The following is a 115,343-nucleotide window of genomic DNA, read 5'->3' as shown; positions in this document are numbered from 1 at the left end:
TATACATCCGGCCTGCGGGTATCCCCCCGGACCGTCGTTGCCAGGACGCGCCGCCTGCCCCTGAGCGGCCAGGTGCTGGTGGATGTCGGCGACCGGGTACGGCCCGACACGGTGGTCGCCGAAACCTATCTGCCCGGCCCGGTGCACAACGTCAATGTCGCCAATGCCCTGGCCATCGCACCGGAGGAAGTGCCGGGCTGCATGCTCAAGCAACCGGACGAACCGGTGGCGAAGGGCGAGTTGATCGCCGAATCCAGGGGGATCTTCGGTCTGTTCAAGTCCAGCGTTCGGTGTCCCGAAAGCGGCACCATCGAAATGGTCTCGGAAGTGACCGGCCAGGTGCTCATCCGGGAACCGTCGACCCCGGTGCGGATCAACGCCTACCTCGACGGCACGGTCACCGAAACACTGCCCGGGGAGGGCGTCGTGGTGGAAACGGCCGGCGCCTGCATTCAGGGGATTTTCGGCGTGGGGGGCGAAACGTACGCGCCCATACGCCAGATCGTCCAATCGCCCGAAGACGAGGTTACCGGTGAAATGATCGATGACCGCCTGCGGGGCCGGATCGTCTGCTGCGGATCCATGATCACCCTTGACGCGTTGCGTAAGTTGATAGAGGTCGGCGCGTCCGGCGTGGTCGTGGGCGGCATGCGGTACCACGATATCGGCGACCTCCTGGGATACCAGATCGGTGTCGCGGTGACCGGCGGGGAAGACATAGGACTGACCATGATCGTCACCGAAGGTTTCGGACGGCTGCCCATGGCCGAACGCACCTTCGAACTGCTCCGTTCCATGCAGGACCGCGAAGCTTCCCTGAGCGGGGCCACGCAGATCCGGGCCGGTGTGATTCGTCCCGAGATCATCATAAAATCCGATGGCAGCGAGGCGTCCGCGGATCGGGCGGGTCCGGCCGGCCGCGGCCTGGAAGCCGGTTCGCTGGTACGGCTGATCCGAGAACCCTGGTTCGGGGAACTCGCCACGGTGGCGTCGCTGCCCGAACAGCCCGTGCGGCTTCCCACGGGCGCCTTCGCCCGGGTGCTGGAAGCGCACAGGACCAACGGAGCGCTCGTGACGGTGCCCCGTGCGAACGTGGAGATCGTGGAGACCTGATGCACCGTTTCCCAACCACCCGCATACTGTGTGGCGTTCACCATTCGAATGCGCGGCCGCGTGCGGTCTGCGTGTACGCGGCGATCTCCACCTTGCTGCGTGCGGTCTTCGCGTCCGCAGCGGTCTTCTCCCTGCTGCAGGCGGATCCTGTGCTGGCCCAGGCCGGTACAGAATCCGGCTGGTTCAACACGGACCGGACCCAGGCCCTGGTCCTGGGGATCATCCTGACGGGCGCTATTCTGCTTTACGTGGTGCTAGCCTCCGCGGGCCGGCCGCTTTTCATACGCAAGATCGCCGGCCTGGACACGGTGGAGGAAGCCGTGGGACGGGCGACGGAGATGGGCAAGCCCATCCTCTACGTCCCCGGCCTGAACGACATGGACGAGGTACAGACCATCGCGTCCATGAACCTGCTGGGACATCTCGCCACCATCATCGCGGGCTACGACTCCAGGCTGCACGTGCCCGTACGCAAGTCCCTCGTCATGAGCGTGGCCCGGGAAACCGTGCAGCAGTCCTACCTGACCGCGGGCCGCCCCGACGCCTACCAGGAAGACGACATACACTACGTCTCGGATGCGCAGTTCGCATACGCGGCGGCCGTCGACGGCATCATCGTGCGGGAAAAGCCGGCCGCCTGCTTCTACCTGGGCGGGTTCTACGCCGAATCCCTTATCCTGGCGGAAACGGGCAACTCCATCGGGGCCATCCAGATCGCGGGAACGGCAAGACCTCCCCAATTGCCCTTCTTCGTAGCGGCCTGCGACTATACACTGATCGGAGAGGAATTGTTCGCCGCCAGCGCGTACCTGTCCAAGGAACCGCGCATGCTGGGCAGCCTGAAGGGACAGGACGCCGGCAAGGGCATCGCCATCATATTCATCCTGGCCGGCAGTGCGCTGGCCACCCTGGAATCCATTACCGGAAGTGAAACCGTCCGCGAAGTCTCCGAAATCGTACTCTGGCTATTCAGGTAGATCCCATGCGCCGTAGAATACCCCTTATCATCACCTTCATCATCGGCGTGGTCCTGATCACGGGATACTTCGTGACACGGGGCCCCTTCAATACGCTCTACGAGAGTTTCTCGGACTACTTCGCCATCATTACCGTCTTTGCGTTTATCCTCGGCGGAGGGAGCCTGCTCAAGATACACCTGAAACGCGTTTCCAGCCGCGCCGCGGACTGGCCCTACAGCGTGGTCACCCTGGTGGCCTTCCTCGTCACCCTGGTGATCGGTCTGTTCAAGGTGGGCAACCCCGGCGGGATGGGCGGGGAGATCCTGGCCTCGGGTTCCTGGCTTCGGTTCATGTTCGACGGGGTCTACAACCCGCTGTCGGCCACCATGTTTTCCCTGCTGGCCTTCTTCGTCGCCTCGGCTTCCTACCGTGCCTTCAGGGCGCGCACGAAGGAGGCAACCATCCTCCTGTCGGCCGCCATGGTCATCCTGCTGGGCAGGACCCCCGTAGGGGCGTGGCTGACGGCCTGGATGCCGGAAAGCCTGGCCTTCCTCGAGCTGCCGAACCTGGCCAACTGGATCATGGCATGGCCCAATACGGCCGGCCAGCGGGCCATCATGATCGGAATCGCCCTGGGGGTCATCGCGACTTCCCTGCGCATCATCCTGGGGATCGAACGCAACTACCTGGGCCGGGGAGAATAAGCATGCGGATTCCCGATTCCATCCTGCAGATCGACCGCCGGATCATCTTCCTGCTCATCGGGGCGGCGGTCTGCATCCCCCTGCTGCTGAAACCCCGCTTCCAGGACAGCCCCACGCCTATCGTACAGTCGATCTTCGACACCGTGGAACGGCTTCCGTCCGGGTCGCGGGTGTTCCTTTCCTTCGATTACGGCCCGGATACCGCGCCCGAGCTGGATCCCATGGCGAAGGCCCTCGTGCGGCATACGATGACCCGCGGCCACGAAGTGTCCTTCTTCACCCTGTTCCCCGAAGGGGTGGGACAGATCAAGAAGATCACGGACAACCTGCTGCCCGTGGAGTTCCCGGACAAGGCGTACGGGCGGGACTACGTGAACCTGGGGTACAAGGCCGGTCTGGGCGGCGCGATCAACACCATGGTGGTCAACTTCAGGACGCTGGTCAACGCCGACGCGGAGGGCACGCCGCTCGACGATCTTCCCATAACCGCGGACGTGGACGAGATGGTGGACTACGTCATCATCCTGAGCCTGACCGCGGGGGACCCCGGACTGAAGGAGTGGATCCAGTTTGCGGGCGACATCGCGGGAATTCCCGTCATGGGCGGCGGCACGGCCGTGGTGGCGCCGGAACTCTATCCCTACTATCCCCAGCAGCTGGTCGGGTTGATGGGCGGCCTCAAAGGGGCTTCCGAGTACGAGTCCGCCCTGGTGGACCGGTATCCGGCCTACCGGAACGCCACGATGGAGGCCACCATGCGCATGGGTCCCCAGGTCGTGACCCACGTGCTGATCGTCCTGCTGGTCCTGCTGGGCAACCTGGCCTACTTCCTCGGCCGGGCGGGCCGCGCGGACCGGACAGGCCGAACGGGACAGGCAGGCCGAACGAGCCATGGGGGCCGGGTCTGACGCCGGCCATAGAGGACCATTTATGGACGTAACGCTGATGCTATGGATCGACGCGGCCCTCACGCTGATGATCCTCAGTTTCCTGTACCGGGACAATCCATTCTACAAGTTCGCCGAACACCTGTTCGTCGGCGTTTCGGCCGCTTACCTGATGGCCGTAGGGTTCTGGGACCACCTGGTGCCGAATCTGCTCGGCAAGCTGTTCCCTTCGCTCATGTCGGGCGTCGTGCCCGGCGCCGTGGACAGGTCGCCGGACTACTACTACCTCATCCCCGCCGTCTTCGGCCTGCTGCTGCTCACCCGCCTGATCGACCGCTGGGCCTGGCTCAGCCGCTGGGCCCTGGCCTTCATCGTCGGCGGCGCGGCGGGATTCAACCTGCCCCGCTTCCTCGATTCGGACTTCATCATCCAGGTCCAGAGCACCATGATCCCCCTCGTGGTGCTCGACGCATCAGGCAACCTGCTCTGGGGCGCCAGCTTTTCCCACATCGTGCTCGTCCTGGGCGTGATCTGCGGCCTGGTGTACTTCTTCTTCTCCGTGGAGCACAAAGGCGTGCTGGGACAAGTGTCCCGCGCGGGCATCTGGGTGCTGATGGTGACCTTCGGCGCGGCATTCGGGTACACGGTCATGGCGCGCATCTCCCTGCTGACCGGCCGGATGGAAGCCCTGGGCGCCTGGCTCGGTTCGATCTTCTGAATAAGCGTAGCGTTCGGCACCTGCGACCATGATTTCTGTTGCGCACGGCCCTGGTCCGCTGTTACTTACTGAACCGTTCTTTTCGGTCCCGGCGCGTTCCGCCGGGAGAGGGTGCACACGCGCAAGGAAGTTTCATGAAAGCCATCATTCCCGTCGCTGGCAGCGGCAGCCGATTGCGCCCCGTCACGCTTGAAACCCCCAAGGCCTTGGTCCCCGTCGCCGGCAAGCCGGTGTTGGAATACCTGCTCGACCAGGTAACCGGCATGGGCATCCGCGACGTCGTGCTGGTGATCTCGCCATCGGGTGACGCCATCCGCCGGTACGTCGACCGGCGGGATGACCTCGAAGCCCGGTACGTCGTGCAACGCGAGCCGCTCGGGATCGGACACGCCGTGCACCTGTGTGCGGACCTCGTGGATGACGAGCCGCTCCTGGTCCTGCTGGGAGACGTCATCTATCTTTCTGATTTCGCTTTCCTGGCCGGGGAGCCGTCCGGCAACGCCATTGGCGTCAAGCGGGTCTCCGGTGACCTGAGCCGGTACGGACTGGTTGAAGTCGAGGACGGTCGGATCACCCGGCTGGTGGAGAAACCCGATCATCCCGAATCGGATCTCGCGATCGCCGGGATCTACTGTTTCTCCAGTCCGCGGTCGCTCATGGAAGGTCTGGAAACCCTGGTAAGGTCCGGCCGAAGGACCCGGAACGAGTATCAGCTGACGGACGCCCTGCAGTGGATGGTGGAACAGGGCGAACACCTGGTCCCCTTTGAAGTCGACGACTTGTACGACTGCGGCACGCCGGACCGCCTGCTGGAGGCCAACAGGCGGTTGCTCGACCTGAATGGGGGACGTTGCGACATTCCCGGCAGCGTGATCATTCCGCCGGTAGCCATCGCGTCCGACGCCCGTGTCCACCGGTCCGTCATCGGACCCTACGTCGCCATCTCGTCCCGGGCTTCCGTCGCCCGCACCGTCGTCCGTGACGCCACCATCGGAAGCCACGCCCGTATCGAGAACTGCGATCTCAGGGGTTCCATCGTTACCCCCCATGCCGTCCTGGCCGATACAGTAAGGCGAGTTTCGGTCGGCCGGGGTGGTCTGGGCAGCCCGCACAGCCCCGAAGGCCCGCACAGTCCGGACGGCGTGGAAAGCGCACACTGCGAAGTTTTCGTCTGACAGATTACCGAAACCACGAACCCGATCGTTCCCGACCCACGGGTCGATCATCAGGAGCATGACGCATGACACCCGGTTACCTCTTCACTTCCGAATCCGTTACCGAAGGCCATCCCGACAAGGTCGCCGACCAGATCTCCGACGCGGTGCTGGACGCCGTCATCGAACAGGACCCCTACGCCCGCGTGGCCTGTGAAACCTTCGTCACGACGGGCCTGGTGGTCGTTGGTGGGGAAATCACGACGGACGGCCACGTGGACGCGCAAAGCGTGGCCCGCGAGACCGTCAAATCCATCGGGTATACGGATTCCGGGTTCGGGCTGGACTGGGAGTCATGCGGCGTGGTCGTCTCCCTCGACCAGCAGTCGGCCGACATCGCCATGGGGGTGGACCGGCAGGGCGCGGGCGACCAGGGAATGATGTTCGGCTACGCGACCAACGAGACCCCCGAGATGATGCCTCTGCCCATCACGCTGGCCCACCGGCTGACCCGGAACCTCGCGGCGATCCGGAAGAACGGCGCGGCCCCGTATCTGCGTCCCGACGGTAAATCGCAGGTCACGGTGGAATACGTCGATGGCCAGCCCCGCCGGATCGACACGGTGGTCATCGCCGCCCAGCACGACCCGGACGTTTCGAATGAGCAGATCCGGGAGGACATCGTCAACGAGGTAATCGGTCCCGCGTTGCCGGAGGAGTTGATCGACCCGGGCCGGATCAAGTACCACGTCAACGCGACCGGTCGTTTCGTCACCGGCGGACCCCAGGGAGACGCCGGCCTGACGGGCCGGAAGATCATCGTGGACACCTACGGCGGTTACTGCCGCCACGGGGGCGGGGCCTATTCGGGCAAGGACCCGACCAAGGTGGACCGCTCGGCTTCCTACGCGGCCCGCTACGTGGCCAAGAACGTCGTCGCGGCCGGACTGGCCGAGAAATGCGAGATCCAGCTCGCTTACGTCATCGGCGTGGCGGAGCCGGTTTCCGTCAACGTCAATTCCTTTGGTACCGGCGCGGCCGATGACCTGGAGATCACCCGTCTGATCCGCAAGCACTTCGACCTGACGCCCCAGGGCATCATCGAAAGCCTCGACCTGCGCCGGCCGATCTACCGCCCCACGGCGTCATACGGGCACTTCGGCCGCAACGAAGCGGGCTTCACCTGGGAGAATTGCGACAAGGCGGAGGAGCTCAGGAACCACGCCTGAGCTGTAAAGTGCTCACTTAGGCGCTCGGACAAGCAGTATAAGGGCCAGCAGGCAGAAGAGGGCGTTTGCGCCCCAGGCCGCCGCCATGGGCTCGAGCAATCCCGCGTGTCCGAAGGCCTGGGCAAAGCGGAGCAGCCCCCAGTATACGAAACATATGCCGATACTCAGGGCGAATCCCACCGCTACGCCGCCCCGTCTCAGGTGAGAGGCCAGCGCTCCGCCCAGCAGCACGATGATCAGCCCCGCGCTGGGAAAGGCGATCTTCAGGTTGAGGTCCACCAGGTAGCCCTGCACGTCTCCGCCTCCGCGCCGGACGTTCTGTATCAACTGGTCGAGTTCGTCGTAGCTCATCTCCTCGGGACGTTTCTGCCCACGCATGAAATCTTCCGGCGTTTCGGACCATCTGTCCTGTTCCAGTTCGGCGAATGTTATGTATTCGGACAATCCGCCTCCCGTCCGGAACCGCCGTTCCACCCCGTTGGAAAGCAGCCAGCGCCCGTCCTTCCAGGCGGCGCTTTCCGCCGAGAGCACGCTGGAGACGAGGCCGTCGCGGAATTCGGTGACGAAAACCCCCGTGCCCTCCGCGTCGCGTCCGTCGAATACGCGGATATAGAACTGGCGCCCTCCCTCTCCCCTGAAATACACGTCGTTCCGGACGTGCTGCCCTGCTCCGCCCTGCAGGTCGACGTGTTCCGACTGGATTTCGGCCCGTTTCATGCTCGTATGGGGCACGAGCCATTCCCCGGCCCAGAACAGGCACGCGCTTACCACCGCGCTGACGAGGAGCAGGGGCCGCAGCAGCCGGTACACACTGAGCCCCGATGCCTTCATGGCGGTCAACTCGCCCAGTCTGGTCAGTTGGCCGAATGTATACAGGCTGGCGAGCAGCAGGCTGACGGGAATCGTGAGTACGAAGATATAGGGCGTGTAATAGACGTAGTAGAGCGCGATGTATACCGGGGCCACCTCGCGGTCGAGGAAACGATCCAGTTGCTCGATGAGATCGACCACGAAGAAGATGCTGACGAAGGCGACCAGACTGACGGCGATGGCGGAGACGAACAGGCGGAGCACGTACCGGGTGATCAGGGACATGTAACGGCGTTCCTCCGGTGGTATCGAAGCGAATTGAAGCGTGTCCAGGCGCGACCAGGCTGTTCAGGCTGACCGTCAGATGCGGTCCCGGCCAGTAACCCAGACCAGGAAGGCACCGGGAACGCCGATGACGATATTCGCCGCCCACATCGCCCAGACGGGATCGATCATGTCGCGGTCCGCCAGTTCTTCACCGCCGAGCAGACAGGCCCAGTACAGCAGGAAGAAGCACAGGCTGACGCCCACGCTGACGCCGATGCTGCCGCGGCGGATGCGAACCCCCAGCGGCGCGCCGATCAGCACGAAGACGAAACAGGCCGCTGAAATGGCGTACTTCTTGTGGATCTCCACGATGTAGCTGTTCTTCTGCCGCTGTCTCAGCGAGACCGTCCGCTCCGCCCGTGCTCTCGCCGCCTCGAGGGAATCCGCCTTCGCATCCGGGTAAATCGGCCCGGGTACCAATTTTGCGGATGCTGCGTCGATCTCTTGTTGCCATTCATCGATTCTGGCGCGCATCATCTCGATGTTCAGCTCGCGGTCGCCCCGGATTCCCGCCTCCGACCGCTGGACGCCGGCCGGCTCGGTGCGGATCGTGAATCGCTGCCGCTCGAAGATCTCTTTGAAATAGCGCCCCGATGATTCGTCCTGCTGAAGCAGTTCTCCGTCGTACAGCATGAGATCGAGCCGGCTCCCCGTCTCGTTGACGTGGAATTCACCGGACTCCGCCGTCATGAGGCGCGGGTAGCGCAGGTTCCCCGTCTCGTAGATGGTGATACCGGAGATTTCGTTGTTTCTCGGGTTGACCCGGTCGATCAGGATGCTGTATCCCGGAATGTCCTTCATGAATATGTTTGCGTTGAAGAGCAACGTGGGACGCGCACGGTGGATGTCGTTCATGAGCGAACGCGCCCGGTAGTTGGCTTCGGGCAGTATGACGTCCATGAAGAACAGGTGGCCGCTCCCAAGGAGGATTCCCGCTGCCAGGACCGGCGAGACCATCTGGAAGAAACTGACGCCGCCTGCCTTGAGCGCGGTGACCTCGTTATCGGCCGAAAGCCGGCCGAAGGCCATGAGGCTGGCGACCAGCACGGACATGGGGATCGATACGGCGACGATCCATGCCAGGTTGAGGAAAAACACCTCGAGCACGATGAACAGGTCGAGGTTCTTTCCGATGATGAGGTCGGCGATCTGAAATATGATGTCCATCACGAGGATGAACGTGATGACCACGAAGGAGAAAAGAAAGGGACCGACGTGCGCCTTGAACACGTATCGGTAGAGGTGAACCGGGAGGGTCATGGGCCAATCGGGAGGATAACGGGCCGGGGGAGGGCATTCCGGCGCGTCCGATGTCGGGTTCCGTCAACAATAGTTACGATGTTTTTAAAAGGTCCCTCGACTATTCGAATATAGCGTGCGATACCGGGGATTAGCAAGCGGTTTTATCCCGCGCGGCGGTCCCGGGACAGGGGGAAATTCGCTTGACTCGCTCTGTGTATCGCGCTATACTCATTTCACTATTTTCCATATAAGGAGCATCCCCAATGGCCAGTTTGAATAAAGTCATTCTGATCGGTAATCTCGGCGCGGATCCCGAGATGAGGTACACGCCTGCCGGCCGGGCCGTAGTAAACTTCCGCATGGCCACGACGCGCCAGTGGAACACGCAGGACGGAGAACGGCGGGAAGAAACGGAATGGCACCGTATCGTGGCCTTTTCGAAACTGGCGGAGATCTGCGGCCAGTATCTCAAGAAAGGCGCGCCGGTGTATGTCGAAGGACGGCTGCAGACCCGTTCCTGGGAGGATCAGAACGGGATGAAACGGTACATGACCGAGATCGTGGCGAACGAGATGCAAATGCTGAGTGCCCGCCAGCAGAATGAGCTTGCATCGGACGCGCCCGGAGGAACCAAAAGCACGGCGACGGAAGTGCCGCCTTCTTCGCCCGAGTCCGATTCCGACGACGATCTTCCGTTTTGACGCCATTCGCGGGATAGCCCGTTCGTCGCAACCGGTTGCTCCTTCCAACGTGGGCCTGTAGTGAGAACCCATGACCGTTAGACTTAGCGGCAACGGGCTTCCCCGAATATCGATCCTTATTGCCCGCCAGGAACCCGTCGAACCGCTGATCAGGTGGTTGAGCGGCGCAGGTTACCCCTTAACGGAACTGCATTACACCGTTGTTGAAGACCTCCACGCTCGTATACCCGATTCAGACGTCCTGCTCATCCAGACGGACCGGCCCCGGTCGGTCCTTCCTTTCGTGATGGACGAACTGCGGTCGCGCGGGTTCCGGCACGCCCCCGCGGTCATCGTCCTGACCGGCTGTGACGCCATCGGCGACCTCGACGTCACCCGGGGAATCGACGATTTCATCTGCGCGCCATACAACGTCCGCGAGTTCGATCTTCGCATCAAGAACGTCCTCTGGCGGCGCCACAGCGTGCAGATCCAGGATATGATCGTCTGGGGCGACCTGCTGATCAACCTGGGCAACTACGAAGTCACGATCCGGGGCAAGGCGATCGACCTGACCCTCAAGGAGTACGAGTTGCTCAAGCACCTGGCCCGGCACAGGGGACGGGTGTTTACGCGGGACGAGCTGCTGACCGCCGTCTGGGGATACGATTATTTCAGCGGTACGAGGACGGTGGACGTGCACGTGAGACGGCTGCGCATGAAGATCGAACGCCACGGCGTGCATATCATCACGACCGTCCGGGGCGTCGGCTACAAATTCGGAGATTGAGATGCGCAGGACTTCCCTGATCCTGTTCACCCTGGTGTGCGTGATCTTCGGATGCGCGTACTACAATACGTTTTACAACGCCAGGAAAGCGTTCAAGGAAGGGGAGCGGATACGGCTCTACCAGCAAACTCCCGATGGCGGCATACCGCCCCTGGCCCTTGCGTCCTACGAGCTTGCCGTCGAAAACGCGGGTCTCGTCCTGCGGGATCACCCCGGAAGTTCCTATGTAGACGACGCGCTGGTACTGATCGGTGACGTCCGGTCGATCCAGGGACAGCATCTGCAGGCTATCAAGCGATATGAGCAGGTGCTGAGGCTGTTCCCGGACGGCGAATTTACCGGCCACTGCGTTTTTTCCCTGGGCAACAGCCTCCTCAACGCGGGAGATTCCACCCGGGCCGATGAGCAGCTGGAACGCTTCGTCAGGGAGTTTCCCGGCAGCGACCGGTTTCCGGACGCCCTGATGCTTCGGGGAAAGATCGCCCTGGGCGGCGCCCGCTACGGGGAATCCGTCGCGCGGTTCCAGGAAGTGCTGGAAACGCGGCCCGGCGATGAACGGGAGGCGGAAGCCAGGTACAACATCGCACTTGCCAGGCTGGAGGAGCATCGGTTCTCCGAAGCCAGGGAACAACTCGCACATGCCATCGAGCAGGCACGGACCCGGAAGCTCAAGTTTCAGGCGGCTTACATGCTGGGTGAAAGCCTGCGGCGCGAGGGGGATCTGCCGGCTGCGCTGCGGACATTCGAGTCGTTGCTGGATCAGCGCGCCTTCAGCGACTACCACCCAGAGGTCATGCTGGCGATCGCCGCGTGCCAGGCTGAAATGGACTTGCATGATTCGGCCGTCTCCACGTACGAGTCGCTCATCACCTATTTCGAGTCCGACCGGAGTCACGCGGAGGAAGTCTCCCGGGCCATGTTCGAACTGGGGGAACTATACCGGACCGCGGGGGATCTCGATCTGACGGAGCATTGGTATGACGAGGCGCGGCGCACGAGTCCGCGTTCGTTCTGGGTCGGGGATGAGGCCGACAGGAAGCATGGCGCCATACGCGAACTGCGGCGCTTGGACGGAAACCTCGGAAACCTGCTGGCCGCGATGGAAGCGATGAAATCCTCCGGCGATCCCGATTCGAATACCTCGTCGAACTACGCGAAACTGACGGAAGACGCGGTCGGCCTGCGATACCAGCTGGCGGAACTGTACCTGTTTCAGCTGGAGATGGCCGACTCGGCCCTGAGCCAGTACCGCGCCATTGAAGAAGGGTCGAATGATCCCTCCATGGCCGCCAAGGCCGCCTTCGCAAGGGGCTGGATACTCGACGAGATGCTGAATGACCCGGATAACGCCAGTTCGGTCTTCGATTCCATCGCCGTTCGGTATCCCGGGACCGCGCACGCCGTGGAAGCAGCCATCCTGCGGTCGAAACCCATCGTAGGTGAACTGCCCCCGGACCGGCTGTTTTCCGAGGCGGAACGGCTGCTTTTCGAAGCCGACCGGCCGGACTCCGCGCGCGGGCTCTACGAACTGGTCCTCCAACGGGATCCGGATGGTGAATACGCGCCGCAGGCGCTTTATGCATTGGGCTGGCTTGCCGAGACGCATTTCGACGATCCGGACACCGCCCTCGACCGCTATCGCGAAATCGTGGAACGCCATCCCCGGTCGGAACAGGCAAATTCCGTCCGTGACAAGATCCGCCTCATGGAGGAACTGCTTCCCGCCCCGGCCCCGGCTCCGGACAAATGATGCGTTGACATTCGGCCCGGCCGGCTGTATTGTAGTGGAGCATGTCCACCATCCCCATCTGCCAGTACGGCGCCGAAATCCTCACCAACCGTGAAATCGGTCCCGGCCTGTACTGGATCGACCTGCTGGCACCCGAAATCACACGACACGCCCTGCCCGGTCACTTCGTACACCTGATCGCTTCCGATGTCTCGGAGGACAGCAGCAGGCAGACCTGGCTCCGTCACACCCCCCTGCTCAGGCGTCCCTTCAGCATTGCCGAACGGGATCCGGAACGAGGCGTTTTCGGGCTCATATACCGGATTGTCGGCGGCGGCACCGAGATCCTGGCGACGCGGCGCCGCGGAGAACGGGTCGACGTGCTCGGACCCCTGGGAAAGACGTTCGAGCCGGTGCACGCGGGCCGGCCGGTGGTCATGGTCGCCGGGGGCGTCGGCGTGGCGCCCTTTCTCTCCCTGGCCCAGGAGACGGCAAGAGATGGACGGGCGCGGCCGGCCGAAATGACGGTGCTCTTCGGCGCGGCCACGGCGGGCCTCTTGAGTGGGGAAGAGAAATTCCGCGAATACGGGGTCGACGTCAGGCTGGCGACCGACGATGGTACGACGGGCTACCACGGCCTGGTGACGGACCTGCTGGAACGGGAACTGGCCTCCTCGCCCCGGCGATGCGCCTATCTCTATGCCTGCGGTCCGACGCCCATGATGCGGCGTTGCCAGGAAATCGCACGAGAAGCCGGTATTGACGGACAGGTCTCCCTCGAGGGGATCATGCCCTGCGGCGTGGGCGTGTGCATGGCCTGCGTCGTGGCCTGTACCGACCCCGGTGCACGGTCTTCGTCCCAACGCTACGAGCGGGTCTGCGACGCCGGTCCGGTGTTCGACATGCAGGAGGTCGTGCTGTGACGGCAACACCCGATTTGACGGTAAATATCGGTGCGCTGAAGCTTAGGAATCCCGTGCTCGCTGCATCGGGCACCTTCGGATACGGATCGGAGTACGGCCGGTTCGTGGATCTCTCCGATTTCGGCGGCATCGTCACGAAAACGCTCACGCCCGAGCCCTGGCCGGGCAATCCTCCGCCCCGGGCCGCGGAGACGGCCGCCGGCATGCTCAATTCCATCGGACTGCAGAACGTGGGCGTGAAGGCCTTCATCCGGGACAAGATGCCGTATTTGAGAAAGGTGGACACCGCGTTGATCGTCAACGTGGGCGGAGGTCCGGTTGAGGAGTTCGTCTACGTGACCGAACGCCTGTCGGACTGCGAGGGCATTGATGCCCTGGAGATCAACATGTCCTGCCCGAACGTGTCCGGGGGCATGGACTTCAGCACCGATCCACGGCGTGCGGCGGAACTGGTTTCCACGCTGCGGGGCATCACGGAACTGCCGATCATCGCCAAACTCACGCCGAACGTTACGGACATCGCGGAGATCGCCCGCAGTGTCGAAGAGGCCGGCGCCGACGCCATATCGGCCATCAACACCCTGCGAGGCATGGCGGTGGACATTCGCACGCGCCGCCCCATGCTCGGCGCCGTCACGGGGGGGCTGTCGGGTCCGGCCATCAAGCCCGTGGCCGTTGCGGCCGTCTACCGGATCGCAAGCCAGGTGACCGTCCCGGTCATCGGCATCGGCGGTATCATGAGCGGAGAAGACGCCGTGGAGTTCCTCGTGGCGGGCGCCACGGCCGTCCAGGTGGGCACGGCGACCTTCGTGGAACCCCGCGCCGGACCGTCTGTCGCGCGTACGCTGGCCGAATGGTGCGCCGCCTCGGAAGTGCACTCGGTCCGCTCGCTGATCGGAAGCATACAAACACCTTCACAAGAGGACGCCCCATGTCACCGTTCGTAGATAGTCTGAATCGCGCCCGGGCCGTGGCGAACAGCCTGGTCTGCGTGGGGCTCGATCCGGACCTGGATCGATTCCCGAAGCACCTCAGGTCGGGACCGGACGCGTTGTTCGAGTTCAACCGGGCGATCATCGAGCACACCTCGGATCTCGTTTCGGCCTACAAGCTGAACATCGCGTTTTTCGAGGTCATGGGCTCGAGGGGCTACGAAGCGCTGGAGCGCACGCTCACGGTGATACCGGATGGGGTCGTGGTCATCTGCGACTGCAAGCGGGGAGACATGGGGAACAGTGCCCGCATGTACGCGAAGGCGCTGTTTGAGCATTTCGGTTTCGACGCGGTGACCGTCAATCCCTACCAGGGACGGGATTCCGTGCAGCCCTTCCTGGACTACACCGACCGGGGGGTTTTCATCCTCTGCCTGACATCCAATGAAAGCTCCCGTGAATTCCAGTACCTGTCCGTCAACGGACACCCGCTGTACCTGGAGGTGGCCAGCGCGGCCAGGTCGTGGAACACCACCCGGAACGCGGGCCTGGTCGTGGGGGCCACGCAGGCGGAATCCCTGGCGGGTATCCGCGCCGTCGCGCCCGACATGCCTCTGCTGATCCCCGGGATCGGCACCCAGGGCGGCGACCTGGAAACGGTCATCCGCGAAGGCGTCGACGAGCATGGCGGCGGACTACTCATTAATTCCTCCCGGAGCATCCTCTATTCCTCCGGCGGCTATGACTTCGCCGAGTCTGCCCGGGCGGCCACCTTTCGGCTCAGAGACGAGATCAACGACCTGTTGCCCTGAATGCACGCCTCTTGGTGCATCTCCCGCCCGCGCCCGGCGAATGAACGCCCCGCGCGAATAAACGCCCCCTGTGAGTAAACGCCCCACGCTGTCCAGGAGAACCGAAGACATGGAGACGAACTTCGAGGTCCGCAGTTTCGACGCGGAGATCACGAAGGAAGCATATGACCGGCTGCCCAAGCTGCCCCTCTACATCGTCCTGGACAACCTGCGCAGCGCATTCAACGTGGGTTCCATCTTCCGGACCTGCGATATCCTGCGGGTGAAGGGCCTTTTCCTGTGCGGATACACGGCCTGTCCACCCCACGCGAAGCTGGAGAAGACCGCCCTGGGCACCATCGATTACGTCCCCTGGCGTTACTTCGAAACGGCCGTCGACGCGGTCGAATGCCTGCAGGATCGCGGCATCGCGGTGTGGGCCGCCGAAACTACGTCGGAGTCGGTGTCGTACGACGCCGCGGTGTTTCCGGACGAACTGGCCATTGTGCTCGGCAACGAGGCGCTCGGGGTGGGCCGGGATGTGCTGGAGCGTTGCGACGGCCTGGTCGAGATCCCTACGCGGGGCTACAAGAATTCACTGAACGTGGCGTCCGCCTGCGCCGTCCTGGGATTCAAGGCGCTGGAGACGATGGAAGATACTCGAGGCGGTTCGGGAGGATGACGCCGGTAGGTTACGGGTCGCTCGACCAGATCTTCTTGCCGACGAAGAACGGTCCGAGCGAATCGATGTACAATGCGGTCTGCTGGGTCTTGCGCATGTCCTGCACGACCCGCGACAGCGGGTAGAGTTCCTTGCCGATAAGTCCGATGACGAAGTCGTTGTCCGCCTCGTCCAACCCGTAGCAGGCCAGACGGATGTCGTGGGCGAAGTCGGCCCGGCCGTAGGCCCGACCGATGTGGGCGTGCTCCATCAGGATCTGGCGCTGTTCCTTGTGTTCGAGTCGTGCGAATGCGCCGTTGCGCCGCAGCGGGTACCAGATGACCCAGGGCCAGTCGGGGTTGAGCACGGTATTGCGCGGCCGGTGGATGAGTGATTCCATCAGATCCGGCTCGAATCCCATGGAGTAGGTCCTGCCGAGCATCGTCATGGACCCGCGGCGGTCCAGGACATCGAAAGGCCGTTCCGTCAGCAGGCTCCGTACTTCGGATACGAAGGTGTCGGGATCTTCGGCGAGAAACAGCACGCCGATGCCCACGGGATCGTTGACGTCGAGGTACACCGCGGCGTCCAGACCGGAATCCCTGAGCCTGGCCGCAATGTCCCCTGCCATTGACCGGGTCTGCCGAGGCTGGCCAGGCTGACCAGGCTGACCAGGCTGACCAGGCTGACCAGGCTGACCGGCGGATCCGGCGCCGGACAGGGTGAACACGTTGAGCTGCATGTACAGCCGTGTTTCGGCCGTCTGGGGCTGCCCGTCAACGGGCGCTCCGCGTTCAAGGATGTCGGGGGTTTTCCCGGTTTCTTCGCTCAATGCGCTTCCCTGTTGCGTATTCCGCGAAATCGTGCGAAATTCCGATGGATCCGACCTTGCGTAACTTACGCGCGAACCGGTAGCAAGGCAAGGAAATACGGGGTCTGAACACCATGCGGGGAGGAAGCTTGTCGAACTACGACGCACTGCTCCTGGTATCCTTCGGAGGCCCCGAAGGTACGGACGATGTCATCCCCTTCCTCGAGCGCGTGCTCAAGGGCCGGCGCGTCCCCCGGGAACGGATGATGGAGGTCGCGGAACACTATCACCATTTCGATGGGGTCAGCCCGATCAACGGCCAGAACCGTGCGCTGATCTCCGCCCTGGAAGAGGCATTGGAAACCCGCGACCATTCCCTGCCGGTCTACTGGGGAAACCGGAACTGGCATCCCCTGCTTTCGGAAACGGTCGGGCGCATGGCCGCGGACGGAATCCGGCGGGCGCTGGCCTTCGTCACGTCCCCGTACAGCTCCTGGTCAAACTGCAGGCAGTACCTGGAGAACATCGAGGATGCCCGTCGCGACGCGGGGTGCGGCGCACCGGTGATCGAGAAAATCAGGCCCTTTTTCAATCATCCGGGATTCATCGAAACGATGGCGGCGCGCGTTCGCTCCGCGCTGGATCGCCTGCCGGAGGAACGCCGTCCGCGGGCGCACCTCGTGTACACCGCCCACAGCATACCCCTGGCCATGGCCGGCGGCTGCGCCTACGAAGCGCAGCTCCGCGAAGCGTCCCGGCTCATCAGTGAGCGCGTGGGCATGTCCTCCTGGTCGCTGACCTTCCAGAGCCGCAGCGGGCCGCCCGCGCAGCCCTGGCTGGAACCCGACGTCTGCGACTACATCCGGTCATTCCACGAATCGGACGCGGCTGATCGAGAGATCGTGGTGATCCCCGTGGGATTCATCTCCGACCACATGGAGGTGGCCTACGACCTGGACGTGGAAGCGCGGGCCTGCTGCGATGAACTCGGGGTGCGCATGGTTCGGGCGGAGACGGCGGGGACCCATCCCCGCTTCGTGGACATGATCGTGGAGCTCGTCGAAGAGCGGTTATCCCCGGGGTCGGCCAGGCCGGCCGAGGGCGTCCTGGGTCCCTGGCCCGATCGATGTCCACCGGACTGCTGTCCTCCCGGCAGGTAGGCCAGTTGCTACGCGCCGATCGTCCTCAGTCCGGAATTCCCCACTTATCCATGGGTACGGTGGAACGCACCCGGTGCATGCCCGCATCGGCGAAACGGCCGAAGGCCTCCTCCGCCTCTTCGGTAAAGTCGATCACACCGGGCACGACGACCGGCGAGGTGCAGTCCTCCAGCAGGCAGACGCGCGGGATCATGGACGGCTCGCGCGCTGCGAACGCCGACCGGAGATCCTCCACTGTCCACGCCACGCAGTGGCTTTTGGCCTGCCCGGCCACGATGACAGCGTCGAAGGTCATCAGGTGATCGACCAGCGGGGTGTTCTTCACACCCAGCGGGGTGTTCTTCACACCCAGCGGGCGGCCTTCGGCATCTTCCGTCACTTCGGGGCGTAACGCGGAGTAGTATTCCGTGAGGGCATGGTTCCCCTTGATCTCGAAGCGCGTCTGCCGGCTCCGGGCGATGCCGTGAAAGATCGCCGCTTCCTCTACGGCGGAGACTAGGGCGTGGCCGATCCCCCCGAGCATGGCGTGGTAGGGCCAGATCATGAGGGGATACTTGCCGTCCCGCGTGAGGCGCCGGACGTAATGCAATGCGTAGGCGGAAAGATCGACCCGATCGCTGTACCAGGCCTCCACGGCCGGATTGACGCGCCAGGTTCCCGCTTCCACGTCGTCCGAGGTGATGATGGTCTCGCCCCCGGTGGGATGTCCGCCGTCCCGGTCTACCCAGAATACCGGATGGAAGACCTGCTGGGCCGTGTGGGTGTCCAACGTGGCGATGATTTCAGAAATGGAATGGAGGTTGCGGTAGATAAAGGCGCAAAGCCGCTTGTTGTCCTCCACGGCGCCTCGGCCGCTTCGGCCACCCACGAAGAGTTCGAACTCGGGGAGACAGAAGGTGTTCTGGCAGTCCACCAGGAGCAGCGCGGTGCGGCATTCATCTTCGATCGATGGTCGGATCCCGTGTTCCGCCGCCCACGCGCGGGCATCGGCCGCCCGTTCTCCGTAGGGGACGCGCCAATAGGACTCGACGGAATCGGGTCGGTAGTGGGGCGGTACTTCGCCGGATGGTCTAAAGCGCATCGGGGATGCGTTCCAGGTCCGCCAGCCAGGCAGCCGGCGAAGCATCGGACGGCATCCGCCAGTCGCCGCGGGGAGAGATGCAGGTCATGCCGACCTTGGGTCCTTCGGGCAGGCAATTCCGTTTGAACTGGTTCTGGAAGAACCGGACGATGAAGACGCGGAGCCAGGCCTTGATTTCAGGGAGTCCGTACTTCCCCTCGAAGGCGTGCAGCGCCATCCGGGCTATACGGGAAGGCAAAAAGCCGAAACGCAGGAAGTAGTAGATGAAGAAGTCGTGCAGCTCGTAAGGCCCGATCTCTTCTTCGGTTTTCTGTGCGATCTCGCGATCGCTCGGGGGCAGCAGTTCCGGCGAGATGGGCGTATCGAGAATGTCCAGCAATACCTCGCGGACTTCCGGCTCTTCCGCGAAGACCTCGTCGGCCGTCCAGTTGATCAGGTAGGAAATGAGGGTCTTGGGTATCCCGGCGTTGACCCCGTAGTGGCTGGCGTGGTCGCCGAACATGGTGCACCAGCCCAGCGCCAGTTCCGAGAGGTCCCCCGTACCGAGCACGATGCCCCTGACCTGGGCGGCCGTGGCGAGCTCCTCCAGCTTCCGCGTCCATGCCTGCGTGTTCTCGTAGACGAGGTCTTTCTTGTCCTCCGAATGCTCGATGTCTCCGAAGAACTTCCGCACCGCGGGTTTGATGTCGATCTCCCGGAACGTGGCGCCGACGGAGCGGATCAGGGCGCAGGCGTTCGTGTAGGTACGATCCGTGGTGCCCAGTCCCGGCATGGTCAGGGCCACGATGCGGGACCTGGGCAGGTCGAGGAGGTCCATGGTGTGCACCGCCACGTTCAGGGCGTGGGTCGAATCCTGGCCGCCGGAGACCGCCACGACGACGCGCCGGGCATCCTCGGGCAGCGATCTGAGCTTGGTCGCCAGTCCCGTGGACTGGATCATGAAGACCTCGCGGCACCGCTGGCTGCGTTCCGCCGGATTCTGGGGTACGAAGGGATGGGCGGGTATGTCGCGATGGAAGGTCCGATGCGCCTGTTCATGGCCCCTTTCCGTGGTATCGGTATCCGCATCCCCGGCCTGTCCGGACCGGAAGCCCGGCAGGGAGACGGACCGCCAGGATGACTTATAGTCCATGGCGTTCTGCCGGAACGAACCCTGGACGCCGCGCTCCAGCACCAGCGCCTCCACGTCCACGTCGGCCGTGATGCAGGTCCCGTCCAGTTGAAAGCGTTCCGTTTCCGCCAGCATGTAACCTCGCTCGGTGATGAACCCGTGGCCGTCCCAGACCACGTCCATGGTCGATTCCCCGAAGCCCGCCGCGGCGTACATGTGTACGGCCTCGTTGCGTCCCGAGGATGCCAGGATGAGGTCCTCGCGGTACTGCGCCTTGCCGATGACGATGTTCGACGCCGAGAGATTGGCGAGTATGGTCGCCCCCGCCAGCGCCGCCCGGCTGGCCGGCGGGACCGGCACCCAGTCGTCTTCGCAGATCGTCGGGTAGATCACCACCCTGGGATCGTCCGTGCGCAGGAGCACGTCTGGTCCGAAAGGCGCGTCCCGGCCGCAGAGGGAAACGGTATCCGTCTGCGCTTCAGCCGCCCGGGCGAAGTACCGCGTCTCGTAGAATTCGCGGTACTGGGGAAGATAGGTCTTGGGCGTTACCGCGAGGATTTCCCCGCGGCTGCAGGTCACCGCGACGTTGAAGACCGCGTGGTCCAGCCTCAGGGGCATGCCGATGCTGAAGGCCAGGTCGAGCCCATCCGTGCCGGCGAGCAACGCTTCCAGGGCCTCCAGGACGCCTTCCAGCAGCGCCTGGGAGTGGAAGAGGTCGGCGCAGGTGTAGCCGGTGAGACTCAGTTCGGGGAAGAGCACGTAAGAAGCGCCCTGCTTACCGGCCGCTTCAATCTGCTCGAGGTGATGGGCCACGTTCTCCGCGGGATCGCCCACGCGTATGCGGGGTACGGCGATGGCCAGGCGGACGAAGCCGTGGCTGCGAATGTCGAGGAACTGGTCGGGTGAAAATTTCGGGTCCATGGTCACCATATCTCGCAGCGATTCCGTGCGAACCGGCTTGATCCGGCATCCCGGCCGGCGGTCCACACCGCACGCCGGCGGGGTCCATACCACACGCCGGCAGGCTTTCCGTCACGAAAAAGATAAGGGATCAGCAATTGGACAGGCAAGACGCAATTTACGGCGCGCCAACGGGTTCAGGGTCGTCAGTCTTTCTCGATCAGCCGGCCCTTCCCGTCATGACCGACCTCCACGGTGTCGCGCCCCTGCCTCCTTCTGCGCATCCGGTCCCGGTACCGCAGGGGCATTTCCCGGCGGCGCCAGGCGAGGAATCCGCGCTCATGCCGGTCCCGGTTCCGAAGCGACGGCGGCGCTGGAATGGCGATGGTCCCATGAGTGATGGCGGTCTGCTTGCGGGACAGGGCCACGATTTCCCCTTTGCTCACGATCAGCGTGACGCCGACGTTGGCTTCGACGATGGGCACGCCGTTCTCGCGCGCCCGGGCGAGCACGGCCCGGTCCTGGGCGCGGGCCGTCGACCCGAAGGAAGGAATGAGCAGGTAGTTGGCGCCGTCGAGCACCGGTATGCGGGCGATATCCGGGTTCCACCGGTCGTTGCAGATGACCATGCCGGCCCGCCCGTAGGGGGTGTCGAAGGCGCGGCTTTTCTTGCCGAGGCGGTTGAACCACCAGGAACGGTGATGCCCCTCGGCCAACTGCATCTTGTGGTACTTGCCCCGCAGCCGTCCCCGGTGGTCGAGGAATACCGCGCAGTTGTAGACTTCGCCCCCGATCCGCTCGGCGAGACCGAAGGCGAGACAGATGTTCAACGATCTTGCGAGTTCGCGGAACCGCCCGATGACCGGGCTGCGCATGGTGAGCGAAACGCGGTTCATTTCCTCCGGTGAGATCTCGCCGTCGATGATCTCGTTGACCACGTAGCCTTCCAGCACGCCTTCCGGCGCGACGGCGAGTTCGGCCCCGTCGGCCGCGGCCTCGCGAAACATCTCTTCGAGCCGGGCCGCGTTCCTGCACAGGTCCAGCTTGACCGGTTTGAACGACAGCGCTGCAACACGCACGTCTCTGAACATGTTACGCCTCCTGATAACAGGCTAGAAGCATTGCGGTATTGCGACTCATTCAATATATTGCGCCCGATCGCTTCTGTGCAACGGTGGCTTAAACTGCCTCGCGGTTTGCCACGATCGAATCTCGTTTTTCCGCGATGGACGACAAAATCGATTCGAGGATTTCCACCGCTGCCAACAAGCTCCTGCTGGCGCTGGTCGTCATCACCGGATCCATCACCGCCAGTCTGCTGTACACTTCCTGAGGAATGGGACCGCCATGAAGGCTGCCGTCGTACTGCTCAGCGGCGGGGTCGATTCGGCGACCACGCTCGCCATGGCCCGGCACAATGGATTCGCGTGCCACGCCATCACCTTCGACTACGGCCAGCGCCACCGGTTCGAGCTCGAAGCGGCCAGGCGCGTCGCCGAGTCCATGGGAGTCGGGCGCCACGTGACCATACCCTTCGACCTGCGGGCCATTGGCGGGTCGGCGCTGACGGACGAAATTCCCGTGCCCATGGACCAGGATCCGGAGACCATGGCGGGGCAGATCCCGTCCACCTACGTCCCGGCCCGCAACACCATCTTCCTCTCCTTCGCGCTGGGCTGGGCTGAAGTGCTCGGTGCATACGACCTGCACATCGGCGCCAACGCCATCGATTACAGCGGTTATCCCGATTGCCGGCCCGAATACATCGCTGCCTTCGAGCGCATGGCCAACCTGGCGACGCGTGCGGGGGTGACCGGCGAGGGCAGGTTCAACATCCACGCGCCGCTCATCGAAATGTCCAAGGCCGATATCCTGCGAACCGGCGTCCGGCTCGGGGTGGACTACGCCCTCACGACCAGCTGTTACGACCCGGCGGACGACGGGGCGGCCTGCGGCCGATGCGACGCCTGCATCCTGCGGCGGAACGGGTTCGAAGAAGCCGGTATCGAGGATCCGACGCGATACGCCTCATGACGCTTCCGGCGCTCGGTTTTCCGCATCGATCCGGGCCAACAGTTCCTGCAGTCTCTTCGGCGATACGGTCCGTGCGGTCCCCAGTTCCTGGGCGAACACCGACACGCGGTATTCCTCAAGCATCCATCTGAATTCATCCAGCAGGACGGGATCCGCGTCCTCCCGGGCTTCCAGTGATTTGAGCGCATCGTCGAAAGGCTTGACCCGCTCCGCCTTCTTCAGGTCCTTCGAACGGTCTTCCCGGGCTCGGCGGGAACGCATTTCCATCGCCTCGAGGTATCGGACAAGGTTGGGCAATTCGACGGAAGGTGTTTTCCGCAGGAAATCGGGTGGAAACAACCGGTCGAGATCGTCTTCCATGCCGGGGTAGGCGCCGTCCTTTCCGATTCTTCCCCCGACTACCCTTTCCAGCGCCTCCATCTGTTGTCGAAACCATTGGGGGAGTTTCTTCAACAGCCCCCGCGCGGTCTCCACGTCTTCTTCGAAGCGCCGGGCCGTCAGCGGATACAGGGGTTCCCGGGTGAACAGGGCGGCCAGGAGGTGGTCGTAAGCGGTATCCTGCAGCGCTTCGAACCCGCCGGCATGGTCCGACAGGGCGGGTAGGCTCCGAAGAAACGCCAGATCCCTGCGCAGCCAGGCCATTTCGTCGCCCATCCGGCGTTCGAGCAGGCGAACCAGACCCCTGCGGCTTTCCCGCAGCGCTTCATGCCGGTCCCGGAACAGGCGCAGGTCCACCAGGTCGTCATCCGCCTGCAGTCCGGGATAGGCGTACTGGGGCACGGTTCCCGACAGACCGATCTCGACCCTTTCGGGCAGGTCCCCGATCGACCAGTCCCGCAGGTCGTACTTCTCCCAGATTTCCGCCGCTTTACGCCAGCCTTCCGATTCGACGGCGGCGGCGCGGCCTGTGACTTCGGCGTGCAGGCGGTTCGGATCGCGGGTGGAAAAGACGGTGCTCCCGTCCTCCGCGGTCACCAGGACGCGCATGCTCAGGTGATCGGGAACGGAATCGGGCGACCAGTCCGCCGGTTCGATTTCGATCCCGTGCCGCCGGGCGATGTATGCCGCGAGCGCATCGGTCAGGGAGGATGCGGAAGGATCCAGGCCCTCCGCGATCGTCCGGGCGGTTTCCGGAATGGGCACGAGCTGCTTGCGTTTCCTTCCGGGCAGTCCTCGGAGCAGGGCTTCGATCTTCTCGCGCAACAGGCCGGGCACGAGCCATTCCAGTGTTTCGGGATCCAGCAGATGGACCCGGTTGGCCGGCAGCGAAAGAGTGACCCCATCCTCTTCCCGGCCCGGCCGGCAGGCATACTGCAGGGGAAGCTGGTCGCCTTCCAGGTTGAAATGTTCAGGAAAACCCTCCGGCCGGCCTGGTCGGCCCGGTCTGCCTGGTCTACCCGCTCCGTCCTCTTCCTCCTCGGTCCCCGTAAGATCCCCGATTTCCATGTGCAGGAAGGAAGCATTGTCCGCGCCTGCAGTCTTCATCAGGCGGTTGAGGTCGTGCACCGACGATACCCCGGAAATCCGTTCTTCGTAGAAACGGAAGGCGGCCTCGTCGAGATCGACGCGATAGGCGTTTCGGTGTTGCAGCAGCCAGGTCTCGGCATCCCGCCGTATCCCGCGGTTATGCTCCAGGAAGTCATGCCGGGCTTCCAGGTTTTCGCCGACCAGGTCTTCGCCGACCAGGCCGACCAGGCCGACCAGTGCCTCGCGGATGAAGATACGCGTCGCGTCATCGGGATCGATCTTCTTGTAGTCGACGTTTCGCCGGGAGACCATCAGGCCGTACAGGTGCAGCGTTTCCGTGGCCGTCACCCGCCCGGCGGACCGGTCCCAGCCCGGATCGGAAAAGGAAGCGCTGCACAGGTGGCGGCCCAGTTCGGCGGCCCACCCGGGTTGTATCCGGGCCACCGTGCGCGCGTAGAGCCGGTTGGTCTCGACCATCTCCGCGGCTACGATCCAGGTCGCGGCGCCCGTCCCTTTCCGTGGTCTTTCCGCGGCATCCTTCCCAAGATCATCGTGCCCCCGTCCGGCAGGTCTTTTCTCCGGGTGCTGTTCGACCGTTTTTCTTCGAAAGAGGCCGGATCCGGGGAAGATCATGGCGGTGCGGTTCCGAGCCCCGGAATAGAGATTGCCTTCCCGGTGTTCAGCGACCTGGCTGAGCAGTCCGCTGAGGATCGAACGGTGGATCGCGTCGTAGTGTGCCCGGTCCGCACGTCCCGCCCTTCCGCGGAACCCGCCGGATTCCCGCAGCGCGCGCCGGAGTTGCACGTAGATATCGCGCCACTCGCGCATACGGTTGTAGGACAGGTAGTGTTGCCGGCAGAACCTGCGCACGGCGCCCTGGGTCTGCAGGTGCTCGAAGGTGCGGTGAAAGGCCTCCCAGATATTCAGCAAGGTCAGGAAATCCGAGGTCCTGTTCCTGAATTTGCGGTGTTCGGCGTCCGCCTGTTCCTGCTGATCGAGCGGCCTTACGCGAGGGTCCTGTATGCTGATGGCCGACGCGATCACGAGGACCTCCTGCAGGGCGCCTTCCTGCCGGGCCTGCAACAGCATGCGTGAGACCGTGGGCGATACCGGCAATCTCGCCATGTCCCTGCCCCGGCCGGTCAATCGCCGGTCCCGGTCGATAGCCCCCAGTTCGGCGAGCAGCTGGAACCCGTCCCGGATCGCCTGGGGCGTGGGCGGGTCGAGAAAGGGGAAGGCGTGGACGTCGCCCAGTTTCAGCGCCAGCATGCGCAGGATGACTTCGGCGAGATTGGCGCGCTGCAACTCGGGCGTGGTGAATTCCGGCCGGCTTTCGAGGTCGGCCTCGCTGTAGAGCCGAAGGCAGACACCTCCCGACACGCGACCGCACCGTCCGGCCCGTTGCAGGGCGCTGCTTTTAGCAATAGGTTCGATGGGCAGTCGCTGGGTGCGGGTCCGTGCGGCGTAACGGCTGATCCGCGCGAGACCGGTGTCGACGACGTACTTGATGCGCGGTATGGTCAGCGAGGTCTCGGCGACGTTCGTGGCCACGACGATGCGCCGGTTGTTCCCCGGCCGGAAGACCCGCTGCTGATCCGCGTTGGTCAGCCGACCGAAAAGCGGAAGCACGTCGGTGTGTCGGTAGGACCGGCCGTCCAGCCTCCTGCGTGTCTCGTGGATGTCCTTCTCCGTGGGGAGAAACACCAGGATGTCGCCCCGGCCGGGTTCTTCCATGATCCTGTCAACCGCGTCCACCGCCCCGTCGACATAGGTATATACTTCGGATTCGCCCCGGGTATCCTCGAGGGTCAGATAGCGGATCTCCACCGGGTGCAGGCGTCCGGACACCTCGACGACCGGCGCCTGGCCGAAGGCGTTCGAGAAAGCGGCGGCGTCGATCGTCGCCGAGGTGACCACGATCTTGAGGTCCTTCCTGCGCCGGATCAGCAGACGCAGGTAGCCGAGCAGGAAGTCGATGTTCAGGCTGCGTTCGTGGGCCTCGTCGATGATGATCGTGTCGTATTCAAGCAGGTCCGGATCGTGCTGTATCTCGGCGAGCAGCATGCCGTCGGTCATCATCTTGATGCGGGTTTCGGCCACGGTCTCGTCCGTGAACCGTATCTTGCAACCAACTTCCCGTCCCCAGGTCGTGCCGAGCTCCTCGGCGATGCGGCGCGAGACTGACAGGGCGGCGACGCGCCGGGGCTGCGTGCACGCGATACGGCCGTATACACCCCGGCCGGCTTCGAGACAGATCCGGGGCAACTGCGTCGTCTTGCCTGAACCGGTCTCCCCCGTCACGATGACCACCGGGTGGCCGCGCAGGGTTTCCAGGATTTCGTCTTTCCGGGTTGAAATGGGCAGCTGGGGGTCGATGTCGACGGTGGTGTCTGAGCGAAGGCGCGCCTCCACGAGGCGGGCCGACGCGGCCGCCTGATCCTTCAACCTGCGAAGCCGGCCCTGGTCTGCGCTTCCGCCGCGTGCTCCACTTCCGCTGCTCGCACCGCTCCCCCTGCGTGCACCGCTCCCGCCGCGCGCACCGCGCGACCTCTTCAGCTCACGTTGGATGTCCCGACGGTCCTTGAGCGTGCATCGGGGGAGCAGGTCTCGGATCTCGGCCGCCAGCCTATGGTTCGTGGAGGCATCCACTACATCAGGAGGCCCGCCACGGTGGCGGTCATGTTGGCGGCCAGGGCGCCGCCGATCATGGACCGGATACCGAACCGGGCGATGTCCTTGCGCCGTTCCGGCACCAGTCCGCCGATCCCCCCGATCATGATCGCGATGGTCCCGAAGTTGGCGAAGCTGCACAGCGCGTACGTGGCGATGGCGAACGACCGTTCCGACAGTTGCTCCTGCATGGCGCTGAGGTCCTGGTAGGCGAGGAACTCGTTCAGGATGGTCTTCTTGCCGATCAACATGCCCACGGCCTGGGCGTCTTCCCACGCCACGCCCATGAACAGGGCCAGCGGCGCGCAGAGCCATCCGAGCATCCGTTCAAGGGAAAGCGGTTCACCGCCCACGTAGGGGGCGAGCCCCACCGCCCAGTTGAACAGGCTGACGAAGGCAATGGCTATGATGAGCATGGCCGCCACGTTCAACGCCAGTCTCAACCCGTCCGACGCGCCGCTGCAGGCCGCATCGATGAAATTGACCCCCGGTTTCGGGACGTCCACGGTCACGACACCCATGGTGCGGGAGGTTTCGGTCTCGGGGGTCATGATCTTGGCGACGACCAGCGCCGCGGGCGCCGACATGAGCGAGGCGGCCAGGAGATGGCCGGCGTCGGCGCCCAGGGCGACGTAGGCGGCCAGCACGGAACCCGCCACAGTCGCCATGCCGGAGGTCATCACGGCCATGATCTCGGACCGGGTCATGGTCTTCAGGTAGGGCAGGATGACGAGCGGCGCGGTGGAAGCCCCGAGATAGACGTTCGCTGCCGCGGCCATGGATTCCGATCCGGAGGCGCCCATGACGCGCACCATGACACGGGCCATCTGCCGGACGATCCACTGGATGCAGCCCAGGTAGAACAGGATCGAGGTAATGGAGGATACGAAGATGATCATCGGGAGCACGGAAAAACCGAACAGCGCGGTTTCCACCAAGTCGCCGAAGACGAACCGCGCGCCCTCGTTGGAGAAGGCGATCACCTTGTTGACGGCCAGCCGGGCCACGTCGAACACCACCTGGCCCGGCGCCGTGTGCAGCAGAAGCAGAGCCAGCAGGCCCTGAAGCCCCAGGCCGCTGCCGATGAGCCGCCAGTTCAGCCGACTGCGGTTCTCCGACAGGAGCCAGGCGATGGCCAGGAGAACGACCAGGCCGAAGAGACCGAAGACACGTTCCATGGGCGGCTATCCTTGGCTGGCGGTTCCCGGCCAAAGGGAGGCCAGGCCGACGTACAGGTAACCGGCGAAAAACAGGCACAGGAAGGGTATGGAAGCGTAAATGCCGTTGATGGCCGTGTAGTAGATCAGCAGGCCGAAGTGCACGGCGAACAGCAGTTCCAGCGCGGGAAGCCAGTTCCGGGTCCCCCGGTAGCGCAGACCACGCCATGAGGCCGCCCGAGTCGCCTGGTTCAAAGGGGCCGACAGGTCGACCTGGTCCGCCTTGTCCGCCTGGTCGGCCTTGTCCGCCTGACCCGCCTTGTCCGACTTACCGAGGATACCGTATTTGGGCGTCCGCTGGAAACCCGACTTGAGGTTAAGCAGCGCTTCCAGAACGGCCCGCGTGTTGTTGAGGCAGATGCCGATGCCGATGGACATGAGTACGGGGAGGAAAAAGGGGGACCATATCCACCTGGAGCGGTTGATTTCGAACTGCGCGAACAGATAGAAGAGCGAGACGGAAACCGTGGCCGCGCAAAGAAAGGGCAGGTCGATCCAGAAGGAATTGATCCATCCCGCCTGCACCCGGATCACGATGGACGGGAAGATCAGGACCGAGAGCAGCAGCATGAGCAGGTAGGCCATGTTGTTCGTGAGATGATAGGTCGCCTCCAGCTTGAAACGGAAGGGCAGCGCGCTGCGCCACACCGGGGGCAGCATTTTCTTCGCGGTCTGTATCGATCCCTTGGACCACCGGTGCTGCTGGGTCTTGAAGGCGTTCATTTCCACGGGGAGTTCGGACGGCGTGGAGACTTCCTCCATGAATACAAAGCGCTGGCCCCGGAGTTGCGCCCGGTAGCTCAGGTCGAGGTCCTCGGTCAATGTGTCATGCTGCCAGCCGCCGGCCGCCTCGATGCACTCCCGACGCCAGATCCCCGCTGTCCCGTTGAAGTTGAAAAACCGTCCCGACCGGTTCCGGGCGCCGTGTTCCATGACGAAATGACCGTCCAGCATGATCGCCTGGACCCGGGTCAGGATCGAGTAACCCCGGTTGAGATAGGTCCACCGGGTCTGTACCAGGCCCACCCGCTCGTCGTGGAACCGGTGCATGGTGTTCCTGAGGAAGTCCGGCGGCGGGATGAAGTCGGCGTCGAAAATCGCGATGAACGCGCCGCGCGCCACCTCGAGCCCCTCCTGCAATGCGCCCGCTTTGTATCCGGTGCGTTCCTTCCTGTGAAGGTAATGGATATCGATGCCGGCAGCCCGGTGACGTTCGACGCAACGGGCCGCGAGACCGCGGGTTTCGTCGGTCGAATCGTCCAGTACCTGTATTTCCAGCCGGCCGCGGGGATAGTCGATGCGGCAGACGGCGTCGATCAGCCTTTCGACCACGTACTGTTCGTTGTAGAGGGGCAGCTGCACGGTAACCAGGGGGGGCGGATCTCCAAGGGCTTCCGGCTTTACACGCCTTGCCCGGTCCTTATATTTGTAGTACAGATACACCATCAGGTACCGGTGGACCCCGTAGACCGCGAGCAGGAACAGGACGAGGAAGTATAGAAGTATGAAGATCAGCGAGAGATAGCTCATACATGTCCGTTTCTGCTTACCGCATCCCGGCCGGATTCACTGAACGGCTTGCCCCGATAGCCATCCCCGGCCTCCTGCTCGTGGCCGCCTGTGTCGTCATAGTGGCCATCGGCGACCTGCGGGAGGGTCTGATCGGGCCAGGCGGACCGTTCGTTCCCGACGCGTTCCTGCCTGCCTTCCTGTCCTCGTGGGTGGCCCTGCCGGACGCCCTGCTGCTGTTCTGGATCCCCTTCGCCGCGGCATTCATCGCCTACTCGGTCGCCGTCGTCCACCAGGTCCGGGCCGGTGCGTCGTCGGGCCGGGATACGTTCTGGTTCATCCTGGCCGCGTCCATCCTCTGCCGCGTCATCCTGCAGTTCAGTCCCCCCACTCTGTCCGACGACATCTACCGATACCTCTGGGACGCCAGGATGCAGTTCCAGGGCGTCAACCCCTACGTATACGCCCCGGAAAGCGACGAAATCGCCCACTTGCGCGATGAATACCATGAGGGAATCAACAACAAGGACGTCCCCACGGTCTATCCGCCCCTGATGCAGGCGGCCTTCATGGCCGCGGCGTATCTGTGGTACAGTCCCGCTTCGATGAAAGTGCTCTTCACCCTGTGCGACGTGGGCGTAATCATCCTCACGATCCTGATGCTCCGTCGCCGGAACCTACCGCGGGAGCGCGTGCTCATCTACGCCTGGAATCCCCTCGTCCTGGTCGAAATCGCGGGCAGCGGCCACAACGACTCGCTGCCGGTCGTCCTCATGCTCGCCGCGTTGCTGGCCGTGGACGGCCTCCGTCCGGCCCGGGCGGTTGCCTGGCTTGCCCTTTCCATGCTCGCCAAGTGGTTCACCGCCATGCTTGTCCCGTCCTTCTACCGGAAGATACGCGGCATCAGGCCGTTCTGGCTGATTCCGGTCCTGCTGCTCGCCGGCTACCTGCCCTACCTCGGCGCTGGACCGGACCTGTTCAGCGGACTCCTGGTCTACGGCGACAAATGGCGGTTCAACGACAGTCTCTTCTCGATCTTCTTCTATCTGACGGATTCGCTGAACGCGTCCAAGATCATCGCGGCATTGCTCTTCGCCGCCCTGGTCGCGTACTGCGCGGTCAGGATAACGGATCCGTTCCGTTCGGCCTTCGTACTGCTCGGAGGCTATCTCGTGCTTACGCCCACGGTGCAGCCCTGGTACCTGGTCTGGATCATCCCCTTCCTCTGCCTGTACCCCAACCCGGCGTGGATCCTGCTCTCCGGCCTGGCCGCCCTTTCGTACCATGTCGTAATCGGGTTCGTCCTTACCGGGACCTGGGAAGAGGAAATCTGGGTCCGCTATGTACAGTACGTCCCCTTCTACGGCCTGTTGATCGCGCGCGTCGTGAGGGACGGATCGTGGCGGAACGCGCTGAAACCGGCTTCCTGAAGCACACGGAATTTCACGGAAGCACCAGAGGCGTCGCAACCATGGCGGCGCACCGGCGTAAAGTAACCGGCGCGGGCGTCGGAGGCAAGCGCTAAGGCGCCGCGCGGCGCGGCGGCGACGGCCGAATTCGATTGACGAAATCCCGCCTCGATTGTACACTCCTCCGCCGATATCAGCCAAATGACCGTGTGGATTTCATGACAAAGCAAGACCAAGCTAGACCGATCTGACCGGAGGATTCAATGCCCGACACATCCCTGTTTTCCCTGGAAGGCAAAACCATGATCGTCACCGGTGCGAGCAAGGGCATCGGTAAGGCCATCGCGCTGGGGGCCGCCCGCGCGGGCGCCGACCTGGCGATCGGAAGCCGCACCCGGGCCGACCTGGAGCCGGTGGCTTCCGAGATTCGTTCGATGGGCCGCGACTGCGTCGTTCATACGGTGGACGTGGGCAAGTTGGATTCGATCCGCGCATTCGTGGACCAGGTGCTCGCGGATGCGGGAGACATCGATATCCTGGTCAATAACGCCGGGTGCAACCGGATCATGCCGGTGCTCGAAGTCACCGAGGAAGTGTACGACGAGATCATCGACGTGAACCTTAAAAGCGTCTTCTTCCTCAGCCAGGCCCTCGCCGCGCACATGATCGAACGGGGCCGCGGCGGGCGCATCATCAACATATCCTCCCAGGTGGGCGTCGTCGGCGGTCCGCTGCGGGCGGCCTACACGGCGGCCAAGGGCGGCGTGTGCACGCTGACCAAGTCCATGGCCGCCGAATGGGCGGAGCACGGCATCACCGTGAACGCCGTGGCGCCGACCATGACGCGAACCCCCATGGTGGAGAAGGCGATGGAGAACCCGGGGTTCCGGGCCAATATCAAGAAGATCCTGCTGGGACGGCTGGCCGAACCGGACGAAATCGCCAGTTCGATCATCTACCTCGCGTCCGACGCGAGCGCCATGGTAACGGGCCACACCATGGTCGTGGACGGCGGTTACACGGCCGTGTGAAGGAAGGCGGCGTTCCGTTCGGCGGGTGGTATTCCATTCAGCGAGCGGTATTCCTTTCGGCGGGCGGTATTCCGTTCGGCACGCTGCCGGGCGCGGCCTGTTCGTCCCCTGTTCTCCCTGCTACCGACTATTCCGCTGGCGTCTGACCTGGGCCCGGGCCCGGTTGTGCTCGCGGTTGGTTTCGGAAAAGATGTGCCTGCCGTCCCCGCGGGCTACGAAGAAGAGATAGGGCACGTCCTCCGGGTAGAGCGCGGCGTGAATGGACGCCTCGCCGGGGCTGCAGATCGGTCCCGGCGGCAGCCCGGCATGCACATACGTGTTATAGGGCGAGGGGTGGACCAGGTGCTTCTCGTAGAGTCTCATGTTCGGCCTGCCGATCCCGTACTGGACCGTGGGGTCGGCCTCCAGTCGCATGCCCCTCCGCAGCCTGTTGTGAAATACCCCCGAAATGACGTCCCTTTCGTCGTCCACCATCGCTTCCTGTTCGATGATGGAAGCCAGGGTGACGATCTCGTGTAAACTGTACTCCAGTTCTTCCGCCCGCTTACGGTACTCCTCGGTGATGGATTGCAGATGTCGCGACGTCATCTGCTTGAGGATGTCATCGACGGTCATGTCCGGGTACATGTTGTAGGTCGCCGGGTACAGGTATCCTTCCAGGGTGGGCGCTTCGATCCCCAGCGATCGCACGGCCTCCGGATCGACGGACCGTTGTACGAACGCAGTGGAATCGATGCCGATCCTCGTCCGCAGGATCCGAGCCGTTTCTGGGATGGTCAGGCCCTCCGGGACATTGACGCGATTGACCACGATCTTGCCCTCGACGAGCATGCTCAGGATCTGGCCGGCGTCCATGTAGGTCTCGATTTCGTATCGTCCCGCGTTTATGCCGTGCCCGACCCCCCTGTAACGCGCCAGCAGCTCGAACAGGATCGCGTGACGTACCACGCCCCGGTCTTCCAGGTCCCCGGCGACGTCGGACAGGGTCATGCCGGGTTCGACGGTGTACTGGATGACGGTATCGCGCTCGACCGCGAGGTTGGAGAACTGGTAGGCCGCGACCAGCACGGCCGTTCCGATCAGCACGACGAGGACGTTGGAAGCGGCAAGTAGCTTTTTCATAGGCGTGAATCCGGTTCTGTTGCCTTCCCCCGGCGGAAGTCCAGGTAGTTCTGCAGCAGCAGCGTGGCGGCGATCCGGTCCAGGCTGCCCTTGTTTCCCCGGGGCGTGCTGCCCATTTCATGCATGGCCCGACGGGCCGAAACGCTGGTCAACCGCTCGTCCCACGTACGTACATCGCAGGACACCTTCTTCCGCAGCTCGTCCGCCAACGCCTCGACCTTCCCGGCCATTTCGCCCGCGGTTCCGTCCATGTGGACCGGCAATCCCAGGATGATCTCACGCACTTTCTGTTCCTCGACGATATCCACGATGGACGCCAGGGATTCGACCGTGTCTGCCGTCTGGATCGTCTCCAGTCCCTGGGCGATCAGACCGGCCGGATCGCTCAGGGCGAGCCCGACCCGTCGCTCTCCATAATCTACGGCGAGTACCCGCCCCACCGAAGTTTGGCCTGTTCCGGTTCCCGAGGGAGCGACGGTATCGGCGAGATCACCGGCCATGCCATCGGCCACCATGCGGTCACCGGTCATGCCATCACCGGCCATGCCATCGGCGCCATGCGCCGGGAGGCCAGTCTGCCGTCCGCGCTTCGACTTCTGACGTCGCGGCGTCGTGGCGCTGTTGGGTCTGTTTTTTCGGGGCATGTCGATCTTTCCTGTCTCACGCGGCACCGGTAGCCGCTCAGGGCGAAGCCGCCCGCTCCCGTTCGATCATCGGCGGCAGCCCGGTCACGCTGATGCGCCAGAGCAGGCGGCTGTCACGGGATCCCGTGGCCGGTTGCAGCACCGTGGCCTTGTGCAGGGTCGAAAAAGTGTCCCACGCACCGGCGTCGCCCACCCTGAAGTCGTATTCGGTCACGTATTCCGGCTTGATGGCGTGGGCGGCCAGTTCATCCAGCAGATCGAAAGCCTCGTCATCCGGCATGCCGACGATGCCGAAGGAACTGCCGCAGACGCCGTAGAGCGCTTTGCGGCCGGTGACCGGGTGGCGCTTGACCAGGGGATGGTAGACGTTCTCGACCCGGTCCTTCTGGTCCAGCGTCAGTTTCTCCGCCGAGGTCGAGGACTCCTCGTTCATGTCCGCCCGGTTGCCGTAGTGATGCAGGACGGACAGGTTGTCGATGGTGTCTTTCATCTTCACGGGCAGGTCGTCGTAAGCGGTCATCTGGTCGGCGAAGTAGGTCGGACAGCCCCCATCGGGCCACTGCCGGCCGTAAACGACCGTGGAACTGTTGGGCGGATCCTGGTAGGCCACGTCCGTGTGCCAGAATGCCGCGCCTTCGTAAACGCCGATCGGACGTCCGTCTTCGAAAATGTTAGAGAGGTTGAGAATGGCCGGATGGTTCTCGTGACGCAGGTGATCCAGGAAATGGGGCTTCTGTGCGCCAAACTCCTTTGTCAAGGCATCGTAGCGGTCGAAGGTCATTTCCTGGCCGGGGATCACGATCAGGCCATGCACGTGAAACACCCGCAGGATCTCCCCCATGACTTCCGGTTCCAGCGGTTCCGACAGATCGACTCCGGTTATCTCCATGCCGAATCCGGGCAGGGGTTTCGTGGAAATTCGCATGGCGGTCACCTCCAAGTTCCTCAAGGCGCCATCTCCATTACGCCGTCCTATGCCGGAGCGCCGTAGGGACTGTCTCGAAACACGGTCTTCAGGTCACGCGCCCATCCCGATTCGGGCAGAAAGCGCGCGCAGTCGTTCCAACCCGATTCGAGGGCCGCGCGGAACAGCGGTTCCGCGGATGACCGCGGCCACGCGCCGATCAGCCGGAACAGCGCGGGCGAATACGCGCCGGGCCTGGGTGGCCCGTTCGATCCGTCCGGTCTGGCCGGTTCGGGCTGTCCGTCCGACGCAGGCGATCCGGCCGGTGCAGACGACTCCGACCGGATCATGGCGTGGACGGCCGCGGAGTAAAGCCGGTCATCGTACCGCGCCAGCAGCTCGTCTACCGGGGTCTCGCCATCCCGCACGGGTTCGTCCTCCGTCTTGAACAGCAACTGCAACAGGGGGGCTATGGCCTCGTCGGGCAGCGTTTCTGCCGGGCACTCCAGCAGGGAGACATATACCGCGTCCCGGGTATATTCCGCACCCAGCCTGCCCAGGTGGCGGTACCGATCGCCGACCGGCGGCGGCGCTCCGTACGCGACGGGCGCCAGGGTCCGTTCCGGGGGGAGTACCGTTTCCCCGTCCGACGGGAAGACTTCCCGGTAGGCCGTGAGGGTGAGCCGCTTGACCTCGTACGCGTACATGTCGGGGTGGACGTCCTGTACGCGATCCGCGGCGAACAACAGCCACCCGGGCGCGTATAAGGCCTCGTCCCGGTAGAGTACTGCGCGGATCGGCTCGGATGCCCCGTCGGCCAGGATACGCAACTCGGCGGTATCGAGAGGAAGGCTTTGGACGGTCCGGTGCGCCACGTCGAACAGCACCGCCACCTTCTGCAGATCATCCTCGCCTTCGAGTTTCAACGACGATTTCAGGATGTTTTCGGCGGCCTTGCCGAGCCTGCCCAGCGGTTCGACCACCGCCCAACTGCCCTTTATTTCGGACTGTCCCCGTCCGATCCAGCCGCCCCGGTTGAACCAGTTCGCGATTGTTCGGACGAGCAGGATCGCGACCACAACGAAGAGGGCGATGATGAGAAGGCGTTGAAACATGATGGGCTAACGCGCGACTCCCAGCATGTCGACCACGATGCCGCAGTAGGCCCGTGCGACACGGAGAGTGGACTCGATACTGACGAATTCGTTGGCCTGGCAGGTGTTTCCCCCTTCGGGGCCGTACACCAGCGTCGGGATGCCCCCGGTCACGGCAAAGTGGTTCGTGTCGGCCACGCTCCTTGCCAGGGCGTATCGCACCGGCCGACCGAGCTGCTCCTCGACCCGCTTCCGGGTGGATTGGACGAACTTCGACCCGGGATCCACGATGTAAGGCGCCGGCGCGGGCGTGGGCCGGTCATCCCAGGTGACGCGCCACTCGGACGCGATCGACAGGGACCGGATCAGCGCCTCGACGTCCTCCGCGGCCTCGTTGATCGACTGTCCGGGCAGTATGTGCCTGTCGAGAACGACCTGCGCGTGTTCCGGCACGAGGATGATGTTTCTCCCCCCGCTGATTTCAATGACGCAGATCGTACCACCGAGGTCGAACTCCTCGTTCCAGCCCAGTTCGATCCGGTCCAGCACCGTGATGATCTTCGCGGCGTCATGAACCGCGTTGACGCCCTCTCCCGTGTACGCGGCGTGGGCCGTCCTGCCCGCCAGATCGATCTTGATCACGTGGCGGCCCCGCGAACCGATGCGCAGGCGTCCCGGCGGCGTGGGTTCGGGTATGAGGCAGCCTTCGCACCCCTCGAGCAGCCCGCTGTCGATCAGGGCGTGGGCGCCTCGGGACCAGTTCTCTTCGTCGGTCGTGGCGGAGACGATCAGGTCGCCGGCCAGTTCCGTCCCGGACCGGACGATGGCCTCTACCGCGGCGAGCACGGCCGTCGCGCCGGCCTTCATGTCGTGCGCGCCGAGTCCGTACATGCATCCGTCTTTGACCACGGGCGACCACGGGTCCGTTTCCCAGCCATCGCACGCGTCGAAGGTGTCCTGGTGGAAATTGAGCATGAACGCGCGGCCGTTCCCGTTGCCGCGGCCGGGAATACGCACCGCCAGGGTGTCGCCCGAATCCTCTACCGGAATCCGGTGGATCCCGGCAAGACCGATCTCGCCGAAAAACCCGTGGAGCATGTCGCCCAGTGCCCGTTCGTTTCCCGTGATCGACGGAATGGCGACCAGCCCTTCGATCAGTTCGGTGATTCGCCCGTGTGTGATGGACGTGGCAATGGCTTCCAGGGTCATATGTCCTGCCGTTTCGGTACGCGCTCCGATGCCCGTATTCATCGGTCCTCCGCTCCTTCTCATGATACAACGTAAAGCCCTGGCAGACAAGAGAATTATCTTGACATAAAGGGCCATGCGCGTTAGTTATACCAGCGCTTCAGGGGCAGTTGGGATTCATTCATTTTTCCGGAGTCAGACATGGCATCAGAGATCTACGACGTGGCAGTGGTCGGCGGCGGCCCCGGGGGGTACGTTTCGGCGATTCGGGCGGCCCAACTGGGCTTGAAATCGGTGGTGATCGAGAAGGACAAGCCTGGCGGCGTGTGCCTTAACTGGGGGTGCATTCCCACCAAGGCGCTGCTGAAGAACGCCGAGCTTGTACTGACCCTGCGCCACGCCGAAGATTACGGCATTTCCTGCGACAACCTGCGATTCGACATGGGTAAGGCCGTGCAGCGCAGCCGCAAGGCCGCCGACACACTGGCCGGCGGCATCAAGTTCCTCCTCAAGAAGAACAAGGTGGATCTCGTCAGCGGCCACGGCCGCCTGGCTTCGGCCACTTCCGTCGACGTGACGAACGGCAAGGGTGAAACGCAGACCGTGAACGCCCGTTCGATCGTCCTGGCGACGGGTTCGCGCTCCAAGGCGATCCCGGCCGTCCCGGTGGACGGAAAGCGGATCATCACCAGTACCGAGGCCATGCTGATCGAAGAGCCGCCCGGGTCGATGACCATCATAGGCGGCGGTGCGATCGGCGTGGAGTTCGCTTACTATTACGCGGCCTACGGCACCGAGGTGACCATCGTCGAGATGCTTCCTCACCTGCTGCCCGTGGAAGACGAGGAGATCAGCGAAACGCTGGAAAAGAGCTTCGCGAAACTGGGTATCGGGATCAAGACCGGCGCGCGCGTCGAATCGGCCGAATCGGGTTCGGACGGCACCTCGGTGACCGTAACCGTCGACGGGAAAGAAGAGACGCTGAAAGCCGACGTCACGCTACTGGCCATCGGCCGCGACGCGAATATCGAGGATATCGGGCTGGAAGCACTCGGCGTCGAGACCGACCGGGGCTTCATCAAGGTGGATGATGAGTGCCGGACGACGGTGTCCGGCGTGTACGCCATCGGCGACGTCACGGGCCCGCCCCTCCTCGCCCACAAGGCGTCCGCGGAAGGGATTAACCTGGTGGAGCGGCTCGCGGGCCATCCATCGGCGCCTATCGATCGCGAGAACATCCCCGCGTGCACCTATTGCCAGCCCCAGGTCGCCAGCGTCGGCCTGACCGAGGCGCAGGCCGCCGCGGAACGGGAAATCCAGGTTTTCAGAATGCCCTATCGCTCCAGCGGCAAGGCCGTGGCAGCCGGCCAGACGGACGGCATGGTCAAGCTGATCGCGGACGCGAAATACGGCGAGATCCTCGGCGCGCACATCATCGGGGCGGACGCCACCGAACTGATCGGGGAGATCTGCACCGCGCGCACGCTTGAATCGACCACCCGGGAACTCCACAAGACCATTCACGCCCACCCCACGCTGTCGGAACTGGTCATGGAAGCCGCCGCCGGGTTGGAAGGCGCGGCGATCCACATCTAGGGCTGCCCGCATGCCTTGCTCGGCCCGCTTTTTCCTCGCCGCCTTCGTCCTCATCGCCGGGACTGCGGTCCTGGGTTGCGATGCCGGACCGGGGCCTCCCTCAAACAGGCTGTCTGGAGAAACCAGCCTCTATCTGCGCGCCCACGCCCGGAATCCGGTGGATTGGCATCCCTGGGACGCGGAGGCGATCGAACGCGCCCGCGGGGAGGGGAAACCCATCTTCCTTTCCGTCGGCTACGCGACCTGCTACTGGTGCCACTTCATGGAGCGCGAGGTGTTCTCCGACCTCGACATCGCCGCGGTCATGAACGCCCATTTCGTAAACATCAAGGTAGACCGGGAAGAACGGCCGGATATAGACGAGATCTACATGACGGCCACCCAGCTCATCACGGGCGGCGGCGGCTGGCCCAATTCGGTGTTCCTCACGCCGGATCTCGAACCGTTTTTCGCCGGTACGTATTTCCCGCCGGAAGACCTGCCCGGCCGGCCCGGTTTCCCCCGCGTGCTGAACCTGTTGAGAGACGCCTGGGAAAACCGCAGGGACGACCTGGTCGAACAGGCGGGCCGGGTGGCCGAAGCGATCCGTTCGTTTCAGCGCGACCAGGTCGCGTCCGACGGGACGGCCGAACCGGACGACGCCACCCTGGCCGTCGCCCGGTCTCACCTGAAGACGCGTTACGACGCCGTAAACGGCGGATTCGGTCCCGCGCCCAAGTTCCCGGCGTCGTTGCGTATCGAACTGGCGCTGAGCGCATACGAACGCACCGGCGACAGGTCCCTGCTGGCCATGGCCACCCACACCCTGGACGTCATGATGCGGGGCGGCCTCTACGACCACGTGGGTGGTGGATTTCACCGGTATGCCACGGATTCTGCCTGGCGCATACCCCATTTCGAGAAGATGCTGTACAACCAGGCGGATCTCGCCCGGGTCTACCTGCTTGCCTTTGTCATGACCGGCGACACAGCGTACCGTGCCGCCGCCGAAGACGTGCTCGCCTTTGTCCAGAGGGAGATGCAGTCCGTCGACGGTGCGTTCCACGCGTCGGTGGATTCCGAGACCGACGCCGTGGAGGGCCGGTACTACCTCTGGTCCGAGGCGGAGATCACGGAGACGCTCGGGGCGGACGCCGACGTGTTTCTGGGTAGGTATGGACTGACGCCGATGCCCGGGGTGGAAATCGACTCGGACGTTCCCGCCGGATCCGGCGTCCTGTACGTCCGGGAGGAAGCGGACTCGACCGGACCTTTCGCCGGCCTGGAAGCCATGCGCGAAGTGCTGCGGTCGGCGCGGTCGAAGCGCAAGCGTCCCGTGGTGGACCCCAAGGTGATCGCGGCCTGGAACGGCCAGATGATCGACGCCTTCGCCTACGCGGGGCTTGTGACCGGAGACGGGCGGTACATTGAAACGGCCGCGCGGGCAGCGGACTTCATGCTCGACCGGCTCTGGGACGACGAACTCGGCCTCTACCGGATCTATTCCGACGGTGCGGTTCGCAGACGCGCTTTCCAGGAGGATTATGCCTGCCTGATCGGAGGGTTGCTCAGTCTGTACGAGGCCAGTGCGGATTCCCGCTGGCTTGTCGCGGCCGAAACGCTCACGAACCGGATGAACGAGCGCTTCTGGGATCCGGATACCGGCGGGTACTACTTCGGGGAATCTGAGGAATACCAGCTCCTGCGCACGAGAAACGCCTTCGACGGGGCCCGGGCATCGGGGAACGGCGTGGCCGCCCGGGTGCTGCTCTCACTGGCGCGCCACACCGGCGATACGCGGTACCGTACGCGGGCCTCGCGTCTCTTCAGTGCCTATGCCGCGTCCATGAAGGAGGTCCCCGGTCGGTTCACCTCCATGATTCTTGCGTTGCAGGCTTATTTGCACGGTGAATGGGATGGGGTGCGCACGGGAGACGGGGCCGGCGGACCCAATGCTGCGGTCGGCGGCGCCCGCGAAGTCGGCGGACCAAATGCTGTGGTCGACGGCGCCGAGACCGGATTCGGCGGCAACGCGAAGGTCGAGGCCTACCTGAACGCCGTGCCGGGCCCGCGCGACGGGGAGTTTGACGCGACCGTATCGATCCGTATCGAGGACGGCTGGCACATTATCGGCGACAGGACCGATGTACAGGGCCTGGTTCCCACGGCCCTGACGTTCAATGCGGATCTGCCCATCCGGACCGCCGCGGTCTCCTATCCACCGGCGGATACGCTGCGGTTCGGCTTCTCCGATGTTCCGGTGGAAGTGTACCAGGGGGAAATCCGGCTGACCGCTCGAATCGAAGTGGACTCCAGACTGCTGGCGGAAGGCGGATCGCTCGCCGAAGACGGGCGACTTTACGCGACTCTGTACTACCAGGCCTGTAACGACGCCGTCTGCCTGGCGCCTGAGGAGAAGGCCCTGTCCGCCCCGCTCGATCCGTGAAAGGCCTCCGGGAGGACCGCCGCGCGCCGAGAGGTCCGCGGCCCTCCGGCGGATGGCCTGAAACCCGCCGCCAGCCCCGAACGGGTCGTGAAAGCAGTTGCCGAATACATCCGCAATGGTGTACAGTAACGGGAATACCGGACTTACACAGGATTCGCCATGCCTGAGACCCATCTCGAGGCCGACCCGCGACTGAGCGCACCGATGCGCCGGCATCTCCGTTCGCTTCACCTGGATACGGTGGAAGCCTACAGGACCTGGTGCCGGGAGAACGGTTTCAACATCCGCCTCAACAAGACCCTGCCGCAGCGCCGTCGGGAACTGGCCTCGTCGCAAAAGACCACGAAACAGCACCGGATCGACGCGGAACTCGAGGCGCATATCACCGCCCTGGGTCTGGGTACCGTCGCGGAGTACCAGGCATGGTGCCGGGCGCACGGTGCCGGGGACGGCCTGCAGAAAAGCAAGGCGCAACGCCGGCAGGAGATCCAGTTGGGGCAGCAGGCGCGCAGCCGGGAGAAGGCCGACCGGTCGTCCGCCAGCCAGCACCGCAGGCGCCGGAAAGACCTGCTGAAGCGGATCGCCGCCGGTGAGGTCGACGACCGGGAACTCACCAGTCCCGTACTGCTCCGGGTGCGCCATCTCTTTCAGAACGCGCCGCTCGATCCGAAGGCCCGATCCGCTTTCCTGACGCTCCTCCTGCACGTCGAAAGACAGGGCAGACTGTTTCATCTCAAGCCGGTGGTGCCTCAATACGGGCCGCAGCCGGCCAACAATTACGTGGACGGGCTGGCGTCGCTGGCCGCCTGGCACGACCGCTGGATCCGAAAGGTCGAGTCGTGGAAACCGGACAGCCACAACGGCCGGCGGCAGTTCGGCGCGCTGGCACGACATCTCCTGGCCGAATACGACGTGCCCGCGTGCATGGATACGGCATTCTTCGCGGGTATGGATTCCGAGGCGAATACCCGGCAGGATTGGTTCGTTCATGTCGGTACCGGCCAGAACATTCGCAAGGCCGCCATCCCGCTACGATTCACCAAGCGCATGGCCCATGCTTTCATCGTGTCCGCACCGACCGGATACACGGTGGACGCGGCCCTTCGCTGGGCCCAGGTGATCGGGATGGGCGGCGACGACCTGCTGGCGGAGGCGGTCTGCGATTCGATGCTCGGTGAGAGGTTCGAGGAGGGACCGTTCTGGGAGACCGTACTGCACTTCTTCGTGAACCATCCCATGCTCGACGTGGCGCACGTGGGACCGATCGTCGACTACGTCCATCACCGGCGGACGGTCGCCCAGGAGCGGAGGGACCCGGACGGAAGCGTTCGTCTCATCGATCCGCCCGAACCGGATTTCACCATGAAGGGCCGAACGCCCGAATCCATGCTGCGGCGGGTGGACGCCTGGCACCGCGGGTTGAATCGATCTCAGCCCAGGAAACCCCGCCAGTGGGCATCCTGCGGGGTAGATGGGTACACGTGGGTGGACGAGGACGAAAGGGCGGGGGAGATCCGGACCTGGCGTATCGAGGAGATCCGCAACAGCCGGGACCTGGCCTACGAGGGCAAGCACATGAAGCACTGCGTGGCTTCGTATCTGACCTCCTGCGCGAATGGGACCCGGTCCATCTGGTCCATGAAGGTCGATTACCTGGGATCCGGAGCGACCAGAAACGTGTTGACCATCGAACTGCTCAACAACAGGAAGTACATCCGGCAGGTGCGTGGTCGCAGCAACAGCCGGCCCCTGGACGCCCACAGCGGTCGCGCGCAGGAAGGCTGGAACGTGCTGACCATGTGGGCGGACCAGGAGGGCCTGACGCTTCCGGGCGCAAGGTCGTGGGCCATGCGCAGGATTTAGCTAGAAAGAAAGCGACGGCATTTGGGCGGCCGCATGGGAAGCGGCAAGGAATGCCGTCGCTTAGATGATTGGATATGCTCCCGCGGGGCGCCGGAGTCATATCGAATCCTTGATCATTGGCGGGCCATCGATCGTGGCCGTGATGCAATCACATGTTCGATGTCCGCCTGTACTACTTTGTTAGACTCCGGAACGCCGAAAAAGATGCATTAAATCGGTCGTGGCCTACGTATACACGTTCCCGGAAAAACAGGACCCTGCCCGAACGATGCCTATCGAAACGATTACCTTTCTCGCGGCGATTACGGGCTACGCCGGGTTGACCGCGAACATGGTCCTGGTGGCCGCAGGCCGGCACCGGCCAATACACATGACGCCGGTCGCGCTGATCGTCTTCGCCCATGTGCTGATGGTCTGGCACTACCGGTACGAATGGGAGATCGCCCTGGCCACGCGAAACGGGTACGCGGGGTTCGTTATATTCCATGCCGCGCTGCTCGGCATCGTGGCCGCCCCGCTGGCCGGGAACCTGTGGGCAAAGCGGCTCGTGGCCTTCTCGTTCCTCGTCGCCGCCATGGGAGCCAGCGGCGCCGTAATGCGTTACGACGAAGTGGCGGTATACCGTCTGCCCGTTTTCGTATGCGATCTCGTCGGCCTTTCCGCGCTGGCTTACTGGATATTCGGACGGTCCAGACCCTAGGAGGACTCAGCGATGATGAGCCTGGCTGAACAGAAGGCCTTTTTCGAGGAAGAGGGATATCTGGTCGTTGAAGGCGTGCTGTCTGAAGACGAATTGGCCGCGTGCCACGAGGAAATCGAACGCCTGCACCGGGTATCGGCGGAACTCGAGTCCGCCGGCGATCCGGCATCCTCGCAATTCCAGCGCGAGCCTTACGCGAAGGGTGCGAACCGGCCGGACGGCCTGCCCGTACTGAGGAAAATCGAAAACACACGGGAGATCTCGACGTTCTTTCGCGACCTCTCCGTCCATCCCAGGCTGCTCCGGGTGGTGGGTGGATTGCTCGGTCCCGACCTGCTGCTCTTCCGCAGCACCCTGATGCTCAAGCCGGCCTTTCACGGCTCCGCCCATGCGCCGCACCAAGATTCGGCTTATTGGCCCATCGAACCGCCCGCGCTCGTGACCGTCAGCATCGCCCTGAACGACGCCACGACCGAGAACGGCTGCTTCAAAGTCATCCCGCGCAGCCACACCTGGGGGTTGAAAGACTGGGGTCTTATCGCGCAGGCACAGGATGCGGAGCCCGCGCATGAGCGCGACCTGCAGGATGCCCATCAGGTCGAGGTGCCGCTGAAGGCCGGCAGCGCGCTCTTTTTCCACAGCCTGATGGTACACGGATCCGGTCCCAACCGGTCCCCCCACCCCCGCAATACGGCGCTATACGCCTACTTCCCACCCCATGTCCGCTACGTCCCCGGCAAGGGCGGCCCCAGGGAGAAAACCTATCCGGTGGCGTGCGGTCTGGATGGCAGGAAGACCTTCACGCTGGAGCCCGCGGGTCAGCAGGTTCAGGCCGGACCAGGATCATCTTCCCATGTTGAAACAAAAAAAGTGAATTAAACTTCCGTTTGAAATAATAATAAACTATATAGTAACTATACATCCTGTTTAATGATGGCATCCCGGCTTCCGCACCGGCTGCTGTTCATGCACGCACCCGTTCCTTAAGACCAGTCCGCACCGAATCGGGAGAGTATTCATGCGAAACACGGAAGCACAAGAGACCTGCGAAGTACTGAATGAACTGCGTGGCGAGCTGCACGAGGTGGTCATCCTGTTGTCGACGATCGCCAGGCACATCGACGACTTTCGTTACGAGACCCACAAGTTGAACCGGTATCTACGCAACATCCCGCGCGAAGAACAGTCGAGCGCATAGGCCACCCAGGCTGACCATGCCGGCCAGGCTGACCATGCCGGCCAGGCTGACCGCGAGCTTTCGATGTACTATGACCAGGGTTCGTTCGATATCCGGTGCGAGTGGGGCATGGAGGGGCTTCAGGAACTGCTGCCCGTCAGCCGGGCCGTGGTCATTGTCGACGTCCTGTCCTTTACCACCAGTGTGGACATTGCCGCGGGAAACGGCGCGCTGGTCTACCCGTTCCGTAGCAAGGACCATTCGGCGGTGGCCTACGCCAGGTCCCTGAATGCCCAGTTGGCCAATGCCACCCGGGAATACGAAGGGGGCGGCTATTCGCTTTCCCCCTCCTCCCTGGTGGACATGCAAGCCGGCACTGCGCTTGTCCTGCCCTCTCCCAACGGGTCTACCTTATCCTTGTCGACCGGCGATATCCCCACATTCGCCGGCTGCCTACGGAACGCAACAGCCCTTGCCGGCGTTCTGCGGCAATACGAAACCGGCATCAGTATCATTGCCGCGGGGGAACGCTGGAAGCAACAGCAGACCCTCAGGCCCGCGATCGAGGACCTGATCGGCGCAGGGGCCGTCATCCACGCGCTGGAAGGCACCCGTTCGCCGGAAGCCGAAACCGCCGCCCGGGTTTTCGAGGCGTTCAGGGACGATCTGGAAACGGTCCTTTGTGGATCGGGTTCCGGCAAAGAGTTGATCGGCAGGGGATTCGCGGAGGATGTGCGGCTTGCCGCGGCTTTGGACGCGAGCCGTTGCGTTTCGGTGTTGAAGGACGGAGCGTACCGGTCATATCACGCACCCGGCAGCGCCGATGCGTGATTGCAGGTTCCTCACACTTCGTACGCCTGCCACGTACCCAGACAACCGTGACCGCGTCTCACGTGAAGCAGCCGTTTTTCGGGTTCGGCGATGTACCCTGAAATCGAGTGCATCCCGACCGCACCGTGCCGGCAGATCCCGCCGGGATCGTTTTCGTGATCGGCCAGGATTTCTTTGATCGTTTCGACGGTGATCGTCCCCCAACGCGCCTGGACCAGTTGCCGGATGCGGTCCAGTCGGGGACACGAATCCGGCAGGAATCCGGTTTCATGACCGGCGAACGCGGGGGTCAGGTAGTGATTGGTGTGCAGGCAGGCGTCCGGATGGGCGTCCCGGTACCGGGCAATGCCCTCGGGCCGTATTTCCACGGTATCGATGTGTCCCTGTCCGTCGCACAGCACCAGGTTGGCGGCCGAACAGGTGCGGTGCCGGGAAAGAAGTGCCACGCAGTCTTCGACCGTCCGCTGCTCCAGGACCAGGCGCTTGATCGGGTAATGGGGCAGTCCCATCCTCCAGGTACATCCATAGAGGGCATTGGCGAAATGGGCCACGCCGTGCTCGTTCATTCCGGAATAACCCAGCTGGCCGGCAAAGGTGAACATCAACGCCCGGGGCCGACCGTCGCCGGGTCTTACCCGTAACAACAGCGCGACGTCGGCGTATTCCGGCTCGAGGTCCTGGTTCTGTCCCGCCAGCGTGTTCCCATCGGCCGTGGCCGACCGCGTCAGCGCGAAGGCGGTGCAGGCCCCGACCGATTGCTGCGCGGCCTCGGCGCGGGCCTGGCACAGGACCGCTTCTTCCAGGCTGATGCCCGCACCTGCCGCCAAGCCCCGAACCTCTTCCGAGAAGGCCGGACTCAGGCGCTCCATCAGCGGCCAGAAACTCATGGCGTTCCGGCACAGCGCATCCCGGGACATCCCGGTCAACCGCTCGATCCACCGCAGGTACCGCTGGACGAGACCAGCTGCCTGCGCGCCGTGCTGATAGCCCATCTCGTAGCCGCTGCCCTCGACTTCGATCAGCGGGAAATTGTGATCAGGCATGGTGTCTTTACCGGGTTTCAATGCCGGTTCTCCCGGTACGTCCAGGACCGCCATCCCTGCAGCATCGGGAAATACAGGCCCAGGTTGACCGGCCCGGATTCCAGCGACTGCATGACGCCCGCATAGCCCTCCAACTGGCTTCGGTACCGCTGCTGTTCGTTATCCAGAAAGCCCTCGAGATCTCCGCCGGTATGGGCGCTGGTCTTGTAGTCGATGATCCAGCGCGTCCCTTCGAAGACGAAGGTCCGGTCCACGACGTACTGTCGGGGCCGACCGTTGAGGACCGTGGTAAGGGCGAGTTCTCTTTCGTCGTGGGCGTGCCGGGACAGAATCCAGCGTCCCCTTTCGTCGGCAACAATGTTCCCCAGGGCGGAAAGCGCCCGGGAAACCGCCTCGTCCAGCTTTTCGCCCGCCAGCCCTTGCTGCCGGAGCGCCGTGCGAAGCCTGTCCTCGCTGAAGTCCAGGAGATCCGGCGCGTACATACGCTGCAGCATCTGGTGCACGACGACGCCTACCCGGCGCTGAAGTTCGGTTACCCATTCGAAGGTGGGATGTCCCGGCTCTTCGCCTTCGGGATCCGACGGATCGTAGAGCGGTTTGAAGTCGATGTCTTCGGGCAGCGGCCCGGGCGTCCAGCCCGCTACCAGGCGTCGGAGCGGCACTCCCAGGGTTTTCGCCGCGGCCGTGTCACTTTCCGGATCTTTTCCTTCGTAGTCCTTCAGCGCTTCCATGAAATCCGGTTCCACCGCGTGCCAGATTCTTGCCAGCAGCGTCCGCGAACTCGGTATCTTCAGGGATTCGTTCTCCGGATCGGGTACGGCGTGTCCGAGCAGATGCAGGCATTTCCGGGCCCGGGTGGCGGCCACGTAGAGCAGCCGGGTCCTTTCGTTCTCGCGTTTTTGCGTTTCAATGCGGGCCAGGTAGGCGTAGAGTGGGTCCTTTTCGCCGCCGGTAGCGCGAATAGGCGCCAGTAGAAGGCGGGACTGCCTGCCGCGTGCGTATTCGTGCCACATAAGCAACCTCGGGTCCTCCGATCGGGGAAGGCGGCCCAGGCCGGGCAGGATGACCGTATCGAACTCCAGCCCCTTGGCCCGGTGAATGGTCAGCAGCTGCACGTCCCCGGCGGCTTCGATGTCGGAAGGCGCGAAAAGGCGCGCGACGTCATCGGCGAAGGCCTTCTCGTCCGGGATTCCCAGGCCGTCCTGAACCCGTTCCAGGAGATCGAGAAAAGCGGTGGCGTCTTCGCGTTCGGTCCGGGTCTCCAGGCAGGCCGGTCCGCCCAGCGCGGACCAGACGCCTTCCACCAGCCGGCGGATGGGCAGCCTGGCGCGGAGAGCGAAGGCATCGGCGAGTACGGGCATCATGCGGTCAATCCTGGATCGGGCGTCCGGTGACAGCCGCTCCCGCCGCGCAGGATCCTGAAGAAGATCCCATACCGTGGACGGGGCGTTGACTCCGGCAAGGGCCTCGAGGTCCGTCAACGTGAGGCCGCACCAAGGCGCGCGCAGGATGGCCAGCCAGGCCACCCGGTCGCCGGGATGCAGGAGCGCCCGCGTGAGCGCGAGCAGGTCCCGCACCACGGGACGGTCCCCCAGGGCGTCGATCTCCAAGGCGCGGAATCTCACCCCGTTCCTTCTCAGGGCGGAAACGATACCGGCCAGATGACTGCGGGCGTGGACCAGCACGGCGATGGTCTCGTCCGGTCGGCGCGCCTGCGCGTCGGCGATAATCTCAATGACGCGTTCGGCTTCGGCCTCCTGGTCGCGTGCGAGGAAGGGATGGAAGCGGACGCAACTGTCGGGCTCGTCGGCCTTGAATGCCTCGGAGGGCTCATAGGTCACCGCACCCGAAAGGAAGTCCTCGCTCAGGGGGAATGCGTCGCGCAACACGCGGTTGACCCAATTCACGACGGGTGGATGCGAGCGGAAGTTCACCGAAAGCGCGAGAGGGACCGGGTTGACGGCGCCTACCCCGTTTTTCCGGGCCTGAAGGAAAAGCCCCACCTCCGCTTCGCGAAAACCGTAGATCGACTGCATGGGGTCGCCCACCAGGAACAGCGTCCGGCCATCATTCGGGCGCCAGTCCCTGATCAGGCGGGTGAGCAGGCCGCACTGACTCTGGGAGGTGTCCTGGAACTCGTCGATGAGCAGGTGCATGATGCGATCGTCCAGGCTCCGGGCCAGGTCGGTGGGCGCCTCGTCCGGACCCAGGGCGGCCCGCGCGCCGATGCCGATCTCCGTGAAGTCGACGCATCCTTCCTCCCGAAAGACGAGCCTGAGCTGCTCCACCGCCACGGGAAGCAGGAGCATCAGCGCGTTCAGGACGTCCCACTGCCTTTCATCGAAACGCGGAGGGGGCAGTGTGCGCAATTCGTGCAGCGATTCGGTGGTTTCCGGGTCCAGGTCGATGCGGGCAAGCCGTTCTTTGGCGTCACGGCCGACATCGGTCGCCGGGAATCCCTGGTTGACGTTCAGGGACCGGCGACGGGTTCCCTGGCCGGTCAAGAGCATCTCCGCGATACCGATCCAGGAGGGGAGCGAATCGGCATCCGAACCCGGAAACCCGGTCATCTCTTGACACGCGTTGATCGCACTCGCCCGGTTCCCCGCACGCAGGTTCGATGCCGCGAATCGGGCGAGCGCGGCGGTTTCGTCCCTGAAGTGTGGCGGGAATCCTTCACGGACATCTTCCAGGGCGCTTTCGATGACTTCCCCGAGAGAGGACTCCAGGTGGGCACGCAGCGCATCGGGGTGGGGAAGCGCCGGGTCATCGCCGGCAGCACCGGCTTCGCCCTCTGAGTCGGGCCCGCGAGGCGCCGGTGCTTCACGCAGTACACTGTGGTGCCCACGATGGGCTACGTGGCGCATCCACTGGTCCCTGGTGCCGAGCATGACGCTCAGCAGCTGCTCGACTCTTCCGAAATGGTTATCCAGGTGGGCAAGCAGTACGGCCACCGCTCCGGCGACTTCCGACGGCGCCCCTACGTCATCCAGTATGGACACCGTACGGCGGGCCGCGCGCGCGTACAGGTGTCCCGCGTCATCCACCGGCCGGAGCGCCGCGCCCATGCGGGAGACCCAGGGCATCCTGCGCACCAGCATGGCGCAGAGCGAATCGATCGTCTGGATGCGCATCCGCGCCGGATGCTCGGCCAGCCGCCAGTCCAGCCGGTCGTTTCGGGCAACGGCTTCCCGCGCGAGCTTCCAGGTGTGGGCTTCGTGCGGCGTCGTGGGCCGTGGTCCGGCGGCGCTTCCCAGGGCCGCGACGATGCGATGGCGCATCTCCGCGGCCGCCTTGCGGGTAAAGGTAATGGCCACGACCGCCTCCGGCCGGTCCACCCGGGCCAGCAAGGCCAGGAACCGCTGGATCAGCAATTCGGTCTTGCCGGACCCCGCGGGCGCCTGGACGATGAACGACCGGGCCGTATCGAGCGCTTCGAGACGTTGCTGCTGGTCCGCTGCCGGTTCAACCACGGTCATTTTCCGCTTCCTCCGGTTCGTATAGTTCCACCGTCCCCTGGCTTATCCGGCACAGGGACGGCAGTTCGCAGTACCTGCACGTCTTTGCGGGGTCCTTGGGATCCACGTGTGCCCGGCCCTCCCGGAAGCCGCGGCCTAGTACATCCAGCACCGTCCTCCAGTCGCTAATGGTCTGGGCAATCGGCGGCTGCTTTTCCGGTACCCGGACCCCCGGTGCGATATCCGGAGATTCGGCCAACCCCCTGAACCCCAGGTCGCCCGTCCGCAGCCTTGCGAACAGGACGCCCGCCACGTCGGCTTCCGCAGTAACGGCGTAAATAGGCAACTGGGGTTCGTCCGGTCTCGCACCCGCCCAGTCGGCGGGACCGCATTCCCCGGACTTGTAGTCCAGGATGACCAGCTTACCGTCCTCCAGGCGGTCCACCCGATCCACCTGGATTTTCACCTCAATGCCGCCGACTTCGACCGGCCGAATCTCCTCCTGGTCGACTACCGTGAATGGCTTCCGCTGCTGTTCCAGCTTCATCCATTCACCGATCATGCGCACCAGCCTGACCTGCTCGATTTCCGCAAGACGGGGATTGCGCGCAAGCCGGCCGCCCAGGATCCTTCGGACCTCGGGTTCGACGTGACCGCGTACCAGGTCCGCCAGCCCCTCTTCCGTCGCCGAGAGCAGGTGCCCGTGTGACTTCAGCCGTCCCCAGACCCGTTCGAGCACGCGGTGCAGGAGCCTTCCCCGGTCGAGCGCGTTCAGGCCGGGTTCTGGTTCCTCCAGCGCCCTGGCGCCGAGCCGCAGTTCGGCAAAGGCCTTGAACGGGCAGGCCGCCTGGAGCTTGAACAGGAAGGTCCCGCCCCTGAGCGTCCCGTCACCGCACGCCGGTCCGTAGTGGTCGTCCAGCACCTCCAGCGCGGAATCGCCGGAGATCCCTTCCTCGTCGCCGCAGAACCCTTCCCCACCGCCGGGCAGCGGCGGGATCCCCAGGCCGGCGGCCGAGGTTTCGGGCAGCATGCGGACGAGCGGACTGAAGGCCAGGTCCGCATCCTCTTCCCGTTCGGGGTAGCTGACGACGACGGAAGGCGCGGACGAGAGCAGGCGTCCGGTGAGCATGCGGGTGAACTCGAGTACCCGGTTCGGCGATGAACCGGGGAGGCCGTAGCGGCGCTGAAGGCGTACCGGAATGAACGGGTCGGGCACGGGGTCGGCCGGCCAGGCGCCGTCATGAAGGCCCATCAACCAGAGCCGGTCGAAACGGAGGCCGGAGCTTTCGAAAACGCCCAGGATCTGGACGGGGGCCGGCGCTGATTCCGGCTGAAACTGCCTGGCCGAAGCCAGGTTCCGCAGCACGTCTACGGCCTGGTGGAGCGAAATGCGTCCGAACACGTCGTCCAGATTGGCCAGATTGGAGAGCAACTCGCGCCAGACTTCAAGGGTCTGGTATTCGATACTGTCGAGCGTGCGGTCACCGGGCCATCCGATGTCGCGAAGGAAGGCGGAAAGGACCGGCGCCCAGTCGCTGGGCAGCCGCGAATCCTGAAGCGTCCCGTACTTCTCCGACCAGGTCGCGAGGAGCGTCATGAGTCCGGGACACCGGTCCGTGCCCTTTCGTTGCCGGGCCAGCCCGATCACATCCGACAGGGACACGTCCGGTGCGCCGCCGGCGCGCAGGTCCGCGTCCAGCAAGGCCCGGCCGGTCATCTCTTCCGCGGCCCCGGGCAGAAAGGGGGATCTCAGCACGTGGCCCGCGCGTTCGACGGAGAGGTCTCCGGGGTCGATTCCCAGAAACAGGAACGCTGACTGGATGACGGGATATTCATCGAGCGGCCTTCCGAGGGAAATGTTGAAGCACCGCAAAGAATCGAGGTCCGGCCGCAGCCGGTTGCGGGGGTGCATCACTTCGCCGAATACCCGTTCGATCTCGTCTTTTTGCTGTTTCAGGTCGGGCACAACGATGCCAATCCGAAACGCCGGATCGCGCGCGTCCGGATCGCTTTCCAGGCAACGGCGCGCCCATTCGGCAGCGGCGTGGATTTCCCGGCCAGCGTCGGCAAAGCCCACGCGCAAGGCGTCGCCGGCTTCATCGATCCGAGTGCGCTCCCGGACCTTTATGCCGCGTTTTCTGAGGGCGTCAATCAGGCGTTCCTGCACCGGCGAAAACTCGAGGAATCCCGCGAATTCAATCTCGTCGGGAAACGGTGCCGCGCCTCGGTCTATGAGTTCCGTTACCGACGCCGGCAGTTCGGCGCTCGAAATCCAGCCGTTACGTTGGCAACGTGCCTGGAACGCCCGGACCCAGCCCAGAAAAGTCCTGGCGTCTTCGGATTCATTCCATGCCTCGGCGTCATGCGGTATCGCCCAGCTACACAGGCGTTCCCAGGACAGGGCAGCGGCTTCCGCCGTCGAGGGAACGTCCAGCAGAGAGCCTTCGGCCATGGATCGAATGACGTCTTCCCAGATCAACCGTTCTTCGGCCGGCCCGAGCAGGCGGAGCGCCGCCAGGTCCGCTGTCGCCGGGTGATCGGAGAACAGCCCGTTCTTCCAGGTTTCCGCAAGCCATGCGGACAGCGGCAAGATCTGTGCGGTAGGCCAGGAAGGCCTACCCGCCGCCTCCTGGAACTGATCATGATCGCGACGGAGTTCGCGTGCAAGGCGGATGGTCGCGGTCAATAGGGTCATGTCGTCAAATTCCGGGTGAATTCGTAGGGCGGTTCAGGCGGAAGAACGGACGGTTTCAGCCCGTGTCCGGGGCTCAGATAAAAAAATGTGACGATGTGCGTGATTTGAGGAAAGCAGTTTCTGATTGAGCAACACCCTGTTAATAATAAAATAAATCTAATTGTTATGTATTTTAACCCGTATTATTCGTTTTTTCAAGATATTGCTTGACATAGCCTAAGTGTCACCGACATAAGTAAATAGAAAGCCATGCACACGTGTTGCAGTTCGTTTTGCACCGCAGTGTGCATAGAAGCCGGGTCTTATTCAAAGCCGGGTTCTATACAGTATACAGAAACCAGGTAGAAGGCGCATACGATTGTCGAAGTGCGAGCGTGATTATGGATAAACACCGGAGAGGGAATCTAACGGACCGGTTCGTGTCCGTGGTGGACCAGCTGAATCGCCTGATGTCCGGGGGGAACTGGGTCAGGCTGCGGATACTGGATCTGAACGTCCATCACGTCAACACGCTTCAGGTGTTGAATCAGAATGGGCCGCTGCGCATGAGCACGATTGCCGATCATCTGGGCAGCACGCAGTCGCACGCCACGAACGTTGTCAAAAAACTGGTCGACCGGAAGTACCTGAACAGAAAATCGGATCCGGATGACCGAAGAGTCGTAATCTGCGAAATCACGGCCATGGGCAGGCTGATTGCAGACCGGTACCTGGAACTCGTCACGCAACGCGCGACCAGCATGGCCGAGTTGTGGGACGAAGAGCAATTGGAATCCGTCGTCGTGTCACTGGAGGTATTCTGCCGTGATGAAGCGACGTCGCGGGACCGGAGCGGTTCCAGTTCGGGCTAAATCATGTAGCGGGGTACAATAACGTAGCGGGAAAACTGGATTGCTGACTCGAAAAACCGGTTCCTGCCCTACCGTGCCAACCGCTAATCCACCTCCCCCGCCAGGGTCGTGACCGCTTCGACCAGCGTGTCCAACTCACCATCGCTGGTGTAGAACGCCACCGAGATCCGCACGCCGGTCGGTTCGTTGATGTAGGTGGCGCGTTGGGTGATCTGCCAGCGGTTCCGGAGCGCCTCGGAAACTTCGGTCCCTTCCATGCCCTCGATGGCGAAGGCGACGATTCCGGATTGGGTTTCGGCGCGGCGCGAACTGATGACCCGCACGCCGGGAATGGCGTCGAAGCGCGTGCGCAGCGATTCCGCTTTGCGGCCGGCCTCCTCCGCGATGGCCTGGGGTCCCCCGATGCCGTCCATGAAATCGAGGCTGGCTCGGAGACCCTGGTAGAGCATGCTCGACGGCGTGCCGGTCTCGTACTGGCGGGCCGTGCCATCCGGCGTGTGCGGCCGCCGCAGGGGCTTCAGTACTTGCTGTGCGTCTTTTTGAACATAGAGAAACCCGGTACCCATCGGCGAGAGCATCCACTTGTAGCAGTTGGTGGCGTAGAAATCGCAGCCCATGTCATGCAGGTCCACCGGGAACTGTCCGACGGCCTGGCAGCCGTCCCAGAGGGTCAGTACGCCGCGCGACCGCGCCAGCGCACAGACCTTCCGGGCGGGCAAACGGGTCCCGGTATCCGTCGTGACATGGCTGAAGCAGAACAGCCGGGTCCGCGGGGTGATGATGTCTTCCAGTCGTTTCAGGAAAACGTCCTTGTCCTGGTCGACCTCGACCACCCTGATGACGGCCCCTACCCGGTCCGCCAGGCCCTCGGCGGCCTGCAAGGGTACCGGGTGTTCTTCATTGGTGATGATCACCTCGTCGCCCGGCTGCCAGCTTAACCCGCCGAGTACCATGCCGTACCCCTCGCCGGTGCTCATGGTCAATGCGATTTCCCCGGCATCGGAGCCGAAGAATTCGGCAATCCTGGCCGGCATTTCCGATGCCGCCTGCTCCACCTTCGTATACAGGTCGGCAGGACCCACACTGCCGCTGAGCATCTGCTGATAGCCCTCGACCATCGCCTTGTTTACACAGACCGGCGCCTGGCCGATTCCACCGGTGTTCAGGTAGGTACCGAACCGCAACCCCGGCATCTGGTCTCGAATCTTTTCAATATCCATGGGCTTTCCTCTCATGGGCTTCCTCTTCTCCCTAATTCGCGAGGTGTCTACGGAAGAAGCCCACGGTAAGGTTCCACGCCTGCGCCGCCGCCGCCTCGTTGTACCGAGGCGTCGAGTTGTTGTGGAAACCGTGGAGCGTACCCTCGAACATGTGCATTTCATACGTAACGCCGTTCGCTTTGAGCGCCTCCTCGTACTCCGGCCACATGGCGTTGATGCGCCGGTCGGTCCCCGCGTAGACGATCATGAGGGCCGCCTCGATCTTCGGCACGTCCTCGCTCGCGGCCGTGGCGCCGTAGTACGGAACGCCGGCGTCCAGGTCGCTGCCGAGGGCCACCGCGAGGCGATTGGTCATCCCCCCGCCCCAGCAGAAACCCGTGGCGCCGAGACGGCCGTTTGAAAGGGCATGGTCCTTCAGAAACCGCGCGCTGTTGATCATGTCCTGGTCCAGCTTCTCCCGGTCGAGGCTCCGCTGCATGGTACGGCCGTCGTCATCGTTTCCCGGGTAGCCGCCGATCGGCGCCAGGCCGTCCGGGGCCAGCGCGAGGAAGCCGGCCACAGCCGCCCGCCGCGCCACGTCCTCGATGTAAGGGTTCAACCCCCGGTTCTCGTGGAAGATGATGACGGCGGGAAAGGGCCCGTCGCCCGTGGGTTGCACGAGGTATCCCCGCATGGTCCCGGAGTTGCCGCCGGGCGATGGGTACTCGACGTACGTCCCCTTGATGCGCCGGTCGGTGAAGGAGATCGTCTGGGCCTCGGCGTAGCGCGGCAGGAGCGCCTGCGCCATCGAGAGCGCGGAGACGCCGCCTATCGTGATCGCCGCGGCACGGCTCAGAAACGTGCGCCGGTCGATGTAGCCGTGACAGTATTCGTCATAAAGCTCGAAAACACGCGGATCGATCTTCTCTTCGGATGGCTTTGATTCTGGTGGCTTTTCTTCTGGTGACATGGGATGTCGCTCCTTGGGGTAGTGGGTGCTGATTCGATCATGCAGGCCGGACTGATGTCAGTGGTCGTGCTTGCTTACGCCGGACGTTGGTCTATAACCGGGATAAGCACGGTTGAATGCAACTGAGCAGTTCAGGCAAGTGTGTACGACAACTTGCATTTCGAAATGGCAGATCGTCATGTCTTCGGAAGAGCAGGTATGAATTAGGCCTCAAAGTACCCTGGCTTCAATCTAAAGTCCAGACATGATCCAAGAACTAGCAGAACATTCGGTGATCGACCCTGTCAGGTTAAAAAGAAATCACGAGATTACGGAACGTAACGCTGACTAACAGGATTAGAAGTATCACCGATTCGATCTACATCCGAATAGATTGAAGGCTGAGAGGAGGAGAGGAAGATGAGTACGCTGACGGACCTACTGGACAAGTTGCCCCTGGTCCGACGGAAGAAAGTCGAAGTATGGTCCGAGGAACGGATCGCCGAAGAGTTGTCGTTGCGGGACCTGCACAAGCTCGAAGGTAACGTACCGAATATGGAAGGAGTCAAACGATGTGCGAAATGTTCCGCGACAACTGGGCCTTCGGCGCACAGGTCATAACCGCCGTCGGCATACCCGTAATAACCATCCTGACTTTCGTCAATCAGGCCAACAGCGAGTTTCGAAACGAGATCAGGACCGAGCTGGCCGCAATACGGGCTGAGGTCCGAGATATAAACACCCGACTCGCCCGTGTTGAAGGTTATCTACGTGTACCGGATACAGAACAGGATGGAATGATGGAGGTGGGGGGAATCGAACCCCCGTCCGGAAGTGCCTAAGCGGGAACGTCTACATGCGTAGCCTGTTTTTTGGTCTCGTTCCGGAGAACTCCAGCAGGCAGGATTTAACCGGAACCAGCCTCAGTTGAGTCTCGCCTGGCGCCCTGAGGCGCGACGCCCGGCCAGCCTGCTTTATCGTCGCTTTTAACCATCCCGCAGGCGGGGCTGATCAAAAACGGGTTGCGCTAAGTTACCTTAGGCAGCCATTGCATACGAAGGTTCGTCTGCAGTTAATTTTGTTCCCAATGGTTTAACGAGGTTATCGGGGACCTCGGCACGCGATTCCCACCGCATCCACTCCCGTCGAATCCTTTCACCCCCATGTCAAAGAAGGTAGGACATTTGCCCTTCCCTGTCAAATCCACCCGTGTTTGAAGGCACCGGTGCGACCGGGAGAGGGCAGTGCACCGCCAGGGAATCGAACCCCGAACCCACTGATTAAGAGTCAGTTGCTCTGCCAATTGAGCTAGCGGTGCATCCATGAGCGCGGAAGGAATCGAACCTTCGACCCACAGATTAAAAGTCTGTTGCTCTGCCAACTGAGCTACGCGCCCTCGCAGGCGAAGCAAGATAAGCGGTTTCGCCCCGAAGGTCAACCAAATTGCGGTAATCCTGCGCAATCTCTAAACGCGGCAGACCTGCGAATCCCTACAGGAATATGGTCGCGTCCCGGTGCGATCCGACGGAGACGATCTTCACGTCGGTCTTCACCAGTTCCGAAACCCGTTCGATATAGGCACGGGCTTTAACGGGAAGATCGCTCCAGTTACGGATGTGCCCGGTAGGACAGTCCCAACCCTCCATCTCCTCGTAGACGGGTTCGCACTGGCCGAGGACGTTCGCGTCGCTGGGAAGGTGGGGGATTACGTCGCCGTTCAGCCGGTAGCCCACGCACAGCCGCAGCGTCCGGAGACTGTCCAGCGTGTCGAGCCGGGCGAGCGCCAGGCTGTCGATGCCGTTCACCATGACGGCGTAACGAACGACCATGGCGTCGAACCAGCCGCAACGCCGCGGGCGGCCCGTCGTGGCGCCGAACTCTCCCGCCATGCGCCGGAACTCGTCGCCCCAACGAGAGGGAAACTCCGTGGGGAAGGGCCCGTTGCCCACCCGGGTGGTGTAGGCCTTGGCCACGCCGATGACCTCGTCGATGCGCGTGGGGCCGACGCCGGCGCCCATGCAGGCGGCGCCCGTGGTCGTGTTGGAGGACGTGACGTAGGGGTAGGTCCCGTGGTCCACGTCCAGCAACGTGCCCTGGCTGCCCTCGAAGAGGATCTCCTTGCCGTCGTCGATGGCGTCGTTGAGGTATTCCGAGGTGTTGATCACGTATGGACCAATTTGCCGGGCGAAAGCCAGGTATTCGTCGATGATCCGGTCCGCGTCGAGTGCCTCGGCCTGGTAGAGGGAGTCGAGGATTCGGTTCGCTTCCTCGATGTTTCGCTGCAGCTTCTCCTTAAGCACGTCGTGGTCGTGCAGGTCGACGATGCGTATGCCCTTGCGGGCGGCCTTGTCCGCATAGGCCGGTCCGATACCGCGTCCCGTCGTGCCGATGCGCTCTTCTTCCTGTCTTTGCTCCTCCCCGACCCGGTCGATCAGCTTGTGATACGGCATGATGAGATGGGCGTTATGGCTGATGAACAGCCGTCCCTCCACGTCGATTCCGTGCGATCCGAGCATCTCGATCTCTTCCATCAGCGCTTCGGGATCGATCACGGTGCCGTTGCCGATGACGCAGGTCTTGTCCGGCCGCAGTATGCCCACGGGAATCAGGTGGAGGATATACTCCTGTTCTCCGATCTGGACGGTGTGTCCGGCATTGGCCCCGCCCTGGAACCGCACGACGATGTCGGCCTGCTCACTCAGAAAATCGACGATCTTGCCCTTGCCCTCGTCGCCCCAGGCTGCGCCTACGAGAATGCGAACGGCCATCTTTGCTTCCATCTCCCTCGTATACACCCGGCTGGCTGATTCTACTTTGAAATCGAGGCCGATCCCGGGTCCACAAACAACAAAAGGGCGAGTCATAAGACCCGCCCTCGAGACCATTAGATCTTACAGTTCATTTTATGTGGTATAGACGCGGAAGGTCAAGAAAAAACGGCTTAAAAAAAACTAGACAATGTCCATCGCCGGAACACCGCTGGCGGGACGCCCGCGCACCGCCAGCAAAGCGCCGCATAGATCGGTTGACAATCGAAACTTACTTGGTACTAATGCATGTAAGACTGAAAGCGTTCTGGAGCGAAGGACGCGAAAGATCAGGTTCAAGCAGCGGCCCGAAGCACGGGCCCGAAACTGCCGCGATCCAAAAAGAAAAGAGGAAGCGAGACCTGCCATGTATTCATGCATCAACGGCGCGACGACCATGCCCTATACGCTCGAGCAGGACCTCGAAGCCGCGGCGAAGGCGGGGTTCGACGCCGTGGAGATCTGGTCCAGGAAGCTCGATGCGTACCTGGAATCCCACGATACAGCCGAATTGAAGGCACTCCTGGATGCGTACGGGCTGCGGGCAGCTTCGCTGTGTCCCTACGGGCTGGTCGGGTTCTCCGACAACCGGGAGCAGCTTCATGCTATCGAACGCGCGGCGGAGGTGGCCGCGGCGATCGACTGCCCCGTCCTCCTCGTCTGCGCCGACTCGCCGCCGGACGGCATGGGCCGGGATGAGGCGTACGACATCATGGCCGCCACGGTCAATGCCTATGCCGAGCGGGCCGCCGCCCACGGGGTGAAGATCGCCATCGAGCCCCTCGGACAGCATCCCTTCATCCCGGGACCTCGCGAGGCCCTGGAGGTGATCGAACGTGCCGGACACGACAGCCTGGGACTGATGGTGGATTTCTTCCACTACTACAAGTCGGGCGTCCCACTCGAGGACATACGGACTATCCCCACCGAATTGCTGCTGATCGTCCACGTCGACGACTGCGAAGACCTGCCGCCGGCCGACCTGACCGACCAGCATCGTGTCTACATGGGTGAAGGCGTGCTTCCCCTGAAGGACATGATGGGTGTATTGCGCGAGAAAGGCTATGCGGGCGCCCTGTCGGTCGAGATTTTCCGGGAGGAATACTGGGAGAAGGACCCGATGGAGATATCCGCCGCGGCGAAAGCGGCGTACGACCGGATGATGGCCGGCTGAGGGCGGGATCGACGGCGGGGCCGCCTCGACTGGCCCTCACCGATCCCGAACGGCCCTACTCCGCCAGGGACTTCCGGTACCGTAGGTTCAGGGTCTTCGGATGGGCGGCGCGCGCCTCGTCGAGGCGGCCGACCGGTGTGGTGTGCGGGGCGTTCCGGACCAGTTCCGGGTCGTTTTCCGCTTCTTCTGCAATGGCCGTCATGGCGTCGATGAACCGGTCGATGGACTCCTTGCTCTCGGTTTCAGTGGGTTCGACCATGGCCGCCTCGGGCACGATGAGCGGGAAGTAGATCGTCGGCGCGTAGAAACCGTAGTCGAGCAGGCGCTTGGCGATGTCCAGCATCCGGACACCGTGCGCGCGGAACCGGGTGCCGGAGGCCACGAACTCGTGCTGGCAGGGCACTTCGGCGGGAATGGGCGTCTCCTTCTGCGTGCCGTGGACGAGGACGGTGCGGGGGTAGCTTTTCTCCAGGCGCCGCATGATGTAGTTGGCGTTCAGGATGGCGTTCTCGCTCACCTGGCGCAGGCCGTCGGGACCGTTGGCCCGGATATAGGCGTAGGCCCGGACCATCATGCCGAAGCTGCCGCCGAAACCGCGGACGCGGCCGATGGAATCCGGCCGGTCGTAGTCGAACCGGTACCCGTCGCCGTCCTTCACCGGCACGGGTGTTGGCAGGAACCGGACCAGGTCGCTCCGCACGCCCACGGGTCCCGCTCCCGGACCGCCGCCTCCGTGGGGCGTGGAAAAGGTCTTGTGCAGGTTGAAGTGGACGACGTCGAAGCCCATGTCGCCGGGCCGGGTTATGCCGAGGACCGCATTGAGATTCGCCCCGTCCATGTAGAGCAGCGCACCGGCGTCGTGGACGATGTCCGCGATGGTCCGTATCTCCGATTCGAAGAGCCCCAGCGTATTCGGGTTGGTGAGCATGAAGGCGGCCGTCTCCTCGTCGATCAGCTCCGCCAATTGGCCGGTGTCCACGAGCCCGTGGGCATTGGTCGGGATCTGCACCGTTTCGTAGCCCACCAGGGTGACGCTGGCCGGGTTGGTGCCGTGGGCCGAATCGGGGATGATGACCTTGCGCCGGGCGTGTCCGCGCGCCTCGTGATAGGCCCGCATGATCATCAGGCCGGTCAGTTCGCCGTGGGCCCCGGCCGCGGGCTGCAGCGTGACCCCTTCCAGTCCAGCGATCTCCGCGAGGTCCCTCGAAAGTTCGTACATCAACTGAAGACCGCCCTGGCAGGTCTCGTCTTGTTGCATGGGGTGCAGGCGTGCGAATCCCGGCAGGGCCGCCATGTCCTCGTTGACCTTCGGGTTGTGCTTGATGGTGCACGAACCCAGGGGGTACATGGCCCGGTCCGGATGATAGTTCAGGGTGGACAGCCGGGTATAGTGGCGGACGACGTCGACCTCGCTGACTTCGGGCAGCTCGGGCGGCGTGCCGCGGAGATCCGCTTCGGGCAGGTACGACGCAACTGGCTTGACGGGCACGTCCGGCGCGGGCAGCGAGACCCCTCTTCGTCCGGGAGAACTCAGTTCGAAAATAAGCGGTTCCAACAAACTCCGACCTCTCACTCTCAGGATGTGTCTGTTTCGTGTTCGGCGGTACTCAACTGAATCGCCCCAGCGCTTCGACCAGCCGGTCGATCTGGGTGCACGTCCGCCGCTCCGTCACCGCTATCAGCAGGCCGTCTTCCATTTCCAAGGACGGGAAGCGCGCCAGGTCGATGCCGGCAAGCAACCCGTCGTCCGCGAGCCGGGTCACGATCTCGCCGGGCGGTGCCGGCGTCCGCACCACGAATTCCTTGAAGAACGGCCGGTCGAAGGCGAGTTCGAAGCCCGGCAGGTCCGCGATGCGCGCCGCCGCGTAGTGGCTCTTGTGGAGGCACAGTTCCGCGACCTGCTTCAACCCCTCTTTCCCGATCAACGACAGGTAGATGGTCGCCATCAGGGCGTTGAGCTGCTGGCTGGTGCAGATGTTCGACGTCGCCTTGTCCCGCCGGATATGCTGTTCGCGGGCCTGCAGCGTCAGGACGAACCCCCGTCGGTTCTCCTGGTCGACGGTTTGCCCCGCGATGCGCCCGGGCATGCGCCGGACGAAGCGGTCCCGCGTCGCGAAGAAACCCAGGGCCGGTCCGCCGTAACTGACCTGGTTGCCCATGGATTGCCCTTCCCCCACGGCGATGTCCGCGCCGTAGGCGCCAGGAGACTCGATGACCCCGAGGGAGATCGGGTCCACGGCCATGACCAGGAGCGCGCCCGCGCCGTGCACGACCCGTACCAGGTCGTTCATGGACTCCAGGCAGCCGTAGAAATTGGGATGCTGTACGATCACGCAGGCCGTCTCGTCGGTCAGGGCCGACGCCAGTTGGCCGGGATCCAGCGCGCCGTTCGGGCAGGGAAGCGTCTCCACTTCGATGCCCGGCCCGTGGGCGTAGGTACGGACCGTCTCGACGTAATGGGGGTGCACGCTACCCGCCAGGATCACGCGGTCGCGCCCCGTGGCCGACCGGGCCAGCATGGCCGCTTCCGCCGTCGCCGAGGCGCCGTCGTACATGGAGGCGTTGGCCACGTCCAGGCCCGTAAGTTCGCAGATCATCGTCTGGAACTCGTAGATCCCCTGGAGCGTGCCCTGGCTCACTTCCGGCTGATAGGGCGTGTAAGAGGTCAGGAATTCCGAGCGGCTGGCCAGGTGGCCTATGGCGCTGGGAACGAAGTGATCGTACATGCCGCCGCCCACAAAGGACGCCATCCGGTCGGCGGATCTGTTTCGGGCGGCCATCTCGCCCATCGAATCGTGGAGTTCGAGTTCCGACAGGGCGGGCGGGAGGTCCAGGGGACCGTCGAGCCGGACGTCGTTTGGGATTACGGTCAGCAGTTCTTCGACCGACCCGATGCCGATGGCTTCCATCATGGCCTGGCGGTCGGCGTCGGTGTTGGGAATGTACGTCATGGATTCTCCGCAGGGGCCGCCTCAGGCGCCGACGAAGGAACGGCAGTCCGCAGGGGCCGCCTCAGGCGCCGACGAAGGAACGGTAGTCCGCGGCGGTCATCAGGCTGGTGAAGGCGCCCGCGTCATCCACCTTCAGCCTGATCATCCAACCGTCGCCGTAGGGGTCCTGGTTGACCGCCTCGGGGTTGTCTTCCAGGTCGTCGTTGACCTCCGTCACGGTCCCGCCCATCGGACTGTAGAGGTCCGACACGGTCTTCACGGCTTCCACCGCCCCGAAGACGCCCATCTCGGCCACCGGGTCGCCTTCCGAAGGCAGTTCCACGAAGACGATGTCGCCGAGTTCGGACTGCGCGAAATCCGTGATGCCGACGGTGGCGATGTCGCCCTCCAGGCGCACCCACTCGTGTTCGGTCGAATAGCGGAGATCTGAGGGCGTGTTCATGCGTTCCTTTCTCCGGCGCCCGGGCCCGACGCGGGCTGCCGCCGGTCATTTCGTCAACTCAGGGAACTCAGGGATTCAACGAAGTCCGTATCCGCCTGCCCGGAACGGAAGGTCGGGTGTTTCAACATGAACTGGTGGAACGGAATCGTCGTGTTGATGCCTTCGACGATAAACTCCTCAAGGGCCCGCTCGGTCCGCGTCATGGCCTCCTCCCGGTCCTTTCCCCAGACGATCAGCTTCGCCAGCATGGAGTCGTAGAAGGGCGTGACGACGTACTGGGCGTACACGTGGCTGTCCACCCGCACCCCGTAACCGCCTGGCGTGTGAAAACTCGTGATCTCACCCGTGGAGGGCATGAAATTCCTGTCCGGGTCCTCGGCGTTGATCCGGCATTCGATGGCGTGTCCCCGCATTTGCACATCTTCCTGCGCGAAACCCAGGGGATGGCCCGCGGCGACGCGGATCTGTTCCTTTACGAGGTCCTGTGAAACGACCATTTCCGTCACGGGGTGTTCCACCTGGATGCGCGTGTTCATCTCCATGAAATAGAACTGCCGGTCCTCGGTCACGAGGAACTCGACGGTGCCCGCGTTTTCGTAGTCGATCGCCCGCGCCGCGCGCAGGGCGGCCTCTCCCAGCCCGGAACGAAGCTCGTCGTCGACAAAAGGGGACGGCGACTCCTCGATGAGCTTCTGCCGCCGCCGCTGGATCGAACAGTCCCGCTCGCCGAGGTGGACGACCTGGCCGTGGCGGTCGCCCAGGACCTGCACCTCGATATGCCGGGCCTTCTCTATATACTTTTCCAGGTAAAGCGCGGGGTTGTTGAAGGCGTTCTGGGCCTCTCGCGAAGCCAGGCGGAAGGCTTCGCGCAACTCGCCCTCGTCGCGGACGATACGGATTCCCCGCCCGCCGCCTCCGGCGGAGGCCTTTATGACCAGGGGAAACCCGATATCCCTGGAAGCCTCAACCGCGGCGTCCTCGTCGTCGACGACATCTTCCGTGCCCGGGATGGTGGGAACGTCAGAGGCCGCCACCGTCTTTCGCGCTTCGGCCTTGTCGCCCATGAGGCGGATGGCCCTGGACGGCGGTCCGATGAAGGCGATGTCGCAGGACTCGCAGACTTCGGCGAAGTGGGGGTTTTCGGACAGGAAACCGTATCCGGGATGCACGGCGTCGGCGTTCATGATTTCCGCCGCGCTGATGATGCGGGGTATGTTCAGGTAGCTGTCGTTCGGCGCGTTGCTGCCGATGCAGACCGCCTCGTCGGCGAAGCGGACGTGGAGGGAGTCCTGATCCGTTTCGGAGTGGACGGCCAGCGTCGCGATGTTCAACTCTTTGCACGAGCGGATGACGCGCAGGGCGATCTCGCCGCGGTTGGCGATGAGGATCTTCTGGAACATCGCTTCCTATGCCGGTTCGATCAGAAACAACGGTTGGCCGTATTCGACGGGCTGGGCGTCTTCCACCAGGATGGCCATCACGCGCCCGTTCAATTCGGACTGGATGGGATTCATCAGCTTCATGGCTTCGATGATGCACAGCTGCTGGCCGGTGCTGATCCGGTCCTGCTCCTGAACGAAGGGGTCGGCGTCGGGCTCGGGTGACCGGTAGAAGGTACCCACCATGGGCGAGGTCACCTCGACGTAGGTACTGTCCGCGGAGTCCGCCTGGCCGTCGTCCTGCCGTACGTGTTCCGCGGGTGGCGCGGCGGCCTGCGCGTGCGTATCCGCCGCGGGTGCGGGGACGGCGGCCGCGGTCGCCCCGGGCGTCATGCGCACGATCCGGATCTTCCGGTCGCCCTCGGCCACCTCGACTTCCTGGATGTCCGTATCCCTCAGCGATTCGATCAGCTTGAGCACCTCATCGATTCCCATGTCAGGCTCCTCGGAAGGGCGGCTACACCCGCTCTACGTATTCGCGGGACCGCGTATCGATGCGCAGCACGTCGCCGGGGTTGATGAACAGCGGAACCTGCACCACGGCGCCGCTTTCGAGCGTGGCCGGCTTGGTGCCTCCCGTTGCGGTGTCGCCGCGGATACCCGGATCGGTCTGCGTCACTTCCAGCTCGATGAAATTCGGCATCTCAATGCCCACGACGCCCTGGTCCGCGGTGAGCAGTTCGAGCGTCATGCTGTCCTTGATGTAATCCTTGTTGTCGCCGATGATCGACGTGCTTACCGGCACCTGTTCGTAGGTCTCCAGGTCCATCATGTAGTACATGTCGCCGTCAGTATACTGGAACTGGAACTTGCGCCGTTCCACCCGCACGTCTTCCAGCTTGTCCGAGGCCTTGTAGGTCTTCTCGATCACGGCCCCGGTGTGGATATGCTTCAGTCGGGTGCGCGAAAAGGCCGTTCCCTTGCCCGGTTTGATGTGTTCGCAACCCGTGATGAAGTATATGGATCCATCGATCCTGATGGTCATACCGGTGCGCAGGTCCGTAGCGTTCACCATAAAATCGGGCTGGTCTCCTTTGACGGCTTCATCGGCCGTTACGCGGCATCCGGTTCACCGCCGAAACTTTGGCGCGCCGTGGACCCGGTCCGGACGGGTAGAAAACGTCCCCATTTAAAGGGTGGGCAACGGGATTCGAACCCGCGACCTCCAGAGCCACAGTCTAGCGCTCTAACCAACTGAGCTATGCCCACCATCACCGACGAATGGAGCAGGCAATATAGGCGGGATACCAAACGACTGTCAAGGGAATTGTCGGGAATCAGACGTCCCCGGTTACGGCGCTCCGTCCACGGTTTCGAAGACCGTCCCCGCCTCTTCCAGGGGACGTCGGACGACGGTTTCGGGTAGACGCACCCCGATGTCGGACGGCCGCAGCCCGCGGTTGATCGACTGGGTCCGGTAGGTCAGTTCGAACGTCCCCGCACGGGGGCCGTCCCGGGTGATGCGGACCTTTTCCGGTCTCCAGACCCCGTTCCGGTTTCGAAAGCGGTCGAAGGTCCGGGTGATTGACCTGGTGACGGACCCCTGGTTCACGGGAGATTCCGACGCCTCGCGCGTGACCGTCATCCTGTCCGTGTCGATCCACAGCGTCCTCCGGCCGGAATCGTCCCCAAGCGTAACGGCCGCCGTATTTCCGTCGCGGCGGTAGTCGGTGACGGGCAACCCCTGGTACCTGCCAGGCGCTATAGTCCCGGTCACGGCGGTGTGCACGTCGTCCAGCGTCACGTCGAGTCCGGGAATGGACGCGTCGCGTGTCTCGAGCGTACCTTCGAACACCGTGTTTTCCCGAGGCATGTACAACCGCACGCGGAGGTCGTGGATCAGGACGACGGCGAGGATCTCGAAAAGGGCGCCGTGTACGTCGATACGGAATCGCGCCGGGCTGAGATACCGGATGCGGAGGGACGCGCGGCCACGGTGCCCCGCGAAGGAGGTCTCCACGCCCGCGCTGCCCCTGAAATCCTGGAGGCGCCTGGAGGCCGCTTCGATCTCCTGGAGGAGCAGTTCGACCGGCAGGGGTGGCGGAGCTGGAGGCGGCGGTCGGCAGGACAGCAGCAGGAGACCGAGGCAGGCGAGTATCCAGAACCGGCCGGTCCGACCGTGCCGGTCGGTCCAACCGTGCCGGCCGGACGTATTATCTGGCATCTTGGAGCTTCTGCAGGATCTCTTCGGATTCCTCGGGGGTTATGTCTTCCATTTCGAGGGCGCGCTGCCAGTACCGAACGGCGCTTCGGTGCATGCCGAGCCGGCTGTATATGTCCCCGAGATGGTCGTGCACCGTGGCGCTCGTGTCTTCGTATTGCAGGGCCTTTTCCACGTACTGCCGCGCTTTCCGGTAGTCGCCCAGCCGGTAGTACACCCACCCCAGGCTGTCGAGGAACGCGCCGTTTTCCGGGCTTTTCTCGAGGGCTTTCTCGATCATTACCTTGGCTTCTTCGAGCCGCAGGCCCCGGTCGGCCAGGATGTAACCCAGGTAGTTCAGCGTGTAGATGTCTTCGGGGTCGATTTCAAGGGCGGTCTCGAAGGTGGCCACGGCTTTCTCGAACTGGCCCGACTGGTCGTAGTTCTGCGCCAGCAGGAAATGGAGGCGGTGGTGGTCGTTGAACCGCTCGACCGCTTCTTTCGTGATTGCGATGGCTTCTTCGTAATTCTCCTGCTCGGTATGGGCATATCCCAGGTAGAACCAAAGGTCGGGGTTCCCGGGCGCCTTTTCCAGCCCGTCACGAAGGGCCTGAATGCCGGTCTCGTAATCCTCCTGGCGCAGATGGGATAGGCCGAGATTCACCCACCCTCTTCCATCCTGCGGGTTGAGGTCCACGACCTTGCGGAAGTGCACGCCGGCCTGGCCGAATTCTTCCCGGGACATGAAACTCACGCCCAGGTACAGGTAGAACTCGGGCATATCGGGCAGGATCGACAGGGCCTGGGTGAGCACGCGTTCGGCCTGTTCGTTCTGGTCCTGACGGAGATAGGCCAGGCTCAGGCTGATCCACCCGCGCGGATCATGGCGGTTGATGCCGATGCTCTTCTGCGACTGGTCGATGGCCTGGTTGTACATCCCGTTCTCGAGGTAGACGTTCGCCAGGTTCAGGCGCAGGGTAACGTCGTCCGGCAATATCTCCACACCTTCATGCAATGCGGCGATGCCCTCCTGCGTCTGTCCCTGATCCATTAGGGCGTATCCCAGCGAAATCCAGCTTCGGCCGTGGGCGGGATCCGCGGCGACGGCCGATCGGTACGCGGCGACGGCGAGGGGATAGGCGCCGGTTTCCTGGTAGACGAAGCCCAAGTTCAGGTAGAGGTCGGGGTGGTCTCCCAGGACGCCCAGGCCCTCGTTCAGCGCGTTCACGGCCTGTTCAGTCCGTCCGGTGGCGCGGTAGGCCATCCCCAGGCCGATCCTGAATCTCACTTCGCGCTCGTCCAGGGAGATCGCCTGCTGCAGCGGCGCCACGGCCTCCGCCGGCTTGTCCTGGTCGAGCAGCACGTCGCCCAGTGCGCCATGAAGCTCCGCCGAGCCGGGGTGCAGTTCGAGGCCCTCCTCCAAGGTGGAGAGCGCCTGCTCCGCTTCGCCGAGGTCCTGGTAGGCCTCCCCCAGTTCCGCCCAAAGGGCCGGGGAGGTCCGGTTGTGCTCCAGCAGCACCCGGTATTCCTCCACCGCTTCGCCCGGCCGGCCGAGGAACATCAAGAGGCGCGCGAGCCGGTGCCGCAGGGCTGCTTCGCGGTCGGGGCCCAGCGCAATAATCTCACGGTACATGACGACGGCCCGGTCCCACTGCCGCCTTTGCTCATAGATCTCCGTCAGGCCCACCCGCGCAGGGATCGAGTCGGGATAGTCGTCGAGCACCTTCTGCAGCGCGATGACCGCCTTGTCGTACATCCCTCTCTGCCTGTAAACATCGGCCAGTTTGAAGTGGAATTCGGGATTGCGCGGCGCCAGGCGGCTCACCGTTTCCAGTTCCCTCAGCGCGGCATCCGGGTCGTTCAGCCGGCTCGCGAGCTGGGAAAGGGCGATATGGGCCTCGATGTGACCCGGATCCAGCGTGACGACCCGTTCGAAAGCGGCCCGGGCCGGCAGGTACCTGCCCAGTTCGGCGTGATACCTGCCCAGCACGAACCAGGACTCCGTGGCCGTCGAATCGAGTTCCACCGCCGTCCTGGCGTGTTGCTGCGCCTTGTCGCGCTCCGTCACGCGGTAGTAGACCTGGGCGAGGGCGGTGTGGATTTCCGCCGAGGTGGAATCGTATTCCAGCGCCTGTAGATAGGATTTGATCGCGTTGACCGGATCGTTCCTGGCCTCGTGAAGGCCGCCCTCCGCGTAATGCTCCAGGGCCCTGGCCCGATCCACCTGTCCGAGTGCGTACTCCGGGGGACAGACGGCGGCCAGCATCACGGTGACGACGAGGACGTACCAGTTACGACCGGCGGCGCCGAGCCTTCTCCCGACCGGCATGTTTACTCCCTTCGCCGTGTAACTACCTGAAGATCCGGGTGACATCGTTGAATACCACGAACACCATCAGCACCAGCAGGAGGGCCATTCCCGTCTGCTGCCATACCATCCGGTACTTCAGGGAAAGCGGACGCCGGATGATCTTCTCGACGCCCAGGATGAGGAGCTGGCCGCCGTCCAGCGCGGGTATGGGCAGCAGGTTCAGGATGGCGAGGTTGATGCTCAGAAAGGCCATGAAACTGAAGAGGCTGCTCGCGCCCTGGCGGGCGCTGTCTCCCGCCATCTGGGCTATGGCGATGGGACCGCCCACCGAGTCGGTGGACACTTGCCCCATGACCAGTTTCCCCACGAAGTCGACGATGGTAACGGTGACGGCCACCAGTTGCGTGCCCGCCAGTCCCGCGGAGGTGGCGATCCCGATCGGACTGCGTTTGATGTGGTCCTGCTGGGTGATGCCGATCTGGCCGATGTCGATGACGTCTCCGGTCTCCCGGTCCAGGTCCTGGGCTGTATTGGGTATGATGCTCACCAGGTGGGACTGGCCGTTCCGGGTCCAGGACACCGCGGTCTCCATGCCCGGCCGGACGCGTATCTGCTCGACCATCTCGTACCACTGCGTGACCGGAACGCCGTTCACGGACGTGATCACGTCCCCGGGCCTGAGACCGGCCTTCTCGGCGGGTGAATCCGGGATGACCGTGCTCACGGCCGACGCGCGGAAATAGTCCAGTCCGCCCAGCCGTTCCGCCGTCCCGCCATCGTCGTACCGCACCTGGACCGTGCGGTCCTGCCCATCCCGGCGCAGCTTCAGGGACAGGGACGCCCCCGTGCCGGTCGAGAGCCGTTCCCGGACATCCTCCCAGGTATCGACGGCCGCCTGGTCGATTTCGAGGATTTCATCGCCGACCTGCAAACCTGCCGCGGCATAGGGGCTTGCAACGTCCACCCGGCCAACGGTGGTCGTATCGACGAGCATCACGCCCATGGTCGCGTAGAACAACCAGAAGATGATAAAGGCGAGGACGAAGTTCGCCCCTGGACCGGCCGCGATGACGAAGGCGCGGGCCCCCACGGACTTGGACTGGAACTCCCATGGCTTGCCGCCTTCCCCTTCGGACTGTGCGTCGGGCCGCTCCCCGGCCATGGACACGTATCCCCCCAGGGGGATCCAGGAGATACAGTATTCGGTTTCCCCCACTTTCTTTCCGATCATCTTGGGCGGAAAGCCGAGGGAGAACCGTTCCACCCTGATGCCCATGTGCTTGGCGGCCAGGAAATGGCCGAGTTCGTGGAAGAAGACCAGCAATCCCAGGACGAAAATCGCCGATAACACGGTGGTCAGCATGCCTAAGTCTCCGTTCTGCTTCTGCCGTCTCAGATCCGATTGCTTACGATGTTCCCGGTGTGCCTCCGCCCCTGCCGGCGCGCGGCAACTAATTAAGGAATATACAGGTTTTCGGCACTATCCGGCAATCAACTTTTCCCCGCAGAACGTCCGGGTCCACTGGTCCGCCGCCATGATGGATTCCAGGGTGACGGGCGCCGTGAGATCCGGCGCGGCCAGGTGTTTGTCCATGGCGTCGGCGATGATGCGCGGTATGTCGGTGAACCCGATCCGCTGCCGGAGGAAGGCCTCGACGGCCATCTCGTCGGCGGTGCTCAGGACGGCGGGCACGGTGGACCCGCGGCGGATGGCCTCGTAGGCCAGCCCCAGGCAGGGGAACATGGCCTCGTCGGGCGGGTCCAGGGTCAGGGACCAGTTCCGCGTGATGTCGAACCGGGGCCAGGGAGATTCAAGGCGCTCCGGGTAAGAGAGGGCGTATTGGATCGGTATGCGCATGTCGGTCGGACCCATCTGGGCCAGCAGAGACCCGTCGACCATCTCGACCATGGAGTGGATGATGGACTGGGGATGGATCACCACGTCGATCTTCGAAACGGGGAGGCCGAAGAGCCAGTGGGCCTCGATGACCTCGAATCCTTTGTTCATGAGGGTGGCGGAATCGATCGTGACCTTCTGCCCCATGTTCCAGGTGGGATGGTTCAACGCGTCCTTCAAAGTCATCTGCGCCAGGGCCGCGGGGGCGGTGTCGCGGAAGGGCCCGCCTGATGCCGTGAGGACCACGCGCTGTATCCGGTCCGGGTCCTGCCCGGCCAGGCACTGGTGCACCGCGCAGTGTTCGCTGTCCACGGGCAGGATCTCCACCCCGTTGCGCCGTGCCGATTCCATCACGATCTCGCCGGCCATGACCAGGATCTCCTTGTTGGCCAGGGCGATGGTCTTGCCCGCTTCGATCGCCCGCAGCGTGGGAACCAGCCCCGCGCTGCCCGGGAGGGCGCTGATGACCAGGTCCACGTCGGGGTGGGTGACCGCTTCGATCAGGCCCTCCACGCCGGTGTGGATCGACGGTCCAGGCTGACCGCCGCCTCGCGCGAACCCTGCGGACAGCCTGGCCCGCTTGGCCCGCTCGGCGCATTCCGCGTCCCGGACGGCAACCATGCGCGGGCCGAAACGCGCGCACTGCTGCTCCAGCAGATCGATCCGGCTCCTGGCCGTCAGGCTGTGGGCCGAATACCGGTCCGGGAAGGCCGCGATGACCTCCAGCGTCTGCGTGCCGACCGAACCCGTCGAACCCAGGATGGCGATGCGTTTCATGGCTAGTCGATACTCCGTCCGTATGTCCAGGCCGTCCGGACCGTCAGGACCGTCCAGGCCGTCCGCTGCATCATCCGGTCACGTAGGCCAGGTAGTAATACACGAAAGGCGCCGCGAAGAAAACGCTGTCGAACCGGTCCAGGATGCCGCCATGTCCCGGGATGATGTGGGAAGAATCCTTCAGGCCGGCGTCTCTTTTGACCAGGGACTCCGCGAGGTCGCCCAGCTGGGCGACGATGGCGCCGGCGGCGCCCAGGACGACACAGTGCAGCGGACTGAGAAAGGGAAACAGGGCGTACTGAAGTGCGAACATGAAGGCGACGGCGCCGATCAGCCCCCCGACGGCGCCCTCGACGGTCTTGCTGGCGCTGACACGGCGCAGCAACTTGCGCCGGCCCAACAACCGGCCCGTGAAATAGGCGAAGGCGTCGTAGGACCAGGGAATGGCGAAGGCGAGCAGGACCGGCGTCATGGCCCGCTCCCCCCATGCAACGACGTCGGCGCCGTCCATCGGCCACTTGCCCAGCAGGATCAGATGGCTGCCGAGCAGCCCGATCCAGGCTACGCCGAAGACCGTAGCGGCGATGTTGTGAAAGGGGTATTGCGCGTGCTTTCTGAATACTTCCGCGGCGGCGGTCGTGAGCAGGAGGGCCGTGAGGATCAGCGGGGCGTGGCGGCCCGCTTCGAGCCAGGCGTCGAGACATAGCAGAACAGCCGCGGGCACGCCGACGTACCAGTTGGGTTCCAGGTCCCTGGCCGCGGCGATGCCGTGGTATTCGCGCAGGCCGAAGAGCACGACAAGGCTTACGAATACGAAGAGGCTCGTCCCACCGAACCAGCAAATGAGCACGATGCACGGGATGAACACCGCGCCTACCAGGATTCGGATCCACGTCTCCGCGTAGGCCGCCATGGAGATCCACTCCGTTACGAGCTGTGTGAGGAGACCTGTTCGCCGGTTCGACCGAAACGGCGCTCTCTCGACTGGTAGTCCCGGATAGCCCCGATGAAGTGGCTTCGCGAGAAATCGGGCCAGAGGACCGGAGAAACCAGGAGTTCGGTATAGGCCAGTTGGTAGAGCAGGAAGTTGCTGATCCGCATCTCTCCGCTGGTCCGGATCAACAGGTCCGGGTCGGGCAGGTGCTCCGTGTACAGGTAGGACGCGAAAAGCGACTCGTCGATGGCTTCCGGGTCCAGCCGGCCGGCCTGGACGTCCAGGGCGATGCATTGCGCGGCTTCGACGATCTCCTGCCTGCCGCCGTAATTCAGGGCGAAATTCAACAGTAGGCGGTCGTTGCCCGCCGTCTGCTCCGTGATCTGCTTGATGACCTGCCGGTTGGATTCCGGCAACTCGTCCCACCTGCCCAGGAAGGAGACCCGGATCCCGTGCGCGCTGGCTTCTTCGACGGCGCCGCGGAGCGACTCGACGATCAACTGCATGATGGCCGCGACTTCACGCCTGGGACGATTCCAGTTTTCGGTGGAGAACCCGAAGAAGGTGAGGATCCCCACGCCGAATTCCCCGGCGCACCGGATCATCTCGCGAACGGACTCCACCCCCGCGGAGTGCCCCTGGTCCCGTGCGAGCCCCTGCTTCTTCGCCCATCTGCCGTTGCCGTCCATGATGAACGCGATGTGGCGGGGCATGCGCTCCGGATCCAGTCCTTCTTCCGAGACCGCCCGGTCTTGCTTTGCGTATCGACCCACGTCACCCCCGTAAGGCCGCCGCCGGGTATGGACCCGGATAGCCGGTATCCGCCTAGATCTCCAGGATTTCCTGTTCTTTTACCGATATGGCGCTGTCGATGGAGGAGGTATGCTGGTCGGTGAGATCCTGGATGGTCTTCTGGTGCCGCTTGCTTTCGTCTTCCGACAACCGGTGGGCCTTTTCTTCGGCCTTGATGCGTTCGTTCATTTCCCGGCGCACGTTCCGGATGCCGATCTTGCCGTCCTCGCCCAGTTTCTTGATCAGTTTTACGTATTCGAGCCTTCGCTCTTCGGTGAGCGCAGGTACCGGCAGGTGGATGACGTTGCCGTCGGAATTCGGCATGAGTCCCAGGTCGGAAGTCTGGATGGCGCGGATGATTTCGGGAACCATCTGCTTGTCCCACGGCTGTATCGAGATCGTGCGGGCATCCGGCGTGTTGATGGTGGCGACCTGGTTGATGGGGGTCATGGTCCCGTAGGCTTCCACCTGGACGTTGTCCAGCAGGGCCGGGTTGGCCCGGCCGGCCCGGACGCCGGCGAGTTCCATGCGCAGCACCTCGACGGACTGGTCCATCTTACGGCTGGTTTCCTTGATGATCTCTTTCGCTTCCACGATACACCTCTCTGGCATCGGAAAACCGGTTACGTTCCTGCCGGCAAGGTTGTTCGGCGGGTTATTCTCCGCCCAACTCGTACCGGACGAACCGTCTAACCATGATGTTCTCGCCCAGCGTGGCCACCGCCTCCGTGATCAGGTCCCGCACGGTCTTGTCGGTATCCCGTATGAACGGCTGTTCCAGGAGGCAGTTTTCCTGGTTGAATTTCTCGATTCTTCCCTGGACGATCCGGTCGATGATCTGGTCCGGCTTGCCCTCGTTCCGCGCCTGGTTCCGGTAAATCTCCCGTTCCTGTTCCAGGACGGCTTCTTCGATCTGGTCCCGGTCCACGGCGAGGGGCCGGGTGGCCGCCACCTGCATGGCGATATCGCGGGCCAGGGTCTGGAAGGACTCGTTCCGCGCGACGAAATCGGTCTCGCAGTTGATCTCGACCATGGTGGCGATGCGGCTGCCGGGATGGATATAGGTATGGATGATGCCTTCTTTCGCTTCCCGGGCACTCTTCTTGGACGCCGCCATTATGCCTTTCTCGCGCAGGAGCGTTACCGCCTTTTCGATACTGCCTTCGGTCTCTTGGAGGGCCCGCTTGCAGTCCATCATTCCGGCGCCGGTCTGGCTTCTCAACGTTTTTACGTCACTGGCTGATATAGTCATGAAATCGATTGAAATCTAGCGGATTTGATACGATCGGATCCGATCATCCGCTACGGCCGCCTTTCCCCGGCCACGTATCCACTTCAGGCTTGCTGTTCTTCGACTTCCTCGACCTCTTCGACCGGTGCCTCGTCCCCGGGTACAGGCCGTCCGGAATTGCGCAGCCCTTCCTCCGCGGCGCTCGCGACGACTTCCGTAATGAGGCTGATGGACCGGAGGGCGTCGTCGTTCCCGGGTATGGGATAATCGATCAGGTCGGGGTCGCAGTTCGTATCCAGGATACTGACGATGGGGATCTCCAGGGTATTCGCCTCCGCGACCGCTATCCGTTCCTTGCGGGCGTCCACCACGAAAATGACGCCGGGCAGGTCGCGCATTTCGCGGATGCCGCCCAATACTTTCTGCAGGCGCTCCCGCTCCTTCTCCAGGCTGGCTGCCTCTTTTTTCGTGAGCGCTTCCATGGTACCGTGCTCTTTCATTTTCTCGAGTTCTTCCAGGCGCTTGACGCTGGTCTGGATGGTCTGGAAGTTCGTCAACATGCCGCCGAGCCAGCGTTCCGCGACGTAGAACATGCCGCACCGCTGCGCCATTTCGATGATGATGGGCCTGGCCTGCTTCTTCGTGCCCACGAAGAGGACGGACTGCCCTTTCTCGACGGCCTTGCGCACGGCGTCATAGGCGATCTCGATCTGGCTGAGCGTCTTCTTCAGGTCGATGATGTAGATGTTGTTGCGCTCGGCGAATATGAACTCCTTCATCTTCGGGTTCCAGCGCCGGGTCTGGTGACCGAAGTGTACGCCCGCACCTAGCAGGTCCTGAATGGTCGGAATCCCCATAGGCGGTACTGATCTCCTTGTCTGGCAGGCGGTCAGGCCTGCGTCCTTTGAATTAACGCTTAGAGAACTGGAACCGCTTGCGTGCGCCGGCCAGTCCGTACTTCTTGCGTTCCTTGATGCGTGAATCCCGCGTCAGCATGCCCGCTTCTCGCAGCGGCGCGTGCAGGCTTTCGTCCATGTCCTTCAGCGCCCGCGCGATGCCAAGTCTCAACGCCCCGGCCTGGCCGGTCTTGCCGCCGCCGAAGGTCCGTGCGAACACGACGACCTGGTCGTTCATTTCGGTGAGCACCAGGGGTTCCTCGATCGCGGCGACGAGACCGGGCCGGTCGAAGTAGTCAAGCAGCGGCTTGTCGTTGACCTTATGACTGGCGCCTTCCTTCTTCGCGCGCAGCCAGACCTTGGCGATCGCGCGTTTCCTTCTGCCCACTGCGTGGTGTCCATGGGTATCCGAATTCATGCTTCTTTACGCTCCTTATATGTCCAGCGCGACCGGTTTCTGGGCGCTGTGGGGGTGTTCCGCGCCGGCGTACACGCGGAGTTTGCGAAAGATCTGACGGCCGAGGGCGTTGTGCGGCAACATGCCCTTGATGGCCATGCGCAGCGCCCGGTCGGGATGGCGGGCGGCCATGCGTTCGTAGCTGATCGTCTTCAGACCGCCGGGATAACCGCTATGGCGGTAGTAGAGCTTGTTCTGCGGCTTCTTGCCCGTCAGAACCACCTTTCCCGCGTTGATGACGATTACGTGGTCACCGGTGTCCAGGTGCGGCGAGTAGATCGGCTTGTGCTTGCCGCGCAGGATCTTGGCCACTTCGCTGGCCAGCCTGCCCAGCACCTTGCCGTCGGCGTCCACGACGTGCCAGTCCCGCTGCAGGTCTTCCTTTTTAACCGTTGGTGTCTTCATAGATGGTACACGCTCCTTTGATGGTACACGTTCCTTTACCCGGTGACGGCCGGTTCCCATGCATGGTGTGACAGTGCAGCGAGACGCTCGGCGTAGGGCGGTCTGGCCACGCCGCGTTCCGTGATGATCGCAGACACGTAACGGGCCGGGGTTACGTCGAATGCGGGATTGTACACCTCCACCTCCTCGGGGGCGGTGCGCCCACCCAACCCCTGGCTTACTTCGGCGGCTTCGCGTTCTTCAATCGGGATCCCGGCGCCCGATTCGATGGACAGGTCGATCGAAGAGTAAGGCGCTGCCACGTACAGGGGCACGTCGTGCGCGTCGGCCAGCACGGCCACGCCGTAGGTGCCGATCTTGTTGGCGACGTCGCCGTTGGCGGCCACGCGGTCCGCGCCCACGATCACGCAGTCGATCCGGCCTTCTTTCATGACCTGGGCAGCCATGTTGTCGCATATGAGCGTCACGCCTATGCCCGCCCGGGTCAGCTCCCAGGAAGTCAGCCTGGCGCCCTGGAGGACGGGTCTCGTCTCATCGGCGTACACGTGGACCCGCTTGCCTTCGCTGTGCGCCTGGTACACCACGGCGAGGGCCGTGCCCGCGCCGGCCGTGGCGAGCGCGCCGGCGTTGCAGTGCGTGAGCACCGTCTGTCCGGTGCGGAGAAGAGCGGCGCCGTGCTCACCGATCAGGCGGCACGTGTGCTCGTCCTCCGACTGTATGGCCTGGGCTTCGCTGAGCAAGGCGCGCTTGATGTCCTCCACGGGTGCATTCCGGTGTTCCCGGACGGTCCGGCGCATCCGCTCCAGCGCCCAGAACAGGTTGACCGCCGTGGGCCGGGTGGCCGCCAGCAGGTCCGCGGCTTCGTCGACTTCCCGGCTGAAGGCGGCGAAGTCGGCCGCGCGGCTGTGCTGAACCCCGACGACGACCCCGTAGGCCGCGGCGACGCCTATGGCCGGCGCACCGCGTACTCTCAGCCGCCGGATGGCTTCCGCCACGGACGCGATGTCCCGGCATTTGGTGTAGACCACTTCGCCGGGCAGGCGCGTCTGATCCAGCAATACCAGCACGCCTTCGTCGCGCTCCCACCGGATGGTCTTGAAATTCATGACTGCCGAACCTTTTCTTCCTGCTTGCTCTTCCTGCTTGCTGTTCCTGCTTGAGCCGGTCAGGGCGTAATCATCTCCATAAACCGATCGTGGCGGTCCGAAATTTCGTCCTGGGTAAGCGATTCGAGCCGCCTGACGCTGAAATCTTCCACGTTGAACGAGGCCATGACGCTGCCGTGCACCATGGCGCGTTTCAAGGCGCCTACGCCGGTATCGCCCGACCGGGCGAGGTAACCCATGAATCCGCCCGCGAAGGTATCCCCGGCGCCCGTCGGATCCACCACGGTGGCCACGGGGTATGAAGGGATACCGAACCAGGCGTCGCAGGTACAGAGCGTCGCGCCGTGCGCGCCTCTCTTGACCACCACCGCCCGCGGGCCGAGCTCCAGGATGCGTTCCGCCGCCCGCACGAGGTTGTGGTCATCAACCAGTTGCAGGGCCTCGCTGTCGTTGATGATCAGCACGTCCACTCCGCTGAGCGTCGACAGCAGCGACGTCCGTTGCCCCTCGATCCAGAAGTCCATGGTGTCGCAGGCGACGATTCCGGGACGGTCCGGATGGTCCGTTCGGCACGCCTGGGTCAGCACGTCGCGCTGAACGTCCGGATCGAGATTCGCCAGGAACACATGATCGTGCGCGCGGTGCCGCTCCGCCAGCACGGGCTTGAAACCGGAAAACACGTTCAACTGCGTGTCGATCGTGCGACGGTCGTTCATGTTGGCGGCGTATTCGCCCGCCCAGCGGAAGGTCTTCCCTTCCTTCACCTCCAGGCCCGATACGTCGACCTGTCTCTCCCGCAGGAAATCCAGGGACGCCATGGGGAAATCGTCCCCCACGACGGCAATGACGTCTACCGGCGCGTAGAAACTGGCGGCGGCCGAAAAATAGGTCGCCGATCCCCCGATCGCGTCGTTTGCCTCTCCTTCCGGCGTCTTCACCGAATCAAAAGCCACCGTTCCGACGACGAGAATGCCCAATCTATGCCTCGTGTTCCAGTGCGTCCACCCTGTCCCCGGGGACGCCCGCGTCGGACGTGCGGATGATCTCACCCGTTGCCGCGTCGGTCGAAACGGCGACCCGGGGCGCGTCTCCCCAGAGCCGCTCGAGTCCGTAGAATGCCCGGACTTCCGCTCTGAACACGTGTACGACCACGTCCACGTAGTCGAGCAGTACCCACCGCCAGCTCTGTTTGCCTTCCGTGTGCCAGGGCGTTGTATCCCGCTCTTTGAGATCCGACGCCACCTGCTCGACGACCGCCTTGATCTGCGGTTCGGAACCCGCCGTCCCGATGACGAAGTAGTCCGTGATGGACGAGAGCCCCCTGAGGTCGATGATCATCACGTCCGCCGCATTCTTGGCCAGCATGGAAAGGGTCGCCTGCTCCGCGATTTCCTGCGATGCCAACGCCACGATCAGTCGTTCTCCACTGAAAAGAGCAGTTCGCCGTAGTCCTTGCCGATCACCACCGATACGTCCACCAGGCGGTCATCGTTCCGCTGGAGCAGGACGTATTGCGTTCCCAGCGCGTTTCCGACCGCGCGGGCGGCCTCGGACGGCCCGTCCGTTCCCCGGCGGTCCAGCACGACCGTTTCCCGGTACTCGAAATGGTCGGCATTGTCGATATTGACCACGTCGAATCCTCGTTCTCTGAGAAACCGCATGGCCTGTTGTCCGATTCCCCGTTCACCGCATCCGTTCAGGACCTCCACCTGGATATGGAAGGCCGAGGGGTCGACGACCGACTCGACGGACCGTTCGGCGGACGTCGAGAATGCGGACGAGGTCGCCACCGAGTAGATCAGGTAGGCGTTCAGCCCGACCAGAATGATGATCACGCCTTCAAGCACCCGAACGCGCCAGCGGCCGCCTGACCCCAGTCTTTCCGGAACGGCGTCCGGCCGGTTCGCGGAGGGTTGGAAGACCTGTCTCGTCATGGCGGATCCCACGCGGATCGCGTCCTGAGGTACGGCCTGCAACGGGACCGTGCGACCATCGATATCTGCGTGCCAGAGATAACCGGAGAACTTACTAGGGGAATACACCAGGAAGGGAAACATAGGTAGGGTACCAACAGTGCTTCATCGACCAGCTCCTTTCACCATGCGATCCCCCTTTGTACCCCGGTCTCGACACAGTTCCGCCGTCAAATCGAACGCTGGTTCGACAGGCGGAATCCGATTCGCTTTCCAGACCACTATATATACAGAGTTGGAGGGTGCGGTGTCAACTGTTTTTTAGCTGTCACAAGGCCTCGCGCGGTCCCGTTCCAGCAGCCATGATTCGGCCGCCGACAGCTGCTCCGGGGTGTTTATCCCCATGGATTCTTCCGGCATGCCGGCCGGTGCGTCCGCGATGTGGCGGCCCTCCCGCCGGAGGATCTCGATGGTGTCCGTCAGGTAGTATTCGCCCTGCCGGTTCTCCGGGGTCAGCCGGTCCAGGGCCCGCAGCAGCAGGACCGGATCGAAACAATAGGTACTGGTGTTGATTTCCTTAAGCGCCCGCTGTTCCTCAGTCGCGTCCTTCTCCTCGACGATCCGGTCGATACGGCCTGCATCGTCGCGCAGGATGCGCCCCAGGCCCGTGGGATCGTCGACGCGGGCGGTGAGTACGGAGGCCGCGGCGCCGTCCCGGCGGTGCGCGTCGATCAACGATGCCAGGGTGGAAGGACGAATCAGGGGCGTGTCACCGGCGAGGACGAGGACGACGCCGCTTTCGCCGGCCAGCAGCGGTCCGGCCTGGCGCACCGCGTGGCCGGTGCCCAGCTGCTCCACCTGCACGGCGAATTCCGCGGCCAGCCTGGTCAGCCCGGGCTGACCGGGAAGTCCAGGCTGACCGGCCAGCTCCCGCCGCACCGCGCCGGCCTGATGACCGACGATGACGATGATCCGCCGCGGCCGGAGCGCCCGCACCGTGTCCAGCACGTAGTGAATCATCGGCCGGCCGTTTATCCGGTGCAGCACCTTCGCCAGGTCGGAGTGCATCCTGGTGCCTTTTCCCGCGGCCAGGATCAGCGTGATCAGATCGGCGTTGGCTTCTTCCATCGGGACTCCGGTTACGGCTCGGCGAGAAAGCGGACGAGAGGGTTCACGGGTTTCAGGTCATCCAGCAGGTCGGACACGGTCCGCCCGTATATAGGGTGGACCAGGTCCGGGTGGATTTCCGCCAGGGGAACGAGCACGAAAGCCCGTTGCGCCATGGCGGGATGGGGGATGTCGAGACCCGGCCGCCCGAGTACCAGGTCGTCGTAGAGCAACAGGTCGAGATCGATTTCGCGGGGCCCTTTTTCCCACGTGACGGAACGTCCCATGCGCGTTTCGACGTCCTTGAGCAATTCGAGCAGTCGCAAGGGAGCAAGCGTGGTCTCCACAAGGGCCGCGCCGTTGACGAAGTCGGGCTGGCCGGCGTGGCCTACCGGCCGCGTCTCGTACCATGACGAGCGCCTGACGATCCGGATCGCCTTATGCCCGGCCAGTTCGCATAGCGCCTGCCGGCAACTTGCGACGCGATCCCCGATGTTGCTGCCCAGTCCCAGCGCGACAGACGCCATTTCGCACCTTGCGCTCGCCTGATCCGATACGTCACGGTCCGGGTACGTCACGGTCCGGTACGTCACGGTTCGGTACGTCACGCCTCCCTGCTACGATGCACGGTGACCCCGGGGGTTCCCGAATGCGGCAATTTCGCGGCCACACCGGGCTTCCACAGTCTGACCACGACCTGATCCACAGGGGGGTAGGCGGAGAGCAGTTCGTCCGCCACCCGTCCGGCGACCGCCTCCAACAGACGGCACGGCTCGCCGCCGAGAATGCGTCCCACGCGCCGGCAGACGTCCGCGTAATCCACGGTATCGGACAAGCGGTCCGTCCGGGACGCCTCCGACAGGTCCAGGCGCAGTGCGACGTGGGCTTCGAATACCTGTCCCAGCGTCCGTTCCCGGGCCGTCACGCCATGATGGCCGAATGTGCGGATGCCCCGCACGCTGATCCAGTCTCCGGGCATGGGGAGGAACCGTTCAGGCCAGACTGACCGCGGGGAACGCCCGTTTGCGCAAACGGAACCGCGACATCTGCCGGTCGATGCGGTCGAGCGCTTCACGGATCTGCGACTCGTCGCCGTTGAAGGCCAATCGGACGTATCCTTCGCCGTATTCGCCCAGGTATGCACCGGGCACGACGAACACGCCCGCCTTGCGCAACAGGATGCTGAATCGTACGGAGGAATAGCGGGGCGGCACGGGTAGCCAGACGTAAGGTCCGCCGCCGGGCGCGGGCAGGTGCCAGCCGAGGTCCCGCAGCCCCGATACCATCAGGTCCCTTTGCGATCCGCACCGGGAAACCATGGCTTCCACGTGCCGGTCCAGACGGGGAAACTCCGCGGCCGCGGACGCGAGAAGGCCGGGCAGCAGCGGGGCATGCAGATGGGAGGTCAACTGGGAGATGGCGGCCAGCGCGGAAGGATTGCCCACCGCCACGCCCAGGTCGCGGAACATGCCCCCGGGCAGCACGGAAAGGGAAAACAGCTCGATGCCCACGTTCATCGCGCCGGGCGTCTGCAGGAGGCTCGGGGCTTCGATCCCGTCGTACGTAAGAAAATGCTGCGTCGCATCGTGACAGACGATGATGTTGTGCCTGCGCGCAAAATCGATGAGTTCCCGAAAGAACGAATGGTCCGCCACGACCCCGGTCGGATCGTTCGGAAAACCGACGTACATCAGTTTTGCTTGCCCGGCGATCCGGGGTTCGATCTGCTTCAGGTTGGGGAGGAAATCGTTTCGTCCGTGCAGGGGATAGGATTGGATCTGTCCATTCGCCAGCACGGCGCTTGTCCGGTAGGCCGGATGGGAGGGGTCGGGCGCCAGCACGGTTTCACCGGGGTTGACCAGCGCCATGGCCACGCATGCCGGGCCGACCGCCGAACCCGCGAAGGGCAGGACGTGCCTGTCCGGATCGATCTCCACGTCGAACCGGTACGCGAACCAGTTGCTGAATGCCCTGCGGAACTCGGCGCCTGTGAGCCGGGATGACTCGGCCGGTACTTCCGGACCGCCTGGGCCGCCCCGACCACCGGTGGCCGGAACGGAGTCGGATGCCCTTTCAATGGCAGCCTGTCCCGGGGGAAGGTCGTCGATGCCCGTGGTCAGATCTATGGGCTCGATCCCCCTGGCGGCCAGTCTTCTGAGGTATCGTGAATGTTCCAGGGGCCGGTTCAGCGGGATCTGGTGAAGCCGTTCCGCGCGTTCTATTATCACCGGGTTTCTCATGGTCGCTCCGTCGCCCAGGACCTGTCTCCCTATCCGCCGTTCGGTCTCGGGGAAATATAGAATCGGCGACCGGCCGTAGCAAGAGAAAACCCCCGGTGAAGCCACCGGGGGTTTACCTGCAACCGGTCGGGGACCGGTTCCTTTTCGAAGCGTCCCGCTTAGTACATGCCGCCGCCGTGGGGCATGGCCGGAGGCGGGGTGTCTTCGGGGAGTTCAGCCACCAGCGCTTCGGTGGTCAGCAGCAGGCCGGCGATGCTCGCGGCGTGCTGCAGCGCTACGCGGGAGACCTTGGCGGGCTCGATCACGCCCGTTTCGGACATGTCGCCGTAGGTATCGGATTCGAAGTTGTAACCGAATCCGCCTTCGCCTTCCCGGATCTTCTGCAGGATGATGGAACCCTCCAGGCCGGCGTTTTCCGCCAGCTGCCTAACGGGCGCCTCGAGCGCCTTGCGCACGATGCCGGCGCCGACGGTTTCGTCACCCTCGGTATCCAGTCCGTTGTCCAGCGCGGAGAGCGCGCGGATGAACGTGACGCCGCCGCCCGGTACGACCCCTTCCTCGATGGCCGCCTTGGCGTTGTTGAGGGCGTCTTCGACCCGTGCCTTCTTTTCCTTCATCTCGGCTTCCGTCGCGGCGCCCACGTTGATGACCGCCACGCCGCCCGCCAGCTTGGCCAGACGTTCCTGCAGCTTCTCCCGGTCGTAATCGGAGGTGGTCTCCTCGATCTGGGCGCGGATCTGGTTGATGCGTCCCTGGATCGCGTCGGTGCCGCCGGCGCCTTCGACGATCGTCGTGTTGTCTTTGTCGAGGTTGACGCGCTTGGCCGTACCCAGGTCGCCCACGGTCACGTTTTCCAGCTTGAAGCCGGCGTCCTCGGAGATGACCGTACCGCCGGTCAGGATGGAGATATCCTCGAGCATGGCCTTCCGCCGGTCGCCGAACCCGGGCGCCTTGACCGCGGCGACCTTCAGGGTGCCGCGAAGCTTGTTGACCACCAGCAGGGCAAGGGCCTCGCCCTCGATGTCCTCGGCGATGATCAGCAGCGGGGAACCGCTCTGGGCGATCTTCTCGACGACGGGATAGATATCCTTGACGGCGCTGATCTTCTTGTCGTGAATCAGGATCTTCGTGTCCTCGAGTACCGCTTCCATGGACTCGGAATCGGTAACGAAGTAAGGTGACAGATAACCGCGGTCGAACTGCATGCCCTCCACGACGTCCAGGGAGGTTTCCATGCTCTTGGCCTCTTCGACCGTGATGACGCCGTCCTTGCCCACTTTTTCCATCGCGTCCGCGATCAGGTCGCCGATGGTGGCGTCGCCATGGGCCGAAACGGTAGCGGTCTCGGAGATTTCCTTCCGTCCTTCCACGGCCTTCGACATTTCAGCGATCGAACCGACCACCGCGGATACGGCCTTGTCGATGCCCCGCTTCAGATCCATGGGATTGGCGCCGGAAGTCACGTTCCGCAGGCCTTCCGCGTAGATGGCCTGGGCGAGGACGGTGGCCGTGGTCGTCCCGTCGCCGGCCACGTCGCTCGTCTTCGACGCGGCTTCCTTGATCATCTGCGCGCCCATGTTTTCGTAGTTGTCCTCGAGCTCGATTTCCTTCGCCACCGTGACGCCGTCCAGCGTGAAAGTGGGCGAACCGAATTTCTTGTCGAGCACGACGCAACGTCCCTTGGGACCCATGGTGACACGGACCGCGTCAGCCAGGGCGTCCACCCCTCGTTTGAGGGCCTGCCGGGCATCGGCGTCGAATGAAAGTTGTTTTGCTGGCACTTCTGCTACCCCCTGTGTTTCGCCGGGTGGAACCGGGCGATTCTGAGCAAGGCGAACAGCTTGGCTGTACGCACTTTTTGAGTCAACTAAATACTTGTATATTCAACAAGTAGTGATTCTGTAATTAGCACTCGAATGTCCAGTCTGCTAATATATGAAAGGTCATTGGTTGATGCAAGTGTTTTTTGATTTGCGGCGCGCGCGTTTTCCGGCGTTCGCCGGTGATATGACGTTGCGCGGCTCCTCACCCTGGCGCGGGAGGACCGCACCCCGGTCAAACGATCCGCCGCAGCAAGGCGATATAGATCAGCGCGGTGGCGAACATGATCAGGCTGTAGGTCGCCGCCGGCATGGTCGCGAGCCCGCCGCCGAACAGCATTACCGCGACCGCGATCGCGAGCGTCCCGTTCTGGATGCCGCATTCGATCGAAATGGCGGTCCGCTGGGTCGGTCCGGAGGTGAACATCCGGGCGAGGAACCAGGCGATGGTCATCATCAGCAAGTTGAGAACGAGCGTGACCAGCCCGGCCTGCGCGAAATAGGGGACGAGGTTGGCGCGTTGATCGTAGATCGCGCCGGCGAGTACGAGCATCAACAGCACCGCAGAGACCTTGCGGGCCGCTGGTTCGAACCGAAGAGCGAAGCCTTCCGCGATGCGGCGGATGACAAGACCGGTCAGCACCGGAACGGCAACGATCAGGAAAACGCCGAGTGCGGCGCCGGCGACCGATATGTCCTGCTCCGCCGAATCGCCGATGAACTGCCCGTAGGCGAAGACCACGATGGCCGGAATGGTGATCACGCTTGCCAGGCTGATCACCGCGGTCAGCGAGATCGACAGCGCCACATCGCCGCGCGCAAACGCGGTCAGGATATTGGAGGTCGGACCGCCCGGCGCGGCGGCGATGATCATCAGGCCCAACGCGAGTTCCGGCGCCATCGGCCAGACGCTGGCGAGGACGAAGGCAACCGCCGGCAGCAGGACGATCTGGGAGAAGGCACCCACCGCGAAGTCGCGCGGCCGGCGCACCACCCGGGCGAAATCGTCGAAGGTGAGCCCGAGCCCAAGCCCGAGCATGATGAAGGCGAGTGCCAGCGGCAGCGCGACGTCGATTAGTAATCCCATGAAGCCTGGTCTCCCTTCGATTGCCGACTTCGCCCGTGCGCGGCAGACTGCGAAGATGGCCGGCAATCTGCCGATCAGGCACGGGATGAACTTCGAATCCGCTGATCCAATTTACCTCGATCCGCCATTCAATCGCAATGCCAATTATGCCGCAAAAGTGGTCGCCGGATTTACGTACGAAGTCTAAGCAGTCTGATGGATCCGGAACGGATGACAAGGGGGCCGCCGTCCTGTCGGTCGAGCACCAGGCCGCCCTCCTCATCGATGTGGGATACACGCCCGGCGGATCCGGCAGGGCTGTCGGCCTCGACCGTCAACCCTTGCCAGGCGAGGCGGGCGTCGACTTCGGCAAGGAGAGACGCGGGCCCGGATGCCAGGTAGTCTCCGTAGGCGGACTCCAGGGAGGCCAGGATGGCCAGGAACAGGTCCTCGCGACTCACGGGGCGGCCCGATTCGATGCGCAGCGAAGTGGCGGACGCGGAAAGCTCGTCGGGAAACTGTCCACGGGTGTGGTTTACGTTGATCCCCATGCCGATCACGATGACCGGCTCGTCACCGGACACGACGCGGGATTCGGCCAGGATGCCGGCGACCTTGCGTCCTCCCATGATCAGGTCGTTCGGCCACTTGATTTCCACGGACACGCCGGCGGCCGTTTCCAGGACGGGGGCCACGGCCGCGGCGGCACACAACGTAAGCGGCGGGGTCCGGGCCACGGACAGCCGGGGCCTGAGCAGGACGGAAGCCCAGATACCGCATCCGGGGGGCGAGAACCACCCGTATCCGCGGCGGCCCCTGCCGGCCGACTGCTCATCGGCAAGGCAGACCGTCCCATGGGGCGCGGCCTGTTCGGCCATGTCCAGGATCACGTCATTGGTGGACCCCACCCGTTCGTGGTATTCCAGAACGCGGCCAAAGATCCGTGATGACAGCTTCGCGCGCATGCGGACCGCGTCGTACCGGTCCTGGAATCCATCCAACTCATCGCTCGGGCACGGGGGCTTCATCGTCGTTCCGTTCCGGTACATCCGTTTCAGTCGGAGGCCATCACGTTCAGGCCGATATCGAGCGCCGGCGCGGAATGGGTCAGCGCGCCGACGGAGATCACGTCTACCCCGGTCTTCGCGATCGCTGTGAGCCGATCCAACGTGATCGCTCCCGACGCTTCGACCACGATGGATTGATCCGCCGCGGTCAGCGCTCGGATCCGGCCGACCGCCGTCTGCATTTCCGCATCGCTCATGTTGTCCAGCATGATCCAGTCCGCACCGCTGCGCACGGCCTCTTCGACCTGGTCCAGGCCGCTCGTCTCCACTTCGATGTCGTACCGCCTGCCCGATCGCTTCATATTCGATCTGCAGGTGCGAACCGCGGCGATGATGCCGCCCGCGGCGGCGATGTGGTTGTCCTTGATCAGCACCATGTCGAAGAGGCCGTGGCGGTGATTGTCTCCGCCGCCGTGCAGTACGGCCCTTTTCTCCAGATCGCGGAGACCGGGCGTGGTCTTGCGGGTATCCACGATGCGCGCGCCGGTGTTCCGCACGGCATCGACGTATTGACGGGTCATGGATGCGATGCCGGAGAGGTGGCGCATGAAATTGAGCGCCGTTCGTTCGGCGGTGAGTACCGACCGCGCGGCGCCCCGCACTTCGGCGATAGGCTGGCCGGGTTCCACCTGGTCGCCGTCGGTCAACAGGGCCCGGAATTCCAGGCCGGGGTCCACCTCCCGGAACGTGAGACACGCAGGGTACAGGCCGGACACGATGCCGGGCTGCCCGGCCTCGAATTGGGCGCGGGCCACAGCGTCGGTCGCCAGCGTCCACTCGGTGGTGACGTCGCCATCTCCCACGTCCTCCCGCAAGGCGCGGGCCACGATTTCCTCAAGCGACGCCGGGTCGAATTTCGTGTCCACGGAATCCTGCTTTCTAGGGTGAAACCCGTCCCCCGCCCGTATGCAGGAACGCGCCGGGCAAATAGTCGATGAGATCACCGGCCACCAGGCTGTGCGGCCCCATGGTCTCCGCGCCGAGATCGCCGGCCAGGCCGTGGAGGTATACCCCCAGCCGGGCCGCGTCCCATGCGCCGAGGCCCTGCCCGAGCAGGGCCGCGATGAGGCCGGTCAGCACGTCGCCCGATCCGGCGGTGGCCATCCCCGGGTTCCCCGTGGGATTCACCGAGACCTGTCCCTCGGGGGAAGCCACCAGCGAGGCGGCCCCTTTGAGCACGAGGGTGACCTGCAGGGAACCGGCGGCCTGTCTCGCGGCCGCGACCCGGTCCGCCTCGATGTCGTCGGCGGCCATGCCGGTCAGCCTGGACAGCTCGAACACGTGGGGCGTCATGATGACTTCCGGTGCCGTGCCGGCCAGGCCGTCCGGTTGACCCGCGAAGGCGTTTACCCCGTCGGCGTCGATGACGACCGGCCGCTCGCTGTTCGATACGACGCGGCGGACCAGCGCGGAGGTCTCCTGTTGGCGCGTGAGACCCGGCCCGATGGCCAGCACGTCGGCCCAGGAGAGCAGGGCGTCGATGTCGGACTCGGCCGCGAGAGAAAGCGATCCTTCGGCGGTTTCGGGCAGGCCGCGAAGCATCACTTCCGTGTGTCTGGCCGTCAGGGCATCCATCAGGCCCGCGGGCGCACCGAGCATGACCATGCCCGCGCCGCCGCGCAGGGCCGCGCGGGAAGCCAGCGTCGCCGCTCCCGCCATGCCCGCCGAACCGGCGACGACGGCGACCTTTCCGCGGCTTCCCTTGTGGTCCCCGGGCCGGTGAACCGGGATCAGGCCGGCCATCTCGCTTCGCTCGGGCATGGAGAGATACAACCCCTCCGCCTCTACGGCACGGTCGGGAAAGCCGATGTCCGCGACTTCCAGGGCGCCGCACCAGGAACGGCCGGGAAAGGTAGCCAGGTCGACTTTAATCAGGCCGATCGCAAGCGTATGGTCGGCGCGCACGCAGGTCCATTCCTCACGGGGACGGGACTGCGGACTTCCGCAGCAGGGCGCCAGGCCCGACGGGGTGTCGACGGAGAGCACAGGAGATGAGCTGAGGTTGATCACCGCGATGGCGGCGCCGTATGGATCGCGCGGCGGTCCCTTCAACCCGGTGCCGAGGAGCGCGTCGATGATCAGCGCAGGGGGCCGTCCGGGCTGGCCGGGCAATTCGAGCGGACCGTCGGGCCGGAAGTCAGGAACCAGGCCGGTTTCCTCGAGCCGTTCCAGGTGCTTCTTAGCGTCGACCGGCAGGGCCGGCCTGGCGGCGAGCACGTGGCAGATGACCGTAGCGCCCCACAGATGGAGATATCGGGCGGCCACGAATCCGTCCCCCCCGTTGTTCCCCTTTCCGCACACTACGGCGACTGTCTTGCCGGCCACGCCCTCCAGGAGCTGCTTCGCGATTTCCGCCACCCGGCAGCCCGCCCTTTCCATCAGCTCATAACCGGACAGGCCGTAGTCTTCGATGGTGCGACGGTCGATCGAACGCATCTGAAGGGTGGTACAGAGCTTCATGGTCAAAACTCGCAGTCCGGACCGCGCTATGCCCCTTCCGCGCCGGTTCAGCCTTCCGCGCTATGCACTTTCCGCGCCGGCCAAGCCATCCGCGGCATCTTCGTAAAGTAGCTTCCGGGCTTGTTCCCTGGTCCGAATATCATGTATGGTCTGGATCGTTTCAAGCTTATCCAGCAAGCGGCCGACCTCCGGCCCCTCGGTCAGGCCCAGGTCGTCCATGATATCCGCGCCGTTCAAGATCAGGCCCTTCGCCCGCAGGTTCCGGTGCCGGGTGTAAAGCCGCAGGAGCCGGCGCGCGGCCTTCGCGATCCTGCCGCCCGCCGCGCTTCCCTCGTCCGGTCCGTGCGCAATGGCGAGGAGCGCCGCGCCGGGGGTATCGTATTTCGACCCGCGCAAAATCCGGCAGAGTGCTTCGTCATCCGGTTCCCCTGGAGCGGTCCCTTCGAGCAGTCTCAACGCCCCGAACACCAGTTGGTGGAGCGCCTGCCTTTCCCGCTTGCTCAGCCTCAACCGGTCGGCCGCGCCTTCGACCCGGTCGAGGGCCGGTTCCGTCGTAACCGTCGCACCTTCAATCCGGTCAGGAGCCCCGTCCGCACCGCCAGCCGCACCGCCAGCCCTGATACCGCACAGCACGAGGCTGGCGAATCGGAGGATCCACAGGCTGGTCCGGTCGCCCGCCATTTTAGCTTCGTAACCGGTAAGATGGGTGTAAAGTCCCTGATCCTCCATGCAAACGTCCCGTGCGATAAGCCGGTCCGTCCGTTCCAGCCGATGAGACACCGATGCCGACGACGTTCCCATCCACCCGGGAAAGAGCGACGCGAACACGCCGGAGCGGATCATGGCGGACACCCGATCCGACGTGCGTCGCCTCCCCATGATCAAGGACAGTTCGTAAAGCAGGCGTTCTCCCGAAACCTCCCGCAGGTCTTCGTCGCATGCCGCGATCCACGTCTCGGTACGGGGCGTGATGTCCAGGCCGAACTGGCCGGCAAGCCGGAACGCCCTCAATACGCGTAGCGGGTCGTCGCGAAAGGACGCTTCGGAAACGGCCTTGAGCTTCCCTGCTGCGAGGTCGGACGCGCCGCCCAGGGGATCGATGATCGACGGTCGGCCGTCCAGCAGGTCCGCCAGGCGGACGGCCATGGCGTTGATGGTGAAATCCCGCTTGCGGAGATCCGCCTCCAGGGAATCGCCCTTGAAGGACGATATATCGATCGTGAACCGGCGCCGCAACACGACGCGCCCGGTTCGGTCCGTATCGTCGAGCGGCACGAAGGGACACCGCAGGCGGTCCGCCAGTTTCCGTCCCAGCGCCAGTCCGTCCGCCGCGAGCGTAAGGTCCAGGTCCCGTACTGTGCGGCCCAGGACGGCATCCCGCACGGAACCGCCCACGAGATAGACTTCGTGATTCACTTCCCGGCACAGGTCGGCCAGATCGGAGGCCAGTCGCCTATGGGCCTTCAACAGGGGCTGAACAGGATCGACAAAGGCTGACATCGGGTATTCGAAAGGCGTGGGGTCGTGGGGTCGGAGGGGAAGTCGGCCACCGCACGGGGAACCGGCGCAACATGGGCCGGGACACCCGGTAGCCATCGAGCCGGATTCCACCGAAAACTATGGGCCCGAGTTATCCATGTCAAGGGATTTGTCGGTTGACAGGCCGGCGCTTTACGGTCCATCTTTAGCACAGGACGCGCGGTTCGAAAGCGTGCCGTCGGACAGGGCTTCGGAGGGTGATGATTCCAGATGCAACTCTACCCCGCCATCGACATCAGACAGGGGCGATGCGTCCGCCTCGTCAAGGGAATGCGCGACCACGAAACGGTGTACGGTGATTCCCCGGCGGACGTCGCATTGAAATGGAAATCGCAGGGCGCGACCTACCTGCACGTCGTCGACCTGGACGGCGCGTTCACCGGCGATGCGGGCAACCGGACGAGTGTCGTCGCCATCCTGGAACAATCCGATATGCCGGTACAGCTGGGCGGGGGCATCCGTACGCCCGAGGCCGTGGAGGCCTGGCTGGCGCTGGGGGTGCGCCGCGTCATCCTGGGCACGGCGGCCGTGGAGCGTCCCGACATGGTGCGGCAGGTGGTGGAGGCGTGGGGACCGGAACGCATCGTCGTCGGCATCGACGCCAGGGCGGGACGGGTCGCGGTCAGCGGCTGGACGTCCGGCGGGTCCTGTTCATCCCTCGAACTGGCGGAGGCCATGAAGGAAGCCGGGATCCGCAGGATCGTTTACACGGACATCGACCGGGACGGTACGATGAACGGACTGAACACCGGTTCGACGGCGCGCCTGGCCCGTGAGAGCGGATTGCGGGTGATCGCGTCGGGGGGCGTGGCCACGCTGGAAGACCTCGAACGGGCCTCCGGGGCCGCCGCGGACGGCCTGGAAGGGGTGGTGCTCGGGAAATCCCTGTACGAAGGAACGATCGATCTGTCGGAAGCCGTGCGCAAATACCAGTCTGCCCCTGGCGCGCCGGATCCTGGCGCGCAGGACTCTGGAGAGTAAACATGCCGGAAAACACCGTCGAAGTCCTGATGATCGAAGACAACCCCGTGCACGTGCAGCTGATTCGCCACTACATGGAATCCAGCCGGCTTACGACCCGGCTACACGTCGCCGGGACGCTCCGGGAAGGGCTGGACCTGATCGGGGAGACGTCCTTCGACGTGGTGCTGCTGGACCTTGTCCTTCCCGACAGCGCCGATCTCGACACGCTTCACAGCGTCCGGGCGGCCGCGCCGGACCTGCCGGTCATCATACTGACCGGGCTCGACGACGTTTCCCTGGCCGCCACGGCCGTGGAATCGGGCGCCCAGGACTACATCGTGAAGACCCAGGCCAACACGACCCTGCTCTCCCGGTCCATCCATTACGCTATCGAACGCGTGCGCGCGCGTAGCGGCGAATGGGATTCGGTCATGTTCAAACTGGCCCAGCAGCAGTTTCTCAAGGCGGCGCAGATCATGGGACTGGACGAGAACATCCGGGAACGTCTGCTCTTTCCCCAGCGGACCCATATCGTGACGCTCCCCTTTCGCCGGGACGAATACCATCTTGTGGAAAACGTTTTCGGATACCGGGTGCAGCACCTGCTCACCATGGGCCCGACCAAGGGCGGCATCCGCTACCACGAGGATGTGAACCTGGGGGAGGTCTCCGCCCTGGCCATGTGGATGACCTGGAAATGCGCGCTGATCAATCTGCCCTTCGGCGGCGCCAAGGGCGGCGTCCGGATCGACCCGACCGACCTGTCCCGCCGGGAGTTGCAGCGCCTCACCCGCCGCTTTACGTCGGAAATCATCGACATCATCGGACCGGACAAGGACATCCCCGCCCCGGACATGGGCACCGACGAGCAGGTCATGGCCTGGATCATGGATACGTACAGCCAGCAGGCGGGCTACACGGTGCCGGGCGTCGTCACCGGCAAGCCGGTCGTGCTGGGTGGGTCCCTGGGACGCCGCGAAGCCACCGGCCGCGGCCTGGTCTACCTGATCGAGGCGGCCGCGAAGCACATGGGCATGTCCCTGGACGGCGCCACGGCGGTGGTCCAGGGCTTCGGCAACGTGGGCAGCAACACGGCGCGCTTCCTGGATGAAGGCGGGGTCAGGGTGGTCGCGGTAAGCGACGTCACCACCGGGATCTACAACGCCAACGGACTGTCGCTGGAGGACGTCTTCAAGTACTGCGAGGAAAACCGTTTCCTGAAAGGCTATCCCGAGGCCGACGAAGTCACCAACCAGGAACTGCTCGAACTGCCCTGCGACATCCTCGCCCCGGCTGCGCTGCAGAACCAGATCACCGGCGACAACGCGGACCGGTTGAAGTGCAGGCTTCTCGCGGAAGGGGCCAACGGACCCACCACGCTCGAGGCCGACGAGATCCTCGGGGAAAAGGACGTCTTCATCCTGCCGGACGTCCTGGGCAACGCCGGTGGCGTGACCGTCTCGTACTTCGAATGGGTGCAGGATACGCAGAACTACATGTGGACGCTCGAGGAGATCAACGGCAGGTTGCACACCATCCTCATCGACGCCTTCGGAAGGACCGTCCACCGGGCGGCCGAAGACAAGGTCGACATGCGTACCGCGGCGTTGATCGAGGGGATCAGCCGGGTGACCCAGGCGAAACTCCTCCGGGGGATCTTCCCCTGACGAACGCCGGCCGGCGTTGACCGGGAGGTAGGCCATGGCTTCAACGGAAACCAACGCGTCTTCGACGGAGATCGACGCGGCCTGGGTGCGGTTGTTGCAGAAAGCCGCCTACCTGTGCAGCGTGATCGTCATCGCGTGCTCGGTGCTCGTGCTCGCCGGCTGGCAGTTCGATCTTGCCGTCCTGCGGGGTCTGGTCAACCCCGGTCGGGTCCCCATGAATCCGCTCACGGCCGCCGCCTTTCTGCTGGCCGGCGCCACGTTGTGCGCCTTGCTGCCGAGGAACGCTTCGGCATATCGCCGCTGGACGGGTTTCGCCGGCGCGGGTCTCCTCATGGCGCTGGGGGCCGTCAAGCTGTTCGACGTGGACGTTGGCGGCAGGGGGATCGACCAGTGGCTCTTCGCGGCGTCCCTGAGCGGTAGCCGCATGGCGCCGCACACCGCCTTCACCTTCATGCTGGTGGGTCTCGCGCTCCTGCTCCTCGACCTGCGCGGGCCGAGACACTGGCTGTCCCACGTCTGCGTCATGAACGCCGGGATCATTGCCCTGCTGTCCCTGGCCGGTGCGATCTACAGCACCATGGTCCTGTACCGGGTTTCCGGCGTGATCCCCATATCCCTGAACACCGCGCTGGGTTTCGGCGTCGTGTGCGTCGGCATATTCTGCGCGCGTCCCCGCCGCGAACCGGCCGCCACGCTGGTCAGCGCCACGGCCGGCGGCCTCATGGCCCGCCGTTTGCTCCCGGCGGCCTTTCTCATTCCAATCATCCTGGGCTGGCTCCAGTTCCAGGGAGAGAGGGCGGGGTTCTACGGTGTGGAGTTCGGCCATTCGATCTTTGTGGTCTGTAACGTGATAGCCTTCAATATCCTGATCTGGTGGAACGCCCGCTCGATCGGGCAGATCGACGCGGAACGCACGCGAATGGCTCACGAACTGCACCGGCAGAACGCCCTGCTGGAGCAGACGACCCACGACATGGTGCTCTTCCAGGGGGAACTCCAGGAAGCCAAGGAGTCCGCCGAGGAGGCCAGCCGGGCCAAGAGCGAGTTTCTCGCCAACATGAGCCACGAAATCCGCACGCCGATCAACGGGATCACCGGTATGACCCAGCTCATGCTGCATACCGACCTCACTTCCCGGCAGCGGGAGTTCATGCGGCTCATCGATCAGTCCACGGAATCGCTCCAGGGCCTGTTGAACGATATCCTGGACTTCTCGAAGATCGAGGCGGGCCGCCTGGAACTCGAATCGATCCCCTTCGAACTGCGGGAGCGCATCGCCAATACCGTGCAGGCCATGTCGATCCCCGCCACGGAAAAGGGCCTCGAACTGGCGTACCGGGTCGCTCCCGACTTGCCCGACCAGCTCGTGGGCGACCCGGGACGGTTGAGCCAGATCGTGATCAACCTGGTCGGAAACGCCATCAAGTTCACGGAAGCGGGAGAAGTGGTCCTTTCCATGTCGCTGGCCTCGGAATCGGAGGAAACCGTGACGCTGGCCTGCGCGGTGGCCGACACCGGCATCGGCATACCGGAAGACAAGCAGCAGCTGATCTTCGACGTCTTCAGCCAGGCGGACAGTTCCATGTCGCGGAAGTACGGCGGAACGGGCCTGGGACTGGCCATCTGCGCGCAATTGACCGCCATGATGAACGGCCGCATCTGGGTCGAAAGCGAAGCAGGCCGGGGAAGCACCTTCCATTTTACCGTCGAAATGCAGAAACGTCGCGATGCGGTGGAAAAGCCGGTGGTGGACGCCGGGCCGTTGACCGGCCTGCGGGTACTCGTGGTCGACGACCATCCCACCAATCGGGGGTTCTTGATCGACATGCTGGCCGAATGGTCCATGCAGACTATGGAAGCCGGCACCGGAGTGGAAGCCCTCGCCGCCCTTACCGGCGATGACGGGGAGGCCATCCGGCTGGTCCTGCTGGACGAAACCATGCCGGAAATGGAAGAACACGGGCTCATCCGGGAAATCAACCGGTGTGCCGAAGGAAGGGACCTCGGCGTCATCCTGCTGGTCTCCGCCGGACAGCGGGCCGACCCCGGGATCGGCGATTACGTCGGGATCGCCTGTACGGTGAGCAAACCGGTCAAGCAGTCCGACCTGCTGAACGCCATCATGGATATCGTGGCCGGCACGTGCGCTCCCGCGCTGGAAGAGGGCGCCGGCGGCTTGTCCGAAGGAGTGGTGCCGCGGCGCATCCTCCTGGCCGAGGACGGCGTCGTGAACCAGCGCGTCGCGGTCCTCATGCTGGAATCCAGGGGCCACGCGGTCACCGTGGCAAACAACGGCCGGGAAGCGGTCGAGCGGTTCGAGGCCGGCGCCTTCGACCTGGTCCTGATGGACGTGCAGATGCCCGAGATGGATGGACTGGAGGCGACGCGGACCATTCGCGGCCTGGAAACGGGCAGCGAACATATCCCCATCGTCGCCATGACGGCCCACGCCATGAGCGGCGACCGGGAGCGGTGCCTGGAGGCCGGGATGGACGATTACCTGTCCAAGCCCATCCAGGCCCGGTTGCTGTACGCGGCGGTGGAGGGAATGCCTGCAGGGCCAAGAGAGGATCTCCCACCGATACAGGATTCGGAGGGCGTGGCTTCGGATGCCGCGCCCGTCGATTGGGAAAATGCCGTTGCGCAGGTGGGCGGGAACGAGGCCGTGATCGCCGAACTGGCCGGACTCTTCCTGGCCGAGTGCCCGGGGCTCGAGGCCGGCATCCGCGAAGCGGTTGATGCGGGGAACGCCGCCGACGTGAGACGGCATGCCCATACGTTGAAGGGCTCCGCCGGTGTTTTCAAGGCCGACGCCGTCGTCGACGCAGCCCAGCGCCTGGAGAAGATGGGAAGGGACAGCGACCTGGATCATGCGGAAGAGGCTTTGTCGACGCTCGCCCATGAACTGGACCGGTTGAAGCCGGTCCTCGCGGAACGCGTCGCCGAAGCGAAACTGCAGGCCGGGAGTGGAAACTGATGGGCACGCTTCAGGAACTCACCGCTAAACTCGTTTCGATCGACTCGACGAATCCCACGCTGTCACCGACCGCCGCGGGCGAGCGTGAAATCGCCGCCTTCGTTGCGGACTGGTGCCGGGACCGGTCCCTCGACGTGCGGATCGTGGATGCGGACGGACGTCCCAGCGTGGTTGCCGTCGCGCGGGGAACGGGTGGCGGCCGCTCGCTCATCCTGAACGGTCATCTCGATACGGTCGGCGTGGACGGCATGGACGACCCCTTCCGTCCGAGGGTCGAAGAGGGCAGGATGTACGGCCGCGGCGCCGGCGACATGAAGGCTTCCGTCGCCGCGATGATGGCTGTAGTGGCCAGCGCGCGGACCATGGATCTGAGAGGGGACGTGATCATGACGGCCGTCTCCGACGAAGAGGCCTACAGCGTCGGTACCACGGCTGTTCTGGACAGCGGCGTGACGGCCGATGCGGCCATCGTGACCGAACCCACCAACGGAGATGTCCTGGTCGCGCACAAGGGTTTCGTCTGGGCGGATGTCACCACGCACGGCCGCGCCGCCCACGGCTCCAGGCCGGAAGATGGGCTGGACGCCATCACGAAGATGGGGGCGTTTCTCCGGGGGCTCGAGGATCTTCAGGCCGAACTGGAACAACGAACCGGAGATTCGCTGCTCGGTTCCGGATCGGTGCATGCATCGGTCATCGACGGCGGCCGCGAGATGTCAAGCTATCCCGCGACGTGCCGCCTGGGCGTGGAAAGGCGCACGGTCCCGGGAGAGACGGCACGGAGCGTGATCGCCGAGCTGGAAGACATTGCCGTAGGATGCCGCCGGGCCGATCCGGGTTTTCAGGCCACGATCGATCTGACTTTCGAACGTCGGCCGTTCTCGATCGATGCCGGTCATGAGATCGTTGAACTGGTCAGGACGGTCGCCGCGCGGACATCCGGCCGCAGGCCCCGTGTCTCCGGAAGTGCGGGCTGGATGGACGCCGCGCTGCTGAGCGAACGCTCGATCCCGACGGTAATCTACGGCCCGGCGGGAGGCGATTTTCACGGGGATAACGAATGGGTGGACGTTGCGTCGATCGAAGCCTGTGCCGAGGTCCTCACGGAAGTAACTAAAACATACTGCGCATGACCGGCGCCCGGCGCGATGCGAGCCCTTCCCGGATCAAGTTCTCTTCCCGTACCGCTCCAGGTACCTGTTTTCCGCTTCGATCGTCCCGATGAGCAGGATCTCGCACCCGGTGGACAGTTTCATCGACGGCGGGGGACTCACGATGCTCTCCTTCCCGGTGAAAACAGCCGCGATGTAACATCCCGTCTCCGGGTAGACCTGCGACTCGGCGATGGTCCTGCCGGCAAGTTCACGGGGGAGCCTGACCCGGAAGAAGTTCAACCCTTCCGTGATCATGACAATATCGTTCCGCTTGAGCAGATTGAGGATGATGTTGGCGCCCATGGAAGCGTAGGACATGACGAAATCGGCCCCCGCCCGGTGCAGCGCTTCCACGTTCCGTTCCTCTTTCGCCCGGGTGATGATCTGGATATCCGGGCGCAGCTTGCGGCAGTAGATCGTGAGGTAGATGTTCATGTCGTCTTCATGGGACGTGATGATGACGGTGGGTGCGTCCATGAGACCGGCCTTCTTCATGGTCTCGATATCCGCCGCGTCGCCCAGTACGTAATGCTTTTCATCCCGGATCCGGTCGACCTGCTGCTCAATGATCCGGTAGTCCAACCCCCTCTCCACGAGCGTGCCCCCCGCGGACCGTCCCACGCGTCCTCCGCCGATGATGACGATGGGCGGATCGGATACGTTGTAGATGGCAAACAACTCATTGTAGGACGTGATCTGGCTTTCCGTCCCCAGGAGCACCAGGATCATCCGTTCGGTCAACGGCGTATCGGGCGCGATCACGTGGAACCTCCCCCGCTCCCACACGCCGACGACCGTGACGCCGGTCAATTCGCGAAGACGCGTCTCGCGCAGGGTCTTGCCGATGAGCGGGGTATCCACGATGCTCGCGTCGGCGACCATCAGGTCTTCGACGTTTCCGAGTACGTGGGACATGGAATCCACGCTCGAAGCGAGCCGGGCGAGGAGCTGCCCCATCTGCTGTCCCAGCTGGATCACGTGGGTGCAGCCCGCCAGTTCGAGGATATCCACGGAGTCGGGAGAATTCGCCGTCGCCAGGATGGGGATATCCTTGTTGATATTCCGGATCGTAAAGGCGATGCTGGTATTCAGCGTGTCCTTGCCGGTGGCCACGACGAGCGCCGCCTGGTCCACGTTCGCGTAGCGGTAGGTCTCGGCATTGTCCAGGTCGCCGTACACGACGTTGAGACCCCGGTCGTGAAGAAGCAGCGCTTCGTCCAGATTGGGTATGATGAATACGTAGTCGTTTCCGTACTGCTTGAGCCGGGCGGCAAGCGAACTCGTCACCTCGTCGTGATGGGTGATGACCACGTGTTCCTGGTATGCAGGATCCAGAGCTCTGGGCGCGCGTGCGATGGAGTGGGCGCTGAGCCAGGGCCGGTAGATGAACTCGACAAAGGCCACCGGAAGCACGATGATCAGCGTCGTCAGGCCCGTCAGCAGCACGCACAGTGAGAAAATACGGCCCAGGTCGGTGGTAAAGACGATGTCGCCGTAACCAAGCGTAGTCATCGTGACCAGCGTCCAGTAGAATCCGGTGAACCACGAATGTTCCCGTCCCTCCATTTCCTGGAGTTGGTGGAACAGGAACGTGTAGACCAGGATCAACAGGAAGAGGAAGATGAAAAACCGGTAGAAGAACTTCAGGTTTCCCGATCCGATCGTGGTGCGCAACACGCCCAGGTACTGTTTCAAGAAGGTCTGCATGGCGAATCCGGAGATGGCCGGTAATGGTTCGAGTCACGACGCGGCGAATCCTGCCCGCACCGCACACCGCATTGCGAAATTACCAGTCTAAGACCATCCCGGCGTACTGTCAAGCCCACACGGGAAGCCCGTGGCCGAAAAGTCGAATCCGCCCGGTTGCGTCCGCACCGCGGTCCCGTCCCCGTTCCCGGCCGCACCACGGACCCGTCCCCCGCCTCTGAGTTTTTCTCCTTGCTCCTCCGCCCGCCGTTCCTGTAACCTGCCAGATGCGCGCGGCGTTTCGGTCGCGGGCGTTCACGTCCCGTCCCGGGCGTTCACGTCCCGTCCCGGGCGGCCAGGTCCCGTCCCGGGCGGCCAGGTCCCGTCCCGGGCGACCGGAGGCCGGAACCCATCCCCCCATCCCCCCAACCCCAACGAACGGAATCGTAAATCATGGACAGCGTCATTTCGTACCTGGAAGGACAGCGGACCCAGGCCCTGGAGGGCTTGAAGGATTTCCTCCGCATTCCCAGCGTGAGCACCCATCCCCACCACCGGGAGGACCTGCGCCGGTGCGCCCGGTTCCTCGCCGGCGAACTGGAGCGGATCGGCATGCATAACGTGGCCGTGAATCCCACGCCCGGCCATCCCATCGTAACGGCGGATTGGCTCGGTGCGCCCGGCAAGCCCACCGTCCTGTTATACGGCCACTACGACGTACAGCCCGCCGAACCCTTTGAGTTGTGGGAAAGCGATCCCTTCGATCCCGTGATCCGGGGCGACAACCTCTACGCCCGGGGATCGACGGACGACAAGGGGCAGGTCTGGCTGCACGTGAAGGCGCTGGAGGCCCACCTGCGGGAGAACGGCCGGCTGCCCGTGAACGTCCGCTTGTTGATCGAGGGCGAGGAAGAGGTCTCGAGCGAGAACCTGGAAGCCTTCCTGGAAAACCAAAGGGAAGCACTGGCGGCGGACGTGGTGGTCATTTCCGACACGTCCATGTTCGACTACGAGCAGCCCTCGATCGGGTATGCCCTGCGGGGCATGGCCTACATGGAGGTCCGGCTCGAGGGACCCAACAAGGACCTGCATTCGGGCGTCTACGGCGGCGCGGTTCCCAACCCCCTGAACGTATTGTCGGAGATCCTGGCCAGGATGGTGGACGGCGACGGAAGGATCACCGTCCCCGGTTTCTATGACGACGTCCTGGCCCTGGACGATGAAGAACGTGCGTCGCTTGCCGCGCTGCCCTTCGACGAGGAAGGATTCGCCGGGAGACTGGGCCTGCCGGAATCCACGGGCGAGAAAGGCTACTCGACCCTGGAACGCCTGTGGGCGCGGCCCACCCTTGATGTAAACGGGATGCTGGGAGGATTCACGGGCGAGGGATCGAAGACCGTGATCCCTTCGAAGGCCATGGCCAAGGTGAGCATGCGCCTCGTGCCGAACCAGGACCCTGAAAAGATCGCCCGGTCGTTCGAAGACTACGTCAGAAGCCTCGCACCGCCCTCGGTCAAGGTGGAAGTCATCCATCACGGCACGGGCAAGCCAGTCCTCACGGCGCGGGACCATCCCGCTGTGACGGCCGCCCACGAGGCTATAACGCGGGGCTTCGGCAAGGAGCCCGTCTACATCCGGGAAGGCGGCAGCATACCGGTGGTGGCCATGTTCGAGGAGATACTCGGCCTGCCTACGGTCCTGATGGCTTTCGGCCTGCCCGACTGCGACGCCCACGCGCCCAACGAGAAGTTCCACCTGCCCAATTTCTACCGGGGCATCGACAGCGCGGCCTGGTTCTACGACGAATACGGACGATACGCGGACTGACAGGTCGTTACGCGGACTGACGGGCGGCCGCCCGTTTCTCCATGGCGTCCACCGAGGTCGCCACGGCGGCGTCGCCCGTGACGTTCACCGCGGTGCGGCACATGTCGAGGATGCGGTCGACGCCGAGGATCAGCGCGATGCCCGCGGCCGGCACGCCGATGGTCTCCAGGATGATGATCAGCATGATGATGCCCGCGCCGGGCACTGCGGCGGTGCCGATGGAGGCGAGGACGGCCGTGAGGACGATTTGCAACTGGGCGGTCATGTCGAGCCCGAGACCGAGGGCCTGTGCGATGAACACGGCGGCCACGGCCTGGTAGAGCGCGGTGCCGTCCATGTTGATCGTGGCGCCGAGAGGCAGGACGAAGGACGAAACCTCTTTTGAAACCCCGAGATTCCGTTGGCTCACATCCATGGTGACCGGGAGCGTGGCCCCGCTGGAACTGGATGAGAAGGCCAGGAGCTGGGCCGGGGCGATCCCCCGGAAAAACCGCCCGATTTTCATGTTGGAGAAGATCTTGAGCATGACCGGGTAGGTGATGATGCCGTGGATCAGCAGCCCCAGGAGGACCACCAGGCAGTAGAAGCCCAGGGCGCCAAGGAGTTCACCGACGGCGGACAGGTCGTCCTGGGCCACCTGGTTGATGGTCTTGGCGATCAGGGCGAAGACGCCGATCGGGGCGACGACCATGATCATGTTCACGATCTGGATGATGACCGACGTGAGACCTGAGAAGAAATCCACCAGGGGTTTGCTCTTGTCGGACGGGATCAGTACCAGGGCAATGCCGAAGAGGAGTGAGAAGAAGACGACCTGGAGCATGCGCCCGTTGTTGCTCAGCGCGCCGAAGATGTTATCGGGAGTCATGTCCACGAAGACCTGCAGCGGACCCCGCTCCCTGGCCGTTTCGGCCCGTTCCATGTCGGATTCCGCGTCGGTCTGGTAGGCCGCCTGCAGCTGTTCCTGCAACCCCTGGGGCACCCCCGTCCCGGGTTCGAGCAAATTGACCATGACGAGCCCGATAGTCACGGAGACGGTCGTCGTGAGGATGTAAATGGCGATCGTCCTGCCGCCGATGCGCGACAGTTTCCTCACGTCCGACAGGGAGGCGACGCCCATGATGAGCGAGCCCAGCACGAGGGGTACGGCGATGACCTTGAGCAGGTTCAGGAAGATGTCGCCGAAGGGCGAGATCCAGTCCTCTGTGAACCGGCTCCAGCCCATGGCCGCGGAGAGGATCCCGTAGAACAATCCGAGAATCAACCCGATGATGATCTTCCAGTGCAGGGGAAGGCGCCACAGGTTCATATAGTTTGATCGCTCCGCAGTCTCGGTCTATACGGGGACGTCGTGGAACAGACCCTGGACGGTCTGGACCAGTTTCGCCTCGTCGGGAATGGTCTGCGGTTCCAGCCCGGGACTGAAGGGTACGGGGACGTCCATGGCCCCCACGCGCTTCACGGGGGCGTCCAGGTAATCGAAGGCCTCGTCGGCGATCCGGGAGGCCAGTTCGCCCGTGACGCCGTAGCTCTGGTAGGCTTCGTCGACCACCACGGCGCGGCTGGTCTTCTCGACGGAACGTATGATCGTGTCCATATCGAGGGGGGACAGTGTCCTGGGATCCACCACCTCGATGCTGACGCCCTCCTTTTCCAGCATGTCCGCGGCCTTGAGCGCGGTATGCACCATGCTCGAGGTGGCGACGAGGGTCGCGTCCGACCCTTCCCGCTTTATGTCGGCCACGCCGAAGGGTATGGTGTAGTCGTCGTCTTCGGGCACTGGCCCCTTCAGGGCGTACATCATCTTGTCTTCGTAGATGACGGTGGGGTTGTCGTCGCGGATGGAGGACTTGAGCAGGCCCTTCAGGTCGGCCGGCGTGGAGGGGATGGCCACCTTGACGCCGGGTATGTGGGACAGCCAGGCCTGCAGGCTCTGTGAGTGCTGGGCCGCGGAGGAACGTCCCGCGCCGATCGTGGTCCGGATCGTCAGCGGCACTTTGGCCTGTCCGCCGGTCATGTAACACATCTTGGCCGCCTGGTTGACGATCTGGTCCATGGCTATGGTGATGAAGTCGCCGAACATGATTTCGACAATGGGCCGCATGCCCGTCAGCGCGGCCCCCACGCCGGCGCCCATGATGCCCGCTTCCGAAATGGGCGTGTCCCGCACCCGGTCTTCGCCGAACTCGTCGAGCAGCCCCACGGTGACCTTGAATACGCCGCCCGCGGCGGCCACGTCCTCTCCCATGAAGAAGACGGTCTCGTCCCGCCGCATCTCCTCCGCGATGGCCTCGCGGACTGCTTCGCCATAGGTGATCACACGCTCAGGCGTAGACATGGTCGGTCACCTCGTCGGCCGTGGGATAGGGGGATTCGTTGGCGAAGGCCACGGCGTCTTCCACCCTTTTCGTGATGTCTGCGTCGATGGTTTCAAGTTCCGTCTCGTCGACCATGCCCGCCTTCAGCATGCGCCGGGCGAAGCGGGGAATGGGATCTTTCGCGAGCCAGGTGTCCGTCTCCTCCTGGGTCCGGTAGGTTTTTTCCGGGTCGCCGTCGCCCACGTGGTGCCCACGGTACCGGTAGGTCTTGTTCTCGATCAGGCACGGCCCCTCGCCGGCCCGGGCCCGCTTTACCATCTCCACCGCGGTCTGGTGCACCGCAACGGCGTCGTTGCCGTCCACCACCGTGGCCGGCATGTTGAACCCCGCGGCCCGTTCGGCCACGTGTTCCCGGACGGCCGTTACGTCGCTGGCGGCCGTATATTCTCCATAGTGGTTGTTTTCACAGACGAACAGGACGGGCAGCGACCAGATGGAAGCCAGGTTGGCGGATTCCAGGAAAGCGCCCTGGTTGATGGCGCCGTCGCCGAAGAAGCACACGGCCACTTGCCCGGAACCGCGCATCTTTCCGCTCAGGGCCGCGCCGGTCGCCATGCCCATGCCGCCTCCGACGATGCCGTTGGCGCCCAGGATGCCCAGGCTCATGTCGGCGATGTGCATGGTGCCGCCCTTGCCGCGGTTGTAGCCGTCGACCTTGCCCATCATTTCCGCCATCATGCGGTCCACCTTGCCGCCCTTGGCGATCAGGTGGCCGTGGCCCCGGTGGGTGCTGGTGAGGTAATCGTCGTCGTTCAACGCCGAGCAGATGCCCACGGCCGAGGCTTCCTGGCCGATGTACAGGTGCGCCAGGCCGCGCATCAGGCCCTGGGTGTAGATCTCCAGAACGGCCTCCTCGAAACGCCGAATAGTCAGCATTTTGTCGTAGATTTCCCGGCACAGCGGCTCGGGCAGCGGCAGCGTTCCTTCGTCGCTGGAGGTCGTGATCAACTCCAGGGATTCGGACATGTTTCGAGCTCTCCTTAGCCGTAGCGGCGTGATTGGAGATTCGGTACGGACGTAACAGAATAAACGGTTCGGACGAATTGTGACATAATACGGGAGGGCCGGCGGCCAGGCAAGAGGAAAATACCCCCGCCGAGGCGCCGTTGATCCCACCCGGTTACAGCGGTTTCCACGCCTGCGCTCACCGGGTTTGTTCCGGCGCGAATCCACGGTTGATCCGGCGGACCAACGGCGGGGCGAAGAGGATCATCAGGACCGTCTCGGGAACGACGACGCTGGCATTGTAGAGCAGGGCGTAGAGCCACGGCGCCGACCATTCCTGGAGCAGGGGGGAGAGGGTGATCCCCGTGTAATCCCGGACCAGTTCGTAAACCTGCCGGTTCAGTTCCGGCGGTGTGAAGGCCGCGAAGTAGACCGCGCCGGACACCACGTGGCTTGCCAGGCGGAGTACGCCGGCCGCCAGGATGCCCACCCGGGGCCATGAAGGGAAGAAACCGATGATCCCGAGCAGCGCGTAGGGCAGCAGGTAGTCCAGGAAGACCTGTATGGGATGGAAGATGACCGGGTCGAGGATCAGCGTGACCAGGCCCGCGGCGAGCCCGCCGGCCATGCCCGCCCTGGGTCCGTAGGTGATCGCCAGGTAGACCAGGGGCAGGATCTTGAGCGAGAGCGAACCGCCCCACGGCAGCCGGTACAGACGGATGAACCCGAGGAGTACCGCGAGGGCAACGGCCACGGCCATGGCCGTCAGGCGGCGCGTGCCGGCGGCGCTATTCGCCGTCTTTGGATTCGCTTTCTTCGGGCTCGTGCTTGCCATGTCCGTTCATTTCGGCCACGCGCTTCAGTTTTTCCTGCTTGTCCAGTTTCTGCATCGTCACGAGGAGCGCCGTGTCGAGTTTCCTGATCCGTTCCGTGGTGGAAGTCAGTTCCAGCAGGGATTGCCGGTCCTTCAGCACCATGTCGATTGTCGACGCGATGATGAAGGAGAAGTGCACCGGGTCGAATATGCCGCGGATGGCGCCCACGCCCCTGGTCTGCAGGCGGATCATCTTCTGGTAGGCGTTCAGGACCTTCTTCAGGAGGTCGGAGGGGATGTCCTCGTTCTCGTCGTCGAAGTACTCCACGACGGCTTCCAGGTAGGACTCGCGGTTCAGTACGTCGAGGACCCGGAACCGCCTGCGGCCCTCGGTGAGGATATCCATGGAACCGTTCTCGAACTGTCTCAGGATCTGCGTGATCCGGGCCGTGCAGCCCACCTGGCACAACTGGGTTTCATGGAGGAGGAGAATGCCGAATTCCGTTTTCTCGTGGAGGCACTTGTGCACCATTTCCTTGTAGCGGGGTTCAAAAATGTGAAGGTGCAGGGGCATGCCCGGAAAGAGTACGGTATTGAGCGGGAAGAGCGGTATCTCGAGAGTGTTCATAGCCATGCTGGAGGTTCGGAATTCGAGAAAATGACGCGGGAAACCACTGTTGAAATGGATGACGAACGCGGCACGGTGGGCGGCGAATCCGGAATTCGCCGCGCGCGATTATCGCGATCAATAGTGTGATCGGGTCATGCGAATCTTAACCGGTGGGTGTCGAAAATGTCAACGGAATTCGGCAGCCCCCGCGGGTGTTTCAGGGGAGCACTTCCCGCTTGACGACCCCCTGCCCGTGGCTATATTACGGTGTTGATTGTGGGTGTAACTGAAATAGTTTGGCGCAATTAAGTCTTGCCGGGCGGACGCGATGGACGGAATGAAAAGAAAGCCGAAGGAAGCTGAAAACGGGGGGCGGCCCCTGCGCAAGCCTTCCTTCACCAATATCTCCGGGTCTCCCGTGGAAGGGTTGTATACGGCCGGCCGGCAGTCCGGCACCGGTTATCTGCGCGACGAAGGATACCCGGGGCAGTACCCCTACACGCGCGGGATCCACGCTTCCCTGTACCGGGGCAGGCCCTGGACCATCCGGCAGTTCTCCGGCTTCGGTTCCGCGGCCGATTCCAACGACCGTTTCAAGTTTCTCCTGGAACAGGGCCAGAACGGCCTGTCGGTGGCATTCGACGTACCCACGCTGATGGGGCTGGATTCGGACCACCCGTCCTCCGCGGGCGAAGTGGGCGTCTGCGGGGTCGCCGTCGACACGCTGGAAGATATAGAGACCCTGTTTACCGGCATCCCGCTTGACCGGATCAGCACGTCCATGACCATCAACGCCCCGGCCGCCGTGCTGCTGGCCATGTACCTGGCCCTGGCGGAGAAAAGAGGCATACCCTGGACCGGGTTGCGGGGCACGCTGCAAAACGACATCTTGAAAGAATACATCGCGCAGAAGGAGTGGATCTGCCCGCCGGCCTCCGCGGTTGGGTTCGTATCCGATACGGTGGTTTTCTGCACGGAGCGCGTACCCCAGTGGAACCCCGTCAGCATCAGCGGGTACCATATCCGGGAGGCGGGCGCGACGGCCGCCCAGGAACTGGCCTTCACATTGGCGGACGGATTTGCCTACGTCGACGCCTGCATGGCCTCCGGCCTCGAAGTCGACCGCTTCGCGTCCCGGCTTTCCTTCTTCTTCAACGCCCACATCGATTTCTTCGAAGAGATCGCCAAGTTCCGCGCCGCCAGGAGGATCTGGGCGCGCCACATGCGCCGGCGGTACGGCGCCCGGTCCGAGCGATCCTGGATGCTGCGCTTCCACACCCAGACCGCCGGGTGCAGCCTGACCGCCCAGCAGCCGGAGAACAACATCGTGCGCACGGCCGTCGAAGCGCTGTCCGCGGTGCTGGGCGGCACCCAGTCGCTGCATACCAACGCGCTGGACGAAGCCTACGCGCTGCCCTCGGAAAAGGCGGCCCGCATCGCCGTGCGGACCCAGCAGATCATCGCCCATGAAACCGGCGTGACCGACACGGTCGATCCATTGGGAGGATCTTACTACGTCGAGTCCCTGACGAACCGGCTGGAAGAGGAGGCCGAGGCGTATTTCAAGAAGATCGACGGCTTCGGCGGCATGGTTGGGGCGATCGAAGCGGGCTTTCCCCAGCGCGAGATCATGGCCGCGGCCAACCGGTACCAGGCGGAGATCGAAGACCGGGAACGGATCATCACCGGCGTGAACGATTTCGTCGCCCCCGAGGACCGCGACCTGGAGACGCTTCGCATCGACCCCCGCATCGAAAGGGAACAGCGCAGCCGCCTCGACGCGGTGCGGCGGCGGAGAGACGACCCGGCGGCAGGGCACGCCCTCGATGTCCTGGGGACCGCGCTGCGGAACGGGGAGAATATCATGCCGCCCATGCTGGCCGCGGTGAAGGCCTACGCCACGCTGGGGGAGATCGTGGGCGTGATGCAGGAAGTGCACGGTCTGTACGAGGAACCCGCGGCCTATTGACGCGCGTCGACCGCAATTGCCATTAGGATGCCATAGTAATAGGAAACCTTAAGGGAAACCGGATCACATGCCGCGTAACAAGAAGGGACTGTCCACCCGTTCCGTGCATGGCGGGGAACACCGCGACAAGCCGTTTTCGTCGGTGACCAATCCCATCGTCCAGACTTCCACCTACGTCTTCCAGAATACCCGGGAGTTGATCGAATACACGACGGGTGAGGTCGACCGGGAGGAATACGGACGCTACGGCAACCCCACCAAGTCGGTGGCGGAGCGCAAGATCGCCGAGCTGGAAGGCGGTGAGGACGCCGCTCTGTTCTCTTCGGGGATGAGCGCTTTCACTTCTGTGCTGCTCGCCATGCTATCCTCGGGCGCCCACGTGATCGTCATGGACGAGTGCTACCGGCGCAGCCGCCAGTTCTGCCGGCAGATCCTCCCGCGGTACAACATCGACGTGACCTTCGTCAAGACGGGCGATTACGATGAACTGGCCTCGTCGATCACCTCGAAGACCCGGCTCATCGTATCCGAATCTCCCACGAATCCGTACCTGAACGTGATCGACCTGGAGAAAGTCGTGGAGATCGCCGACCGGCACCGGGTAAAGGTGCTGATCGACGGCACGTTCGCCACGCCCTACAACCAGAAGCCGCTGGAATTCGGGATCGACCTGGTTCTCCACAGCGCCACGAAGTACCTGGGCGGCCACAACGACCTGCTGTCCGGCGCCGTCGTGGGCAGCGCGCCGCTTATTGCCGCCGTCCGCGAATTCCGCGACGTCACGGGGGGCATCGTCGATCCGCACGGCGCGTACCTGCTGATCCGCGGCCTGAAGACCTTCGCCCTGCGCATGGAACAGCACAACGCGAACGGCCTGGCCGTCGCCCGTTTCCTGGAAGGCCATCCGCGCATCCGGAAGACGTACTATCCCGGACTGGAAAGCCACGCGGGCCATGAAATCGCGCGCAGGCAGATGAGCGGTTTCGGCGGCGTGGTGAGCTTCGAGGTCGACGGCGACATGGATACGACTATCCGCTTCATCGACGCGGTGCGCATCCCCTACATCGCGCCGAGCCTGGGCGGTGTGGAGAGCCTGATCGAGCAGCCCGCCATCATGTCCTTCTATGAAATGGACCGGTCCGAGCGCCTCGAGATCGGCATCAAGGACGAACTCGTCCGGTTTTCCGTGGGGATCGAAAACGCCGACGATCTGATCGCAGACCTGGACCAGGCCCTGGGACAGATCTAGGCGGATCAAGGGTTCCGGGTTCGCAGGGACGGGAAACCCGCGACCATCCGTTACCGTTCCTCAGATTCCGTCCTGACGTTCGATCCATCTTCCTGCATCGGTAATTCGATCGCGACCGCGGGTTGGATTCGAATCGGTTGTTACTTTAGCAGAAATGTTTATATTAATAGAATAGTCGTTTTCTTAATGCGATGGGTGAACCCACGTTTCCAATAAGGCGATGATGCAGAGAAAACCGACAACAGGCCCGGAAGGCGAACTGATCGAAAGGTTCGTAAATTCGGTTGAACATCTGAATCGCTTGATGTTCAGCGGTCGTATCACAGAACTCCGACGCCTGCACGTGAATACGCACCAGATGAACACCCTGTTCCTGCTGGGATACTTCGGCCCGTTGAAGATGAGTTCTATCGCGGGCGAACTGGGCACTTCGATCGCCCACACGACGATCATAGTGAAGAACCTGGTTCAAAAGGAGTACGTTAAGCGAGGCACGAGTCCGACCGACCGCAGGCTGATTATTTGTGAACTGACTGATCTCGGCAGGGAAGCTTCGGAAATGTTCCTGCATCACGCGCGACAGCGAGCGATGCAGATCGCGGAGAGGTGGGACGCGGAGAGTCTGGAGTCCGTGGTGAATTCGTTGGAGTTGTTGTGGCAAACCGAAGATGAAGTACTGAAATCAGCAGAAGCAAATTCAAAGCAGCAAACTCCGGGGCCAGGACTCGAACCTGGATAGCCAGAACCAAAATCTGGTGTCCTGCCAATTGAACGACCCCGGAATACTCACGGACCGGTCGGCGTTTCGGACCGGAAGACTTCTACCCGCCACGCGATTTCGCACGCCCCCGTCTGCGCGTTTCTTTCAGCCCGGTACCTGAGAATGGTATCGGCGGCGACTTCCACCGAGTTGCGGTCGACTCCCGAACAGGTAGGGGATTCCACCGACAGGATGTGCGTCCCCGGCTTGACGGACCGGAACTCCGTGTACGCGCCTACCGGCAGTTCCCTCGCGTCCCCCGCCAGGTCGACCTGAATGGCTTCGGTACTCTCCAGCGTGTTGTATACGGTCAGCACGAAGGTGTCTTCGCCCCCGCAGGCCGCATGCACGAATGCCGCGAAAAACAGGGCAGCGACGCAACCGGCTCGCTTTCGCGTTGACCCTGAGCCGTTGTATCCATCCATAGCAATACCCGAAACCGTTGCCCCGTATGCCGCGGTACCCGCGGCCCGGCTCAATCTACCCGGCCGGCCGCCGCGTGTCAATCGGAAGTTGGCTGTTGACCCGACTTGACAGGTAGGCCGCGACAGCCGGCATCCCGCGTTGACCCGTGCGCCGGGGCCGTTATCTGCTTGACAGGCGGTCCAATCGATAGTAAAATGTTGAAACTCACACGATCCCCTCCTCCAGATCAGGTATTACTGGGCGGTGTTTTCATGCTGAAAGCACGGCATCTCACAGTCAGAAACCTGCTTGTCTGCACGTCGATCCTGGGCGTGTCCCTGCTTTGTCTGCCCGACGCGGTCCTCGGCCAGTCCCAGGTGCGTCCGGAGCCACAGGGGCGTCTTAATCCCCAGGACAGTCCGGCTTTGGAAGGCGGTGTGGTCACCATCGGCAAGGTGGCCGTCGGAGATCTCACCTTCCACCCCCTGTTCAACAGTCTCGGCGTGGAACGGGAGATTGCCGCGCTGATCTATGGCGAAGGCCTGCTTCGCGTGGATGAATCGGGCACGACGTCGGACGGATTGGCCTATCTGCCCATCAAGCTTTCGGGCGGCCACGACTGGGTGTTCCGGCTGAAACAGGGCATTGAATTCCACGACGGTGAGCCGATGACGGCCGCCGACGTGCTCTTTACGTACACGCGGTACAAGGCCGCCCGGGTGTACGATCCCGTCTTCCACCGCTATTTCCAGAATATCGGGCAGATTTCCGCCATCGATCCACAGACCGTCCGGATCACCATGAAATCGCCGATCGATGCCTTTCCCGACCGGCTCGCGACCCTGCCCATACTGCCCCGGCACCAGATGGGCCCCGGCCTCTTCGCCGATGCCGGCGCGCACCTGGAGACGACCCGGCCAATCGGACTGGGTCCGTACCGGGTCGCGTCATGGCCCGTCCACGATACGGTGACGCTCGAGGCCAATGAAACCTGGCACCAGGGCCGTGCGAGCCTGGACCGGGTGGTCTACCGGTTCTACCCCACGTCCGAATCCCTGCAAGCGGCATTCATCATGCGGGAAGTGGATCTCATCGAAGTGGAACGCGACGGCACGCTGAAGGACCTGAAGCGGGCGCGGTCCGATGCGAAGATCCAGGCGATCGTACCCGGAAGCCGCGCCTTCTCGGCGGTGTTCTACAATCACCGGCATCCGCTGCTTGCAGATTCGACCATTCGGCGCGCGCTGACCTTTGCCACGGACCGCCAGCGCATACTGGAAGAGGTGCTCGTGCGCGGCGCCGGGGTGTTGGCCCAGGGTCCCCTGCACCCGGATTTCGAGTTCAAGGGCGGCGACATGGGATTCGATTACCGTCCGCGCGAGGCCCTTGAGTTGCTGCGTCTGCAGGGCTGGGAGGACGGCGACGGCGACGGGTTCCTCGACCGGGAGGGACGGCCCCTCCGGTTCGAGCTGCTGTTTCCCAGGGGACAGACCTCGGCCGAGAAGACGGTGCGGGTCGTCAAGCTGAACCTGAACCATATCGGCATCCAGGTCGTTCCCGTGCCCGTTACCCAGAAGGAACTGGTCCAACGGCTCGGTATCGGCAGCTACGACGCGGCGCTGTTCGTGCAGGATTTCGAACCCACGGCAGACGATCTCTACGCCGTCTTTCACTCGGAAAGCATCGGCCTGGGGAACATGCTCGGATACCGGAACCGCCAGGTCGACCGCAACATAAACTTCCTCTTCGGGCTGCCCGACCAGTACCGGGCCGGACCCGTCTACCAGCAGCTCGAAATGCTTTTGGTCCGGGACCAGCCCTGCATGTTCCTCTACTTCGTGGATACCCGGTACATCGCGTACGATCCCACCTTGAATAACCTGGGCCGCCCAGGTGAAGCGCTCAGGTCGCCCGCGGCCTGGTTCCGGACCGAACACGCCCCTTGACGGCGCGCAAATCCATGTTTCCCATAAACTTACGAGAAGGATTGTGGCCACGGCTGCTCGTGTCCCATATCGCGCTGGCCACCATTCCGGTGCTGATCGTCGGACTGCTTCTGCTCGCGACGGCCCGCCGTTCGATTGAGGACACGGTAGCGGACGGCAACCTCGAGGTCGCGCGACGGGCGAGTAACGAGATCCGCTTGTATATCGAACAGGCGCAACGCGTGATCGACCTCGCCGCGGACAACATGGACATGATCGACGCGACGGACGCGATGTACCAGCAGTTGATCGACAACCTGGTCATCCGTCAGGACTTCCTCAGCGAACTGTCCGTGCTTGACATTGCGGGAAGCGAAAGGCTGACCACGCGGCTCGAAGGGCCGTTGCGGGCACGGCCGGACCTGGCGCTTCCTCCGGCGGACGGCACCACGATCTCCCCGGTGTTCATTGCGGACGACGGCCTGCCCGCGGTGACGATCACCGTGGCAGTGAGGCGTCTCGACGAGCACACGGGTTATCTCGCGGCGCGGGTGAGCCTTAAGGATATGTGGGACCTGGTGGACAACATTCAACTGGGGGAGGGACAACGAGAAGGATTCGGCAACGCCTACGTCGCGACCGGGAACGGCCGCCTGATTGCCCATCCGGAACGGGAAAGGGTGTACCGCCAGGACGATTTGTCCGGCTCTCCCGTCGGCACGGCGCTGGGTGAACAGCAGAGCGGCACGCTGGTCTACACCGGGGCGTCAGGCGAGATGGTCGCCGCCTTCGCGACCGTCACGCCGATCGGGTGGAAAGTCGTCATCGAACAACCGGCGGACCGGGCCTTCGCCAGGTCGCGGGACATGATCGTGGGCATCAGCGTACTCATGGTGATCAGCGCGGCGGTCGCTTCGCTGATCGGTGTTCTCGTCGTCCGAAAAATCGTCCGCCCGATCTACGAACTGGTGCGCGGCGCGCAGTTGTTCGCCCGGGGCAAGCTGACCCATACCATAGAAACGCCGGGCCATGGCGAACTGACGACACTGGCCCGGGAGTTCAACCAGATGGCCCGCGAGTTGCTGGAGAAGGAACGCCGCCTGAAACAGGCCGAGAGACTGGCGACGCTGAGCAAGTTCGCCACCATCCTCTCCCACGAGATCCGGAATCCGCTCAATTCCATGATCATCAACCTCAGGATTCTCAAGCGGGATATGGAGAAGCAGAACGGCGATCTGGATAAACCGGGCGGGCACTATGAGAAGGTGATTTCGGAAATATGGCGTATCGACAGTCTCGTCGAGAACTTCCTGAACTACGCCCGGCCGCCCGAACTGGTGCCTTACCCTCACGACATCAACGAGGTGCTCGACGAAGTCGTCGCCACCCACCAGGGCACGGCACAGGAACGGGGCGTCCGCATCGACACCCTTTACCGGAACGGCGAACTGCCGGTATCGGTCGATGTCAACCAGATCAAGCAGGTGTTCCTGAATATCATGCTGAATGCTTTCGACGCCATGGAGGCCGGGGGCACGCTTACGATCTCCACGGAACAGGCGCCGCCCCGCAACCGCGGTGACCTGACCCTGGAAGGCTTCGGCGTAAGCCCCCAGGTCCACATTAAATTCGAAGATACGGGAAGGGGTATTGATCCCGACCGGCTGGATCGTATATTCGAGGTGTACTACACGTCCAAGTCGACCGGTACGGGCCTGGGCCTGCCCATCGCCCAGCAGATCGTGGAAAAACACGGGGGCGTGATCTCGGTCGAAAGCACACCCGGCCAGGGGACGGCCTTCACGCTGACCCTGCCGGCGCTGAAAGCGGAAGTCGCCGAGCCTTCCGCCGGAAAAGAGGGAACAGAGGTCATTCATGGAACGCATCCTGATCGCGGAAGACGACCGGAACACCCGTGAGGGGCTGGTCGAGTTGCTGTCGGGCGAGGGGTACGAAGTCACGGGGGTGGCGGACGGGGAACAGGCCTATGAAACGGCCCGTAACGGCCAATTCGACGTCTTGCTCACGGACATGAAAATGCCCCGGGTCAACGGCCTGAACCTGATCAAGCGCATGACCGGCACTTCGCCGGAAACGAGTATCATCATGATGACGGCCTTCGCCACCGTGGAGACGGCCGTCAAGGCCATGCGCGACGGCGCCTTTACCTATCTGACCAAGCCGGTAAAGTTAGAGGAATTGCTCGCCACCATAGAAGGCGCGCTGCAGGAGAAGAAGAACCGGCGGCGCACAAATACATCACCCAGACCGTCTTCCATCCCCGACCCGGACATCATCGGCGAGAGCGCCCAGATCAGGGACATCTTCGACCGGGTGGAGAAGGTCGCCAGGGCCAATACCACGGTCCTGCTGCTCGGTGAAAGCGGTACGGGCAAAAGCCTGATCGCCCGGGCGATCCACGCCAGAAGCTACCGGAAGGAACATCCTTTCGTGGATGTGAGTTGCGCCTCCATTCCCGAAAGCCTGCTGGAAAGCGAACTCTTCGGGACCGAAAAAGGGGCGTACACCGGCGCACTGAGCACGACGCGCAAGGGGTATTTCGAGCGGGCGGCCGGCGGGACGATCTTTCTGGACGAAATCGGCGAGGTCAGCGGGGCCGTCCAGGTCAAGCTGCTGCGCGTGCTGCAGGAACGCCGGTTCGAACGACTCGGCGGCACGGAACCGCTGCATATCGACGTCCGGGTGATCGCGGCCACCAACCGCAACCTGGAGGACGCGGTCGCCGAGGGGCGTTACCGGCAGGACCTCTACTACCGCCTGAACGTCCTGCCCATCGTGGTGCCGCCCCTTCGAGAGCACCGGAACGACATCCCGCCGCTCATCGACTACTTCATCCGGAAGTACACGCGGGAGAACGGCCTCGGCGACAAATATATCTCCGAGGAAGCCCTGGAGATCTGCACGAGGTACGACTGGCCCGGGAACATCCGGGAAGTGGAGAACGCCATCGAGAGCGCCGTCGTATTGAGTGACGGAGAACGCATCCTGCCGGAACATCTGCCCGGCTTTCCCCACGCGCACGCGACCGAAGCGGCCGCGGGCCCCGTTCAGGGGTCGCTCAAGGACTCCAGGGGACAGGCCGAAAAACGCCTCATCCAACAGGCGCTGCTGGAATCCGGCGGAAACCGGACGCGCGCGGCGGAGGCCCTCGGCGTCACGGTCAGGACCATCCAGTACAAGATCAAGAAATATGGTCTTCAGTAACGGGCTTCAGGAAGGTACCGCATGGAATCG

General features: G+C 63.7%; 97 protein-coding genes, 4 tRNA genes and 1 other RNA gene (2 of these 102 only partly in view). 39 read left to right on the top strand and 63 right to left on the bottom strand.

Going from position 1 to position 115,343, the window contains the following annotated elements:
* The 7 genes from F4X08_10870 to F4X08_10840 form a co-directional block, all read left to right on the top strand.
* A protein-coding gene (locus F4X08_10870) for a hypothetical protein (GenBank protein MYD26301.1) crosses the window boundary here: on the top strand, positions 1–1,113 show its 3' portion. It extends 12 nt beyond the left edge of the window; only the last 1,113 of its 1,125 coding nucleotides appear in the window; its start codon lies beyond the left edge, outside the window; it ends in the stop codon at positions 1,111–1,113.
* Positions 1,113–2,090 (top strand): hypothetical protein, encoded by a 978-nt coding sequence (locus F4X08_10865; protein ID MYD26300.1) that lies wholly within the window; start codon positions 1,113–1,115, stop codon positions 2,088–2,090. The genes F4X08_10870 and F4X08_10865 overlap by 1 nt, the downstream gene beginning before the upstream one ends.
* A 5-nt stretch (positions 2,091–2,095) precedes the next feature.
* The gene (locus tag F4X08_10860; GenBank protein MYD26299.1) at positions 2,096–2,776 is read left to right on the top strand and encodes a hypothetical protein; all 681 of its coding nucleotides are present in this window, start codon (positions 2,096–2,098) and stop codon (positions 2,774–2,776) included.
* A gap of 2 nt (positions 2,777–2,778) precedes the next feature.
* A complete protein-coding gene (locus F4X08_10855) occupies positions 2,779–3,684 on the top strand; it encodes a hypothetical protein (GenBank protein MYD26298.1) in 906 nt (301 codons plus the stop codon).
* 22 nt (positions 3,685–3,706) lie between these two features.
* Positions 3,707–4,381: a hypothetical protein gene (locus F4X08_10850; protein ID MYD26297.1), complete on the top strand. Its 675-nt coding sequence runs from the start codon at positions 3,707–3,709 to the stop codon at positions 4,379–4,381.
* Positions 4,382–4,515: 134 nt separating this feature from the next.
* Positions 4,516–5,556 carry an NTP transferase domain-containing protein gene (locus F4X08_10845; protein MYD26296.1) on the top strand — a complete coding sequence of 347 codons (1,041 nt, stop codon included), beginning with the start codon at positions 4,516–4,518 and terminating at the stop codon, positions 5,554–5,556.
* A 65-nt stretch (positions 5,557–5,621) separates the two neighbouring features.
* The gene (locus F4X08_10840; GenBank protein ID MYD26295.1) at positions 5,622–6,764 is read left to right on the top strand and encodes a methionine adenosyltransferase; all 1,143 of its coding nucleotides are present in this window, start codon (positions 5,622–5,624) and stop codon (positions 6,762–6,764) included.
* Positions 6,765–6,776: 12 nt separating this feature from the next.
* On the opposite strand, the gene F4X08_10835 is transcribed toward F4X08_10840, so the two are convergent.
* Together F4X08_10835 and F4X08_10830 are read right to left on the bottom strand one after the other, a co-directional pair.
* Entirely contained in the window at positions 6,777–7,859 is a 1,083-nt protein-coding gene (locus F4X08_10835) for a YjgP/YjgQ family permease (GenBank protein ID MYD26294.1), read from the bottom strand.
* A gap of 75 nt (positions 7,860–7,934) precedes the next feature.
* Entirely contained in the window at positions 7,935–9,161 is a 1,227-nt protein-coding gene (locus tag F4X08_10830; GenBank protein MYD26293.1) for a YjgP/YjgQ family permease, read from the bottom strand.
* A gap of 245 nt (positions 9,162–9,406) precedes the next feature.
* On the opposite strand from F4X08_10830, the gene F4X08_10825 reads away from it, so the two are divergent.
* The 7 genes from F4X08_10825 to F4X08_10795 all read left to right on the top strand — a co-directional run bounded on the left by F4X08_10825 (position 9,407) and on the right by F4X08_10795 (position 15,670).
* Positions 9,407–9,844, top strand: a complete 438-nt coding sequence (locus tag F4X08_10825; protein ID MYD26292.1) for a single-stranded DNA-binding protein — start codon at positions 9,407–9,409, stop codon at positions 9,842–9,844.
* 286 nt (positions 9,845–10,130) lie between these two features.
* Positions 10,131–10,613, top strand: coding sequence for a response regulator transcription factor (locus F4X08_10820; GenBank protein ID MYD26291.1), 483 nt, complete (start codon positions 10,131–10,133; stop codon positions 10,611–10,613).
* Position 10,614: 1 nt separating this feature from the next.
* Positions 10,615–12,363, top strand: coding sequence for a tetratricopeptide repeat protein (locus tag F4X08_10815; protein ID MYD26290.1), 1,749 nt, complete (start codon positions 10,615–10,617; stop codon positions 12,361–12,363).
* Between the two features lie 41 nt (positions 12,364–12,404).
* Positions 12,405–13,265, top strand: coding sequence for a dihydroorotate dehydrogenase electron transfer subunit (locus tag F4X08_10810; GenBank protein MYD26289.1), 861 nt, complete (start codon positions 12,405–12,407; stop codon positions 13,263–13,265).
* Positions 13,262–14,212, top strand: coding sequence for a dihydroorotate dehydrogenase (locus F4X08_10805; protein MYD26288.1), 951 nt, complete (start codon positions 13,262–13,264; stop codon positions 14,210–14,212). The genes F4X08_10810 and F4X08_10805 overlap by 4 nt, the downstream gene beginning before the upstream one ends.
* Positions 14,197–15,009, top strand: coding sequence for an orotidine-5'-phosphate decarboxylase (pyrF, locus tag F4X08_10800; protein ID MYD26287.1), 813 nt, complete (start codon positions 14,197–14,199; stop codon positions 15,007–15,009). The genes F4X08_10805 and pyrF overlap by 16 nt, the downstream gene beginning before the upstream one ends.
* Positions 15,010–15,118: 109 nt before the next feature.
* Positions 15,119–15,670 (top strand): RNA methyltransferase, encoded by a 552-nt coding sequence (locus F4X08_10795; GenBank protein MYD26286.1) that lies wholly within the window; start codon positions 15,119–15,121, stop codon positions 15,668–15,670.
* 10 nt (positions 15,671–15,680) lie between these two features.
* Here the strand turns inward: F4X08_10795 and F4X08_10790 are convergent, their stop codons facing one another.
* Positions 15,681–16,481, bottom strand: a complete 801-nt coding sequence (locus F4X08_10790) for a chlorite dismutase family protein (protein ID MYD26285.1) — start codon at positions 16,479–16,481, stop codon at positions 15,681–15,683.
* A gap of 113 nt (positions 16,482–16,594) precedes the next feature.
* Between F4X08_10790 and F4X08_10785 the strand changes: the two genes are divergently transcribed.
* Positions 16,595–17,620 (top strand): ferrochelatase, encoded by a 1,026-nt coding sequence (locus tag F4X08_10785; protein MYD26284.1) that lies wholly within the window; start codon positions 16,595–16,597, stop codon positions 17,618–17,620.
* 25 nt (positions 17,621–17,645) lie between these two features.
* Here F4X08_10785 and F4X08_10780 read toward each other — a convergent pair whose 3' ends face one another.
* From F4X08_10780 to F4X08_10770, 3 genes are all read right to left on the bottom strand, one after another.
* On the bottom strand, positions 17,646–18,701 hold the full coding sequence (locus F4X08_10780; protein ID MYD26283.1) for an isochorismatase: 1,056 nt from the start codon (positions 18,699–18,701) through the stop codon (positions 17,646–17,648).
* The gene (locus F4X08_10775; protein MYD26282.1) at positions 18,691–20,733 is read right to left on the bottom strand and encodes an NAD(+) synthase; all 2,043 of its coding nucleotides are present in this window, start codon (positions 20,731–20,733) and stop codon (positions 18,691–18,693) included. Before F4X08_10775 ends, F4X08_10780 begins: the two co-directional genes overlap by 11 nt.
* A 185-nt stretch (positions 20,734–20,918) precedes the next feature.
* Positions 20,919–21,803, bottom strand: coding sequence for a carbon-nitrogen hydrolase family protein (locus F4X08_10770; protein ID MYD26281.1), 885 nt, complete (start codon positions 21,801–21,803; stop codon positions 20,919–20,921).
* Positions 21,804–22,059: 256 nt separating this feature from the next.
* Between F4X08_10770 and queC the strand changes: the two genes are divergently transcribed.
* Entirely contained in the window at positions 22,060–22,746 is a 687-nt protein-coding gene (gene queC / locus F4X08_10765; GenBank protein MYD26280.1) for a 7-cyano-7-deazaguanine synthase QueC, read from the top strand.
* On the opposite strand, the gene hrpA is transcribed toward queC, so the two are convergent.
* Genes hrpA through F4X08_10750 form a run of 3 tightly spaced genes read right to left on the bottom strand, consistent with a single transcriptional unit; the run spans position 22,741 to position 29,630 of the window.
* Entirely contained in the window at positions 22,741–26,862 is a 4,122-nt protein-coding gene (gene hrpA / locus F4X08_10760; GenBank protein ID MYD26279.1) for an ATP-dependent RNA helicase HrpA, read from the bottom strand. The genes queC and hrpA overlap by 6 nt on opposite strands.
* Complete coding sequence (locus F4X08_10755; GenBank protein ID MYD26278.1) at positions 26,862–28,061, bottom strand: NupC/NupG family nucleoside CNT transporter; 1,200 nt, start codon at positions 28,059–28,061, stop codon at positions 26,862–26,864. The genes hrpA and F4X08_10755 overlap by 1 nt, the downstream gene beginning before the upstream one ends.
* Before the next feature lie 6 nt (positions 28,062–28,067).
* On the bottom strand, positions 28,068–29,630 hold the full coding sequence (locus tag F4X08_10750; GenBank protein MYD26277.1) for a glycosyltransferase: 1,563 nt from the start codon (positions 29,628–29,630) through the stop codon (positions 28,068–28,070).
* A 2-nt stretch (positions 29,631–29,632) separates the two neighbouring features.
* On the opposite strand from F4X08_10750, the gene F4X08_10745 reads away from it, so the two are divergent.
* Together F4X08_10745 and F4X08_10740 are read left to right on the top strand one after the other, a co-directional pair.
* On the top strand, positions 29,633–31,039 hold the full coding sequence (locus tag F4X08_10745) for a hypothetical protein (GenBank protein MYD26276.1): 1,407 nt from the start codon (positions 29,633–29,635) through the stop codon (positions 31,037–31,039).
* Positions 31,040–31,281: 242 nt separating this feature from the next.
* A complete protein-coding gene (locus F4X08_10740; protein ID MYD26275.1) occupies positions 31,282–32,049 on the top strand; it encodes a glucose 1-dehydrogenase in 768 nt (255 codons plus the stop codon).
* Positions 32,050–32,169: 120 nt separating this feature from the next.
* Here the strand turns inward: F4X08_10740 and mltG are convergent, their stop codons facing one another.
* From mltG to F4X08_10715, 5 genes are read right to left on the bottom strand one after another with little or no spacing between them, the layout of a single operon-like run.
* Entirely contained in the window at positions 32,170–33,171 is a 1,002-nt protein-coding gene (gene mltG, locus F4X08_10735) for an endolytic transglycosylase MltG (GenBank protein MYD26274.1), read from the bottom strand.
* Positions 33,168–33,815 (bottom strand): Holliday junction resolvase RuvX, encoded by a 648-nt coding sequence (gene ruvX / locus F4X08_10730; GenBank protein MYD26273.1) that lies wholly within the window; start codon positions 33,813–33,815, stop codon positions 33,168–33,170. The genes mltG and ruvX overlap by 4 nt, the downstream gene beginning before the upstream one ends.
* A gap of 37 nt (positions 33,816–33,852) precedes the next feature.
* Positions 33,853–34,740, bottom strand: a complete 888-nt coding sequence (locus tag F4X08_10725; protein MYD26272.1) for a TauD/TfdA family dioxygenase — start codon at positions 34,738–34,740, stop codon at positions 33,853–33,855.
* A gap of 47 nt (positions 34,741–34,787) precedes the next feature.
* Positions 34,788–35,834: a hypothetical protein gene (locus F4X08_10720; GenBank protein ID MYD26271.1), complete on the bottom strand. Its 1,047-nt coding sequence runs from the start codon at positions 35,832–35,834 to the stop codon at positions 34,788–34,790.
* Positions 35,835–35,840: 6 nt separating this feature from the next.
* Positions 35,841–37,139: a M20 family metallopeptidase gene (locus F4X08_10715; protein MYD26270.1), complete on the bottom strand. Its 1,299-nt coding sequence runs from the start codon at positions 37,137–37,139 to the stop codon at positions 35,841–35,843.
* Positions 37,140–37,202: 63 nt separating this feature from the next.
* Here F4X08_10715 and lpdA point away from each other — a divergent pair, with 63 nt between their 5' ends.
* The 7 genes from lpdA (at position 37,203) to F4X08_10680 (ending at position 45,593) form a co-directional block, all read left to right on the top strand.
* Positions 37,203–38,597, top strand: coding sequence for a dihydrolipoyl dehydrogenase (gene lpdA / locus F4X08_10710; protein ID MYD26269.1), 1,395 nt, complete (start codon positions 37,203–37,205; stop codon positions 38,595–38,597).
* 10 nt (positions 38,598–38,607) lie between these two features.
* Complete coding sequence (locus F4X08_10705) at positions 38,608–41,022, top strand: DUF255 domain-containing protein (GenBank protein ID MYD26268.1); 2,415 nt, start codon at positions 38,608–38,610, stop codon at positions 41,020–41,022.
* Between the two features lie 159 nt (positions 41,023–41,181).
* On the top strand, positions 41,182–42,885 hold the full coding sequence (locus F4X08_10700) for a hypothetical protein (protein MYD26267.1): 1,704 nt from the start codon (positions 41,182–41,184) through the stop codon (positions 42,883–42,885).
* Between the two features lie 268 nt (positions 42,886–43,153).
* Positions 43,154–43,585: a hypothetical protein gene (locus tag F4X08_10695; GenBank protein MYD26266.1), complete on the top strand. Its 432-nt coding sequence runs from the start codon at positions 43,154–43,156 to the stop codon at positions 43,583–43,585.
* Positions 43,586–43,597: 12 nt separating this feature from the next.
* A complete protein-coding gene (locus tag F4X08_10690; protein ID MYD26265.1) occupies positions 43,598–44,464 on the top strand; it encodes a phytanoyl-CoA dioxygenase family protein in 867 nt (288 codons plus the stop codon).
* Between the two features lie 139 nt (positions 44,465–44,603).
* Positions 44,604–44,783 carry a hypothetical protein gene (locus tag F4X08_10685; protein MYD26264.1) on the top strand — a complete coding sequence of 60 codons (180 nt, stop codon included), beginning with the start codon at positions 44,604–44,606 and terminating at the stop codon, positions 44,781–44,783.
* A 63-nt stretch (positions 44,784–44,846) separates the two neighbouring features.
* A complete protein-coding gene (locus F4X08_10680; GenBank protein MYD26263.1) occupies positions 44,847–45,593 on the top strand; it encodes a hypothetical protein in 747 nt (248 codons plus the stop codon).
* An 11-nt stretch (positions 45,594–45,604) separates the two neighbouring features.
* Here F4X08_10680 and F4X08_10675 read toward each other — a convergent pair whose 3' ends face one another.
* Genes F4X08_10675 through F4X08_10665 form a run of 3 tightly spaced genes read right to left on the bottom strand, consistent with a single transcriptional unit; the run spans position 45,605 to position 52,789 of the window.
* On the bottom strand, positions 45,605–46,690 hold the full coding sequence (locus tag F4X08_10675) for a hypothetical protein (protein MYD26262.1): 1,086 nt from the start codon (positions 46,688–46,690) through the stop codon (positions 45,605–45,607).
* A complete protein-coding gene (locus F4X08_10670) occupies positions 46,654–50,115 on the bottom strand; it encodes an AAA family ATPase (protein MYD26261.1) in 3,462 nt (1,153 codons plus the stop codon). The genes F4X08_10675 and F4X08_10670 overlap by 37 nt, the downstream gene beginning before the upstream one ends.
* The gene (locus F4X08_10665) at positions 50,102–52,789 is read right to left on the bottom strand and encodes a hypothetical protein (GenBank protein ID MYD26260.1); all 2,688 of its coding nucleotides are present in this window, start codon (positions 52,787–52,789) and stop codon (positions 50,102–50,104) included. The genes F4X08_10670 and F4X08_10665 overlap by 14 nt, the downstream gene beginning before the upstream one ends.
* A gap of 380 nt (positions 52,790–53,169) precedes the next feature.
* Here F4X08_10665 and F4X08_10660 point away from each other — a divergent pair, with 380 nt between their 5' ends.
* Positions 53,170–53,640: a MarR family transcriptional regulator gene (locus F4X08_10660; GenBank protein ID MYD26259.1), complete on the top strand. Its 471-nt coding sequence runs from the start codon at positions 53,170–53,172 to the stop codon at positions 53,638–53,640.
* An 83-nt stretch (positions 53,641–53,723) separates the two neighbouring features.
* Here the strand turns inward: F4X08_10660 and F4X08_10655 are convergent, their stop codons facing one another.
* From F4X08_10655 to F4X08_10630, 6 genes are all read right to left on the bottom strand, one after another.
* Positions 53,724–54,875 carry an aminotransferase class V-fold PLP-dependent enzyme gene (locus F4X08_10655; protein ID MYD26258.1) on the bottom strand — a complete coding sequence of 384 codons (1,152 nt, stop codon included), beginning with the start codon at positions 54,873–54,875 and terminating at the stop codon, positions 53,724–53,726.
* A gap of 16 nt (positions 54,876–54,891) precedes the next feature.
* Positions 54,892–55,809 (bottom strand): dienelactone hydrolase family protein, encoded by a 918-nt coding sequence (locus F4X08_10650; protein ID MYD26257.1) that lies wholly within the window; start codon positions 55,807–55,809, stop codon positions 54,892–54,894.
* A gap of 777 nt (positions 55,810–56,586) precedes the next feature.
* Positions 56,587–56,951, bottom strand: a transfer-messenger RNA (tmRNA) gene (gene ssrA / locus F4X08_10645).
* Positions 56,952–57,033: 82 nt separating this feature from the next.
* Positions 57,034–57,106: transfer RNA gene (locus F4X08_10640), tRNA-Lys, on the bottom strand.
* Positions 57,107–57,111: 5 nt separating this feature from the next.
* Positions 57,112–57,184: transfer RNA gene (locus F4X08_10635), tRNA-Lys, on the bottom strand.
* Between the two features lie 94 nt (positions 57,185–57,278).
* Positions 57,279–58,556 (bottom strand): adenylosuccinate synthase, encoded by a 1,278-nt coding sequence (locus F4X08_10630; protein MYD26256.1) that lies wholly within the window; start codon positions 58,554–58,556, stop codon positions 57,279–57,281.
* A 190-nt stretch (positions 58,557–58,746) separates the two neighbouring features.
* Here F4X08_10630 and F4X08_10625 point away from each other — a divergent pair, with 190 nt between their 5' ends.
* A complete protein-coding gene (locus F4X08_10625) occupies positions 58,747–59,769 on the top strand; it encodes a sugar phosphate isomerase/epimerase (protein MYD26255.1) in 1,023 nt (340 codons plus the stop codon).
* A gap of 55 nt (positions 59,770–59,824) precedes the next feature.
* Here F4X08_10625 and F4X08_10620 read toward each other — a convergent pair whose 3' ends face one another.
* From F4X08_10620 to F4X08_10465, 32 genes are all read right to left on the bottom strand, one after another.
* On the bottom strand, positions 59,825–61,324 hold the full coding sequence (locus F4X08_10620; GenBank protein ID MYD26254.1) for a glycine dehydrogenase subunit 2: 1,500 nt from the start codon (positions 61,322–61,324) through the stop codon (positions 59,825–59,827).
* Between the two features lie 52 nt (positions 61,325–61,376).
* Positions 61,377–62,720, bottom strand: coding sequence for an aminomethyl-transferring glycine dehydrogenase subunit GcvPA (locus F4X08_10615; protein ID MYD26253.1), 1,344 nt, complete (start codon positions 62,718–62,720; stop codon positions 61,377–61,379).
* A gap of 61 nt (positions 62,721–62,781) precedes the next feature.
* Positions 62,782–63,162, bottom strand: a complete 381-nt coding sequence (gene gcvH / locus F4X08_10610; GenBank protein MYD26252.1) for a glycine cleavage system protein GcvH — start codon at positions 63,160–63,162, stop codon at positions 62,782–62,784.
* Between the two features lie 53 nt (positions 63,163–63,215).
* Positions 63,216–64,562 carry an acetyl-CoA carboxylase biotin carboxylase subunit gene (accC, locus tag F4X08_10605; GenBank protein ID MYD26251.1) on the bottom strand — a complete coding sequence of 449 codons (1,347 nt, stop codon included), beginning with the start codon at positions 64,560–64,562 and terminating at the stop codon, positions 63,216–63,218.
* A gap of 6 nt (positions 64,563–64,568) precedes the next feature.
* Positions 64,569–65,036: an acetyl-CoA carboxylase biotin carboxyl carrier protein gene (accB, locus tag F4X08_10600; protein ID MYD26250.1), complete on the bottom strand. Its 468-nt coding sequence runs from the start codon at positions 65,034–65,036 to the stop codon at positions 64,569–64,571.
* A 22-nt stretch (positions 65,037–65,058) separates the two neighbouring features.
* A complete protein-coding gene (gene efp / locus F4X08_10595) occupies positions 65,059–65,616 on the bottom strand; it encodes an elongation factor P (protein MYD26249.1) in 558 nt (185 codons plus the stop codon).
* Between the two features lie 120 nt (positions 65,617–65,736).
* A tRNA-His gene (locus F4X08_10590) sits at positions 65,737–65,810 on the bottom strand.
* 82 nt (positions 65,811–65,892) lie between these two features.
* Positions 65,893–66,765: a hypothetical protein gene (locus F4X08_10585; GenBank protein ID MYD26248.1), complete on the bottom strand. Its 873-nt coding sequence runs from the start codon at positions 66,763–66,765 to the stop codon at positions 65,893–65,895.
* Complete coding sequence (locus F4X08_10580; GenBank protein ID MYD26247.1) at positions 66,755–69,115, bottom strand: tetratricopeptide repeat protein; 2,361 nt, start codon at positions 69,113–69,115, stop codon at positions 66,755–66,757. The genes F4X08_10585 and F4X08_10580 overlap by 11 nt, the downstream gene beginning before the upstream one ends.
* The gene (gene rseP / locus F4X08_10575; GenBank protein ID MYD26246.1) at positions 69,093–70,415 is read right to left on the bottom strand and encodes an RIP metalloprotease RseP; all 1,323 of its coding nucleotides are present in this window, start codon (positions 70,413–70,415) and stop codon (positions 69,093–69,095) included. Before rseP ends, F4X08_10580 begins: the two co-directional genes overlap by 23 nt.
* A 117-nt stretch (positions 70,416–70,532) precedes the next feature.
* A complete protein-coding gene (locus tag F4X08_10570; protein MYD26245.1) occupies positions 70,533–71,726 on the bottom strand; it encodes a 1-deoxy-D-xylulose-5-phosphate reductoisomerase in 1,194 nt (397 codons plus the stop codon).
* Between the two features lie 70 nt (positions 71,727–71,796).
* Positions 71,797–72,639 (bottom strand): hypothetical protein, encoded by an 843-nt coding sequence (locus tag F4X08_10565; protein MYD26244.1) that lies wholly within the window; start codon positions 72,637–72,639, stop codon positions 71,797–71,799.
* Positions 72,640–72,653: 14 nt separating this feature from the next.
* Entirely contained in the window at positions 72,654–73,373 is a 720-nt protein-coding gene (locus tag F4X08_10560) for an isoprenyl transferase (GenBank protein ID MYD26243.1), read from the bottom strand.
* 112 nt (positions 73,374–73,485) lie between these two features.
* Positions 73,486–74,064 carry a ribosome recycling factor gene (locus F4X08_10555; GenBank protein MYD26242.1) on the bottom strand — a complete coding sequence of 193 codons (579 nt, stop codon included), beginning with the start codon at positions 74,062–74,064 and terminating at the stop codon, positions 73,486–73,488.
* Positions 74,065–74,107: 43 nt separating this feature from the next.
* Positions 74,108–74,704 (bottom strand): translation elongation factor Ts, encoded by a 597-nt coding sequence (tsf, locus tag F4X08_10550; protein MYD26241.1) that lies wholly within the window; start codon positions 74,702–74,704, stop codon positions 74,108–74,110.
* An 83-nt stretch (positions 74,705–74,787) separates the two neighbouring features.
* On the bottom strand, positions 74,788–75,540 hold the full coding sequence (gene rpsB / locus F4X08_10545; GenBank protein ID MYD26240.1) for a 30S ribosomal protein S2: 753 nt from the start codon (positions 75,538–75,540) through the stop codon (positions 74,788–74,790).
* Positions 75,541–75,592: 52 nt separating this feature from the next.
* Complete coding sequence (rpsI, locus tag F4X08_10540) at positions 75,593–75,997, bottom strand: 30S ribosomal protein S9 (GenBank protein ID MYD26239.1); 405 nt, start codon at positions 75,995–75,997, stop codon at positions 75,593–75,595.
* Positions 75,998–76,012: 15 nt separating this feature from the next.
* Positions 76,013–76,441 (bottom strand): 50S ribosomal protein L13, encoded by a 429-nt coding sequence (gene rplM, locus F4X08_10535; protein ID MYD26238.1) that lies wholly within the window; start codon positions 76,439–76,441, stop codon positions 76,013–76,015.
* A 35-nt stretch (positions 76,442–76,476) separates the two neighbouring features.
* Positions 76,477–77,547, bottom strand: a complete 1,071-nt coding sequence (gene mtnA / locus F4X08_10530; protein ID MYD26237.1) for an S-methyl-5-thioribose-1-phosphate isomerase — start codon at positions 77,545–77,547, stop codon at positions 76,477–76,479.
* Between the two features lie 59 nt (positions 77,548–77,606).
* On the bottom strand, positions 77,607–78,524 hold the full coding sequence (locus F4X08_10525) for a sugar kinase (protein MYD26236.1): 918 nt from the start codon (positions 78,522–78,524) through the stop codon (positions 77,607–77,609).
* Position 78,525: 1 nt separating this feature from the next.
* Positions 78,526–78,957 carry a ribosome silencing factor gene (rsfS, locus tag F4X08_10520; GenBank protein ID MYD26235.1) on the bottom strand — a complete coding sequence of 144 codons (432 nt, stop codon included), beginning with the start codon at positions 78,955–78,957 and terminating at the stop codon, positions 78,526–78,528.
* A gap of 2 nt (positions 78,958–78,959) precedes the next feature.
* Entirely contained in the window at positions 78,960–79,604 is a 645-nt protein-coding gene (locus F4X08_10515; protein MYD26234.1) for a LytR family transcriptional regulator, read from the bottom strand.
* A 177-nt stretch (positions 79,605–79,781) separates the two neighbouring features.
* Complete coding sequence (locus F4X08_10510; GenBank protein ID MYD26233.1) at positions 79,782–80,588, bottom strand: NTP transferase domain-containing protein; 807 nt, start codon at positions 80,586–80,588, stop codon at positions 79,782–79,784.
* Between the two features lie 11 nt (positions 80,589–80,599).
* Positions 80,600–81,094 carry a 2-amino-4-hydroxy-6-hydroxymethyldihydropteridine diphosphokinase gene (gene folK / locus F4X08_10505; protein MYD26232.1) on the bottom strand — a complete coding sequence of 165 codons (495 nt, stop codon included), beginning with the start codon at positions 81,092–81,094 and terminating at the stop codon, positions 80,600–80,602.
* 77 nt (positions 81,095–81,171) lie between these two features.
* On the bottom strand, positions 81,172–81,546 hold the full coding sequence (gene folB, locus F4X08_10500; protein ID MYD26231.1) for a dihydroneopterin aldolase: 375 nt from the start codon (positions 81,544–81,546) through the stop codon (positions 81,172–81,174).
* A gap of 13 nt (positions 81,547–81,559) precedes the next feature.
* Positions 81,560–82,807, bottom strand: a complete 1,248-nt coding sequence (locus F4X08_10495) for an aminotransferase class I/II-fold pyridoxal phosphate-dependent enzyme (GenBank protein MYD26230.1) — start codon at positions 82,805–82,807, stop codon at positions 81,560–81,562.
* A 158-nt stretch (positions 82,808–82,965) separates the two neighbouring features.
* Positions 82,966–84,588 (bottom strand): chaperonin GroEL, encoded by a 1,623-nt coding sequence (gene groL / locus F4X08_10490; protein ID MYD26229.1) that lies wholly within the window; start codon positions 84,586–84,588, stop codon positions 82,966–82,968.
* Positions 84,589–84,862: 274 nt separating this feature from the next.
* On the bottom strand, positions 84,863–85,714 hold the full coding sequence (locus F4X08_10485) for a bile acid:sodium symporter family protein (GenBank protein MYD26228.1): 852 nt from the start codon (positions 85,712–85,714) through the stop codon (positions 84,863–84,865).
* A gap of 170 nt (positions 85,715–85,884) precedes the next feature.
* Positions 85,885–86,742: a biotin--[acetyl-CoA-carboxylase] ligase gene (locus tag F4X08_10480; GenBank protein MYD26227.1), complete on the bottom strand. Its 858-nt coding sequence runs from the start codon at positions 86,740–86,742 to the stop codon at positions 85,885–85,887.
* Positions 86,743–86,747: 5 nt separating this feature from the next.
* Entirely contained in the window at positions 86,748–87,626 is an 879-nt protein-coding gene (nadC, locus tag F4X08_10475) for a carboxylating nicotinate-nucleotide diphosphorylase (protein ID MYD26226.1), read from the bottom strand.
* 13 nt (positions 87,627–87,639) lie between these two features.
* Positions 87,640–89,220: an NAD(P)H-hydrate dehydratase gene (locus tag F4X08_10470; GenBank protein ID MYD26225.1), complete on the bottom strand. Its 1,581-nt coding sequence runs from the start codon at positions 89,218–89,220 to the stop codon at positions 87,640–87,642.
* 60 nt (positions 89,221–89,280) lie between these two features.
* The gene (locus F4X08_10465) at positions 89,281–90,816 is read right to left on the bottom strand and encodes a CCA tRNA nucleotidyltransferase (GenBank protein ID MYD26224.1); all 1,536 of its coding nucleotides are present in this window, start codon (positions 90,814–90,816) and stop codon (positions 89,281–89,283) included.
* 153 nt (positions 90,817–90,969) lie between these two features.
* On the opposite strand from F4X08_10465, the gene hisA reads away from it, so the two are divergent.
* Genes hisA through F4X08_10445 form a run of 4 tightly spaced genes read left to right on the top strand, consistent with a single transcriptional unit; the run spans position 90,970 to position 97,499 of the window.
* Entirely contained in the window at positions 90,970–91,740 is a 771-nt protein-coding gene (hisA, locus tag F4X08_10460) for a 1-(5-phosphoribosyl)-5-[(5-phosphoribosylamino)methylideneamino]imidazole-4-carboxamide isomerase (GenBank protein ID MYD26223.1), read from the top strand.
* 2 nt (positions 91,741–91,742) lie between these two features.
* On the top strand, positions 91,743–93,389 hold the full coding sequence (locus F4X08_10455) for a response regulator (protein ID MYD26222.1): 1,647 nt from the start codon (positions 91,743–91,745) through the stop codon (positions 93,387–93,389).
* Positions 93,390–93,423: 34 nt separating this feature from the next.
* Positions 93,424–96,366: a response regulator gene (locus tag F4X08_10450; protein ID MYD26221.1), complete on the top strand. Its 2,943-nt coding sequence runs from the start codon at positions 93,424–93,426 to the stop codon at positions 96,364–96,366.
* Positions 96,366–97,499, top strand: a complete 1,134-nt coding sequence (locus F4X08_10445; GenBank protein MYD26220.1) for an ArgE/DapE family deacylase — start codon at positions 96,366–96,368, stop codon at positions 97,497–97,499. Before F4X08_10450 ends, F4X08_10445 begins: the two co-directional genes overlap by 1 nt.
* A 33-nt stretch (positions 97,500–97,532) precedes the next feature.
* On the opposite strand, the gene F4X08_10440 is transcribed toward F4X08_10445, so the two are convergent.
* Entirely contained in the window at positions 97,533–99,227 is a 1,695-nt protein-coding gene (locus F4X08_10440) for a potassium channel protein (protein MYD26219.1), read from the bottom strand.
* A gap of 432 nt (positions 99,228–99,659) precedes the next feature.
* On the opposite strand from F4X08_10440, the gene F4X08_10435 reads away from it, so the two are divergent.
* Positions 99,660–101,033 carry a dipeptidase gene (locus F4X08_10435; protein ID MYD26218.1) on the top strand — a complete coding sequence of 458 codons (1,374 nt, stop codon included), beginning with the start codon at positions 99,660–99,662 and terminating at the stop codon, positions 101,031–101,033.
* 7 nt (positions 101,034–101,040) lie between these two features.
* Here the strand turns inward: F4X08_10435 and F4X08_10430 are convergent, their stop codons facing one another.
* The 5 genes from F4X08_10430 to F4X08_10410 form a co-directional block, all read right to left on the bottom strand.
* Positions 101,041–102,342 (bottom strand): dicarboxylate/amino acid:cation symporter, encoded by a 1,302-nt coding sequence (locus F4X08_10430; GenBank protein MYD26217.1) that lies wholly within the window; start codon positions 102,340–102,342, stop codon positions 101,041–101,043.
* Positions 102,343–102,369: 27 nt separating this feature from the next.
* Positions 102,370–103,371, bottom strand: a complete 1,002-nt coding sequence (locus F4X08_10425) for an alpha-ketoacid dehydrogenase subunit beta (protein ID MYD26216.1) — start codon at positions 103,369–103,371, stop codon at positions 102,370–102,372.
* Entirely contained in the window at positions 103,358–104,377 is a 1,020-nt protein-coding gene (locus F4X08_10420; protein MYD26215.1) for a thiamine pyrophosphate-dependent dehydrogenase E1 component subunit alpha, read from the bottom strand. The genes F4X08_10425 and F4X08_10420 overlap by 14 nt, the downstream gene beginning before the upstream one ends.
* Positions 104,378–104,555: 178 nt before the next feature.
* Positions 104,556–105,191, bottom strand: a complete 636-nt coding sequence (locus F4X08_10415) for a hypothetical protein (protein ID MYD26214.1) — start codon at positions 105,189–105,191, stop codon at positions 104,556–104,558.
* Positions 105,145–105,804, bottom strand: coding sequence for a hypothetical protein (locus tag F4X08_10410; GenBank protein ID MYD26213.1), 660 nt, complete (start codon positions 105,802–105,804; stop codon positions 105,145–105,147). The genes F4X08_10415 and F4X08_10410 overlap by 47 nt, the downstream gene beginning before the upstream one ends.
* Before the next feature lie 313 nt (positions 105,805–106,117).
* Here F4X08_10410 and F4X08_10405 point away from each other — a divergent pair, with 313 nt between their 5' ends.
* The 3 genes from F4X08_10405 (at position 106,118) to F4X08_10395 (ending at position 109,737) form a co-directional block, all read left to right on the top strand.
* Positions 106,118–107,749 (top strand): methylmalonyl-CoA mutase, encoded by a 1,632-nt coding sequence (locus tag F4X08_10405; protein ID MYD26212.1) that lies wholly within the window; start codon positions 106,118–106,120, stop codon positions 107,747–107,749.
* Positions 107,750–107,816: 67 nt separating this feature from the next.
* Positions 107,817–108,998, top strand: coding sequence for a PLP-dependent transferase (locus tag F4X08_10400; protein ID MYD26211.1), 1,182 nt, complete (start codon positions 107,817–107,819; stop codon positions 108,996–108,998).
* A gap of 220 nt (positions 108,999–109,218) precedes the next feature.
* Positions 109,219–109,737: a MarR family transcriptional regulator gene (locus F4X08_10395; GenBank protein ID MYD26210.1), complete on the top strand. Its 519-nt coding sequence runs from the start codon at positions 109,219–109,221 to the stop codon at positions 109,735–109,737.
* Here the strand turns inward: F4X08_10395 and F4X08_10390 are convergent.
* Both F4X08_10390 and F4X08_10385 read right to left on the bottom strand, forming a co-directional pair.
* Positions 109,709–109,780: transfer RNA gene (locus tag F4X08_10390), tRNA-Gln, on the bottom strand. The genes F4X08_10395 and F4X08_10390 overlap by 29 nt on opposite strands.
* Before the next feature lie 4 nt (positions 109,781–109,784).
* Entirely contained in the window at positions 109,785–110,183 is a 399-nt protein-coding gene (locus tag F4X08_10385) for a hypothetical protein (protein MYD26209.1), read from the bottom strand.
* A gap of 195 nt (positions 110,184–110,378) precedes the next feature.
* Here F4X08_10385 and F4X08_10380 point away from each other — a divergent pair, with 195 nt between their 5' ends.
* The 4 genes in view from F4X08_10380 to F4X08_10365 are tightly spaced (at most 21 nt apart) and all read left to right on the top strand, a layout consistent with a single transcriptional unit that may run on beyond the window.
* The gene (locus F4X08_10380; GenBank protein MYD26208.1) at positions 110,379–112,109 is read left to right on the top strand and encodes a hypothetical protein; all 1,731 of its coding nucleotides are present in this window, start codon (positions 110,379–110,381) and stop codon (positions 112,107–112,109) included.
* A 14-nt stretch (positions 112,110–112,123) separates the two neighbouring features.
* Positions 112,124–114,007: a HAMP domain-containing protein gene (locus F4X08_10375; GenBank protein ID MYD26207.1), complete on the top strand. Its 1,884-nt coding sequence runs from the start codon at positions 112,124–112,126 to the stop codon at positions 114,005–114,007.
* Complete coding sequence (locus tag F4X08_10370; GenBank protein ID MYD26206.1) at positions 113,964–115,313, top strand: sigma-54-dependent Fis family transcriptional regulator; 1,350 nt, start codon at positions 113,964–113,966, stop codon at positions 115,311–115,313. Before F4X08_10375 ends, F4X08_10370 begins: the two co-directional genes overlap by 44 nt.
* Positions 115,314–115,334: 21 nt before the next feature.
* On the top strand, positions 115,335–115,343 hold the 5' portion of the coding sequence (locus F4X08_10365) for a glycosyltransferase (GenBank protein MYD26205.1). It continues 867 nt past the right edge of the window; 9 of the gene's 876 nt are visible here — the first part of the coding sequence; the start codon lies at positions 115,335–115,337; the stop codon falls past the right edge of the window.

This window comes from Gemmatimonadota bacterium (genome assembly GCA_009841265.1).
Taxonomy (GTDB): domain Bacteria; phylum JAAXHH01; class JAAXHH01; order JAAXHH01; family JAAXHH01; genus JAAXHH01.
The sequence above is the reverse complement of the archived record's forward strand: the minus strand, read 5'-3'. Positions and strand labels throughout refer to the sequence as shown.

Coding starts and splice junctions, on each gene's coding strand:
- F4X08_10695 (MYD26266.1), top strand. CDS start 43,154: ATGCCTATCGAAACGATTACCTTTCTCGCGGCGATTACGGGCTACGCC.
- F4X08_10775 (MYD26282.1), bottom strand. CDS start 20,733: ATGGACCCGAAATTTTCACCCGACCAGTTCCTCGACATTCGCAGCCAC.
- mltG (MYD26274.1), bottom strand. CDS start 33,171: ATGAAAAAGCTACTTGCCGCTTCCAACGTCCTCGTCGTGCTGATCGGA.
- F4X08_10700 (MYD26267.1), top strand. CDS start 41,182: ATGCCTGAGACCCATCTCGAGGCCGACCCGCGACTGAGCGCACCGATG.
- F4X08_10405 (MYD26212.1), top strand. CDS start 106,118: ATGAAAAGAAAGCCGAAGGAAGCTGAAAACGGGGGGCGGCCCCTGCGC.
- F4X08_10580 (MYD26247.1), bottom strand. CDS start 69,115: ATGTCACCCGGATCTTCAGGTAGTTACACGGCGAAGGGAGTAAACATG.
- F4X08_10655 (MYD26258.1), bottom strand. CDS start 54,875: ATGAGAGGAAAGCCCATGGATATTGAAAAGATTCGAGACCAGATGCCG.
- F4X08_10395 (MYD26210.1), top strand. CDS start 109,219: ATGATGCAGAGAAAACCGACAACAGGCCCGGAAGGCGAACTGATCGAA.
- F4X08_10465 (MYD26224.1), bottom strand. CDS start 90,816: ATGGCTACCGGGTGTCCCGGCCCATGTTGCGCCGGTTCCCCGTGCGGT.
- F4X08_10430 (MYD26217.1), bottom strand. CDS start 102,342: ATGAACCTGTGGCGCCTTCCCCTGCACTGGAAGATCATCATCGGGTTG.
- F4X08_10480 (MYD26227.1), bottom strand. CDS start 86,742: ATGTACCGGAACGGAACGACGATGAAGCCCCCGTGCCCGAGCGATGAG.
- F4X08_10830 (MYD26293.1), bottom strand. CDS start 9,161: ATGACCCTCCCGGTTCACCTCTACCGATACGTGTTCAAGGCGCACGTC.
- F4X08_10445 (MYD26220.1), top strand. CDS start 96,366: ATGGGCACGCTTCAGGAACTCACCGCTAAACTCGTTTCGATCGACTCG.
- mtnA (MYD26237.1), bottom strand. CDS start 77,547: ATGAATTTCAAGACCATCCGGTGGGAGCGCGACGAAGGCGTGCTGGTA.
- gcvH (MYD26252.1), bottom strand. CDS start 63,162: ATGAACACGCCCTCAGATCTCCGCTATTCGACCGAACACGAGTGGGTG.
- lpdA (MYD26269.1), top strand. CDS start 37,203: ATGGCATCAGAGATCTACGACGTGGCAGTGGTCGGCGGCGGCCCCGGG.
- F4X08_10815 (MYD26290.1), top strand. CDS start 10,615: ATGCGCAGGACTTCCCTGATCCTGTTCACCCTGGTGTGCGTGATCTTC.
- F4X08_10425 (MYD26216.1), bottom strand. CDS start 103,371: ATGTCTACGCCTGAGCGTGTGATCACCTATGGCGAAGCAGTCCGCGAG.
- F4X08_10515 (MYD26234.1), bottom strand. CDS start 79,604: ATGTTTCCCTTCCTGGTGTATTCCCCTAGTAAGTTCTCCGGTTATCTC.
- F4X08_10510 (MYD26233.1), bottom strand. CDS start 80,588: ATGGAAGAAGCCAACGCCGATCTGATCACGCTGATCCTGGCCGCGGGA.
- F4X08_10780 (MYD26283.1), bottom strand. CDS start 18,701: ATGCGCTTTAGACCATCCGGCGAAGTACCGCCCCACTACCGACCCGAT.
- F4X08_10485 (MYD26228.1), bottom strand. CDS start 85,714: ATGGGATTACTAATCGACGTCGCGCTGCCGCTGGCACTCGCCTTCATC.
- F4X08_10650 (MYD26257.1), bottom strand. CDS start 55,809: ATGTCACCAGAAGAAAAGCCACCAGAATCAAAGCCATCCGAAGAGAAG.
- F4X08_10865 (MYD26300.1), top strand. CDS start 1,113: ATGCACCGTTTCCCAACCACCCGCATACTGTGTGGCGTTCACCATTCG.
- F4X08_10435 (MYD26218.1), top strand. CDS start 99,660: ATGGACAGCGTCATTTCGTACCTGGAAGGACAGCGGACCCAGGCCCTG.
- queC (MYD26280.1), top strand. CDS start 22,060: ATGAAGGCTGCCGTCGTACTGCTCAGCGGCGGGGTCGATTCGGCGACC.
- F4X08_10845 (MYD26296.1), top strand. CDS start 4,516: ATGAAAGCCATCATTCCCGTCGCTGGCAGCGGCAGCCGATTGCGCCCC.
- F4X08_10860 (MYD26299.1), top strand. CDS start 2,096: ATGCGCCGTAGAATACCCCTTATCATCACCTTCATCATCGGCGTGGTC.
- F4X08_10565 (MYD26244.1), bottom strand. CDS start 72,639: ATGGCGGCCTACGCGGAGACGTGGATCCGAATCCTGGTAGGCGCGGTG.
- F4X08_10725 (MYD26272.1), bottom strand. CDS start 34,740: ATGCGAATTTCCACGAAACCCCTGCCCGGATTCGGCATGGAGATAACC.
- F4X08_10715 (MYD26270.1), bottom strand. CDS start 37,139: ATGGCCCTTTATGTCAAGATAATTCTCTTGTCTGCCAGGGCTTTACGT.
- F4X08_10685 (MYD26264.1), top strand. CDS start 44,604: ATGCGAAACACGGAAGCACAAGAGACCTGCGAAGTACTGAATGAACTG.
- F4X08_10560 (MYD26243.1), bottom strand. CDS start 73,373: ATGCCCCGCCACATCGCGTTCATCATGGACGGCAACGGCAGATGGGCG.
- rpsI (MYD26239.1), bottom strand. CDS start 75,997: ATGAATTCGGATACCCATGGACACCACGCAGTGGGCAGAAGGAAACGC.
- F4X08_10770 (MYD26281.1), bottom strand. CDS start 21,803: ATGTTCAGAGACGTGCGTGTTGCAGCGCTGTCGTTCAAACCGGTCAAG.
- F4X08_10810 (MYD26289.1), top strand. CDS start 12,405: ATGTCCACCATCCCCATCTGCCAGTACGGCGCCGAAATCCTCACCAAC.
- accB (MYD26250.1), bottom strand. CDS start 65,036: ATGGGAATCGATGAGGTGCTCAAGCTGATCGAATCGCTGAGGGATACG.
- F4X08_10795 (MYD26286.1), top strand. CDS start 15,119: ATGGAGACGAACTTCGAGGTCCGCAGTTTCGACGCGGAGATCACGAAG.
- F4X08_10825 (MYD26292.1), top strand. CDS start 9,407: ATGGCCAGTTTGAATAAAGTCATTCTGATCGGTAATCTCGGCGCGGAT.
- F4X08_10375 (MYD26207.1), top strand. CDS start 112,124: ATGTTTCCCATAAACTTACGAGAAGGATTGTGGCCACGGCTGCTCGTG.
- F4X08_10385 (MYD26209.1), bottom strand. CDS start 110,183: ATGGATGGATACAACGGCTCAGGGTCAACGCGAAAGCGAGCCGGTTGC.
- F4X08_10835 (MYD26294.1), bottom strand. CDS start 7,859: ATGTCCCTGATCACCCGGTACGTGCTCCGCCTGTTCGTCTCCGCCATC.
- tsf (MYD26241.1), bottom strand. CDS start 74,704: ATGACTATATCAGCCAGTGACGTAAAAACGTTGAGAAGCCAGACCGGC.
- F4X08_10370 (MYD26206.1), top strand. CDS start 113,964: ATGGAACGCATCCTGATCGCGGAAGACGACCGGAACACCCGTGAGGGG.
- F4X08_10705 (MYD26268.1), top strand. CDS start 38,608: ATGCCTTGCTCGGCCCGCTTTTTCCTCGCCGCCTTCGTCCTCATCGCC.
- F4X08_10415 (MYD26214.1), bottom strand. CDS start 105,191: ATGGCAAGCACGAGCCCGAAGAAAGCGAATCCAAAGACGGCGAATAGC.
- rseP (MYD26246.1), bottom strand. CDS start 70,415: ATGCTGACCACCGTGTTATCGGCGATTTTCGTCCTGGGATTGCTGGTC.
- F4X08_10570 (MYD26245.1), bottom strand. CDS start 71,726: ATGAAACGCATCGCCATCCTGGGTTCGACGGGTTCGGTCGGCACGCAG.
- F4X08_10470 (MYD26225.1), bottom strand. CDS start 89,220: ATGAAGCTCTGTACCACCCTTCAGATGCGTTCGATCGACCGTCGCACC.
- F4X08_10750 (MYD26277.1), bottom strand. CDS start 29,630: ATGAGCTATCTCTCGCTGATCTTCATACTTCTATACTTCCTCGTCCTG.
- hisA (MYD26223.1), top strand. CDS start 90,970: ATGCAACTCTACCCCGCCATCGACATCAGACAGGGGCGATGCGTCCGC.
- F4X08_10665 (MYD26260.1), bottom strand. CDS start 52,789: ATGACCCTATTGACCGCGACCATCCGCCTTGCACGCGAACTCCGTCGC.
- F4X08_10400 (MYD26211.1), top strand. CDS start 107,817: ATGCCGCGTAACAAGAAGGGACTGTCCACCCGTTCCGTGCATGGCGGG.
- F4X08_10755 (MYD26278.1), bottom strand. CDS start 28,061: ATGGAACGTGTCTTCGGTCTCTTCGGCCTGGTCGTTCTCCTGGCCATC.
- F4X08_10440 (MYD26219.1), bottom strand. CDS start 99,227: ATGCAGACCTTCTTGAAACAGTACCTGGGCGTGTTGCGCACCACGATC.
- accC (MYD26251.1), bottom strand. CDS start 64,562: ATGTTCCAGAAGATCCTCATCGCCAACCGCGGCGAGATCGCCCTGCGC.
- F4X08_10855 (MYD26298.1), top strand. CDS start 2,779: ATGCGGATTCCCGATTCCATCCTGCAGATCGACCGCCGGATCATCTTC.
- F4X08_10615 (MYD26253.1), bottom strand. CDS start 62,720: ATGACGTACATTCCCAACACCGACGCCGACCGCCAGGCCATGATGGAA.
- F4X08_10680 (MYD26263.1), top strand. CDS start 44,847: ATGTACTATGACCAGGGTTCGTTCGATATCCGGTGCGAGTGGGGCATG.
- F4X08_10690 (MYD26265.1), top strand. CDS start 43,598: ATGATGAGCCTGGCTGAACAGAAGGCCTTTTTCGAGGAAGAGGGATAT.
- F4X08_10850 (MYD26297.1), top strand. CDS start 3,707: ATGGACGTAACGCTGATGCTATGGATCGACGCGGCCCTCACGCTGATG.
- F4X08_10840 (MYD26295.1), top strand. CDS start 5,622: ATGACACCCGGTTACCTCTTCACTTCCGAATCCGTTACCGAAGGCCAT.
- folB (MYD26231.1), bottom strand. CDS start 81,546: ATGCCCGGAGACTGGATCAGCGTGCGGGGCATCCGCACATTCGGCCAT.
- ruvX (MYD26273.1), bottom strand. CDS start 33,815: ATGCCCCGAAAAAACAGACCCAACAGCGCCACGACGCCGCGACGTCAG.
- F4X08_10585 (MYD26248.1), bottom strand. CDS start 66,765: ATGCCAGATAATACGTCCGGCCGGCACGGTTGGACCGACCGGCACGGT.
- F4X08_10670 (MYD26261.1), bottom strand. CDS start 50,115: ATGACCGTGGTTGAACCGGCAGCGGACCAGCAGCAACGTCTCGAAGCG.
- F4X08_10410 (MYD26213.1), bottom strand. CDS start 105,804: ATGGCTATGAACACTCTCGAGATACCGCTCTTCCCGCTCAATACCGTA.
- F4X08_10455 (MYD26222.1), top strand. CDS start 91,743: ATGCCGGAAAACACCGTCGAAGTCCTGATGATCGAAGACAACCCCGTG.
- F4X08_10675 (MYD26262.1), bottom strand. CDS start 46,690: ATGGCGGTCCTGGACGTACCGGGAGAACCGGCATTGAAACCCGGTAAA.
- F4X08_10630 (MYD26256.1), bottom strand. CDS start 58,556: ATGGCCGTTCGCATTCTCGTAGGCGCAGCCTGGGGCGACGAGGGCAAG.
- F4X08_10380 (MYD26208.1), top strand. CDS start 110,379: ATGTTGAAACTCACACGATCCCCTCCTCCAGATCAGGTATTACTGGGC.
- F4X08_10625 (MYD26255.1), top strand. CDS start 58,747: ATGTCCATCGCCGGAACACCGCTGGCGGGACGCCCGCGCACCGCCAGC.
- rpsB (MYD26240.1), bottom strand. CDS start 75,540: ATGGGGATTCCGACCATTCAGGACCTGCTAGGTGCGGGCGTACACTTC.
- efp (MYD26249.1), bottom strand. CDS start 65,616: ATGGTGAACGCTACGGACCTGCGCACCGGTATGACCATCAGGATCGAT.
- F4X08_10745 (MYD26276.1), top strand. CDS start 29,633: ATGTCCGTTTCTGCTTACCGCATCCCGGCCGGATTCACTGAACGGCTT.
- F4X08_10495 (MYD26230.1), bottom strand. CDS start 82,807: ATGAGAAACCCGGTGATAATAGAACGCGCGGAACGGCTTCACCAGATC.
- F4X08_10820 (MYD26291.1), top strand. CDS start 10,131: ATGGACGAACTGCGGTCGCGCGGGTTCCGGCACGCCCCCGCGGTCATC.
- F4X08_10720 (MYD26271.1), bottom strand. CDS start 35,834: ATGTTTCAACGCCTTCTCATCATCGCCCTCTTCGTTGTGGTCGCGATC.
- rplM (MYD26238.1), bottom strand. CDS start 76,441: ATGAAGACACCAACGGTTAAAAAGGAAGACCTGCAGCGGGACTGGCAC.
- folK (MYD26232.1), bottom strand. CDS start 81,094: ATGGCGTCTGTCGCGCTGGGACTGGGCAGCAACATCGGGGATCGCGTC.
- F4X08_10785 (MYD26284.1), top strand. CDS start 16,595: ATGCGGGGAGGAAGCTTGTCGAACTACGACGCACTGCTCCTGGTATCC.
- pyrF (MYD26287.1), top strand. CDS start 14,197: ATGTCACCGTTCGTAGATAGTCTGAATCGCGCCCGGGCCGTGGCGAAC.
- F4X08_10420 (MYD26215.1), bottom strand. CDS start 104,377: ATGTCCGAATCCCTGGAGTTGATCACGACCTCCAGCGACGAAGGAACG.
- F4X08_10660 (MYD26259.1), top strand. CDS start 53,170: ATGGATAAACACCGGAGAGGGAATCTAACGGACCGGTTCGTGTCCGTG.
- F4X08_10555 (MYD26242.1), bottom strand. CDS start 74,064: ATGCCAGAGAGGTGTATCGTGGAAGCGAAAGAGATCATCAAGGAAACC.
- F4X08_10450 (MYD26221.1), top strand. CDS start 93,424: ATGGCTTCAACGGAAACCAACGCGTCTTCGACGGAGATCGACGCGGCC.
- F4X08_10740 (MYD26275.1), top strand. CDS start 31,282: ATGCCCGACACATCCCTGTTTTCCCTGGAAGGCAAAACCATGATCGTC.